Below are 115,343 nucleotides of genomic sequence, written 5' to 3' on the forward strand. Positions count from 1 at the left end.
GCGCACCTTCGATCGTCCGCTGCCGGTATTCTGGTTTGTGTACGTTTGACACCATAAAAAAGTGACACCTGGTGAGGGGCATGTCCCGTCACCACCGCCAGGGCTGATGCACCGTCCACCTGACCGGAGCACCGTCGGGCTGAAGTCCTCGGCGACGGGTCGCCAAGGCCGCCTGCGCGGCCTCATCCAGCCCGCGCAGGCGGGCTTTGTGCCGCACGCATTCGTTCATTCGTGGCCCCAATTCGTGGACGGCTGAGGACGCCAGGAAACTTCATTCCCAGACTAATGATTAGTCTGGGAATGAAGTTTCCTGGTATGCTGGAGTGCCGACTAAAGCCGACCCTCCCTTCGGCAGCAGAGCAGAAAATGTATGAGACTCAGTCCTCTATGCTCGCCTGTGTGCGGCGGCCTAGTGCCTTCTCCCATGCGTAGCGCACGGCTGTCTTGAACTCGTCCCAGGTGTTTGGATGGCTCTGATTCCAGATACGGCGCAAGTCTGGCTCAACCGCATCCCATGTGTGACCATCAATACCCGCGTCGGTGGCCATATCGGTACCAAAGATATAGGCCCGAGCATAGTCACTGTAGGGCCGTCCGCCCGCTGCCAACCTCGACTGATAGTGGGTTTGAAAGTCGCGATCATTGTTGTCGTTGGCGCTGTGCATACCGTGGGCTACGTCCGGGTGGTTTGTGCTGGATGGCGCAGTACGCTGACCCTGGGCAAAGTCCGGGTGGCTCGTGCTAGGTGGCATCGTACGCTGGCCCTGGGCAAAGTCCGGGTGGCTCGTGCTAGGTGGCATCGTACGCTGACCCTGGGCAAAGTCCGGGTGGCTCGTGCTAGGTGGCATCGTACGCTGACCCTGGGCAAAGTCTGGGTGATTCGTGTCCGTTGCCAGCGAGGGGTTCCAATCGGTTTTGTGCCATTCCTTGCTGCGCTGATCGATGTCTACCACCCCATAGTGGCGCATCACCGCATCGACATTGACCCGCTCGTCTGTGGCTGCATCGACGCTCACGGTCAACAGCACGCCGCCCCGTCGCACACCCTCGGCATAGATGTGGGCCGACTCTTCGGGCACTCCGGTGCTCATCAGGACGCCAGCCAGACCACCGATGCTCGCGCCGACCCCGGCCCCGAGGGCGGTAGAACCCACCGCAGCGCCGATGCTGCCGATAATTGTCGTACAGCATTGATGGAGATATGGAGAGGAGGAAGTGTCCCTTCAGTCTAGCACATGTGGGGCGAAGAGCGCTAGGCGATAAACTCCGACTCTCGTATCAATGGATAGAAGATGCAATCAGGGCTACGCTGAACATGGGGGAACGTGGTTCCCCCATGTTCAGCGTAGCCCTAAAGATGCAATTGCCCTCCTTGCGGCTCCCTCTAAGAACGTGTATACTTCAGAGACGGCAATCCTGCCGTCCGCATAACCTCGCAGAGTAACGGAATAGCCTGTGGAGTAGCCATGAAAGCCGTCGTCATGGCAGGTGGCGAAGGCACCCGCCTGCGACCTCTGACCATTAACCGCCCCAAGCCGATGGTCTCGCTTGTAGATCGTCCGGTGATTCAACATATTATCGAACTCCTCAAAATCCACGGCATTACTGATATTATTATTACCGTTCAATACCTTGCGAATGCGATTCAGGATTATTATGGTGATGGCAGCGCCTATGGCGTGAATATTACCTATTCACTCGAGGAGATGCCACTTGGTACCGCCGGGAGTGTCAAACATGCCGAGCATTTGCTTGATGAGCCATTTCTGGTTATTTCTGGCGATGCGTTGACCGATTTTAATTTGAGTAAAATCATCGATCATCATTTTACAACGAAATCACAAGCGACTATCACGCTCTATCACGTTGATAATCCGCTTGATTATGGTGTGGTGATTATTGATGAAGATGGCAATGTCCGTCAGTTTCTTGAAAAGCCGAGCTGGGGCGAGGTCTTTTCCGACACCGTCAATACTGGCGTCTATGTGCTTGATCCCTCGGTGCTGGCCTATATCGAACGAGGCAAATCATCAGACTGGTCAAAAGATATCTTCCCGCATATGATCGAGCGCGGTGACCGCATTCAGGGCTTTGTGACCCAGGGCTACTGGACGGATGTTGGCACGATCGAAGAGTATATGCGAGCGTGTGGCGATTACCTGGCGGGCAAAGTTAATCTGCCGCGCCTCGGGCATAACATTGGTGGTGATGTCTGGGTTGATGGTGACGCCGAAATTGCCCCTGATGCGCAACTTCACGGGCCGATCTATCTTGGACATGGGGCTAAGATCAAAAGCGGGGTCATTATTCATGGGCCTTCGGTGGTTCGTGATTATACCATTATTGACACACGGGCCAATATTGATCGTTCGATCATCTGGCGCAATTCGTATGTTGGGGAGCGTGCCGAGTTGCGGGGCGCGATTGTCTTGCGCCAGTCCAATATTCGTCAGCGGGCGATGCTCTTTGAAGGGGTTGTGATTGGCGATGGTGTGCAGATTGGGGCCGGGGCGGTGATCCAGCCCAATGTGAAGATCTGGCCCAGCAAAGAGGTTGATGAGGGTGCGACGGTTAGCAGTAGCATTATCTGGGGTAGCCAGGGGCGACGGGTGCTTTTTGGGCGCTATGGTGTGACTGGTCTGGTTAATATCGAAATCACTCCTGAATTATGCGCGAAACTTGGCGCTGCTTTTGGGGCTACTTTGACCCGTGGGTCAACGGTGACCATCAACCGTGATGCCCACTATACCCCCCGGATGCTCAAACGGGCGATTGTTGCCGGTCTGCCTTCGGCCGGTATCAATGTCTGTGACCTGCAAAATGTGCCCATCCCTGTGGCGCGCTATTACACCCGGGCAATCAATGCCTCTGGCGGCATCCATGTGCGGCTCTCTCCCTATGATAACCGGGTCGTTGAAGTCAAGTTCTTTGATGAGCATGGCCTCGATATTGTGTCAACCGTCGAGCGCAAAATTGAAAATACCTTCTTTCGTGAAGATTTTCGCCGGGCCTATCTTGATGAGATCGGACGGATTCGCTATGGCGATGCCATTGCCTCAACCTATACGTCCGCTTTTCTCAAGGCGCTGCGGCCTGATGCGCTCGAGATGATTGGGCGGAGTTTTCACCTGGTGATTGACTATGCCAATACCAGCGCCAGCATGATCCTGTCGCCGGTGCTACGCCGCTATCGGGTTGACTCGGTTGAGTTGAATGTCAATCCCGATGAACAGATGGTCTTTCAAACAACGGCGCAGTTTGAGGCCGCAGTCCAGCGTTTGACCCAGATTACGCCGGTTGTCGGGGCAAGCATGGGGGTGCGGCTCGATAGTGGTGGCGAGAAGATTTTCCTCGTTGATGATAAGGGTGTGCGGCTCCATCCCTTGCGCGCCTTGGCGGCCGTTACCGCGATGGCTATGCAGGCCCACGGCGGTGGCACTGTCGCCGTGCCAGTTACGGCACCACGCGCCTTCGAGAAGATTGCTGAACGGTATGGGGGGCGCATTCTGCGTACCCGCGCCACGATGGGCGCGTTGATGCAGACCGCCTCGCAGCAACCCAATCTGCTGATGCTTGGTGATGGAACCGGGGGCTATATCTTCCCCGCGTTTTATCCGATTACCGACGGGATGTTCGCGATTGTTAAACTTATGGAGTTGCTAACGCTCACCGAGGCTCGCCTTAGTGCGGTGATCGCCGAGTTGCCACCCTATTATATGGCGCAGAGTCGCGTCCCGTGTCGCTGGGAATCAAAGGGCAAGGTGATGCGCATCCTCAACGAGCAGTACGCCGAACGCCGCGCCGAGCAGGTTGATGGTATCAAAATCGATCTCGGCAACGAGTGGGTGCTGATCTTGCCTGACCCCGACGGGCCTTTTTTTCACGTCATCGCCGAAGGCTACAATGAAGAACAGGCCCGCGTTCTGGTCGAGAAGTATACGGGTCTGGTCACCAGTTTGCAATAATGATGCCTTGCTTCGCACAAAAAAAAGCCAGCCGAAGCTGGCTTTTTTTCGTGCGAAGCAAGCAAGGTTAATCAACCTCGCCAGGGAGCCGGGTGGTCTGGCCTTCGTACAAGGCCGGGCCTTCGCTGGCGATGGGCAACCGAATAATTTCGAGGTCGCCAAAGATGGTCGTGACATTGAGGTTGAGACGTATCGGGGCGGTGTCGTAATTTTCGCTGATGTAGTCGGCTCCGCCACTTGCGCGGTCGTTGCTGCTGATCTTTTCGACCTCGACATCGCCAAAGAGCGCAAAGCCGTCGATCTTCAGGCCGACATCCTCCGAGAGACGCAATTGGACATCGCCAAAGACGGTCAATACGCGCATCGTGTGTTCGCCATACTCAGCCGGTTTGCGCACGAGGTTTAAGCGCACATCTCCAAAGATCGTCGAGATATCTTCCTCTTCAAAACGCCCCGAGCGATGCGTCCGGTTGATATCGTGAAAAATGGTTAAACGAGCCATGGCTATTCCTCCCTTGTTCCATCACACCTGTATCATGCGACGTTAGCGTGGGGGGGTTTGTTGCACAAAAGTCTTTATATAGTCATAGATCCTGCGGGTTTAACCCCGTATGCCTGGCAATACGTGCCAACATACGGGGGCCAATTTCTTCGCCATCGTGAAAAGCAAAAACAAAATCAGGCCAGCCAGGGCGCTGTAACGTGCGATGTGAACCTGTCGTACGCTTAAGTGGCCTGTAACCTAAGTTTTCTGGTAGCGCCGCCGTCCACGAATATGGGCGTTGCGGTGCGGTATTCGTTTATTCGTGCCCCCATTCGTGATCGGCGGCGCTACCGGGAAATGTAGTTCCCAGACTATAGCGAAGCATCGCTGCCGTTGGAATGCCTGAGACCCTTCGCTGCGCTCCTGATAACATCCCCGGATGTTATCTCGGCATCACTGACCCGCCGGCCATTTGGTACTCAGCATGACACGTATGCGGAGACCTCAAAGGTAATTGCTACAACAGAGAAGAGCGCCCGGATCTGCTATAGTATAGGGGCTAGTAGCTAGCATTGAAACCGGTTGGTTAGGATTAGGATGGCAGTGCAACGGCAGAGACAACGACAACGCGTGCTTGATGGTTTGCTGGCACTTTACCCCATGGGGCTGATCGGGTTAACCCTGGTTGCGCTGGTTGCGCCGCAGCGCACCGGGCTCATGGCGCTGACCCAGGTCTTTGCGCATTTTCTGTTTCTCCCGTTGCTGCTGCTGCTGCCGCTGGCTCTGTTGATGCGCCTCTCGTTCCTCCGGCTGGCCCTGGGGGCGGCGCTCGCGGTCTTTCTGATCGTCTATCCGCCGGCCTTCGCTGTCGGGCCACCTGCACCTCCTGCGACGGGGGCGCAGGTCCGCATCATGACCTGGAATCTCTTTTATGGGCGGGTGTCGGCTGCGCAGTTGCAGGTACAGCTAGAAGCCTATCAACCCGATATTTTGTTGGTGCAGGAGATGCTTGGCGAAGGCTTTGTGGTGAGCGAGTGGTTGACGACGCAGTATCCCTACCACTTTATTGGTTCGTATACCACGGCGCCGGGGATGGCGATCTTTAGCCGTTATCCGATCTTGGAGGCGTCAGTGCCACAATTCGCCGAGGCTCACTGGGATATGCCGCGTATCATCTGGGCGCGTTTGGACATCGAGGGCCATAGGCTGAGCGTGATCAACGCCCATCCTATTCCTCCGCGTACCTTTGGTACCAACTGTGCGGTGTTGCGCTGTTATAATCAAGGGCCACGCGATGCCCAAATTGTCGATCTCCGGCGTTTTGTTGATGAGATCCGGGCGCAGTCTGACGATCCGCTGATCCTTGGTGGCGATATGAATGTGACCGAGCGCGAAGAAGCCTATTTTGATCTGGCGCATGGGTTGGTTGATGTGCATCGGGCGGTTGGCCGTGGCTTTGGGGCCTCGTGGCGGCCTGGGATGCTGCAGGTGCCGTTTGGCTTGCTGCGCATTGACTATTTCTTTACCGCACCAGGTGTGCGTCCACGTACGCTGATCACTGATTGTCAATGGTATGGCAGCGACCATTGTCTGCTGGTCGGGGATTTTGGTGTTGAAGAGCGAGGGGTGGTAGGGAAGCCGTGATGCAATTGCCCTTTTTTGTCTATGGGACGCTCAAGCCGGGTGAGTCGAATTATGCCCGCTATCTGGTGGGCCAAACGCTTGCGGAAGTGCCTGCATGGCTTGCTCAGGGGGCGCTCTTTACCGAAGGGCCGTACCCGTTTCTGGTGTGTGAACCCGATCTCGCCCGCCCTGAGGAACGGGTTTTTGGGACGTTGATCACCTTGCGCCCGTCGGTCTATGAACTCGTGCTCCAGGATCTTGATCGGCTCGAAGGGTATGTTGTGGATGGCCCACAGAATCTCTACGAGCGCATCATCATGGATATTCTGACCGAGCACGGCCCCTTTCGCGCCTGGGTCTATGTTGTCGGCACCCAGATGCTGGCTCAGATCCGGGCCGGGAAGCTGCGCAAAATCCCTGGCGGCAATTGGGCAGCATAAAATACTTCAGATATCAGATGCTAGCTTTGCTGGCATCTGATATCTGAAGCCTTTGCGCCTTTGCCTCTTTGCGTCAAATCATCAGCGCGCCATGTGACGGGCAGGCAGGGCTAGGTGCTCAAGGGCTGCTTCACGCAGGCCGAGTGGCTCGAGGCGAACGCTGCCGTCTTCGGCGGCGTAGGCGAAGATAGCCCGTTCAAAGTATTGGATCGTACGCGCTTGCCCATCGGCGGTGAGCGTGCGAAACTCTTCCGAGAGCGGTAGACCAAAGGCCATCAAGCCGCCTTCGCGTTGCCAGAAGGCTCGAAAGGCGTCACGGAGGCGGTGGCCTGTCTCGGGGAAGATCAGGGCGTCGCCTGGTTCGGTCAGGGGCACAAGGGCGGCGGAGCCGCCATAGGCCCGACTCGTGGCGGCACGGCTTCCAAGGGGTGCTGGTTGCACAAACCAGATGGTGTCGCGTTGCTCGTTGTCGATCACGAGTTCAACCGTGGCAAATCGCTGCCGTATCTGGTCGCCAGTCTGCTGCGCCGGACCCTGGGGCACGCCAAATTGAGCCTCGCCCCCGAGCGCACGCCAGTAGCGGTAGATGGGGGCGGGGATCGTCTCGCCAGCTACCTCGCCATCCTCGGGTAACGGCAACAGCTTGGCGGGATCTTCGAGCACTGCCAGCAGGCCTGCGAGATTCTGGGGGAATTCGCTGTCGGTACCCGTGATCAGTTCCGGGGTGATCGCGGCAAGGCCCATACTTCCTGCCCAGTCGTGCATGCCCCCGGTGATGGCGTAGAGCGGCCAGTAGCGGCTATAGAGATAGCCGGCGGCGCTGGCGTACCGTTCGGCCATGGCGATCGAAGGGGCGTGTTCGCACGTGGCGGGAAAGACCAGGCCGGCATTGGAGTGGAGAAAGATCGCCCCGGCAGCATCAAGGAGAAAGGCGCGCAAGAGGCGTACCTCGACCTGTGAGTCGGGATACGGACCGCCGGTCTCGGCGATCAGCCCATACGCCCCAAAGACCGTCTGGCTCCAGTCATTGTCAGGGCAAGCGTCGAGGTTGGTATTCATGTTGCGGTTGAGGTCAACCCCAGCCGCATCAAACCGCCAGCCGAGCGCAAGCCCATCGGGGTTGAGCGAGGGAATGAGAAAGAGCCGCACCGACGGTGGGACGAGCTCGGGATTGGCGGCAAGGTGGCCGATTAACTCATTCGTCAGGCGATAGGTATTCGCCTCGGGCCCGCCATGCGCATTGCCAACGACCACGAGCTTGCGCGGCCCGTTACCGAACTGCACGACCTCGATCGGGCGCCCCTGGGCTGACAGACCCAGGACAAAACGACGCTCTGACTGCTGTGGCGGTGCTGCCTGAGGCAGCGGCTGCCAGGCCAGCAGGGGACTGGTCAGCACCGTCAGCCAGAGCGTGGTAACAATAAGCACAAAGAACTGCAACGTCTACCCTTCACCAAGCGCTTTGCGCTTTGCTTCAACAAAATGGCGCTGTTCCAGACGGATACTGCTCGTAAGGCGGCTGATCGTCGCACTCTCTTCGCTGCTGATGCCGCCCTCGGCGGCAGCGACGGCAAAGAGCGCATCAAGAAAGCGGACACGCTCGGCAATCGTGGTACGCTGGGCAAATTCGTAGGTCATGACATAGGGGTCAAGTTGATCATCGGCGCTTTCAGCGAGGGCGACCTCGGCGACCAACTCGGCCCGTTCGTGGCTAATCTCCCAGCCATGCTTGAGTGCAGTCACGATCCGCGTGCGCTCGGCCTCGCTGACGGGGGTCTCGACGTGCGCAATGGTTGCGAGGATGCCCCCGGCAAGCGCCAGTTTGCGCGCCTCGTCGGGTGGAATGCCCAGGTCTTCTTCGGGGGCTTTGCCGAGGCGAACGCGCACCCCATAATAGACACGATTGTTAAGAAACTCGTCGAGGTACTGTTCACGGTTGGGGCCGCGGGCTTTGATGCCAAAGGTACGCCGTAGCAGCGCCCCCATCCCGGCGAGCGGGCCAGCATCGGCTCGCATGACCGCCTGACGAATCTCATTGCCGACCGTTCGCTCTTCTTCGGTGACGACTCGATCAGCGGCGAGCAGACGATCAAGCGCTTCGAGCGCGAGCGTACGATCAGTCGGGCCACGCAGGTTGGCTGCGAGTTCTTCCAGAAGGCGGGTGCGCTCCTCTGCTCCGACTGGCGAATAGAGGTAAATATCGAGTTGCGCCCAGTCCTGCATCGTCAGACTCATCTCGTCGGAACCGACGTTCTGGCCCATTTCGGCGAGGAGATTCTTGAGGCTGTTGACCTCATCAAGCGCGAGTTCACCGTCGGCCCATGCAGCGGCGATAATGACTTTGGCGAGCGCCATTGCCAGCGGAGACTTTGCCATACACCGTTCCTTATGCTGTTTTCATTGCGGCGTCGTCGAAAAGGCCGAGTTCCTCGATGCTTTGCCGTCGCATCAGGAATTTCTGGATCTTGCCGGTCACCGTCATCGGAAAGGCTTCCACAAATTTGACATAACGAGGGATTTTGAAGTGAGCAATCTGGCCCTGGCAGAAGGCACGGATCTCCTCTTCGTCAGCGGTCGTACCGGGCTTGAGTTTCACCCAGGCCATGATTTCTTCGCCGTAGCGGCGGTCGGGCACCCCGATCACCTGGACATCACTGATCTTGGGATGGGTATAGAGAAACTCCTCGATTTCGCGGGGATAGACATTCTCACCGCCGCGAATGATCATATCCTTGATGCGCCCGACAATATTAATATACCCCTCTTCGTCCATCACCGCCAGATCGCCAGTGTGCATCCAGCCAGCGCGGTCAATCGCCTTGTGCGTCGCCTCGTCGTTGTTCCAATACCCGAGCATCACACTATACCCGCGCGTACAGAGCTCACCCGTCTCCCCACGTGGCATGATCCGCCCGGTACCGGGATCGATGATCTTGACTTCGACGTGTGGATGCACCTGACCCACGGTACTGACCTGTTTTTCGAGCGGCGCACCAATGCGGGTCTGGGTGCTGACCGGACTGGTCTCGGTCATCCCGTAACAGATCTCGACATCGTGCATATGCATCACCGACTGCACCTGGCGCATCACTTCGACCGGGCAGGGCGACCCGGCCATCACCCCGGTGCGCAGGCTGGTAAGATCGAAGCGCTTGAAGTCGGGATGCTCAAGCTCGGCGATGAACATCGTCGGCACGCCATAGAGCGCCGTCGCACGCTCGGTCTCCACGGCCTGTAAAACGGCCAGCGGCTCGAAGCCTTCACTTGGATAGATCATCGTGGCCCCGTGGGTGAGGCAGCCGAGGTTACCCATCACCATGCCAAAACAGTGGTAAAGAGGCACCGGAATAACGAGGCGATCCTGCTCGGTGAGGTGCATCAACGCGGCGACAAAGTAGCCGTTGTTCAGAATATTGTGATGGCTCAGGGTCGCCCCTTTGGGGTAGCCAGTCGTGCCCGAGGTGTATTGGATATTGATCGGATCGTCAAACTGCTGTTCGGCCTGACGGATCGGCAAGGCTTCGGGGCTAACCTGTTCGGCAGCCGCGAGCAGGTCGGCCCACGTCAGCATCCCAGGCGAAGGTTGGTCACCGAGGCGCACGACCATCTCGAGTTCGGGGAGGCGGGCCGCTTGCACGTGTCCAGGGGACGCTTCATTCAATTCAGGTACGAGTTCATACATCATCGCGGTGTAGTCACTGGTGCGAAACTGGGGCGCAATGATGAGCATCCGACACCCGGCTTGACTCAGGGCATATTCGAGTTCGTGGAGACGATAGGATGGATTGATATTGACCAGAACTAGGCCGACTTTGGCCGTCGCAAACTGGGTAATCGCCCATTCGGCCCGATTCGGGGCCCAGATACCAACCCGCTCGCCTTTGACCAGACCGAGCGCCATCAAGCCACGGGCGCAGCGATCGACCTCGGTTTTAAGCTCAGCATAGGTATACCGTAACCCCTGCGCACAGCAGACCAGGGCTTCGTTCGCGGGAAAACGCGCCGCAATGCGCTCAAAACACGCCCCAATCGTCTCACCGAGTAGCGGCTGTGTGCTCGTCCCACTGACATAGCTCCCTTGCGTTGTCTCCATAAGCTCCTCTGCTTGGTTCTTCTGACGTACGTGTTCACATATAGGGTAACAGGCAAGCCTGGGAGCGAGCGCGTCCCGCCCTCGGGATGTCTTCGAGGGCATCCCGCTCTCGCTCCCAGGACACGTGTGTGGGCAACTCTGCCCCTCATCAGCGGTGGCTGGACGGCTTACCAACCACCACCAGAACGCCCGCCACCAAAGCTCCCACCGGAACGCCCGCCACCAAAACTGCCGCCCGAACGCCCGCCACTCCCCCAGCCGCTGCTGCCGCGACTCGAGCCACTGCTCCAACTGCCCGAGCCACCCCAGCCACCGCGGCGGCCTGTGCCCATGATGATCACAGGGCCAAGCCCGCCACCGCCACCCGAGGGGCGTGAGGTGTGTTTACGGATCTCATTGGCAGCTTCCCGGGCTTCTTGCGCAATCGCTTTGGCCTCCTCAATCGTTTGTTTCAGTTCTTGCTCACCGGTAATCGGCAAGCGGATTTTATCAAAGCGGGCGCGGGCCTCCGTGACTTGCTTTTTTGCCCCCGACGGCGTCCGCTTGCCGGCCTGCTGGTCCAGGCGTTCGGCCTCTTCGACGGCAGTCCGCGCATCAGTCATGGCGCTATTGAGATCGGTGCGCAACTGTTCAAGGCGTTGGGTATCGGCGAGTGCGGCCTGATAGACCACGCTGCTTTCGGTTTGGACATAACTATAGGCTTCAAGGGCCTCTTTGAAGGCCGTGCGGCGCCGCTCTTCTTCCCAGGTTCCGGCCTGCTTATGCGCCTGCTGGGCCTTTTCAAAGCGTTCCACCAGGACCTTGACCGACGCAGTTGTCGTGGCCTGGATATCGTTGCCGTGCAGATTGATAAAGCGGGCGATCTTATTGATCTCGCCGCTAACGAGTGGCCCGAGTTTCTCGACCTGCTGACGGAGTTTCTCCATCGACTCGGCTTCGCCGCGCGCGGCGGCGAGGGCTGCATCAGCCAGGCGATCGGCGGTGGTGGCGGCGGTCGCGAGGCGCAGCCAGTCTGGCTTGGCCTGAGCGGCCTCCTGCTGAGCTACGGCAAGCTGCTGCGCAGCCTCGTGCAACTGTTGCTCGGGGACTTTGCTGACATCGGGATCATTGGCTTTGACAAAAGCGAGACCAGCCTCGATGCTGCGTTCGGCCTCTTCCAGCAACTCACGCGCCGACGCACGGGCCGTTTCAAGGTCCTGCAGGCGGGTGATGATCGCCTCAATCAACTGATCAACATAGGTGAGTTCCTGCTCAGCGGCATCAAGTTGCTCGCTAGCGGCCACAAACGCCTGCACCTCCATCGCATTCTGCTCCTGGGCGCGTTCCCAGTGTTCGTGGGCGCGGTCGGCGGCAGCCTCGGCTTCGCTGCCATTGCCCCGAATATCGCTCCAGCTACTCTCGGCAAACTCGTCCACCTGATCAAAGACCTCGTGGCCCTCGGCAATCTTGCGGGCCGTAGCTTCACCACGGGCCTGGATCGCTGTGAGACGGGCAGCATTGGCGGCCCGCAGCGCGGGTGCGCCACTGCCCGAGGCCACAGCCTGGACGAGTTTCGCTTGCGCCATACCAAGCTGATCGCGGGCGGTATCATACTGCTGAGATTGCAGTGCATCGGCAGTTGAGCCGAGCGCCGTCTCGACCAACGCGAGCGCCTCGTGCATCAGATCGAGGCGATACCCCTCGGCGAGCACCGCCTCGGCAGCGGTACGTTCAGCGGCCGTATCGGCCAGAATACCGGCGAACTGGTTCGCCAGTGCAATCAAAATATCTGCTTGTTCCGACGCTACCTTAGCGGCTGCCGTCGCTTCTGGAGCCTGATACGACTTCATTGCGGCGGTCGCACGTGCAACCTCTGTACTAATCGGGGCGAGCGCGGCCGCGGGATCGGCAATCGCATCGCCCAGGATCGCAAGACGGTTGGTAGCGTCGGTCAGGCTTTTTTTGCGCGGTCGAGTTCCTCCTGCGCAATACGCGCCTGCTCATCGAGGTCACGGCGAAGTTGTTCGATGACGGCCAGTTCATCGCTGACCGTATCGCAGGCGACACTCACCTGATCGTATTGCACGGCAGCCTCTTCAAACTGCGCATTGCTTGGTTTTTCGTGACGCTCGAGTTGGTCACCGGTCTCCTTGAAGGTTTGCTGCGCCTTGACAAAATCGGCTAGCGCCGCTTTTTGGAGGGTCGCAAGGCGGTTGATATCCGCTTTGGCATACGAGACCGCATCAAACTTCGCCTTGTCGTCAGCGTTACGGAAGCGCTGGCCGAGATCGGTAATCTTGAGACTCGCCGCCTCGCGGGCGTCCTTAAGCCGTTGCTGAGCGGCAGCGCGGGCCTGCGCGGTACGGCGGCGGCGCGTAAACGCAAAGGCCCCGGCCCCGGCAGCGGCGAGACCACCAACACCGAGCACAACTGGCGTTGGATCAAAATTGACCGTTGTGCCGCCACCGGGTGTCGGCGGGTTCACGATCGCATTCTCGATGGCCCCGAGCGCGCTCACCACACCACCGGTAAAATCGCCAGACGAGAGACCAGGGTTTAGTTCGGTACGACGGATCGCCTCGGCATTCTCATTGACGCCAAGGGCGCGGGCCCAATCATCGCCATACGCGATCTCACTATACGGTGGATTCTCGGCCACATAGATCGCGATCAACGCATTGAGCATCGTGCCATCGGGACGCCCAACGCCATCATCGATCATGCGTTCCGTAAAATCATCGGCATCACCATTGGGCACAATATAGACCGCAACGGTAGCCCCGCGATTCAGCAATGGACGCGCTGCCTGCTCAACCTCGCCACGATCCAGGCGACCGTCTGGATCAGTAATGAGCACACGTCCTTGGGCAAACGCTGGAACAGCCAGAAGCAGGAGCAAGGCGATCGCTGCTACTAGTCGAAGAACATGACGCACAGCACTATTCCTCCCCACGAATTCTTTCTTGTACATGAGATTATAGCATGGGGGACTGGCCTCATCCGCATGATTGATGGGTCAACGAAGTTTTAGCCTTACCCCTCCTGCGCCTGGCGTTTCTGATCGAGGCGCTGCTCAGCGGTGAGCCGCTCTAGGCCATAGTCGTTCTGATCGACAAACTGCATGCCTTTGGCAAGCGTCGGGTGGACAGCGCTGATTTCACGGAACATCGCCTGGGCAATCTGGCGATAGGAGGGATGCCCCTGGCGTGTGCTGCGCAGTTCGATCAGGTGATACGCCTCGCGTAAATTCAATTTGATCCGCCAGCGCACGCGGAAACCGAAAGGAACTGCGTACTGGGCTTCGTTCGGGAAATCGGCTTGCATCGCGATGCAGACCTCGGCGGCCTGTTGCAAGGCGGCCCGATACGTATCGCCCACCCCAACCTCTTCAAGCTCGGGTGGCACAACGAACCCATGTGCTACCGTGAAGCGCTGGCGCTCCTGGGTCAGCACTCGGTGACGCTGAAGATCGCGGTATGCACCGATGTCCGCCAGGATATCAAAGCTGTAGTATGGCTCTTCAAACGCCCGCCCGGGGCGATGAAAGCGGCTCGCACGCTCGCCGATCGCGGCCTCAATCAGGGTGACCCGCTCGGCCTCGGGCATGGCCTCAACGCGTTCCTGTATGTCCATAAGCGGCAGATCCAGGTGAGGATAGAGAATCGCCGCCACGGTCTTCTCTTCCGCTTGAGGATCATAGTCAACCAAGCGAACTGTGACCTCGTCTTGGGATGGCTGAGATGCATCCATGTGCGCGGCGATAGCGGCGACGCGCTCGCGGAGCGTCGCGATGTAGGCTGCATAGGCGCGTCCACGGTCGCCTTTCGAGCGCTTCACAAAAGCCGGGATCACCAGATCCAGTTCGCCCTGCATCGCCTCGCCAAGCTGTTGCGTCTCGGCGAACGGGGTGGCGGCAAGCTTGGTGAGCAGATACTCGAAGGCCCGTCCATTGCCAAAGAGCCCCACGTTGGTGCGGGTCGCCATCGGGAGCAGGCCGCGCAGCAGGTCGAAAGCTTTCGCCTGGGTCGCGCTTGCGTAGGCTCGCTGCGACGTCACCGGGTCACGCGGAAACTGGGTCTGTACCCACGCCTGCACCGGGGCAAGCAGCGCACTGTAGGTACGAAACAGATGATCCATTGCGTCGGTGAAGCGTGCGGCATACGGCGATGCCATCAGGGCAGGCTCGCGCAGGTAAGCGTAGCCCTCAGGCCCCTGCTGATCGAAGCGGACATAACGGGTCGACTTTTCGAGCGGCGAGAGCCCGAGCCGACTATCTTCGAGCACCTTGGCCGCGATATTGCTCACGCCCTCGCAGGCAACATGGGCACCACCGAGTTCAGCGACCGAATCGTCACCGTAGCCGACCAGCACTCGCTCGTAGAAAGCCTCGGCCTGCTTGACGGCAACCAGTTGCGCAGCAGGATCATTGCCGGCCCCGGCCACGATCAAGTGGAAACCCGACTCGGGCGCGCTGATAAACTCATCAAGCAAGAGACGACGCAGACTTTTGGTACTCCGACTATAGCGTGAGAAGAGTGCGCCCTTCACCACCTCGGGAAGATTGCGCAAGCAAAAGATCGGACGCTCGGTATTGGTCACAAAGGGCTGGAGCAGCGCGATCTCCTCTGCGGTAAAGTGCTCGGCGTTCGGCTCAAACATCAAGGAGCTCCTGAATAGTCTGTCAACAAAAGTTCCCGCTATGCCTAGGAGCGCGGGCAGCTCGCCCGCTTCGGGCGCACCAGCGGGCGGGCCGCCCGCACTCCCGGGTCGCGCCTTATCAGAAAACTTCATTCCCAGACTACTAAAACAGATCGGTTGGGTATCCAGGGCCAATACGGTTCAAGGTATTGGATCGAGGGCATTGTACCGCAGACTGGGCAAAGCGAGAATTGCCTACGCGATCACGCAGACTGGACACCTTCAAGAAGTATGCTATAATCCACGCTATTGTCATCTGTACCTATTCAGCCCCGATAGTCTCGTGGTCACCCGCTGGCCCGGATGCCAGGGCGTACATGCATGCCCCTGAGCACCCGTAGCCTCTTGGGCTACAGGTTGTTGTCTAACCCCGGTTCTCGCAAGAAGCCGGTTTTTTCCGATCAATTTGCAATCTATCATTGAGGAACAGTGCATTATGCCTGAAGAGCCACTGATCGGCTCCCTGGTGCCTTGTTCTTCGCTGGGTACATACCTTAGATGGGTCGGATAGACACCGGCCCAGACTCCAAGAAATGGAGGGGTTCCGTGGGGTTTCTACGCTTCTGGTTCAAGACAATGCGCCTCTCGATCGCCCGTATTGGAGCAGGTTGGATGTTCGCCCTGCTGACGTTCAACTTCAACCGCGTTTCGATTGCCGATCTCGGTGCGCTTGCGGTTGTCGTTACGTCACTGATCGGCTTGCATCACTTCATCTCGTTCTTTCAGGTCTACTGGGGTCGTTTTGCTGATCGCTATGCACTTTTTGGCTATCGGCGCACGCCCTACATCTTCCTCAGCGGCATGGGCGCTTCGCTCATCTTTCTCTTGCTTCCCTCAATTGCGGTTGGTCTTGGCGAGCGCAGCCTGGCGGCGACCTTCGAGGCTTTCCTCTTGATCGGGTTTTTTGGGGTTGCGATGGCAATGAATGGCAGTGCCTCGAATGCCCTGATGGCCGAAGTTACTACAGAAAAAGAACGTGGCGGGGTTGTTGCCGTCGTCTGGGCTGCCATTATCCTGAGCGGGATCATCACGTCAGTGATAGCAGGACAGATGATGCCCAACTATGACCCTGAGGCGATGCAGCGCCTGTACAACCTCACGCCTGCGGTGGTCTTCATCACCACCTTTCTCGGCATCATTGGCATGGAGCGCCGCATTACGCCGGAGGAGCACGCCGCCTTGCTGGCTGCTGAACCTGACAAATCAGCCTCACCACTGAGCACGTTCCGGATCGCACGTAATCTGATGAGTTCGAATCCCCATGTGCGGGCCTTCTTCTTTTTTGTGCTGCTTGCGGTGATGGGCATCTTCCTTCAGGACGCTATTCTTGAACCCTTCGGTGCGGAAGTCTTTGGGATGAACCAGAAGGAAACAGCTGCCTTCCAGCAGTCCTGGGGCGGCGGAGCCTTGCTTGGCATCTTCCTTATGGGGATTATTTCGTCCTACACCTCGCTCAGCAAAAAGACGATTGCGACGCTTGGTGGCCTGATGGTTGCGATCGGCTTGCTGGCGATTGCTGGCGCTGGTCTGACGCACCAGGCTGCGCTGATCACCCCGGCGTTGCTGGTGATTGGTCTTGGCGTCGGCTTCTTTGATGTCGGTGCCCTCTCGATGATGATGGATATGACCATCGAAGGCCAGGTTGGGCTCTATATGGGCCTCTGGGGGATGGCGCAAGGCCTCGGAACCGGTTTTGCCAATGTCCTCAGTGGGGCTTTGCATACCGGACTCATCGAGACGGGCCTGCTTTCTGAGGCGATGGGCTATGGGGTCATCTTTGGCTTCGAAGCCGTTGCGATGCTCCTTGCCATTGGCCTCTTGCGCAGCATTAGTATTCAGGAGTTCAAAGGTCTGACGCGGGCCGATATTAGTACCGCGCTGGCGATGGATACGGCAGGGTAAGCCCACATGTTCGTGTTTGCGTATCACGCTTTGCTCTTGATCCATGTCGCATGCTTTGCCATCTGGATGGGCGCGATTGTGGCCTCCTCACTGGTCGTGCGAACCTTTGAGCCACGTCTGACCAAGCCAGATGGCCTTGCCTCGGATGGCGAACTCCTGCGCGCTTATATTCGCCACGAGGTGAAGCTTGTTGACGTCGTCTTTCTCGGCCTGATGATCTCTGGGATCGCCCTTGCCCATTTTTATCTTGGTTGGAACACCTGGGTTTTTCTGAAGATCGGTCTCTTCATTGCTCAATTCGCCGCAACGATGGGCTTCATCTTCCTAGGCATCCGCCCGATCACCTACCCTTGTACTCCGGCGACCTATCGCCGTTGGTACCAACTCTTCGGCGTCTCGTTCAGCTTTTTTGCTGTAACCCTGTTGGTCGTCTACTTTGGACGGTGAGCTTTGCCCTAAGTGCTGCTTCGCCCTATCCATGCGTCGCTTATTGCGCTCCGGTGATGTCGCGGCGGGCGATGGTACGCCAGGCCGTGTAACCAAAGAGGAGGCTGTAGAGGCTGACGACAATGGTGGCCTGGAGTGGCGAAGGGAGCACGGTTGGGTCAAGGGCATTCGTCAGTAGCGCTTGGTCGAGGCCAAAGAGACGCCCATTTTGCATGACGAGGCTGTTGATGTTGGGTTGCAAAAGCAGGTTGAGCACCTGGCGAATCAGTGGGTTGACGAGACCGAGTGACGTGAGCGAGCCGGCCCCGATGTCGAAGATGAGGAAGATGATGCCGCCCGCAATCCCGGCGAGCGTGGAGCGACCCAGGGCGGCACTGGCAAGGGTAAGCAGCAGGTAAGGCAGGATGATCAAGAGCGCACGTGCGATGCCAATCGGCAACACGAGCAGATCACGTGCGCCTAGTTCATGCGGGAGACCGAGCCAGGCGCTGGCAATGAGTGCGATCAGCACGCCAACGAGCAGACCGAGCACGACCCCGATGAGCAGACCGAGCAGCAGCGCCATCGTTTTGGCGAGCAGATAGACCCGACGATCCGGCGCGCGACTCAGCAAACTCCGCAGCGTTCCCCAGCTATAATCGCCGCCGAGCGACCCCGCCGCCAGCAGGATCGCCAGGATGCCGCCGGTGCTATTGACTTGCCCGAGCACCATGCCAAAGATGCCCGGCAGACTCAGTTGCCGCCGGATCTCGGCCACCTGTTCATCCCGCAGCACCGTGATACTCATGCCAAGTGCCCCCTCGTGCAGCGCCACCACCAACGTCCAAAGCACCAGCGAGAGCGCAAGCAGGCCAAGAAAAATCGCCAGCATGGCCCACGCCAGGGGCCGACGCCAGAGCTTGAGCCATTCAGCGGCAAAGAGACGAGTGAACATACTGTACCATCATGGTGCGCTAGTCACCTCAAGGAAAAAGTCTTCGAGTGAACTGAGCTCCGGGGCGAGTTCGGCGACCGGCACCCCGGCTGCGGCGAGATAGGCATTGAGTTCAGCGGCCCGACTGGTGGGCGTCACCACGATCAAATGGTCAGCAGCAGTTTCGACACCCGCCACCCAGGGTAATGCCTGAAGCAACGCGATCGCCTTGCTTGCATCGCCCTCGATGCGTACCCTGAGGCGCTGATCGCGCTGGAGCAACGCGGCCACCTGGCCCTCGGCGAGCAAGCGCCCGGCCTTGAGGATCGCCACGCGCTCGCAGACCTGTTCGACCTCGTGGAGTTGGTGGCTACAGAGGAAGATCGTCTGCCCGCGGGCGGCTAGGCTGCGGATCAACTGCCGAATCTCGGCCGTTCCCGCCGGATCAAGGCCATTGGTTGGCTCATCAAGCAGGATCAGTTCGGGATCGGGCAGCAGGGTTGCGGCAAGGGCCAGGCGCTGTTTCATCCCCTGTGAATAGACCCGCACCTTCTCACGGGCGCGGCCGGTCATTTCGACAACCTCAAGTACCTCGGCAATGCGCTGCTCAGCGATGCCACCGGCCCGACAGAGCACCCGCAAATTATCGTAGCCCGAAAGATAGGGATAAAACGCGGGGGCCTCGATCATCGCGCCGACGCGGGCCAGCGCTGTCACCGGGTTCGCAGCGACATCAACCCCAAGCACCACAGCCTGCCCCGCCGACGGCCTGACCAGACCAAGCAACATCGCCAGCGTCGTCGTCTTGCCGGCCCCATTCGGCCCCAGAAACCCAAACACCTCACCCCGCTGCACCGTGAGCGTCAACGCATCGACCGCAACGCGCTCACCATAGCGCTTGGTAAGGTTGCTGGTCGCAATCGCCGCATCGGAGGTTTGAGTTGACATAAGATCAGTTTATAAGACAACTGCAAGGGCAAGCAGCGCTGCACGGGGGAACAGAGCGCAGCCAAGGAACAGCCTGACTAAATTATAGCCGGGCGAGGAAGAGATTTCAAGTCTGCTACAATGCCGGCAGAATCTCAGGCTATGAGCCCTGAACCTGGTTCCCATCGCACGTAGCCCAGGCTTTGTTCGACCACATAGGCGGCGCGGAGCAGGGTTGCTTCACGCCAGGGGTGGGCAACAAGCTGGACACTAAGCGGCAAGTCGTCACTGCCGAACCCGGTTGGTTGGGTGAGGGCGGGCCATCCGAGGCAGTTGAAAGGGATTGCCAGGCCATTGGTTGCCGGTACGCCACGTTCTGGAACTGGCCCCGGATGGATCGGCCCAATCAACAGATCAAGGTCGGCGGTGCGCGCACTGATCGCACGGCGCAAGAAGGCCCGCGCCTGCTGCGCACGCACAAAAGAGTCTGCTTCATAGGCAAAGGCCGAGAGGATGCGCTGGCGCATAAATTCGCCATAGTCACCGAGTCGCGTCTGCAACCAGGGCATATGAAACGAGGCCGCTTCCATGGCGAGCAGCGCACTGCCAATTACCCGTAGCCCGTCGAGTTCAGGCATATCCATCGCGATGACGGTCGCGCCGGCGGCTTCAAGGGCCTCGGCGGCCTGGCGTACGGCATCGAACTGCTCGACTCCGGCCATCGGCAAGCCACTGCCATCACTGACCATCATGCCGATCCGCAGGCCACGTACCCCTGCCCCAAGCTCGCCTGTGACATAGGGTGGTGCCGCTCGCAACGTGCGCCCATCGCGTAGATCAGGCCCGGCCAGCACCTCTAACATTGCTGCGGCATCAGCGACGGTGCGCGCCAATGGCCCAAGATGATCAAGCGACCACGAGAGCGTCACGGCACCGGCCAGGCTGGCGCGTCCCCAGGTGGGTTTGAGTCCAACTAGGCCACAGAAAGCTGCCGGAATGCGGATCGAGCAACCCGTATCGGTTCCCAGGGCAGCATAGGTCATGCCGGTCGCCGTGGCCGCCGCCGAGCCACTACTCGATCCGCCGGTATCACGGGTCGGGTCAAACGGGTTGGCGGTTGATCCATAGTGGGCATTGTTCGAGCCAGGTGAATAGGCGAACTCGGACATACGGGTGCGCGCCACCAGAACCGCCCCGGCGTCACGCAGGCGTGCGACGGCCGTCGCATCCTCAGTTGCCACGTGCCCGGCGCAAATCAATGAACCAGCCGCCGTCGGCAAGCCGGCCATATCCAGGAGATCTTTGATCGCCAGGGGGATGCCGTGCAGCCAGCCACGATCATGACCTGCCGCGAGTTCCGTTTCAGCCCGTTGGGCCGCCTCATAGGCTTGTTCAGCCAGCACCATTTGTACCGCATTCAGCGCTGGATCATAGGCCGTAATGCGGGCCAGCGCCGCTTCGAGCAGCGCCGTTGGGGTCGTTGCCCCGGCGCGGAGCTGCGCGGCGACGCCAAGCAGGCTATCAACAGAACCATCCAGTGGCAACGGCGCTACCGCAACAACCTCAGATGGAACAGGCAAACTCTGGGCATCCAGGTAATCTGGAAGGGTCGCCGTAGGCACCGCGGCAACAATGCGCGCAAAATCGGCCAGCCGACTCAAGAAGCCCTTCGCCGCAATCCCCTCAAGATCCTCATCACTCGCCGCGATGCCCGCAGCGTGCAAACGATTGCGCAACCGATCATCAAGTGTGGTCATAGCTTTATCCTCGTCGTACGTTCGAAGCACTTGGCAGGCATCACCTGCTCTCCTTGGCAAGAGTATAGCGGTCAACGAACAAGATGCCAAGCGCAGGAAGATAGAGCCCCACAATGAGCCAGGCTAGCGGCGAACCGGGCCAGAAAAACCAGCCAAAATAGGTCAACCAGCTACAGAGCACCAGGACAAGCAGGCTCTGCATTGTCCGAGGCACCGCAAACACAAGGAGTTGATCATAAAAGGCGCGCTGTGGCACAAAACTCAACAGCAACAAAAAGCGCCCCTCACGGGTACGCCATTGCAGCCCCGCCAGCAACAACAAAAAACCAGGGAAGATCAAGAGAGGGGCCAGGTAGTCGTCCATCGCCCCGATCCGCCCTGCCAGCGCGAAGGGCCAGGTTGGCATCACCAGCAGACTCACGACGCCGATGACCACCCCCATTGCGACGGGCCAGGGTCGCCACGGGGTTGTCAGCGCGACCGCCGCACCGACATGCGGTTTCGCGAGGGTTAGGGCGAGCAGCGCAGGCCAGAACCAGACGGCCAGCAACAGCGGTGACCATTGCACCGTCACCATAGCCTGCCAGTAGGGCAGGGCGAGCAAGGTCAACAAGCGCCACCAGTCACCAGTTCGCGTCAAGGCCCAGGCGAGCAAGCCTGAACTGAGACCAAAAAAGACCCCGGCAGCAATGCTAGGCGGTAGCCAGAGCAGTGGCAAGGTAATGATTACCGTAGTGAGCGGATTCGCCGTATTTGGCGTAACGCCGTCACTCTGAAAGCCGCGACAGGCAGCATAAGGATCAGCGTCGGCAAGCAGAGCTTCACCCATACACAAGGGCATCCCAAGATCGCCGGCCCCCCGCGCAAAGGTCTCCTGATAGAGACTGCACATTACTCCGCTTACCAACCCGATCGCCAGGCACACGAGGATACGTACGCGCAGACTCATCGCCTGATCGCCTCGGCATAGATCGTTTCGATCCGATCGAGCATCGTGTTCAGGGCAAATTCGGCTTTGGCGCGCAGGCGTCCGGCGTTGCCATAGGCCTGGGCAAGGGCGGGATTCGCCAGCAAAATGCGTAAGGCACGTGCCAGGGCTTGCTCATCGCCGGGTGGCACAACAATGCCAGTCTGCCCGTGCCTGGTCACATAACTGGTTCCGGTACCAAGTTCCGTGCAGACAATCGGCAGCCCTGCGGCTTGCGCCTCGACCTGGACAAGGCCAAAAGACTCGCTTCGTTCAAGCGAGGGCAGGGCAAAAACCGTCGCGGCATGATAAAACGCACGCAGATGCTCGTCATCCTGGGTACCGACAAAATGCACGCGTTCGGCGACCCCGATCTGCCGCGCCAGTTCGATCAGATCGGCCTGGCGCACCGTTGCATCAGCACCGACAAAGACCGCCTGGCCTGACACTTCAGCCATAGCTCGGACGAGGATCTCAGCCCCTTTATAGTAGCGCAACCGACCAACAAAGAGCACGATTGGGCCTGGGTAGCGGGCCTGGATCGTGGCGACCAGGCGTTGATCAGCCTGACCAAATTGTTCGATAGGTAACCCATAAGGCACGACGCGGCAGTGTTCAGCGATTGGTGCTAACCATGGCGATGAGTGCAGATACGCCGGGCTACCAACTACAATGCGGGCAGCGGTGCGCAAGGTATGGCGCACCAGCGGGGCCACGACCAGTTTCAAGCGGCGCTGGCGGATGATATCGCTATGATAGGTCACGACAAAGGGGCAATGCCGACCAGCCAAGCGGATCGCCAGATCGCCAGGAGGATAGGGATGGTGCAGATGGATCAGATCGGGGCGCAGGCGGGCCAGTTGGCGTGGTAGGGCAGGACTCAGGGGGGTCGACGCGACCGTTGCCAGACGCCCAACGGCAATGATGCGCACTCCTCGCTCTTCATACGAGCGCGAGCGCAACCCCGGGGCGCTGACGAGTACCGTCACGTGATGACCACGCGCCACGAGGCCTTCGGCGAGCAGGGCCAGATGATGTTCGATCCCCCCGGTAACCGGAGGGTAATCTTTGTAGATCTGCACAACATGCATAGCCGAACTTTCCCCGCAGGGTTACGGCTGACGGGCAAAATAGGCTTTGACGCGCCGATCAAGATCCTCAAAATCAATTGGCTTGGTCATATACTCGTTGACCCCGCTTTGCAGCGCTTGCTTTTCGATATCGCGTGAGCCAAACGCGGTGACCATGATAATATAGGCCTCGGAACCCTGGTTGCGTAGCGTCCGGGTTAGCTCAATGCCACCCATGCGCGGCATATTCATATCGGTGATAATGACATCGCAGGGGTTGCTTGACAGTATCTCCAGCGCGGTGATACCATCTTCGGCCTCAAGCACTGTGAAGTTGCTATTCACGAGTAGAAAACGATAGAGCCGACGAGTTGCTGGCTCGTCTTCTACAACCATCACCGTATTCGTCACATCAGCCTCGCTCTTGTCCCAGTTGATCCTGTTGCAAACTATACCATATTCCTGCCAATCAGGATGCAGAAGTGTACTATTCTTTGTAGCAAAAACCCTATCTTTCACCCCGAGCGCGTGTCTGAGAGGAGCATGCCCGTTTTGTGCCGCATCACCGAGAGCGGCGTAATAGGTGACCCTTGCCCATGCATAAGGGCATCATACCGATGCAGATAGGCCTTCCCCAGGGAGGTGTTGCCAATCTGAAGATAACAAGCCCCCAGATAATAGAGTGCCTGGGCGTGACGCGGGTTGCGGCGCAAGACTTTTTCGAAAAAGGGAATCGCACGATTGGGTTCGGTCAGTTCCTTATGGCAGATCCCAAGGATAAAGTTCGTTTCAAGATCGTCGGGCCAGTGCGCCAGCACTTGCTGAAATTCGCGCACCGCCAGATCGTAATACCCACGTCGTACATACAGATAGCCCAGGTCATAACGCAGCGATTGGGCCTCGGGGGCCAGGTTGACAGCTTTCCGCCACGCCGCGAGCGCCCAGCTCTCACGACCAAGCAGGTTATACATAAAACCGAGCAGATAGTGGGCCTGAGGATCATTGGGCAACAACTGCACTGCCCGTTCAAAGGCCCGCACTGCTTGCAGAGGCAAATTCATATCGTAGAGGAGTTTGCCCATCTGCAGAAAGAGCTGTCCCTCGCTCGGATTGAGCCGGGCACATGCAAAGAGGAGCTCATACGCCTCGCGGGTCTTCTGTTGAAGGCGCAGGATCGCACTCATCCGTAGGCGTGCAGCCACAAAACGACTATCTTCGGCTGGCACGGTGCGATAGTGTTCCATGGCCTCTTGCCAGCGGTGCTGACGGGCCAGCAGATTGCCAAGATGATAGTGGGCCAGATACTCATCAGGCCGCCATTGCAGCAACGCCCCATAGATACGTTCGGCCTCTTCTTGATACCGCTGGTGTTTCAAGGCATCGCTGAGGCGATAGTACCATGCAATCACCTCTTCGTCACTGCGCACCACGGGCACTCTCGTTTCGGCTTCAGGATCAGGGGGGACAAACGTTGGTTCGACGCGCCGTGCTTCTTGAAAATAGCGCTGGGCAAGCTCGTATGCACCACGGCTCTGATGCATCCGGCCCATATGGTAGCGAGGTTCGGCGGCATTGGGGCGGAGCGCACAGGCACGGCTATAATGGATATAGGCGTGCCCCGCATCATCAGCTTGCTGATAGCAGCGCGCCAGGGCAAAATGGGCTTCGTAGAGCTGTGGATTAGCTTCAAGGGCAGCGCGAAATGCACCAATGGCTGCTTCAAGCTCTGTGAGAACGGTAAACGCCACCCCCAGGTTGTAGTGCCCTTCGGCGAGGTGCGGATCGCTCTCTGCCGCTTCGCGGTATCCGCGTAGTGCGGCGGCCCAGTCGTGTTGAAACGCAAGTGCATTGCCAATATACACATAGATAATGGCGCGTTCATGGGCAAAGGCCTGCGCTTGCTCTTCACCATCAACATACACCGCAATCAGGGCGGCTTTGAAATGCTCAATCGCATCATCGTACGCTGCTCGCAAATAGGCACGCAGGCCCTGGCTATACGCTGTCCCCAGCCGTGTCCCGGCCATTAAACGCTCACTCCCGCTGTACATCCCTGGATCGAGCGGCATCAATTGCAATTGTTCACTGGCCGACATAGTGCGCTCCATCAGTCCTGGCACATCACTGGTTACAGGTTGTATGTGCGCTCAGGACGTAATCCTTCCATCGAATGCTGACATGTCTCCCTGAGCCACCGTGCCGCCACGCCATCAAGCAATTTGTCGGGCGGATGGAGGGTTAGCTGGTGCATACAGTTGCGATATTCGCGGAGGGCATCATCGCGCCGGCCCAGTTGACGATAACACTCGGCAAGATGAAAGGCGAGCACGGGTGATTGATTATCAAGATACCGCGCTCGTTCGAACTGAACCAGGGCCGCACTGTGGCGATTCTGTCGCGCATAGATCAGCCCGATCAAGAGATAGGCTTCGGTCGTCAAGGGATTTAACGCAAGGGCGCGATGCGCCTCGGCCCCAGCCAGTTCAAAGTCGCCCCGGTTGGCATGCGCCCGGGCCATCAAGGCGAGGATCTGCGGCGCATCGATGCCGACTAGGGGCAAGCTCTGCAAGCGAGTTAGCGCTTCTTCCGTCTGGCCGGTATCAAGCAAACCCTCGATCTGCTCAATGATGGCGCTGGTCGCACGATGATCGATGTGCGGCTCGCCCGAGCGTGAATGGTGTCGCGCTGCGCGTGATAGGTCTGGCTGGCTTGCTGGCGCTGGAGCAGGTAACCCGCGTGACGTTGGGCCAGGATCGGTGGCAAAGGATACCGTACGGCGATACCGTTGCTCGCTTGTTCTTTCGGAGTCTTTGTAGTAGACAAAGGAGTCTCCCACTTCACGCCAGCGCAACTTGTTAAAAATATTCCAGAGAGTCTCGGAAAAACCAAGAAAGAGCACGCCTCCATCATTGAGCGCATCGTAAAAGCGTTCCATCAGGGAGCGACAGGTATTGATTTGAAAATAGATCGTGACATTTTGACAAAACAGGATATCGATGCCCTGCCCCTGGGCCGGAATAGGATCGAGTAGATTGAATTGCTCAAATTGAACGAGGCGGCGTACCCGCGAGGCAACCGTTAATTCAGCCCCGTGGGCTTCAAAATAGCGGACACGTTGTTGCGGGGTGAGGTGCGCCAGACTCCGCCCTTTATAGACCCCAGCTTTCGCCCGCGTGAGGGCTGCGCTACTCAGATCCGTTGCCCAGATACTGACGGGGCGGGGTAATGGTTCGCCAAACGCTTCAAGCACGGTAATTGCCAGTGAATAGGCCTCTTCGCCCGTCGCACAGCCAGCACTCCAGAGACGTAGCGGTTGACCGGGGGGCAGGCGTTGATGCAACTCGGGCAAGATGACGTCACGGAGCGCCTGCATATGCGGTCGGTTGCGAAAAAACTGCGTTTCGTGATTGAGCAATTCTTCCGTGAGGAGTTGGAACTCTTGCTCATCAGGTTGCTTGGTGAGTTGCTTCGCATAACGCTCAGCCGACATACCAAGCGTGCTACTCCGTTGTTGAATGGCTGCTTCCAGCGTTCTGGTGCATGTATCATCCAGATAGATACCATAGCAGGTTGCTATCATGTCCCGCAGGAGCACGGGATCAGGTTGCTTAAGTGGTTCGGTTCGCGCCAGCGCCGGGTTCATAGGTTCCACTCTCTTGGCCATGGTCATTGAGGCCCTGGGGCAAAGCGCTTGATCAACGTGGCTGCAATGCGTTCAGGGGGCAACACGAGATCGGCTGCCCCAAGTTCGATGGCCGCCCGTGGCATGCCAAAGATGGTCGATGTTGCTTGATCCTGGGCAATCGTAAGCCCGCCGGCACGCCGGATCGTGCGCATGCCGATGGCACCATCACGCCCCATCCCTGTTAACAATACGCCGGTGGTCGCTGCCCCAAAGACGGCAACAACCGACTGCATCGCGATATCAACGGCCGGACGTTGCATCAACAGAGGCAAGCCACTTAGATGAACGCTACAATTCGGCTGAATGAGCAGATCAAACTGATCAGGAACCAGAAAGACATGGCCTGCTTGCAGGCGTATCCCTTCGGTGGCAAGGTGAACCGGCAACGTAAGCTGATCGCTGAGCCATTCAGCCATGCCGGTACTGAACCCCTGCGCGATATGTTGCACCACAATCACGGTTGCTGCAAAGTCACCGGGCAGGCGCGCCAGGATCTGGCAGACCACCCGTGGGCCGCCAGTTGAGGCCCCGATCACCACGGCATCAAAACGACACGCCGCACTTCGCATGGGGATCATCGTGTGTAGTGGTGTTCCTGCGGCGAGCGGTGCCACGGGCTTGAATGGTGGCGATCCGCTCGCCCCTGGCTGTGGCAATAGTTTGGCAGGCACTGGCAGCGCGGGTTTCTCGGGTGCAGCTGCGGATGTTTCGGTTGGCACGACATAGGTGTCACTCTGCTTGCCGCGCCGCCCTCGCAGGTGGGTCACGACTTGGATCCGGGCGAGCATGCGCACCTTGCGTACGAGTGATCGCCGTGCCTCTTCGAGCGCCCCTGGTTGATCAAGCCGCGGTTTCTCCATCACATCAAGGGCCCCCGCACCGAGCATCTGGAAGGTAATGTCAATATCATAACTACTGAGTGAGGTTGTCAGGACAAGGATTGGGAGCGGATGGTAGGCCATGAGCTGGCGGGTGGTCTCGACCCCATCCATGATTGGCATCCGCACATCCATCGTGACGAGATCTGGATGCAACGCCACAACCTTCTCAATCGCTTCACGCCCATTGCACGCTTCACCCACGACCTCGACCAGCGGATCGCTTTCCAGGAGTTCGCGGAGCAGCCTGCGCGCCAGGGCTGAGTCATCAACGATCAGAATGCGCAAGGTTTTGTTCATAAAGAACCCGATTTCTGGGTTACATCTCAAGCACCAGCTTGATGCGATTGGGGAGATTGAAGAGCTCGACATCCTTGTTAAGATAATCGTCAACTCCTACCTCAAAGGCGGCATGTTTTTCATCACTAGAAGTTAACATAATGATGCGTAGTTCATCAAGCTCTGGTCTGCTGCGCACACGGCGGCAGACTTCAAAGCCGTCAATGCCCGGCATCTGAACATCAAGCACCATCAGATCAGGGACTTCTTCTTCGATCATGGTCAGGGCTTCTTCGCCGCTGCCAGCTAGGCAAACAGTGTACCCAAACATTTCCAGGCGCATCTTGACAATATCGGTAATGAGTTTGCTGTCATCAACGACAAGAATCTTGTGTGTCATGAATCCTCCTTATAGTGCTCTTCTGGTCGGCATGGATGGTCACTTTGTGGTGTCAAGCAGTTGCTGCACCACATCAAGCAGGCTCTCTTGATTGAACTGACTCTTCACAATATAGGCCTGTGCGCCTGCCTCCAGCCCGCGGCGGCGATGCTCTTCTGAGGCCAGGCTCGTAATCAGGATGACTGGGAGGCGACTCGTGGTTGGATTCGCCCGGATCTTGCTGGTCAGCCCAAAACCGTCCACGCGTGGCATTTCGATGTCACTCACAACGAGATCGTAGGGTTGCTGCTGCAAGCGTCCGAGGGCATCCGCGCCATCAACGGCTGGCGTTACCTCATACCCTGCCGATTGCAAAATGCTGCAGATCAATTCTCTAGTGGTAAACGAGTCATCCACCACGAGCAACCGTGAACGCTGGAGGACTGGGGCCTGGCTGACAACGATGTTGCTCCGTTTGCTCTGGATGACCTGGACGGGATTGAGCAACAGCACCAGGGTGCCGTCACCAAGCTGAATGGCCCCACCGAAGTGTTGGTGCTTCTCGAACAAGGGTCCAAGGGGTTTGACCACGGCTTCACGCTCGTCGACCAGTTCATCCACCAGCAGCGCAACGGGGCGCTGGCTGCTCCCCGTGATAATGGCTGGGACACGGCTGTGGCGGCTGAACGGCGACGGTTCTGACAGACCGAGCAGTTCAGCCAGGGCGATCAGGGCGAGCGTGCGCTCTTCAACCAGGATCGTTGGCTGGCCCTCAAGCGAGCGGATCTCGTTGTGATAAGCCCAGATGGTACCATAACAACTGGTGGCTGGCAGCGCAAAGATTGACTGCCCCGCGCGTACCAGCAAAATACGGGTCGTGACGAGGGTCAAGGGCAACGTAAGAATGATGCGACTCCCGTGGCCAAGTGTCGACTCGACTTCGACCTGTCCACCGAGATCGGTCAGATTGGCGCGCACGACATCCATCCCTACGCCCCGCCCCGAGATCTCGGTAATCTGCGCTGCCGTCGAAAACCCGGGTTGAAAAATCAGTTCGAAGGCTTCGTTATCGGGCATCAGTGCGGCTGCCTCAGCCGCGAGCATACCGAGCCGCACGGCGCGCTCACGCAGGCGTTGCGGATCCATGCCTCGCCCATCATCACTGATAACGATTCTTACTTTGCCGCCAAGCGTTTCGGCGCGCACTTCGATCAAGCCGTAGGGTGTTTTGCCTGCCGCCTCACGTTCGGCGGGAGGTTCGATGCCATGATCAACCGCGTTGCGCACGATATGCAGGAGTGGGTCGTTGATCAATTCCAGGACTTTGCGATCAAGCTCAACGGTCTCGCCGTACAATTCGATCCGAGCCTCGTGGCCGGTTGTCTGCGTGAGATCACGGACGGCGCGTGGCAACCCGGCATAGACCGTCGCGATGGGCAAGAGCCGGGCACGCATGACTTCTTGTTCGAGATCTTTGACTAGTTGGGCGTGCTGGTTGGTGTGGCGCATGACGCGATCACTCTCTTGATGGATCAGCCCACGGACTTCGTGGCTGATAGCATGCAAGTTCCCCAGGTGCTGATCGAGTTGTTTGCGTTGCCCTCCCGTCAGAGGCATGCTTTCCAGGGCTTCTTCAAGCGCAAGCATCGCAGCTTGTTGTTGCGCGCATTTGTTTTGCAGTCCTTGCCACTGCTCGCCATGATTTGCCAGGCTCTGCTGGCTGATAACCAGTTCGCCGGCAAGGTTGAGCATCCGATCCAGGCGGTCGACCCGTACCCGAATCGTCGGTTGGTTCTGATAACGCTGATTGACAACACGGCTTAAGGGCACGGTTGTTGATGGAGGGGGCGTGGCATTGGTCGGAAGTTCGCGTGGGGGAGGTGGCGGTGCGGCAGGTGCGGGTGGAGCGGCAGGCGCAGCCGTTGGCGGCATGGCGATTGGCGCTGCGTCGGGCGGTGCGCCGCCCAGACCACCAATGAGTTCATCCACATCCACGGGACATGGGCGAGCCTCGATCGTGGCATTGATCATCGCGAGGATGGCATCGCCGCTGCGCAGCAAGGCATTGGCGAGCGGGCGTTCCAGCGCACGTTTGCCCTGGCGCATCTCGCCCAGCACGGTCTCGAGCTCGTGGGCCAACCGGCCGACCTCATCAAACCCGAGCATGCGGGCCGAACCCTTAATCGTATGCATAGCGCGAAAGATCTGGGCAATCGTCGCCTGTTGCGCGCCCGGATCAGTGGCTTGCTCTAGGCTCAACAAGCCCTCACCGAGAACACGGACATTCTCGACGCTCTCTTCACGAAATTGATGATAGAAACTCGACAGATCCATAGCGGTTACTACTTTTCATTCGCCACAATGCCGTGAAGGCGATCGGCAATCGAGGTCAGCGTAACAGCCGCTTCCGCCATTTGCCGCGAGCCAAGGGCCGTCTGGCGGGCCACCTCAGCGATCTCGCGCATTGTTTCGACCACCTGCTCGCTGGCACTCTGCTGTTGCGCAGTCGCCAGGCCAATCTCGGCGGCACTCTGCACCGTTCGTTCGGCGACCATCACGATATTGTCCATCGTCTGGCCGGCGCGATGGGCGAGTTCGACCCCTCGTTCTACCTCTTTGCTCCCCTCTTCCGAGGCCAGCACCGAGGCCGAGGTAGCCTGGCGGATCTCGGCAATCACCCCTTTGACTTCGCGTGCTGCCGCCAGCGTTCGATTGGCCAGACTCTTGACTTCAGCGGCGACCACGGCAAAGCGTCGCCCGTGTTCACCGGCCCCTGCCGCCTCGATCGCCGCATTGAGGGCAAGCAGATGGGTCTCGTCAGAGATATCGTCAATCAGGTCAATAATCTCGCCGATCTGCTGCGAACGCTCGCCGAGGCTGAGCACGCGGTTCGAGACATCCGACACCCGGCCACGAATGCGTTCCATAGCTTGAATGCTCTCATCAACGGCATCCTGCCCACTGCTCAGATTTTCGAGCGTCTGTTGGGCGGCTTGCGAGACATGGTCGGCCAATTGGGCAATCTGACGGGCCGTGCTGCCGAGTTGCTCAATCGTCGTCGAAACCTCAGACACGGCGCTCGCCTGATCGGTCGCGCCGCTCGCCTGCGATTGCGAGGCAACTTGCAACTCGCCTGCGGCAGCAGCGAGTTCACTGCCCAGTTCGATTTGCTGGATATTCTTTTGCATCAATTGATCGGTCTTCTCGATCAACTGCTGCGCCCGCTGCTGTGACTGGGCGACGACCATCGCCAGATCGCGGCCACTCATGCCCGACATATAGGCGATGAAACAGCCCGTCAAACTGAAAATAACTGCATTGACCGCCGGTGAAAGATGGAGGGGCGTGTAGAGGTTCCTGGTCTGGGTAATGAACAGCACCATATAGATGACCAGCGTCGCTGCGGCGACAAAAAAACTATCGCGCCCGTTGCCCAGCAAGCCTGCGCTAATTACGGGCACCAGAAACATAAACGCGAGCGGGCCAAGTGGCCCACCGAACAGGATGACACCAATCGTTGAACAGATAATCATTGCATAGAAAAGGATGCGTCGTCCCAGGACGGTACTCCGGTTCCGGATAAGGAAAAAGGCCGCGACATACATTACCAGCGAAACAATGATCAGCACCGCCACAATCCAGACCGTCACCTGTCCAATGCTTGCCGAATTCCACAGAAAACCCAGCGAAAAGAGAAAGACGATCGAGAGCGAAAAGCCGCTCGCGTTTAACAGATGCATCATGCTCTGGTGATCAAGGAGCAGGACGATCTTCTCGTCTTCTTCCTGATGGTCAAACCTTCCCACAGTTGCTGTCGTTTGCATAGGTTTCATTCCCGATCAAGACACGATCTCACGCAACTCCGAGCGCGACATCGGTCGCAATGCGCTGCAGATCAAGCACAAGGAGCAGGCGCTGTTCAAGGATCACAGCCCCGGTAAACCACGGACGAGCGAGGTGTTTGCGCATCAGCGCGGGCAAGGGAAGCACCTCTTCTGGCTGCGTCAGGCGGTCAACCCGATCGACCAGCAAGAGCACGGTGCGGCGACGCAGGGTAATCGTCAAGGCATGGTATCGGTCGGGCTTTTCCTTCGCTTGATGACCAAGCAACGCCCCAAGTTCAGCATGCAGCATCGGACGACCACGAGCATCTTGCTCAGGGGCCATCGTTGGCAGCAACTGGCTCAGGTGATCGACGTGGGTTTGCGGGGCCAGGTAGCACTGGTCAGCAATATGGATCTCAAGCAGGAGCATGATAGCTTTCGCCTCACTCAACCAGGGTCGTGCGCGTACCCTCACTGTTACTCTCTATGATACTGAGCGAACGAACGAAACAGGCACCAGGGTGTGCTTCAGAGTGTGTCGTGGAGGGCCACGACCAGTGCGCCAAGGTTGAGCACCGCCAGGGTTGCTCCTTTAAGGGTGGTGACTCCGGCGAGCAGACGTACCCGTTGGGCCTCAAGGGCCGCCGGTGGCGGCGTGATGCTCTTGGCGGTCAGGGGCACAAGATCGACGACGGTATCGACGAGCAGGGCCATCCTCGTGGCGTCGTGCTCGACCAGCACCAGGCGGGTCGCACGGGTTGTGGGGGTCAGCGTCAGACCAAGCATCAGGCGCAGATCGATCACGGGAAAAATCACGCCGCGCTGACTAATCAGCCCAGGCATGAGCGCAGGCGCTCCGGGGACACTCGTTGGGGCTTGCCAGCGCATGACTTCGCGTACCGCAATCCCGGGGATGGCATAAAGCTCGTCGGCCAGATTGACCACCAGGTATTCCTGGATCTCGGCGAGTACGTCGGCTTCGTTCTGATTCATTATGAAGATCGCTTCCTTTGCAGACTTGCCAAGGCAGTTCAGGCGCTGTATCATGTTGCGTTACCATAAAAGATACCATAGCTGGTATGAGGTTTGATGAGAAAGGTATGCATTCTGTGAACAAGAAGATCCGGGTCGCGATTATTGGCGTTGGGAACTGTGCCTCGTCGCTTGTGCAAGGCATTCACTATTACCGTGAGGCCCGCGAGGGCGATGATATTCCAGGGCTGATGCATGTAACGATGGGCGGGTATCACATTAGCGATATCGAATTTTCGGCGGCCTTTGATATTGCTGATACCAAAGTTGACCAAGATCTCTCAGAAGCGATTTTTGCTGAGCCAAACAATACCTATGTTTTTAGCAAAGTACCGCACCTCGGGGTGCCCGTGTCGCGGGGCATGACCCACGATGGGATTGGCAAATATTTGAGTCAGGTCATTACCAAGTCACCACGTGATACCGATGATATTGTTGGCATTCTCAAGCAGACCAAAACGGATGTCGTCATCTCGTACCTGCCGGTGGGCAGCGAAATGGCCACAAAATGGTATGTCGAGCAGATCCTTGAGGCTGGCTGTGCCTTTATCAATTGCGTGCCCGTCTTTATTGCCAGCCAGGAGTACTGGCGGCGCCGTTTTGAAGAGAAGCGGTTGCCAATCATTGGCGATGATATCAAGAGCCAGGTGGGCGCAACGATTACCCACCGTGTCTTGACCACTCTTTTCAAAGAACGTGGGGTGCGGCTGGATCGCACCTATCAACTCAATTTTGGTGGCAATACCGACTTTTTGAATATGCTCGAACGTGAGCGGCTCGAGAGCAAGAAGATCAGCAAGACCAACGCCGTGACGAGCCAGTTGAACTATGAACTCCCGGAGGCCTCGGTGCATGTCGGCCCGAGCGATTATGTGCCGTGGCTGGGCGACCGCAAATGGGCCTATATTCGGATGGAGGGCACGACCTTTGGGGATGTGCCGCTCAACGTTGAGTTAAAGCTCGAAGTCTGGGATTCGCCCAATTCAGCCGGGGTCGTGATTGACGCGATCCGTTGTGCCAAATTGGCGCTTGATCGTGGCCTTGGTGGTGCCCTCTATGGCCCGAGCAGTTATTTTATGAAGACCCCGCCCAAGCAATACACCGATTATGAAGCGCGCGAGCTGACCGAGCAGTTTGCTCGTGGTGAGGGATAAGAAGACAAGCACCTGCGCCGGGCGAGCCCGGCGCAGGTGTTGGTGCGAAGAGGCCTCCTCAGGCGCTTTTCTTACGGGGCGGCTCTTTTTTTGTGCTCGTTGTCTTTTTGCTCGTGGCCGCCTTTTTGCTGGTCGTTGTCTTTTTGCTCGTGACCGCCTTTTTTGTCGCGGTTGTTTTCTTGGTGGCCTTCTCTTTGCCCGCGGCCTGCACTGGTGTCGCTTCGACCGGGGCCATCTCTTCGAGGCTGTTGGTCAGATAGTCGCACTTTGGATAGCGCGAGCAGCCAAAGAAGGGCCGCCCAAAGCGCCCCCGGCGCCGCAGCAGCTCGCCCTCGTGACACTTGGGGCAGGCCACACCGGTCGGCTCGGGCAGGGGCACAGGCTTGCCGTCTTTGCCGAGGCGCCGCGTATTGCTGCACTCGGGATAGCCAGAACAGCCGAGGAAGGGCCCAAAGCGACTCTTCTTGATGACCATTGGCCGCCCACAGAGATTGCACATCACATCGCTGGTTTCGGGGGCGCTGGCTTTATCAAGGACGATTTTGCCATCACTATCGCGATGAAAATCACTGGTGAAGTCACACGAATCTGGACCACCATCTTTGCTGTACCGGGTACAGGCCAGGAACTCACCATTGCGGCCGAACTTGATGGCGAGCAAACCCTGTTGACACTTGGGACACTGGAGATCGGTGACAATCTCTTCGCGCTTGAGATTGCGCATCTCAACCTTCGCATCAGCGAGGGTCTTTTGAAACGGCGCATAAAATTCGTGCAGGACAGGCACCCAAGCTTTTGATCCGTCGGCAATATCATCAAGTTGCTGTTCAAGGGCCGACGTAAAATCGTAGTCAACAATATTAGGAAAGTGGAGCACAAGGAGCTCGGTGACGACGCGCCCGAGGGTCGTTGGGATCAACTTTTTGTCGGCAGCCGTCACATAATCACGTTCCTGGATGGTTGAAATAATCGAAGCATAGGTGGAAGGCCGCCCAATGCCAAGGCGCTCAAGCTCTTTGACCAGGCTTGCCTCGGTAAAGCGGGGCAACGGCTCGGTGAAATGCTGGATGGGCAGAAGTTCGAGCAGATCGAGGGCGTCCTGTTCGACCAGGGCGGGCAAACGGCGCTCGCTATCTTCGTCCTCTTCGCCCTCATCAAGGCTAACATTGTAGACCGCGAGAAAACCGGGGAACTTGAGCACCGAGCCGGTTGCCCGGAAGAGATAGGGGGCATTGCCGGTTGGCGTTGTCGGTGTCCAGGCCCCAAGATCAACGGTCGTACTATCAAAGATCGCCGGAGCCATCTGCGAGGCGACAAAGCGCTTCCAGATCAACTCGTAGAGCCGGAAGAGATCGCGTTCGAGGATCGCGCTGACCTGCTCGGGAGCCCGCTCACTACTTGTCGGACGGATCGCCTCGTGCGCCTCTTGGGCTCCTTTCGCCTTGGTTTTGTAAACGGGGGGCTTGTCGGGCAGATAGTCGCGCCCAAAGCGGCTTTCGATCAAGCGCCGCGCCTCGGCTTGCGCTTCACCGGCCACATTGGTACTATCGGTACGCATATAGGTAATCAGGCCACTGACCCCCTCGTTGCCCCCGAGATCGATCCCCTCATAGAGACGCTGCGCGAGCATCATCGTCTTTTTGGCACTGAACCCGAGTTTGCGTCCGGCCTCTTGCTGGAGGGTCGAGGTTGTAAAGGGCGGGGCGGGGCTGCGGCGCTTATCTTTGCGGGTCACCTTGACCACGCGATAGGAGGCGCGGTCGAGGTCAGTCACAATCGCATCGGCCTGCGCCTTATCGGGCACCGCGAACTTATCGAGTTTCTTGCCGGCGCGCTCAATCAAGGTCGCACGGAACGCATCGCGCGGGGCCGTCCCCCCGGTCTTGAGCAGATCAGCCTCGATCGTCCAGTACTCAACGGGCACAAAGCTCTCGACCTCTTGCTCACGTTCAACAATCAGGCGCACCGCGACTGACTGCACCCGGCCAGCGGAAAGCCCGCGCTTGACCTTATCCCAGAGCAAGGGACTCAACTGATAGCCGACGAGCCGATCGAGCACCCGGCGCGCTTGCTGGGCATTGACCAGATTCTCATCAATCGCACGGGGATGATCGAGCGCCTGTTGCACCGCATTGCGCGTAATCTCTTGAAAGACAACGCGATGCACGGGCGTACGCCCGGGCTTGATCGCCTCGGTAATATGCCACGCAATCGCCTCACCCTCACGATCGGGGTCAGTCGCGAGATAGATCGCATCGGCGTTGCGCATCGCCTGGCGCAATTCGTTGACGACCTTCTCTTTGGTTACCTCATAGACGGGTTGAAAATTGTGCTCGACATCAATCGCCAGATCACTCTTGGGCAAATCGCGCACATGGCCCATACTCGAAGTGACCCGATACCCACGACCAAGATATTTCTGGATCGTCTTCGCCTTCGACGGCGACTCGACGATAACAAGTTTGTCTCCCATAGCGCCCCAGGCTAAGCCAAGAATAGTAACAAACTGCGGCACGCAATTCGCTATAGCACTATACGCGGGCTACCCATCCTTGTCAATAGCCGGTTGTGGGGACATCAGGGCGATGGCATCTTCCGTGTATGCACCCCGCCAGGGCACCCGCAAGGGGTGCCCGTCCACCGGATCCAGCCCCCGGCCGGTAGGGGCACCCCTTGCGGGTGCCCTGAGAGAGCGTCTTTTTGTCTCCGGTTTTGTATGATGCAATCGCCCTGTGTGGGAACATTACACCGTCAAACAACGCGGGCAGTGCCCAAAGAGTTCGAGCACATGATCGTTGATGTGGTACCCCGTTTGCTGCTCGAGCGTCGTGATGAGATCGCGTAACCCACAGTTATCGAAGCTCTTGAGCGCCCCACACGAGACGCAAATCAGATGATGCGCGTGGCCCCCGCTAATGCTGTAGCGGTGACAATCTTCGAGACCGTGGATCCGCTGAAAGAGTTCAAGATCACAAAGGAGCTTGACGGTACGAAAGATACTGGCGATGCCGGGCGACTCGTTGCGTTCCAACAACCACTGTTCAAGTTCATGCACCGTAAACGCTTTATCGAGCGCAACAGCCGCCCGCAAGACAGCGAGGCGTGGTTGAGTCACTTTGTACCCGGCCTCAGCCATCTGTTCAGCGAGCTCGTGGGCTGGGGCAGGGAGGAGCGCTTGTTGCTGTTTGAGCAGACGACTCATCATATGCCTCTTGAAAGAAGGAAATAGCAAATAGGAAATAGGAGCGAGGAAATGAGGAACTAGCTCCCAGGGCTGATTGTAACACAATTAAATGATACACCCTATCATTCTTGACAATTTACCCTGCAAATGATACTCTATGTCAGGTAGTGTTGATACAATATCTCAATATATGATGATGTTGCGGACGGATGAACCTTGTCACCCTGAAGATCTCACCGGTCTTGAAGACCTGTGAGGTCTGTGAGGATAGAAAAGATTGAGGGGTATGCAGATGCTTTTGTGGAGCAAACGACGAGCAGTGGTGAGTCTCTTGGTGGTATTGGCGTTCTTGCTCGCTGCGTGTGGCGCTTCGCCAGCCGCACAGTCACCAACGACTGCACCGACCGCAGTGACTGAGGCCGCACCAGGTACCGAGGCGACAACACCGCCGACCGATGCTTCCTCAAAGCTCAAGGTTGTGGCAACCTTTAGCATTCTTGGGGATCTAGTTACGAATGTGGCCGGTGATCTGATTGACTTGACGGTGCTGGTTGGACCGGATAGTGACCCGCATGTCTACCAGCCGGTGCCTCAAGATAGTGTGACCCTAGCTGGGGCGGATCTGATTATTGAGAATGGTCTGGAATTTGAAACCTGGTTTGATGCGCTCTATGAAGCATCAGGGTCGCAGGCACCACGGGTCGAGCTTGCCGAGCGGGTGACGCCGCTGCCTGCTGGCGAGGGGCATAGCGCGCACGATGAAGAGCACGCGCACGACGATGGCCTGGCCCATGCTTGCCAGCACTTTGGCGATGACCCGGTGGCGGTGACTGCGGCGACAACTGCCGCCGAGGCGACGGCGGTGATGCCGGATGATCATACGCGCTACGACCTTACGTTGAGCAATGGCGCGGGCTTTGTCGTGTTTGAGCAAGACCGTGACGGTGATGTGCTTTTCTTTTTGGGCAGCGATGCGAACCTGACGCTTTTGGCAGGCACCACACCGCTCGCTCCTGAGAACGTTGCGCCGATCACCGAAGGATGCGATGCGGTCAAGATTGTCTATACCTTTGATCTTGAGCCTGGAAGCTATTTTGTGCAGTTTGGCTCGCAGGCCCCAACACCACTCGCGCTTGTCTGGGAGCGGGGTGAAGAGCATAGCGACAGCGAGGCTGGACATGAAGATGATCATGGACACAGCCATGGTGAGTACGATCCGCATATCTGGCAAGATCCCAATAATGCGATGCTGATGGTTGAAGTGATCCGCGATGCCTTGAGCGAGGCTGATCCGACCAACGCGGATACCTATCAACTCAATACCGAACGTTATCTGGCGGAACTGACCGCGCTGGATGCGTTTGTCCAGGCCGAAGTGAGTCGGCTGCCGGTTGAAGCACGCAAACTGGTCACAACCCACGATACCTTTGCTTACTTTGCCGATCGCTACGAGTTCACGGTTGTCGGCACGGCGCTTGGCACCACGACCGAAAATGCCGATCCTTCAGCGGGTGATCTTGCTGCGCTGGTCAATGAAATTCGCGCTGTCGGCGTGCCGGCTATCTTTGCCGACAATGTGTCGAATCCGACGTTGATGGAGACAATCGCCCGCGAAGCCGGGGTGACACTGGTGACTGACCTGCATACCGATGCCCTTAGCCAGCCGGAGGGGCCTGCGGGCACATATGTGGCGATGATCCAGCACAATGTCACCACGATTGTCAATGCGTTGGCCGAGTAGGGGGGTGTGCCCGCTTGGGCGAAAAGAGACCTCACAGGTCTTGATGATGGCGTTCCAACGCCGACGAGCAGACCTGTGAGGTCTTCTACAAACAGCCGCCTTCTTTGCAAGGTATTGGGTTGAAGAGGACAACATATGGCTTTCACATATAGTGGGCGGCATCATGTCCATCCCATTGCGAATGCTCTGGCGCTCGAGCTCGAGCAACTGGTCGTAAACTACCCTGGCTCGCCTGAGCCAGCGCTCGATCATGTCTCACTCAAGCTTGCCAGCGGGTTGCGGGTGGCCCTGGTGGGGGCCAATGGCTCGGGCAAGAGCACCCTGCTCAAAACGGTGGCGGGCTTGTTGCACCCGCAGGCTGGCACGATCCGCATCTATGGGCATCCGGTGGGGGCGTGTCATCACCGGGTGACTTATCTGCCGCAGCGGGGCGATGTTGACTGGCGTTTTCCGGTGAGCGTCAAGCAGATGGTGCTCGCCGGGCGCTATGTGCATCTCGGCTGGCTGCGTCGTCCTGGGCCGAAGGATCAGGCGATGGTGATGGAGGTACTGGAACGGCTCGGGTTGAGCGAACTGGCCGAACGGCAGATTAGCCAACTTTCGGGCGGGCAGCAGCAGCGTGCGCTGCTGGCGCGGGCGCTCGTGCAAGAGGCGGATCTCTTGTTGCTCGATGAACCGCTGAGCGCCGTTGATGCGCCCAGTCGGGCGATTATCGCCGGGGTGCTTGCCGATCTGCGCAGCGAGAATCGGACAGCGCTGGTTGCCACGCATCATCTGGATCGGCTTGATGACGAATTTGACCGTGTCATCAGTCTTGAGAACGGATCTTTGCAGACTGATCGGGTGATTGAGGAGGCTGGTCGTCGCCTGGCCCCGGCCAGAGCACCGCGTTATGATCAACTGGTTACTCGAACCATTTAGTTTTACCTTTATGCGGATCGGCCTGGTAGCGGCTATTCTGGTGAGCATCACCTGTGCCGCGCTGGGCTCGTATGTTGTTTTGCGCCGGATGGCGTTCATTGGCGATGCGCTGGCGCATACTGTGCTGCCTGGACTCGTCGTTGCGTTTCTGAATGGCTGGAACCTCTTTGGCGGCGCGATTGCCGCCGGGCTTCTGACGGCCCTCGGCATTGGATGGGTCTCGCGGCGCGGGGTCGTCCGCGAAGACACGGCCATCGGCGTGCTCTTCACGGCCATGTTTGCCCTTGGCATTCTGATGATGAGCCGGATGAACAGCTTTCGTGACCTGAGCCATATTTTATTTGGCAATGTGCTCGGGGTGCGCCTGGGCGATCTGTACATCACCGCTGCAATTGCCGTGGGGGTACTGCTCACGCTGGCCTTGCTGCACAAAGAACTGGAACTAACGAGCTACGACCCGACCTATGCCGAGGGCATTGGCTTGCGAGCGGATCGCCTCCGCACCCTGCTCTTAATCTTGCTGGCCTTTACGGTCGTCAGTTGCATCCAGATTGTCGGCGTTGTCTTGACGAGTGCCCTGCTGGTCACACCGGCGGCGGCGGCGGCCATGCTCACCAACCGGCTCCCCCGGATGATGCTGCTTGCGGCTGCAATCGCGATCAGCTCATCGGTGATCGGGCTCTACGCTTCATACTATGCCAACGTCGCCTCGGGCGCAGCCATCGTACTGGCCTGCACGGGCAGCTTCTTCCTGGCCTGGGTTGCGCATATGCTTCGCACGCGCGTGGTGCGGGGGTAGCACGACAGCGAAACGTGTCATGTTGAGCGGAGCCTCGGGCGTCTAGACGCCTGAGGACCTGCGCTCCGCTTAGGGTGACAAAACCCGGAAAACGTCGTTTACACACTAAGACAAGGTTTCAGAAGAACCGGATCAGCTTTACACGTTCAAGAGTTCGCCGGTCCTCCTGCGGTGGTAGCGCTCCACTTTTTCATCTGCATCTGGTACGGAACCTTGACCGAGTGAGGGTCTAAATTAGAGGGGCTTCGCCCCCACAAGGCGGGGTAGGTGTCACTGATTCAGGTAGTGAGTGATGACCGCGAGAGCCTGCTCGGCGGCACCGGCACGTACGGGGGCCGGTGAGTGGCGGAGTTGGCTCAGTCCCTGGGGAGTGAGCCAGGTTGCGGCTCCGTCGATGATGGCCTGATAGGTGTTGCCGATCAAGACGGCTGCCCCAGCGTCGACCAGATAGCGCCATTCGGTCTCTTGGCGCACAATGAGGAGGGGCGTTCCCAGGACGCCGGCTTCTTCTTGCAACCCGCCCGAGTCGGTCAAGACGGCGCTCGCTGATCCGACGAGGCGTAGCATATCGAGATAGCCGAGCGGTTTGCTCTGGCGGATCCGGGGCGACAGGGTCAGACCCTGGCGTTGCAGGGCGACGATGGTGCGGGGATGCACGGGAAACGCGATGGTGTAGGCTTCGGCCAGTTCGTTGAGCGCCTGCACGATCCCCGGGAGCACGTCCGGTTCGGTGTTTTCGGCGCGGTGCAGGGTGAGGGCGAGGTAGTTGTGGGGTTCGAGTTCGAGCTGTTCAAGGATTTTTGCGTGCTCGGCGTGGCTGCGATTGCGCAACACGGCGTCAATCGCGGTAGAGCCAATGACGCTGATGCGCTCTTCGGGGAGACCTTCGTTGCGCAGGTTGGTCGCCGCGATTTCGTCGGCGGCGAGCAAGAGTTCGCTGATGTGATCAACGATGATGCGGTTTAGCTCTTCGGGCATCGCCCGGTTGAACGAACGCCCGCCTGCTTCAAGATGGGCGACGGGGATGCCCTGCTTGGACGCGCAGATGGCCCCGGCCAGGGTGGTATTGGTGTCGCCCTGCACCAGCACCAGGTCAGGCTGGCGCTCAAGGAGGATTGGCTCAAGGCGACTGAGCATGCGGGCGGTCTGCTCGCCATGACTGGCTGAACCGACGCCCAGGCTATAGGCCGGGGTTGGCAAGCCGAGTTCTTCAAAAAAGATGGTGTCGACTTCATAGGAGTAGTGCTGCCCCGAATGCACAAGAATGTGGTTGACGTGCTCGTCGAGCAGCGGAATGAGTGGTGACAGTTTGATAATCTCCGGGCGCGTTCCAAGGATGGTCAGAACCGTAGGCATACTTATTCCTCCTCGGCGTAGGCCAGTTGTACGCCGTAGTAGCGTTTGAGAAAGAGGGCCAGTTCAACGTAGATCGGGTCACGATCAGTCGTCATGAAGTTGTTGGTAAGATCAAGCCAGTGAGGTGAGTCAGCGGGTCGCCAGTGCGGGCGTGTGACGAGCCAGATGGTCGTGTTGCCATCAGCAGTGATGGTCGGAGTTGGGCCGACGCTCGTTGCGATGGCGAGGCGGTAGTTCTTTTTGCCGTGGCGAAAGCGGACGGCCCCAGTGCGTTCGGTCTCGACTGGCAAACTCATGATCCCGGTGAGCATTAGTTCGCTAAAGTGGCGCAGCATATGAGCGGCGGCGGCATCAAGGCGTCGCGGACTCATCGTGCGGCGCATGCGCTCCATCTCGCCAACGGGGCGGGCCGGATTGCCCTCGGCGATCGTGCCGGGCGGCAGGCTACCGCCCACGACCGAGCGCGAATTGACAAAGCTGTGGCTCCCGATCGCGCTGCCTGGTTGGAGAAAGACGCCCGCCGCGCACCAGACATAATCGCCGAGCGTTACCGCGCCAAAGCGCACCCAGTAGCCCTCGGTATAGGGCAAAAAAGAGCCGTGGGTATAGACCATACAGCGGGCACCGAGGGCGCTCCAGCGTCCGAGCCGCACATCTTCGTCGGTATTGATCAGGCATTGTGGCCCGATATAGCTATGCTCACCGACAAAGAAGCCTGCGGCCCCATAGACAAGGTTGAAACTGCTCACGATGGCATACGGGCCAAGCACAAGATCGCCGTCACACTTGATCAGCGTGAGGGCCCGCACCTCGCTATAGTCGCCCAGGGCGATATGGCGCCCCATCACGCTGGCGAACCAGCCGATCTTGACGTGCCGACCAAGCTGCGCGCCGCAAAAGACGCGCAGGATCCACGGTTTGATGACCGGCGGGCAGAAGAAGAGCATGGCAAAGATGAGGGTTTTGAAAGACATAGCGGCTTCCTCTTAGATCGTCACCACAGGCCATGACGCACTCAAGCCGCTGCTTGCCTGCTCAAGCGTTTTCGCCCGTGCCACCCAGTGTGCGGCCAGTTCGGCGGGTGTGGCAAACCAGACATCGCCACGACTAAAGAGCGTTTCCCAGAGCCTGGCATAGGTAGCGGCCCAGTCAGGAAAGAGTGCGTCGTCATAGACATACTCATGTACATCAACGAGCAAACAGCCCTGCTGGTCGGCCACGCGGTCAGCGAGCCCGCCGAGCAGCGCCTGGCGACCACCGGGATTATTGACGTGCTGCCCAAAGAGATGATCGTCCATCCAGCCCGTCGGCACCTGGAGCGTGCGCACGGGGCGACGGAGCCCGCTATGCCACGGATAGAAGGGCCAGGTCGTACCGCGCCGCCAGCCGAGGTAGCGGTCGTGGGTGAGTGAGGCATCGTAGGTCAAGCCGACCTGCTCGTGCATCAGCAGGGTTGCCTCGGGGTCTGCGGGATCGAGATGCCAGTAGTGGTGGCGATTGCCGACGACGGGTGTATTGCTGGCGACGGCAAGGGCGGCCCGTTCCGCGCCAAACTTCTCGGCACTGGTATAGGCAAGGTAGCTCGCGTGCAGCCCGATCTCCCATCCTTCGGCGGCGAGTTCGCGCAAGAGCAACCGAAAGCGCGGCGCATTCACGTCATAGAAGGTATCAGGGAGGCCACGGGCGTACTCGACCAGCGACCCCTGGCGGGCGACAAAATAGAAGGCCGAGCGGCTCTGGAAGCGTTGTTCGAGCGCCATCCACGACGCAAAATGCCAGTGGGTGCGTCGTCCGAGGGCCACGTCGAGGGCAGGCTTCAGGCCGCGACGGCCCTGGCGAGCCAGCACGCGGAGCGGCTCAAGCCAGCGCACGACCTCGGGGTAATCAACATCGTGGCCGCAGGCGGCGGCCATCGTCTTGCCCACAGGCCAGCGGCGCATCCCTGGGGCCAGCCCACATGTCACAAGCTCGCGTTCGAGACTCGTCCCGACGCCCGACGCAAGCGCCTTGCGCAAGAGACCCTGTTCAACGCCGGGCGACCCACTCAGATCGCTATAGCCATGCTTGCCACGGGGAAGCTGGCGTTCTTCTTGCCCCGTGAGCAACCAGAAGGCATCAAAGATGACATCGCGCTCGATCAGCGCGGTGCCATGGTGACGCGTCACCTGAAGCGCCTCGGCTAATTCACCCTGGAAACGCAGATGTTCCCAGGTTGGCGAACGGACAATCCCGGCGAGCAATTGCGCCGCCGGGGTTGTCCAGCGCTCGGGCCGGGCGACGATCACCAGGCGGGCTGTAGGGGCCTGAGCAGGATCGGTGGCATAGGCCAGATCGATATCACTACTCCCCCAGGGCACTTCGACCCAGGCATAGCCCATCCCGGTGAGCAGCGTCCGCCAGACCCAGGTTATCTCGGGGCGCCAGGGGGCGAGGGCAGGATCGAGGGCAATTCGTACGTGCGTTGGCATAGTTATCCCTTGCGCATCTTTTTGAAACGAGCGCTATGCTGTTCATCTTCGGTGAGCGTAATCTTGACTGGTACCTTGAAACTGGCGAGGCGATCCTTGCAGAAGGCCCGGACACGTCGCTTGAAAGCCCCGAGTTCTTCGGGTTCAAAGAGATTGAAGCGAGCCGTGACAATCTGGCCGGTGATCGGATTGGCCTCGCCGACCACGGCCACATCACGGACATTGGGCATCTGGAGCAGCACACTCTCGACCTCGGCGGGATAGACCTTTTGCCCACCGACATTAATGATCTCGGTATGGCGTCCAAGGATGCGCAGGTAGTCGCCATCAACCTCAACGACATCCTGCGTATTCATCCAACCCTCGGCATCAAAGGGGCTTGGCGCATTGAGATAGCCGAGCATCGCCGATTGCGCACGGATCCAGAGCACATTGTCAACAATTTTGGTCTCGAAACCCTCACCGCCGACCTTCACCCAGAGCGACCCTGAATCGCGGGACTTCGAACGCAAAATGCCAAGCTCCGACAGGCCATAGGTTTGCAGGAGTTGCACCTTGGGGAAGATCGCGTGGAGGCGTTCGAGCGTACTGGCCGGCATCACCTCGGTGCCATAGGTAATCAAGTCAAGCGAACTGAGATCGTGGCGCTCGTAGGCTTCCGAGATGAGCAACAGATTGAGAAACGTCGGCGACGTTGGCAGCGTCTGAACCTGATGAGCGGCAATCGTACGACAGACCACCTCGGGATCGCGTGATGGCACAGCGACCACCGTACCGCCATTGGCAAGGGTATAAAAGAGCGTATTGATGCCACCGATATGGTCGAGCAACAGAAAAGTCAGCGTCGTTCGGCTATGGCGGGGCAGTTGGAACTTCGCGAGCAGCGGCGTAAAATTATGGAGTGCGGCCTTGCTCTTGCCGGTCGAACCAGACGAGAAGAGCACAAGGCCGGGATGACCGCTATCGATCAAGTTGCGCGTGAGCGGATTGGACACCTGAAGCGCGCGGCGCTCGAGGTGCCACCCATCCTCATCGTCAAAACTGATCACCACCTGCACCTCGGCGATCGCGAGGAACTCATCACGATGGGCCTCGACCGAGCGAGTCAGCGGCACGACAATCGTATTGCGGGCAATCAACGCCAGCAACAGACTCACCGCATTCGGCGAATAATCGCCTTCGAGCGTCACCACGAGACCGGGGCCAACATCGTGGCGGTCGAGTTCATCAACCCAGGCTTGCACCCGTTCAACGAGCGTGCCATAGGTATAGGCCTGATCATGCCAGACAATCGCCTTGCGTTCAGGCCACTGCTGCATCCGCTCAAGGAGCCATGCAATGCTCATCAGCCACCTCCTCCCAGGTAGATGACCTGGCCGGTAATATAATCACTTGCGGGGTGTACAAAAAAATCAATCACATTCGTCACATCGGCAAACGTGCCCAGGCGACGGATCGCCAGATCATCAACAATCTGCTGGATCTTCTCGGCGGGCACCCCGCGGATCAGATCGGTCTCGATGGGCGTAGGGCCCAGGGCATTAACGGTAATGCCAAACGACCCGAGTTCTTTCGCCAGAATGCGCGTCAGCATCTCGACGGCACTCTTGGAAGCTGCATAGATCGCCTCGCCCTCGAGGCGGAGCGGCACGGCAATCGTGCTGAAATTGACGATCCGCCCATACTTGCGCCGCTGCATCAAGCGGGCCGCCTCACGGCAGACGAGGAAACTGCCGACCACATTCGTTGCCAGTACGCGGGTCAGGGTAGCGCTGGGTACCAGCAGCGCGTGGTTCATTGACGCAATGCCCGCATTATTGATCGCAATATCGAGGCGGCGATGGCGCTTCTGGATGGACGAGAGCATCGCACGCACCTGCATCTCATCAGTTACATCAACCTGATGATGGGTGTAATTTTCGAGGTGCCAATCAGGTGCCTCGCGGGAGCATCCTTCGACCAGCATCCCCTGACGCACAAAATGCTCGGCGAGACTGCGCCCGATACCCTTGCGTGTCCCGGTAATCAGCACCACCTGACGCTCAGTCACGGCCCATCTCCTCACTGATCAACTCGGCGATATAGTGCGTGAGGCTTGCGACGGTACGGAAGGGGCTATGTTTTTGGGACATGGCCCGATCATCGGCAAGGGTCAGCATCAGGTCATACTCATCCTCAAGACGTTGTTCAAGTTCAACAATCAGCGTAACCAGGGCCAGCGAATCGAGCACCGCCTGCTTGCCAACGAGACTGGTCGAACCCTCCACCGCGTCTGGCACAGGCTTATTGCTCTGCTCGACGACCTCAAAGAGCGTTGCGATCACCAGGGTTTGCAGCGTATCAAAATCAGGGCCAGATGACATAAGATGCTCCATATGAATTCAAACAACAACCACTCGTAGGGGCGAAGCACCCGCCCCTGCTGCCTCCCGACGCGGCACCGTTGTCGCGGGCGGGTACTTTGCCCCTGCAACCCCCGTTGCAGGGGGCGCGTTTTTGGCGGGCGATACCCCCCACCCCACGAGGGGGGAGGGGCGTTCGGTCGCATCAGCATCAGGCGTGGACGATCCCCCCCCTCGCCCCTTGTGGGAGAGGGGGGCCGGGGGGTGAGGGAAAAAGGCCACCAGGACGGGATCCGACAAAAACTCTCCACCTGCAAAATACTTCTGGTTTATGCATACGCTGGCTGGGAGCGCGGGCCGCTGGCCCGTATGCGGGCTAGCGGCCCGTGCTGGCGAGCCCCGCTTCATGTGAGGGCATGCCTCTTCAAGGTGCATCATAGACGATCACCGGTAAAAATAATTTATATGGCCTTGCCACGTCTGGGTGCGCTGTTGGGGTCAGTGTAACACACGGCTCAGAAGAAGCTACTGCTTGCGGTATTGGACAGGGTACAGGTGTACTGGTAACAGTTGGGGTGCCGGTGGGCAAGGCGGTGCTCGTCGTCGTTGGCAGGGCGGTGGTGGTGCTCGTTGGGGCGGTGGTGGTGGTGGTGCTCGTTGGGGTGGCGGTGCTCGTCGCCGTTGGCACGGCCGTGGTGGTGCCGGTGCTCGTCGCCGTCGGCAGGGCGGTGGGCGTGTTCGTCGGCAGGGCAGTGGTGGTGCTCGTCGCTGTAGCAGTGCCGGTGCTCGTTGGCAGGGCGGTATTCGTCGCTGTTGGGACGGCGGTGCTGGTGTTAGTCGGCAGGGCGGTATTCGTCGCTGTTGGGACAGCGGTGCTGGTGCTGGTTGGGACGGCCGTGGTGGTGCCGGTGCTGGTCGGGGCGGCGGTACTCGTCGCCGTTGGTACGGCGGTGCTGGTGCTGGTGGGCAGGGCCGTATTGGTGCCGGTGGGGAGCGCGGTGTTGGTGCTGGTGGGCAGGGCCGTATTGGTGCCGGTGGGGAGCGCGGTGTTGCTCGGCACGGCAGTGTTGGTATTGGTGGGGAGGGCGGTATTGGTGTTGGTCGGGAGCGCGGTATTCGTCGGTACGACGGTCTCAGTGGGGGTAGGTAGAGGTGTCTGGGATGGTTCAGGTATCATCACGAACGGCGTGTCGCTTGACCAATGCTGGGCTACGCCCCCACTCTGGGGGCGCAAGATGCCAGGGCTGGCATTACCTGTCGCGGTATCGTTGATCGTCGTGCCGTCGCCTTCATCGAAACGGTAGAGGGCAACAGTCTCGGCATCGGCTGGGTGTGGTTCCACTGGACGGACGAAGTCTGTGGCATAGCGCACGCTGTTCGAGATGCGTATGTCGTCCAGCAACCCGTTGTAATAGAGGCTTCCAGGGTAGTCGTGTTTTTCGGCCCCAAAGACGAGATAGGGATCACTGTTGGGCCAGTCTGTTGCACGGTTCAGTGGGTAGGCAAGCGATCCCGCCGGGCCTTGCAGCGTCGCATCAAGTTGCCCATCAACAAAGATCGCCATGCTCCCGCTGGCTGCGTTGCGCGTCACGGCGAGATGCCGCCATTCATTGTTGGTGACGATGGTGTTGCCTACCAGCAAGCGATCATTGTTGCCTGCATTCACGCCAAAAACAAGCCGCCCCGCACAGAGCGCAAGGCCGTAATCGGCTGCATCATTGCCAAAAACATCCCGGTCAATGATGATGTTGCCATAGTACCAGCCCCGACCAGTACAGTCTGCAGCGGTGTTATTGTTCGCCTCTGCTTTGATCCAAAACTCAATGGTGAAATCGTTGTCGATATTTACCGGATAGGAGGTTGTTATCCGTCCCTCGTTGTCGAGCAGACCAAGGGGAATCTTGACGCGATCAAGATCATTGGCACTGCTGCCGTAGAGGCGTAACGCATAGGTGCTTTGTGCATAGGTTGACGCCGAAGTGAGTCGCCAATAGCTCGTCATGGTCAGGCCTATCAAGAGCAAGGCACCAGTCACGATCAGTCGGTGCAGACGGGTTGCGCACCACATCGGAGTTGTCATGTACTCTCCTGCATAGTCTCGCTACCAGGTTTGCGCAGGAATAGTTGTAGGTTTGACCTTAGCAGACCTGTGTAACATCGGGCTAAATGCCCTAGCGGTCTGGATGTCATGTCGTTTAGGCTCACGCTGATGTGCGGCCAAACATGCTTATTGGTGCGTAACCTGCGTTTTCTGCTCTAGGGCTTGGCTTCGACAAGCTCAGCCAACGGCGGACGATGGGCGTTGCGCATGGACGGAGGCTGAGCCTGTCGAAGACCCCGTTGGTAGAAAAAAACTTCGTTCCCAGACTACTTACCGCACCGCAAAGGGAATCCATACGATGTTGCGTTGGCTGGTTGGGGTTGGCGTCACCGTGGGCTGCGTCGTTCGGGTTGCGGTGGGCGTTGGTGAACTGGTGCTGGTGGGCGTGATCGTGCCGGTACTGGTGGGGGCGCTGGTGTTGGTGGCGGTTGGTGTGGGTGGGACGCTGGTGTTGGTGGCGGTTGGCGGGACGCTGGTATTGCTAGCAGTCGGTGTGGGTGAGACAGTGCCGGTACTGGTGGGGGCGCTGGTATTGGTGGTCGTTGGGGTTGGCGAGTTGGTGCTGGTGGGCGTGGGTGGAGCAGTCGTGTTGGTGGGCGTGGGTGTGGGTGTGGGTGTGGGTGGCGCGCTGGTGTTGGTGGGCGTGGGTGAGCCGGTGGGGGTGGGTGTCACCGGCTCGGTTCCGACGGGTGCCAGCGCGATAATGGCACCGTCCACGCTCTTCCAATAGAGCACGCCGTTGTCAAAGGCGGGGCCTCGCGCCGAGGGGGTCCAATATTGGTCGTAGACGTTCTGGCTGCTGTAATAGAGGTAGAAGCCCCGGTCTAGTTGATACCCTTCGCCCCCACCGGGGGTGTGGCCCTCGGGGCAAAAGCGCCGCGCCGAGTCACGTGAGGCACATTGCCCCGCTCCGATCGTATTGCTCACCGAGAGATATTCGACGCTCGGGATGGGATCGCTGAAACTGCCGCCGCCTGTGGTGCGGTTGGTAATGCGGATCGCTCCCATCGACATCCAGTGCGAGTGAAAGAGCACATCGCCGACCATTGATAATGTCCCCTGCTCATCGGTCGGCATCCTGATCGTGCCCTGATTTTTGTGGTCATCCACAAAGCGAATGGCCCCGGTCGCAAGGTTCATCTCGCCAAGCGTGCTGTCTTCGCGTCCATCACATGAGCTAACGCGACACGCGCTGCGGTTGCGCCAGATCAGATACGCCACGTCGGTGCCGTCACCAAGGCGTTTCACGACGGCCTGTGGAGGCGATGAGTAGTAGTAGCTGCCGTTGCCAATGGCGCCCCCAAAGACTGGAGCCGGCAGATCAAAGCGATTGGTGCCATCACTTAGGTTGAGCACAAACAACGATTGATGGCTTGGGTTGTTCTGAAGGTACTGGCGCGTTTCGTTCTGATTGACTGGTGCGCCGGCACTCAAGGCCCAGGTGTTATCCCAGTTGTAGTACGAGCGGATGATGACCACGTTCGCTGCTTCGGCAACCACCGGGTAGGTGTCGGGGAAGTAGCGTGTGTCCCGTGGATGCGTTGAGGTCAGGTTGCGCGGCGGGCGGGCAAAGGCATTGACGGGTGTGCGCCACGCCCGTGCGCCGGTAGCGACGCGGACGGCATGGACGGCCTGGTCTTCGGCAGGCACAATGATTAGGCCATTGCTGTTGGCACTGTAGGCTGGTGAGGCGGCAATGCCCGCTCCCGCGTTGTAGACCCACGTCTGTTGCATTGTTGTCGTGTTGATCCGGTAGAGGTTGCCGCCCATCGTGCCAACATAGACGCTGTCGTTGACCAGCAATACCGCTCCTTCGATTGCGGCCCCGGTGTTAAATTCCCCCAGGATGACGCCATCAGAGGCGCGTAGTTTGTAGAGGTTGCCATTGGTTGAGCCAAAGAAGACCGCCCCGGTCAGCGCGTCATACGCCCCCGTGTTGAAGATGCTCCCTCCCAGGTTGCGTGTCCACGCGACACTGCCATTGGCCGTATTGATTGCCCGCACCGCCCCGTCGTTGTGCCCAATATAGAGCCGTCCGTCACCGAGGATGGGCGCGGCGCTATCAGGGAGGTGCAGATGCCCTGCGGCTGGGCCGCTATCCCCATTGGCCCCGTTCCAGACCCAGAGCACGCGCCAGGTTGTGTTAAGTTGGCTGCCGCTGGTATCGGTAGGCAGGGTGGCGTCAACATAGTGGGTGCGTTGCGCGTTGCCGCCGAGTTGATGCCACCCAGCGCTGTTGGCCAGAGATGCACCAGTGATGGATGCCTCCTGTGCGTCGGACTCAGCCGGAACGGATGCCTCCTGCTCACCGGGCTGAACCGCGATAGCCTGAGCAGGTGCCGATGCTTGATCGGTGGTGTGATTGGCCTGGGTGGTATTGCGGAAGAAGCCTGTGAGGATGAACGCGAGCAAGATCATGGACAGGATAATCAAGGGCCATGAGATCAGGTGTCCCTTACGACTCATCGGTGCTGCTCCTTTCCATGCCAGCTTGGCATGCTATAGCAGTCCTAGACGATTGGTGTCTGAGGAGTGCCGGCTTATGGTTTTACAGGAAATGATCCGCTATGAACCCGATGCCGTGGGGCTGAAGCCCTCGGCTAGGGAAGCAAAGCCCGCCTGCGCGGGCTAAACCGGATTCATTTCTGGAAGGCCATAAGCCCTCGGCTAGGGAAGCAAAGCCCGCCTGCGCGGGCTAAACCGGATTTCATTGTTAAAAACCATAAGTTGGCACGCCTGTTTACAACCCAGATAGGACTGCTCTATGGATGATGCGGTTACAGACTATGCTCGGAGGGGGACGCGTTGGTGATCAAGCCAATCGAGCAGGCTCGCCATGGCACCACGATGGTACCGCTCGGCCCATCCCGGATCTTGCCAATCAATTGGACCAGCCGTGAGGTCGAACAAGGTGTGTTCCGCACCTTCCGCAACATAGAGGCTGGCACCGTACGGCAAGGCGGCCTGGTGCGCGGCGACGGCTTCGGGGCCGATCCGGTTCAATTCGGGTTCGCTATCGGCAACGATAACGTGGATCGGGGCCTCGATGGCCACGATCATGGCTTGATCAAGGAGATTGGAGAGCAGAGCAACGCCACGCGGGGGGGCGATCGTCTGGTACGCGGCGAATTGCTCTGCTACATTGTACGTGCCAAGGCTCTGCGCGGCAATGAATAAATAGTCCCGGTTTATTTCGGCTTCACTGGTAACTGCTTGATACGCGGCCAGGGCATCGTCGCTCTCGCAACAGCCATAGGTTCCCGCACTTGCACCAGTGCCGCGTTTGTCAAAGCGGAAGACGGCATAGCCCCTGGCAAGCAGCAGGGGTTCCATATAGGCATAGGCCGTGCGGTCAACTGGCCCTGAGTGGTGAATAATCACCACCAGGGGGTAGGGCGGCGATCCCGCCGGCAGCGCAAGTTCGCCCGCCAGCAGGGTGCCGTCGGCAGCCGGAAAGCTGATCTCGCGTCGCGCTTGGGCATTCGCGGTCGGCAGAGGCGTGGGCTGAAGCGTTGGTACAGAGGCCTGCTCGCTTGGCGCCGGTGCTGTGCAGCCGACCAGCATAACAACCAGGAGAAGTAGGCCGAGCCATCTCCTCATGGTTGCCGTTCCAGCACCACACGGTAGACGCTCACCTCGTTCTCGGCAAAGACCAGTTCGAGTTCGGGGGCGGCGGCAAGCAACGCCTCACGAGGCACATCCTGCTCACGCGCAATGACGTAGCTCACCGTAAACTGGTTCAGGATCGCCTCGCGCTCGGCAGGTTGCGCCACAGGATCGAGCACGACCTCGGCCATGCGCAGTTTCTCAAAGTAGTCGAGCGTGCCAGCCCAATGCGCCAGAAACGCCCGCGCATCAGTCCACACCGGCACGTGCTGGTTGATCATCAAGGTGCCGAGCACGACATCATCCCGCGTGGTGGCGGCTTCGAGCCAACGCAAGCCGGCAACTTCGCTCTGCGAGAGATAATAAGGCTCGCTGTAGCGCGTCAGATCATAGAGCCGCCACGTCCAGAGATAGACATTGGTCGCCACACTCAGGCCCAGGATAAGCACAAGCAAGAAGGGAGCCAACCGCGGCGTGCGCTGTTGCAACCAGGGCCAGACATAGGCATAGATCGCGGTAGCCGCCAGGATCGCGATCGGCATCTGCCAGCCAAGTAACAGATGGATCTGAAATTTGAGCGGCAAATAGATCAAGACAAAATGAACGAGGAACCAGATCGCGACGAGAAGCTCGGTATCGTTGCGGCTCTGCAGCATCCGTGGGCGAAAGGCGATCAGCGCGAGCACCAGCGGCACGCCCATCAGAATCGGCAGATGCAACAGATTTGGTGTCCAGGCACCCGCGTTATCAAACTGGGCAAGTTTGCCGCCCCAGGTCGCATCATTGAGCACCAAGTAGGCGAGGTAGCCTGCCGGGGGAATGGTGAAGGCCGCAATGATCGCCGCACTCTTGCCGAGAAAGACCGGAAAACGGCGCTCACGCCACCAGATCAAGATCCCCCAGAGCCCGAGCACGCTATAGATAGTCAGTAGATCATAGGCATGTTGCAGCCCGATCAGTGCACCAACGAGCCCGGCGGCCACGGCATAGCGCAACTGTTGCCGCTGCTGCGCATAGAGCGTCAACCCGATCATACCGATGAGCAGGGCAAGCGCGATCGCAAAGTGGGGAAACGCCATAATCTGAAAGAAGCTATTTGCCTCTGACGTATAAATATCAAACGGAAACGGCGCATCAGGGAGGTCCCGGGCATACTTGACGATGATCCAGACAAACCCGACCCCACCGGAAAAACAGAAGAAGAGGAACGCGAGCCAGCGCTGCTTCACGTCAGGCACCGCAATGCGCAAGAAGGCATACGCAACGGTTATGAGCAAGACCGTCGCCACAACGCGCAAGAGGGTGAAGATAGTATAGTATTCAAACCCGAAAAAACCCCCGATCCGTCCTGCGCTCCACCAGAGCAGATGGAAGAGCGCGGGCTCGTTGGGCTCGGCAGTCAACCGATTCGGGGCGAGGTGCTCGTGGCGGAGATCACGCATCCAGGCGAAGTACTGATTATGATCGGGAATATTGAAGATAACCCCGGTGAAAAAGCGATCGTCTGGTGCCGTCACATTTGCATAGATGGTCGGGATCAGGCTGAGCACCACCATCACGAGGGTGATCAGCGCCACCAGTCGCCATTCTCCGCCATAACGACGGGTCTCTACCTTGGCCGAGTTGGTGCTTGATATCGTCAAAGGGCGCTCATTGATCGCCATCTGTGCCTCCGTTATCTTCTGCGCCGTAGCATCCACACCCGCAGCCCAATCACCGAGCCAAAGATCAGCACGACTGGTATCAGCGCCAGACCAATCGCCTCGTAGCCTGTGGTCTCCCAGTGTGGGCGTTCACCCAGGGGTGGTGTTTGCTGGATGCCTGCCGGCAATGGCGTCGGGGTTGGGGTTGCTTCGATCACGCTTACCTCGACGACAGGTGTCGCCGTTGGCACCGGGGTAAAAAAGGGCAGGGGCGTTGTTGCCGGTGCGCCCAGGGGCCGACTGCTATACCAGACCCGGTAGCGTGCCCGTTCACTGTCAAAGAGATCATCCCGACTGCGCGTAAACCAGACCGCGTGCAATTCGTTGCCATTGAGCACGGCCAGTTTGGGATATTCGGGATAGAGGTCGTTGCGTACGATTTCGGTTGGTTGCCCCCAGCGCCCGTTGCTATAGGTCAGATGCCAGAGGCCGGGTGGGGTAAAGACATCCGCGACATCATCAAAGGGGCGAAAGGCGACCATCAACAGATGGACATTGCCGGCCCCGTCGGTTGCCATATGGTAAATATCAAGATCGGAAGGCCGCGCACGCAAATTGGGCAGTTCGACCGCTTGCGTCCACGTCTTGCCGCCATCAGGCGAGGATTGGGTATAGATGCGGTTGACGGCGACGCCGCGAAAGACGATCACCGGATTGCCATTGCCATCGAGCCCGAGTGTGGTCTGTTGCACGGCATCAAGCGGTACTTCGGGGCCGGTCGCTGGTTCGGGCGTGAGCGAACGCTCGGCGGGTTGGCGGGCAGCCTGCTCATACGCAGCCAGGGCGACGCCACTCGCTGGTAAGCGGAAATAGGTCGGATCGCTCCAGTTGCTCCCACCATCATCCGACCGCCGATAGACCCCGGCACGTGGCTGGCCTGCACCCGCGTACCAGTCGATGCCTTCATCCCAGACCACGTGGATGCGATCAAACCGGTCAATTTGGACATGGGGCCGATTCTCACCGTCATTGGGGGTACCCGACAGATTGACCGGCGTGCTCCAGGAGACCCCGCCATCGTGCGAGTTGCGGTAGAAGAGGTCGGCACAATTAGGACAGACCAGATTGGGTGGTTGACCGGGTTCGTCGCTGATCGCTTCTGACCAGAAGGCGTGCAGCACACCACGGCTATCGCTGGCTATTTCAACATAATAGGCTGCGCCAAAACCACTGATGCGCACTGGCTCGCTCCAGGCTGTCGCATTGCGTGCCTCGGCCAGGGGGGCGCTGGCGTGCATAATATTCGTATTGCTGCGATAGATCACGTGCAGACGCCCATCACGCGCCACCGTCAGCCGGTTACGCACGGTCAAACCGCCGGTCGCCGGCGCAAGGATCTCGCTGATTGGCGACCAGACGCCATCGCGCCGTTCGCGGTACATCAGCAGATCGAGGCTTCCACCCTCACGTTCAGTCAGGCCAATGCCGCTGTACCAGGTGACATGCACGGTTCCCGGTGGGCTCACCGCGATATCAGGGAACCACGACGAACCATAGCGCCGTGCATTGGGCTCATCCTCAGCTGGACGTGGCGGCGACAGCTCCAACGGCGTTGACCAGGCACTGCGCTGGGCTGCGACAGGGCTCACCATCACTGCAAGCAGGATGAGGACATAAAGAGTCGAAAAAAGTGCTTTCATCGTCGTGCGAGGGGTTCAGGCTGTGGTGCAGCGACCGGCTTGGCTTCTTGAGTCACGCGATCAATGCTGATCAGCAAGCCGAGAAAGATCCAGTTATAGGCAACATAGCTAAAGCCGGTAATGCCCTGGTTATAGGCAAAGGGCAACATCCAATCACCAAACAGCATTGAGACATGAGCTCCGATCCACCCAGTTACTGCAGTAAGAGCAGTAAGGCGCAAGAAGCCTTCGGGAGCTTGCTTGAACACACGCCACCCGTAGCGCACACTTGTCACCGTAAACCAGAGCCAGACCCCCATCCCGACAAAACCAAACTGCGCCAGGATATCCATATGATTATTGTGGGTCGAGCGGGCATCCCACGGAAAGTAGGTCATATTGTAGGGGGCATACCCGGCCGGCCCAGTGCCGAGAAACCAGTGATCCATGATCACCCCAAAGTTGCGTCCCCAGATGTCGAGGCGTTCCATCCCCCCTTCGTGAACTTCATTGGTTACCACTTGATCGAGGTAAGCCTGGCCAGGCCCAAGAGCGGCAAAGGTAAGCGCAATGGCGAGGGCAATGGTGAACATAAGCCTTGAACGCTTAAAGAGCACGATAGCCATCGCTACCACGGTTGGCAACCATCCGGAAAGCCAACTGGTATTCAGCACAACCACCAGATAGAGGTGCCACCCGATCAGGCCAATGATCAACACACGCCAGCGCCAGCGCAAGGTTGGCGTGAAAAGCAGCAGGGTAAAGAGGGGCACCGTCAACCAGAGCCCCCAACTCCCCCGGTCATTGAGGATATTTTGACGGATATGCAAGAACTGGGTCGCTGTCATCAGCACGCCAACGACAATGAAACAGCCCACATAGAACTTGATCTTCCACACCTGATCGACAAAACGCCCCACCAGAAAGGGCACGCACATCAGGCTGAGCATCGTCACGAGCGCCCCGACCTGGGTCACGAGGAAGTTTCCCCCCATCACCCGCATATTGAGGATCGGATCACGCCAGAGCATGCCCCAGGGCAACGAGATGATGCAGATTAGCATAAAGATCAGCAAGGGCCAGGTAAAGGGCGACGCTGGCACTTGCCATTCATGCCGGACGAGCATCGTCAGCCCCCAGACGGCAACCATGCCGAGGGTAAGCACAAGGCTGGCCGGCAGGGTGCTCTGGGTTCCCGTTGGCAATTCAATGAAACGAAGCAGCAGTGCAGTCAGGGGTAAGACCAAGACCAGGGTGTCAAAGTAGCGCACCGAGGCACCAAAGCTTACGGCCATAAACGGCAGGGCCACCAGTGCCAGCATCGGGAGGATGCGTCCCGAGCCGCCAAGCAGCCCTATGAGCACGGTGAGGCCAAGCAACCCGAGCAGCACCACCCCGATCTTTACCGTTCGGGGAAGCTGATGCAGCCGGTAGCTCAGGTAGCCAATGGTATCGCCACGTACAATGTGCATGGTTTACGCGATCTCTTCGGCGACAGGCCGCCGCCAGGTGTGGCGCTGCACTGCCATTAAGAGGAGCGCGCCATCGCGGGCGAAGGCGTGCCCCGTCGGGTGTTTTGCGGCGGTCGCCAGGAGGATGATGCCCCCAAGCGTCGCTTTGCCCAGAAAAATGGTCTGCAAGCCAACCCCGAGCGTTGTGCGGGCCAGGTCGCCATAGTGCTTGCCAAAAAAACGTAGTTTGCTCAGGTAGAGTTCCGCTTTCATCCGGGTGGCTGAGCGCTTGCTGCTCTGCCCGCCAAAATGGATCACTTCAGACGCGGGAAGGTAGCAGACCTTCCAGCCAGCCTGACGGGTGCGATAACACCAGTCAACCTCTTCTGTATACATAAAGTAGCGCTCGTCCATCAACCCGACCTGGCCGAGGATGCCACGCCGGATCATCAAGACCGCCCCATCAATCCAATCAGTGCTATAAGCGATCGTACCATCAATCGTCGGGTAGCGCCAGCGCAACCGGATTTTCTTGCCGACCAGTTCGGTCAACAGGTTGGGAAAGAGCGCCCACGAGCGCTGCAATGATCCGTCGGCATTGAGCAGACGCGACCCAACGATGCCAACCTCCGGGTGGGTGTCGAGGAAGTGAACAAGGCGCGTGATCGAAGCGGGTTGCGCAATGGTGTCGCTGTTGAGCAACAAAACATGGCGCCCGTCACTCGCCCGGATCGCCTGGTTGTTGGCGGTGGCAAAGCCGCGATTGTCGCGGTTGGCGATGATCTGTACCTCGGGGAACGCCTCTCGCACAGCGGCGACACTGCTGTCAACCGAGCCATTGTCAACCACCCAGGTTTCGGCTGTGATGCCCTCGGTTGCTTCTGGCAGCGCCGCAAGACAGTCGAGTAGCAGTTGGCGGGTATTCCAGTTAACAATGACAATCGTGACATCAGCCTGTGGTGACGACATAGCGGTACCTCCCCCTGGTTGCAATTGTCTGTAACAGATCTTCGAGGCGTTGCGCAAGAACCGGCCAATCATAGTGTGCGGCAACAACCTGTTGCCCGGCCTGGCTGAGTTTGGCCCGCAAGGCGGCATCTTCGAGCAGGCGCACTGTCGCTCGCGCAAAAGCGTCTGGGCTATCCGCGATGAGTAGGTGCTCGTCATGAACCAGGGCCAGCCCTTCGCTGCCTTTGCTGGTGCTTACGACCGGCGTGCCTACGGCGAGCGCTTCAAGGATCTTGAGCCGTGTCCCGCCTCCTTCGCGTAACGGCACAACCTCGACACTGCTCTGGGCAATCAGGGCACGGATATCTTCGACATAGCCGTTCAGCACCACGCCGTCGAGGTTGGGCAGCGCCGCTCGCTGCTCGGGAGTCGTGCGCCCAGTGATGCGCAGGAGCGTCTGCGGGCGTTCCTGGCGGATGCGTGGCAAGATCGCCTCGAGAAAATAGCGCATCGCATCAAGGTTGGCACTGTACGAGAGCGCCCCCGGGTAGATGAGGGTATCGGGATCTGGGTGGTAGGCATAGTCACGGCAGCCTGCAACATCGGCCCCATTGGGAATAACTACAATGTCCAATGGATGTTTGCCGGCAAGATCGCGTACGGTCTTGGCTTCACCCTCTGAGACGACGGTGACTGCCGCAAGCCCGCGTAGCAAACCCGCCACATAGCGGCGGTGTTTCATCGCGGTTAGCAAATAGCGTAGCCGCCGCTGCACATCCTGATAGCTGCGAAACTGTTCCAGCATATAGCCGAGTTCGAGTTCTTCGAGCACCACCGGCACACCGGGCAATTGCAGGGCATAGGGTGCGACATCAATCTCGAAGGCGAGCACGACGTCAGGCCGTATGCGGGCTGCCGTGTTCTCTACCGCACTGGCAAATGCCTGACTCCACGTTGCGCGCACCGAGGCTGGCTCGGTGACGATCAGACTCTGCACGCGATCAACCAGGGTCAGCGGGCGTCCGGGCCGCGGCATCGCCTGCAACGACGCGCAGATCTGACCAAGCTCGTCGGCGCACACCTCGGTCGTATCACCCTGGGTAAAGGCGAGCAGATGCACTTCGTGCGTACGGGCAAGGTGGCGCAGCAGGTGCATAATGCGCATCCGCGAACCATTATCGGCAGGTTCGGGCCACCAGGTTGAGAGGGCCAGTATACGCATGATTCAGCCTGTTCGCTCTTCTTCAATAGTTGGTGAATGAAGTTGTCTGGTCGCGCCGCCGACCACGAATACTGACCACGAATAAACGAAGATGGGCGGTGCGGTATTCGTTTCTTCGTGGCCCCAATTCGTGGTCAGCTGACGACACCAGAATACTTCATTCCCAGAGCATTCAATCACGGTGTGGCACCGCAAGGTCTGTGGCCGTACCTGGACGGCGCTGGCTGCTTGCGGCAACAAAACGCTGATAACTCGCCAATGTCTGTTCGGCGGTCTTTGCCCACGAGAAGGCTTGCACCCGCTGGTAGCCACGCTCGCGCAGCCGCTTGGCTTCGGCTGGGTCAGTGAGCACGGCCTCGATATGGCGGGCAAAGGCATGCTCATCTTCGGCATCGGCGATCAAGGCGGCGTCACCGGCGACTTCGGGGATCGACCCGCGATCCGAGGCGATCACCGGGGCGCCGCAGGTCATTGCTTCGAGCAGTGGAATGCCGAAGCCTTCGATCCACGAGGGGAAGAGAAACGCTGAGGCCCCACTAAACAGAGCGATCAGATCTTCACGCGAAGGGCGCAGCAAGAGCCGCGCAAACCCGGCCTCAACCGCTTCCTGTACGACCGGTAGCGGTTGTTGGCGCGCAAAAAAGACGATCTCGTATTGCTCACGCAGCGCGGCAGGCAGTAAACGCCACGCCCGTACCAGCACCGCCGGGTTCTTCAGCCCATCGGCCAGCAGATAGGGTCGCGTAATGCCGTGACGTGCTTGCACCTCGGCGAGCACGGCTTGATCGCTGATGTGCTGAAGATCGGGCGTTGGGGCGTGGTGGATGGCAACGACCTGCGCTGGCGCAAGCCTGGTATAGTGCAGAATCGCACGCCGCGCATGCTCCGAGACGGTCAGGATGCCGTGCGCACCCCGTACCGCCTGGCTGCTCATCAGGTGCAGGTAGGTCATCATTGCGATTGTCCGTGGGTTTTTGGCGTGACCGGCGATGATCTCGCGCAGGGGCATCACATTGATCGCATCGTGCAGCGTGATGACGCTTGCTACCCCCGCTGGCCCAAAGCCATAGTTCGTCGGGAAATGCGCCACGTCCAGGGCATCCTGGGCCATCGCCCGCCGCAGCTTGACGAGATCGTTGACGAGACTCGAGTGCGGCCCGCGATACGGCAGATAGCGCACCGTCGCATGGTCGGGCAGATGCTGCAACTCAAACGGAGCCTTGGTATCCGCATAGAGCACAAAATGATGCGTACGCCCTGCTTCGATCAGCGCAGGAACTAGGTGTTTGAGATAGGTATGCACGCCGCCCACAAGCCCATGCGAGAGATAGCGTACATCAAGGCCAATCCGCATAGCTAGTCTCCTCACAGGGCCTGTTCAAGGCGCCCAAACCTTCCCCGCCAGAAGTCCATCCATGCCAGGCCCATCCCGATCCGTCCGCGCCGCGTACGCCACTTTGGGCGCAGCCAGAGGCTGGCGTAGGTGCGCAGATCCTGCAGCACCAGGGCATGCAGCCAGGTGCCCAGTCTGGCCCCAATTGCCTGGAGAAAGAGCAGCCGATTGCGCGTCATATAGTAGGCCAGGTACTCTTGGTCAAAGCGGGCATCGAGCGGGATTTTGTGCCAGACCTGCGCCGCCGGTACGTGCAGAATGCCGTAGCCCGCCCGGGCCACCCGCACCGACCATTCCGTCTCTTCGTAGTACATAAAGAAACGTTCGTCCAATAGCCCGGCCTGCTCAAGCACCCCGCGCTTGACCAGCAACGCACAGCCAGTGACGAAGTCCACCGGGCGCAATCCGGGATACTGGCCTCTGTCGCGCTCTCCGGTGCCGTCCATCAGGCCGACGCCCCGCTGCCAGTCGATCCATCCGCCCGCCGACCAGATCAGGTCTGGGTCGGCGTGATAATAGATAGTCGGCCCCACCACCCCGGCCCGCGGACTTGCCTCAGCCGCCGCAACCAGGATGCTCAAAAAGTCAGGGGCGACCTCGGTATCGTTGTTGAGCAGCAGCGCATAGTCATAGCCATGAGCCAGGGCATAGCGCAGACCGACATTATTGCCTGCCGCAAAGCCCAGATTCGCCCCATTCTCAATCACGGTGACATCAGGAAACGCCGCCCGCACACGCTCGGGCGTGCCATCCTGCGACGCATTGTCGAGCACCACGATGGCATAGCGCTCACGGGGATAGGTCAGGTGCTGCAACGACGCCAGACACGCCAGCGTATCTTCGATGCCGTTATAGCAGAGCACAAGAAGCGCAACCTTGGGTTTCATCATGCAGCCTCCGGGAGCAACGTTGGCTGGTGTTGAGCAATGATGCGCGTGTAGGTTGCCAGCAGACAATCCAGTTCTTCATCAATGCTTGTAGGGGGGCGCACCCCCGCCACGAGGCGGGCGAGCAACCCTGGCTCATCACGGAGCCGTTTGATCTGGCGGGCCAGATCTTTCGCCTCGCCGGGGTGGAAGTGCAGTCCGTCGACCTCATCCTGGACAAGTTCGGCCATGCCGCCAAAGGCCGAGGCGAGCACAGGCCGACCGGCGCTCTGGGCTTCCAGGATGGTCAGCGGGCTATTTTCGTACCAGATCGAGGGCACAATAATGGCATCAACCCCCGCCAGTACCTCGGCGATCCGTCCATTCGCAAAACGCCCGGCAAGCGTGATCCGAGCATCTTTGCCCATCAGATTGCGCAGGCGCTGCGTATACGTTGGATGCTGGTCAAGATCGCCATACACGTGCAACTGAACCGTGCGCTCGCCCCGCGGCAGCAGGCGCAATGCCTCGATGATCAGATGGACGCCCTTATGCTGCGCAATCTGGCCGATATAGGCGAGGTGCAAAGGATTGTCCTGCGGTGGTGGCGGTATCTGACGCAAAGGTTCAAGCTTGACGCCAAGGCGCACCACCTGAAGCCGCGCGGGTTCAACCAGGTCACGAAACATGTCGGCGAGAAATTGTGAAGGCGCGATTACCAGGTCAGCCAGACCGAGGGCCTTGCGTAGATAGGCGCGTCGTGCGGCCTGCTCGTGTCGGCCCGCCTCACCATTCAAGGCAATCCAGGTACGCCCGGCGGCCCCCCCACTCAGTTGTTCCGTCAGGCGATAGCGCCGCTGATCCTGCTGCAAGCACCAGGCACACTCTGCCGGGTCGGCTGGTGGCGTCGTGCAGACCTTGCCATCGCTGCGCAGCAGGGTAATGCGCGGGCAGAGGAACCAGTAGTCATGGAGCGTTACAATGCTCGGTACACCACATTGATGGGCGGCCTCGATCACCCCCGCGCCAATCAAATAACCGCTGTGCAGGTGCAGTAGATCAGGCCGTGCGGTGCGCATATAGTCTGCGATCCACGTTGCCACCATCGGGTTCGCGTAGCTCCAGTTGCTTGGTGCATTGCGCAGCCCCAGATGCAAACGCCAGACCGGAACCTCTTCATAGGTATCCTGAATGGCCTCAACCCCGGCTGGCCTTTGTTCATCAAGTGTCTCGATACAGACAACCTCGGCCTGGTGGCCGTGGGCAAGCAGCCAGCGTGCCAGTCGCAACGTGTACAACTCGGCCCCGGCATTGTAGTGCGGTGGAAAGTGGTGAACCGCAAGCAAGACCTTCATACTGCCCCCTGCTGTGGTTCAGCCGCCGCACGTCGTGTTGCCAACAAGCCACGCACAAAGATCGCCTCTTCTCGCCCTACGACCCGCAACGCAAGGAGCAGCCCAGCATAGACAAGCGCGCCCAACGCAATTGTCACGACCACCGGCCACTCACGTCCAACATAAACGAGCAAGCCCATCACGCCCACCGCGGCAACGGTTCGCACGAGTTCACGCCACTGCATCTGGCCGAGCATATCGCGCAACAGCCAGAGATACTGGCTCACCAGGACAACCTCGGTGACAACGGTAATGATCGCCGCAGCGGCGACACCATAGAACGGGATCAAGGCCAGGTTCGCGACGATATTGAGGCTACTACTGATCATAATCGCTCGCGCCACCTTGACCTCGCGCCCGGCAATCACGACCACATACCCAAGAAACTCGGACAAAAACATCAGCGGTACTGCCCAGATGAGCACCGCCAGTAACGGAGCCGCCGGTGCATAGGCTGGCCCAAAGAGCAGCGCCACAATGGGGCCTGCCAACATATAGCCACCAACCGCAATCGGCAAGGCCACCAGCATTAAATAGCGCAACATCCGCTCGTAGATCTGCGGCAACGTCTCGGGGGCCGTCGTCGCCTGCCGCGAGAGTGACGGGTAGAGCGCGGTATTGAGCACATTCGAGAGCGTAACGAGGGCAAAGATCAGATTGTAGGCCGCATTGTAATGGCCGGTAGGCGTATCGCCGCTAAAGATATTGAGCAGCACGGTATCAAAACGGTACGAAATGCCGAGTGTCAGCCCAATGACCCCAAAGGGAAACGCCGCCCGCAGCAACGAAAGCCAGCGCTCGCGACTGATCCGCCCGAGCCTGATCCCAAGCGGCTTCAAGGCCCGGATAACCAGCATCGTCATTACGAAGACCCCGGCCATCGTTGCGAAAATCAGGCCATAGTAGCCAAAACCAAGCCAGAGGGCAACGCCCCCAAGCGTCACAAAAATCAACTGATTGACCACCTGCACACCAGCGGTCAGATCAAGCCGCTCGTAGCCGGCAAGGATCGCGCTGCTACTGCCATGCACGGCATAGATCAGCACCGTAACCGAATTGAGCGCAATCGCGCCAATCATCAGCCCGGGTCGTCCGGTCAGTACCGCAGCGATTACCACACAGATCCCCGCCACAATCGCCAGCACCAGGCGCAGCACAAGCACATCGGCATAGAGATCTCTGATGCGCTCGGCGCCATCGGGGGTATCGCGCAGACGCGCCACCTCGCGCACCGTATACGGGGCTAGCCCGAGATCAGCGATGAAGAGAAAGACCGTGCCAAAACCGATCACCGCAGCATATTGACCAAAATCGGTCGCCCCCAAATTGCGGATGATCAGCACCGTGAAGGCAAACGACAAAAGCTTGATCGCAACTTGTGCGATCAAGCCCACGGCGGAATTACGCAAAATAGTTCGCGAAAGTTGCTGCATCAGAATGACACTTTCCTTGGCAAGGCCTTGCTCCTGTACCCTGGGGATGACTACAGCATACGTGAGTGACTTAACTTCCCGCTAAATTCAGGCGCAACAGAAGTGACAGTTTTGTATAGTTGCGCCTCACTCACCCTCTGCGCCTCTGCGCCTCTGCGCCTCTGCGCCTCCGCGTTAAAAAGGGGGGGGGGTTAACGCAGAGATGCAGAGACGCGGAGACGCAGAGGGTGAGCTACATCCAATTGTTTGTGGGTAAGTTGATGGTACAGCGCTTCGAGCCGATCCATCGCTGCCTGGTGCGAGAAGAACGGCATCGCGTTGGTGCGCAGGTGCGGCAGCAGATCTGGCTCATCCAGCAAGCGTTGCAGATTCTGTGCCAGTTCGTCAGCATCATCCACCGTAAAAAGAAGACCGTTGCGGTTGTGCTCAACGAGCTCGGCAATGCCGCCAAGCTTTGTGCCCACAATTGGCACACCGACAGCCTGGGCCTCGAGAATGCTGTTGGGGCTATTCTCCACCCAGCGCGACGGTACCACGACCACATCAAGCTGTGCCAGCACTTCCCACACCTCACTGCCCTGATAGGCACCGTGCCAGGCAGCATCGGGGAGTTGTGCGAGCTCCTGGCTCAGTTGGCGCTCGTAGTCTGGTTCACCTGCCGCTGAGCCGTAGATCTCAAGACGGCGCGGTTGCGTCCCGCGCAGCTTCTTCCAGGCCGCAATCAGCAGATCAACGCCTTTGTGGGGCTTGACCTGGCCGAGATAGCCAATGCGCAAGGTGGCTTCATTGGTACGCAGAGGGCACTGCGTCAACTCGACCCCCTGCCGCCAGACGTGCATGCGTTTCCCATTCGTGCCGTGGCGCTGATAGAAATCAGCTAGGAATTGCGACGGGGCCAGCAAGACATCGGCTTTGGCGAGGGCTGCTTGCAGCCGTGCTGAGCGTGACGCCTGGGCTGGCAAGCCGAGCATGGGGCCAAGCAGATTGTCGGGTTGCACAAGTGACCACGCCATATCAGCATTATTGGGTGATAGCTGCGCCGGCAAGCGAAAACGACGATGCTGTTCCGCATGGCAGCGTGCGCAGCCAGCCTGACTTGGCCCGTCACACCGTTTGCCCAATGGGGTCAGCAAATTGATCCGGTGACAATGCCACCAGTAGTCGGTGAGATCAATCACCACATGTACCTGGCGAGCAACTGCTGCATCAACGGTGGAAGCCCCAAGCAGATACCCGCTGAAGAGATGCATCAACTGGGGATGCCATGCGTCAATCACCCGACCAACGGTGGCTCCAAGCTCGGGATGATCGTAACTCCAGCGAAACGGATCGGGGTTCGCGCCACCATTGAACGCAATGCGCCACACCTCGATCCCATCCTGCAAGCTGTGGGTGATACGGAGATCCGTGTGTTCGGCGTTATCGGTGTGAATACAGACGACGGCCACCTCATGACCGCGTTCAGCCATCGCTCGGGCTGTGCGCTCGGCTCGTCGTTCGGCACCTCCATTATGTTCGGGTGGATACCCATGCACTGCAATAAGAATACGCATCCATATGTCTTTCTTGTTTCATCGTTGATTTTGCCACATATGCAATTCGCGTTTCACATCACGTTCCCAGTGAATGCCCCGGTCGGCCACCTGGCGCTCGATAATTTCATAGCTGCCAAAGTGTTGCTCAATAACTTCTTCAGCTAAGATTGGATCAAATGGCTTGCACGAAAACACATCTAAAAATGCTTGGCCGAGGTGTGGGTAGGTGTGGATCGCGGCGTGTGACTCATAGAGGATCACCACCCCTGAACAGCCTGCATGATCGGGTGGGCCATCTTCACGCCCGGCGAGCGGCCCCGCTAGGATGCGCATCTCGAGCCGCCTGACCAGATCAACAAGAAACCCATTCACCGACGCTTCATTATCCAAGGCTTCCTGGTTGGCAATCGACCCGAGCCGCATCGTAAGGTGTACCCCGTAGACATCACGTGACATAGTCTTCCTCCTTGGTTGCAATGAGCTCTCTTCCGTCTGGTGCTGCGTCCTCAAAGAGCCGCCGCATCACCATCTCCAGGGTCAGCAGTGGTGCAATTTTGCCAATCGTCCAGAGTTGGTCGCCGGCAAGATGCTGCTGCCACAGCGAACGCACCGTTGCTTCGTCAAACAGGCCGCGCTCGAGGGTGCGCTGATCAAAGAGAATGCTCTCGGCCCAGTTCCGAAGATCAGTGCGGAGATACGCTTCGTAATCAGCATAGAGACGCGGTCGTTGGGGAAAGAGCCCCCCAACACGTCGGTTGAGCCAGGCCTTGCCTCGGCGCAAGAACCCGTCACCGTTGCGGAACAACTGGTTGCTATGGGGCAACCGGTCGTCTTTTTCGTAGGGCACTAGGGCGAGTTCCGGTTTGCGTCTGGTGAGTATAGCGCGCCGGAATTCGGGTCGCGTGCGGATCGTGTCGGGCAAGCAATACATAAAGTCAACAAAGCTGTAGTCGAAATAGGGACAACGTACCTCAAGCATTGAGCGTTGCGTGACGATCTGATTTTGCAGGCTCCGCCGAATAAGATTCTGGATGATAAAATAGTCGGTGCGATGCGCGGGGCGATAGTGGCGTGTCCGGACGAGTTCTTGTCGCAGCGACTCAAACGCTCGATCCCGCAGATGGGTGCGGCCTGCGCCACTGAGCAGGCTCGCCGCTTCGCCTTCGCTCATGCCAGGCCAGGTGACATCCTGGCAGAAGGCGCGAAACATGCGTTCATGCAAGGCCATCTCGTCGGGTGGATACCGGTAATAGCGGTCAGCCTGATGCTCTTCGAGCACGGCAAACCCGCCCATCGTCGTGCCCCCATCCCAGCCGCTCAGGTTCACATCCATATGCTGGCGTGCTGTGGCGAGCATGCTAATTCCGTGGGCGTGCATCCAGCTATGCATCCCTTCGGTCAGAGCCAGATGCAGGTCGTGATAGGTCAGCACCCACCGTCCATCTTCCAGGGGTACCCAATGATGTTCGGCCCCGGCGCGGCGGGCGAGCCGTGCGGCATAGACGACATCACGACTACCCGGCGCACCAAAGGTGAAGGTCACCGGCGGTGTGGGCTGATCGGCAAAGGCAAGAATGATGCGCCCATCCAACCCGCCACTCAAGAAGATGCCCGGGCGTAACGGTGGCGCGGTCATCGCCTCAATTGCCCGTTGAAAGCGGCGACTCGCCTCCTCAACCGCTTCGTCAAAGGTCAGGCCGGTGATCTCGCCAATCTGATCCCAGTCCCAATACTGCTCAAGGCTCAGTTGATTATGCTCCAGGTCATAGCGCAGCAGCGAGGCGGGCGGCAAAAGCTGCACATCTTCAAACCAGGTTTTGTTGCCGAGCAGTTGCTGAAACCGCAGATACTCGGCCAGCGCTGTCTCGTTGAGCCGCCGGGGGATTTCGGGCGCACTGATCACCCCTTTGAGCTCGGGCGCAAAGGCGAAGGCACCCCGGGCATGGGCATAGTAGTGCGGGTAGAGTCCGTAGCGATCGTTGATCAGCCAGAGGGTCTGTGTCCGGCCATCCCAGATGCTGCAGGCGAAAGCCCCCTCAAGCTTGGTCAGCCCACTGGCCCCGTCGCGCAGAAAGAGCGCCAGGGCAAACTCGGCGGCACTCGCTTGGCGGTCTAGCAATCCTTCACGTTCAAGCTGGTGACGACGCGCCTCCTGGAAGTAAAACTCACCGGCCAGACAGAGCGCCACCTTGCCATCAGCGCTCTGCACCGGTTGAGGCTGTTGATTGAGCAAGCCAAGATGGCGTCGCCCCACGGCTACCTTTGGGCTGATCACTCTCTGCTCAAGTTGCTGGGTGAAGACATGGCGCATCCGTGCCCCCATCGTCGCGATCACCTGGGCAACTGGCTGTTGGGTTGCTCGACCAAGATAACCAAAAACGCCACTCATGGTGCTCCTCTTTCCTATTTTCTCTTTCCTATTTTCTCTTTCCTGTTTCCTGTTTCCTCTTTCCTCGCCTAAGGTGTCGTTGTCCGCAATCGTCGTAGCCGTTCGAGGCCCTGATTGATCAAGGCTTGATCAACGAGCCGCAACCCGAGGGCCATAGCTCCATAACTTGTTATGCCAATGATCACTGCCACAGGCAGGGGCAAATCTCGTGCTAGTGCGACGGCCAGGCCCATGACCACCGAGGCAAGCACAATGCGCAACATACGCGAACCGAGGGCCTCGAGCCGCATGCGTTTGCCGAGCAGGCCAAGAAAGAGGATGGCACAGAGGCCGTCGGTGATCACGGTGATCGCCGCCGCCGCGATGATGCCATAGGCGGGAATGAAGATGAGGTTCAACCCGATATTCAAGCTGGTGCCGAGCAAATAGATCCGTGCCGCCGGCCACTCCAGACCCATCGCGACCGCTGCGCTACCGCAAAAGGCGGTGAAGAGCAGCAAGGGAATGTCCCAGGCGAGGATGGCGAGGGCAGGCCCCCCGGGGGCAAAGGCTGTGCCAAAGAGCATGGTCGTGACCGGTGTGGCGAGCAGGCTCAGCCCGACTGCCGCCGGCAGACCAAAAAAGGCAAGCCAGCCTACGGTGGTGCTTGTCCAGGCCTGTACCTGCTCGGGGTCGTTGACGTGCTCGCGCGCCAGCGAGGGCGTCATCGTCAATAACAATCCGTCGGCAACGGCCACCAGCTTGAAGACGAGGCCGTAGACAGCGCTGTACCATCCCACTTCGCTATCGCTGCGCAGACTACTCAGGATAACGGCATCGGCATTGAAGTTGAAGGTGAGTGCAAGCGAGGTCAGGCCAAAGGGGATGCCTGCGACGAGCAGGGCCGGCCAGCGAGTAACATGAATGATCGGACGCAACGACCCGAGGCCGAGCCGTCGAATAATGTGCATTGCCATCAAAATCTGGATCGGCAAAATCAGGTAGCCGATACTCAGCAAGCCCAGCACCCCGCCACCGAGCCACAGGACAACCAGACTGACGACGATGCTTAGCAACTGCGTGCGCACCTGGATCGCCGCGACTGCATCGAAGCGCTCGGCTGCATTGAGCACCGAGAGCAACGGCATAAAGAGCGCTGCTAGCACAAAGGTGCCTGCATAGAGCACCACACCCATCACGAGATCCGGGTGGTAGCCAAAGCTCCAGGCTATGATCGGCAGCACCACAATCGCTGCAACCGCAAGCATGATGCGGAGGGCGATGAGATCGCCAAGCACCTCTTGAATCTTGCCGCCATCGCGGGCCAGATTGCGCTCGACATACTGGGTCATGCCGAGTTCAAAGAAGACCCCGAACATCCCGACGAAGGCGATGACCGCTGCGTACTGCCCATACCCGCTTGCGCCGAGCAAGCGTACAACTGCAATCAGATAGAAAAAGTTTGCAGCTTTAAGGCCCCAACTCGCCACTGTGATGACAAGCGTATTGCGCAAAATAATCTGAGCAAGATCGCGTCGTTCTGCAGGCTGATGGTTTTGTTGCTTCTGTGGCTCTGTCATTATCCATACATAGAACATTTCCAGGTTGTTTGACGCAATGGAGTTACCCTGGAAATGCCCGTAGAATGGGACACTACTCTGGTTTCGTGCTTAGATGATATTATCTACCATATCTTAGTCTGATAACACTGTCCTAAATCTTGTGCTAGATAAGGTGACAGTTTTGTTGAACTGACCTTTGTGTCTTTGCGCCTTTGCGTCAAAACAACCACCTTATGGGCAAGATTTTGCCCATTGCGGCGTTCTACAGATAGCTCAGCACCTTGGGATACCGCTTGCGCAGATCCCGATAGGCACCACTGAGCGGGACAAGGATCAGCAAGCCTGCGCTAAAGGCGAGGCAGCCCCAGATGACGGCTGGCCCCGGGGTAGGTAGCACCGCGAAGATCCGGGCAATGAAGTGATAGACCACAATGTGCGCGACGTAGAAGAAGAGGGCAACCTGGCCGATGGTGATCAGTGGCTGGAGGGGGCCGCGGGCAAGCAGGTTGGGTATGGTGAAAAGCCCCGCCAGCAGCAGCGCCGCCAGCCCTAGGTTGAAGGCAAAATAGGTGAGACTCGGCGGGGCTTTGCTCATGATCAAGAAGTGCGCCGGGGTTCCGCCAATCTGCCCGACTGACCCGAGATCGCCATAGCCGCCAAGCAGCCGTAACCCAAGCCACATCCCGAGCAGCGCGAGGCCCGCAAGCAGCCAGGTGCGCGGCTGACGCATTGCTTCACGCCCTTGCAATGCTCCAAGCGCATACCCTAGCCACATCAATGGCCCCCAGCCAAGGATTGGAAAGCCGACCGCCGGTACCGTATCGTAGCTATAGGTCAGCCAGAACGCCTGCCAGAAACTCTGGGGGGTGTCGGCCGCGAGCGCCGGGGCCATCGTCCCGATCACCCACTGATAGATCAGCAAGACCGCCCCGGCAACAAGGGCGAGCAGGTGCTTTGGCAAGAGACGCAGTACACTCAGGATGACCATAGCGACTGCAATCGCGGTGAGCACATGCACATAAGGTGCGTCGCCCATCCAGAAGAACCAGCAGATCGTCAGATCGAGCACCAGAATCACCCCCGCCCTGATCAGCATGTACCGACTCACCGCCAAGGTGCTCCACCCTTTGCGCAGCCGGCCTGCACTGAACAATGCCAGGCTATAGCCACTCAAAAGCCAAAAGATTGGTGAGGCAAGATTCGTGACCAGCCCTAACCCCCAGTACGCAATGCTCTGGAGGGTGACGAACTGGCCGCCGTAGGACTCGGCCTGCAACCCGGCCCCCACAAAGAAACTGGCGTGGTCGAGCGCCATAAAGAGCATCGCCAGCCCGCGCAAGGCATCGATGGCGAGAATGCGCGTGGTGCTGACCGCTTCTTCACGTGTCAGGACATCGGCTTTTTGAACTGTGCGTGCCTGTACCGCCATACACTACCCTTTTCTATGGCTGGCCGAAGCATTGCCTTGGCATAGCCAAGGCAATGCTTCGGCCTTCCTTACTCTGCCGCCAGCCCTGGTACAGTGCCAGACTTTGCTGGCACACGTCGTTCCATCGTCACGCGCCACAGGGCCGGGGCAACGACGGCGGCGGCACCATAGCAGATTGCCCCACAGATCATCGCGACGGTAAACGAGCTTGCCATGCTGATGATGATCACCATCACTGACCCGAGTACTGAGAAGACCCCGTTGACGCCCCATGCCCAGGGTGTCAACCCCGGGGCCTGGGCCCCCAGTTGGCGCAATCCTGCGGGAAAGGGCATACCCATGACTAATGAGAGAGGGGCTAGCATCACGACGCTGGCAATCTCTCGGCCCAGGTCGGGCAGGTAGAGCAGTGTGCTGATGATCGGAGGAAGGGCAACAATGTAGAGGCCAATCAGTCCTGCGATGAGCAGGAGTGCCATACGCAGTTGCTGCGCGGTATGCAAGATCTGCCGCCCGATCAGGCTGCCTAGTCCCGAAAAGACCAGCATGCTTGCAATGGTAATCGTGGTCGCATGAATCGGGTAGCCAATAAAGAGCGTAAAACGTTGGATTAGAATGATCTGGACAAAGATATAGCCCGCGCCCAACAGACTGAAGTAGGTCAGCACCGGCATCGCGCCGGGCGTCCGCAGTCCGTCACGCTTGTATCGGATCAAGGGCAGCACAATAAAGACCACCGCCGTGATCAGGGCCATGCTAAACATCGTCAGGAGGATGAGATTGCCGATGGGGAAGCGGTTCAACCGGCCTTCATACGCGCTATTGAAGTGCAGGTTGCTCCATTTGAAATAGTTGTAGAAGAATGGGTTGTCGTCGGTGACCGGGTAGATGTGGAACGTATAGGCCTCTTCGTAGGCGCGTGGATCGGGCGCGTACAGATAATCAGCAAAAGTGCTCGCCTGCCGCACAAACGGGTCGTGCAGCATGCCAAAGTTGTTGGCTTCGGCCCAGGTGCGCAGTTCGGCCATCGCCTCCTGGGTAAAGGGCGACGGCGAGACGAGCAGCGTAGCGTTGCCGCCTGCTTCGTTGGCGACAATGGCAATATGCGCGGCTGGCTCGGTCACGCCATTGCGTCGCAACGCTTCGGCGGCCAACCCCGTCAGCCGCAGCATCTCGCGGGGTGGGCTATTGACATCGCGGGTCCACGCAAAGACGCCGTTGGGCGTGAGATGACCCAAGGCTTGCTCGACGGCATCCACGGTGTAGAGGTATGACTCGGCTAGCACGTAGGCACCACCCGAAAGTGCCGCCAGATTATCGAGGCCAATGCCCTGAATAATGTCATACTTTTCGGTATTGCGCGTCAGGTAGCTCCGCCCTTCGGCAACAATCAATTCGGTACTCGGATGCTCGGCAATGCGCCCGGTGTAGTCGGCATACGGGCCTTTGAGCAACGATACGATCGTTGGATTCAGTTCGATCGCCGTGATCTTTCGGGCATCATAGAGCCGCGCAAGCAGAATATCGAGACCGCCACCGACCCCGATCAGCAAAGCGCTTGGCTCTTGCAGGCCGGTATAGTAGGGCGCACTGATGACCGCGTGATCGAGAAAGCGGAAGCGTTCGAGATCGGCATCGCTGCCGTCAAAGGCGTACATCCCTGTCATCGAGGTACCGTCAATCGTCAGCAACTTCAGCGGCAGATCCGGCTTGCGCTCGAGATCTTGCAGATAGACCGAGCCAACTGCGCCGACGATCATCGGCTCGCGAACGACAATTTCTGGCATGACATCAACGCGCCCTACAGGATCCCAGCGCGTGTATTCTGGCCCGGTCTCCTGCGCCTGCATTGCCCAGCCCAGTTCCTTTGATCCGGGTACCGGCAACCGCAAGGGCGCGATAGTCGCAATGAGGGTTGTGATCACCAGGGCTACCACCAGTGCCGCCGGTGCAAGCCGTCGCCAGCGCGGGGCCGTTTCACTTCCCAGGAATAACCCCGCCAGGGCGACAATGGCTGCCACCAGCGCAATCGCACCAGGCCCGCTGAAGGTCTGGATTAGCACCAAAACGCCGATGGTGCTGATTCCCGCGCCAACCATGTCGGCAAAGTAGAGCCGGTGCGCTTGCCCAACCCAGCGACTGAAGATCGCCGCAATCGTAAGACCACCACTGAAAAAAGTTGCAAAAAGACAACTAAAATAAATACCGAGACCGACGATTGTCCAGGGCAACTGCCTTGCCCGTAGCGGATCAATGCCAACCATGCTGATCGCAACAAGATTGACCAGGGTACACAGGCTAAAGATCACCGCGAGCAGACCAATGCGCCGTCCAATCGTGGCGTGATCCCACTGGCGTACTGCCAGAAAGGTTCCGGCTGCGCCACCGCCAAGCATGGCGACACCAATAACCAGATAGGTAAAGTGGTGCCAGATCATCAATGAGAAGATGCGCGTAAACGTGATTTGCAGGGCCAGAACCGCGCCTGAAATAAGGGCCAGTCCGACGTAACGCTGCCAGGCTGTAGATGAGCTACTCAACAGTGGTTCTCCCTCAGTATTTCACAGAGCTGATAGACTGTACCCTGCTTCGATGCTTGTGCGTCCATGGGGCACATAAAAACCGACATACTCGCGTCCGGCAAGGCGGCGACGATGCCACGGATGGGTCTCGCCATTGAGACGGAGGGTGGTCAACTCGGCCCCATTGTGTTGCTGGGGGAGCATCAGTTCAAGCGGTCCGGCTGGCTGGGGGGCAAGATCGAGGGTCGCCTGCCAGCGGCCTGTTGCGGCTTGCCATTGCACCTGTTCGACCCTGGCTGCCATGCGTGCTTCGACAAAAGCCAGCCAGCGTTCTGCCGAGAGCGTTGCGACGCCAAGATCGGCAGCAAAGTCAAGCGTCTCGTCAAACCATTGACCCACATTCGCCGCCTTCGCGCCACCGAGCAGGAAGGGGTCAATATGGCACTGGAGCCCCAGGGCCGACGGGTACCGCCCGACACTTTCGGCAAGCTGGTGCCGACTGAGACTTGCCGCCATTGACCCATCCAGGCCCTGGTCATAGCCCGTATCGAAGACATTCATCATATGCTCGTCAACCAAGTGGGTTGCCTGTTGAAAGACGTTGAGCAGGGTGCCATCTTGGTCAACAAAACGCATCGGGAGCCCGGTGCCGCCCAGGTACCCCGAACGCCATGCGCCATCGGCGGTGCGGACGGTACTGCCAATGTGGTAATGGTCAAGATTCATGCGCAGCCCATACTGGGCCTGTACACGGGCATTCTCGACCCACCCGTGCCAGAGGATGCGATGGGTGCGTACCGTCGGTGGTACTGGCCCATAGCCAAATTTCAGAAATTCATTCCAGTAGGCGTTGTAGCCGTAGGCAAGACCCTCTTCGACATACGGATGCATGCCAAATTCATGGCCGCGTTCGCGCCACGTCGCGAGGTGCCCTGGGGTGGGCAGGGGCTGATCGCGCTCGAGCAGCACCCCCATCACCGGCACATCGGCAGCCCACCAGCGGGCCTTGCGGGTCATCCGTCCGAGCGTACTCGCCGGCGGGGGGGTGTAATAGATCGACATCGTGCCGCCCCGTTGCTCAACGCGGGCGAGCACCTCTTCGACATAATTGGCCGTACTGCCGTGGGCGTCGCCTGTCGTCACCAGCACGCTCGGTGTTCCACCAGGAAAATACCAGAGGCGCGGCAGCGGCACGGTCGCACTGCTGAGTTCCAACAGCATATTCGCGAGCAATCGCTGTTGTTCGTCAGCCTGCGGCACATGGATGCGCTCAACATCAATCCAATCCACAAACATATCAACGGCACGCACCCCCGGAATGTTATCCCGGTCGGTATCGGCCTCTTCGGGATTGCCCTGCCGTTGCAAGGCAATGCTGTGCGCCAGATCAAAGGCCCAGAGAACCGCCTTGCCAGCCCCAACATGATGCAGTGTGATCAGGGGTGCGCCGGCCTGACTGCGGGCTAACTCTTGCGCCCCAGCCAGTTCGAGGCGAGCGCTCGGGCTATGGTACTGCAAGCGCCCGGTTTCAATCCCGGTGACGGCTGGTGCGCCGGGCACAACCTGAAGTGAGCCACGTTGCTCGACGGCGCCAAGGTGGCGCACGCCAAAGACCTCGTCAAGCTGTGGATCTGGGCGCAAAGCAAGCAACAGACCACCCTCAACGACATAGCGTCGCAGCAGCGTCGCTTCGTCAGCCGTGAGCGGCCCGGCGCTCAAGAGCACCAGCGGGTATTGTTGCAATGCTGTGCGCGTCAGCCTTGTCACCTCAGCCTCCTGAAATGCAAACAACCCCTCGGCCCGTAGGATCTCGGCCAGATACCCAGCAAACGACGGCACGGCACGTGCATTGTCAACCACCAGCAGCGGGGCCGTCGCAGGTACAGGCAGGGTTGTGGCCCCTGGAACCACGCCGTGTTCAGGCCCAAAGGGTGGCGGGGCCTGACGTGCCTCAAGCCCATAACCAATCCCGGCAGTACTCAACCCGATGGCCCCGGCAGCAACGGTGCCCAAAAATTGGCGTCGGGTGAGGAGGGTGCGTTGCTTCACCTTAGCGGGCCTCAACATCGCCTGGGGGAGGCGTAACAATGACCCGATCATCATTGGCACGGGGTGGCTCAGCTTGAGTCTGCTCAATCTGCGCGTCAACCTGCCCGTCTTCCAACATTGGCGCGTTCTTGACCAAGGGCAGCCAGGGATACTGGGTCTGCGCTGGATGCGCCAGGACTTCTTCGGTGAGCATCACTGCCCCCAGCAGCGTGGTCTTCCGCTTGCGCGTCAGGCGTGCTTTGCTCTCGGTAATGGCACCACGATTGTCATAAGCAGGATTGAGGGTGAGCACCACCCCATCCACCAGCGGGGCCAGCAGGGCGGCATCAACGCTTGGCAAGGTTGATGGTCCATCAAAGATGACAATATCAGCGACCCGCTTCAAATGCTCGACCAATTCGCTCCATGGCAGTGACGGCGTTAAGGCGACGCCATCTGGCCCCACATTGTGCGCCAGCAAGAGCACATTCTTGAGCATCGTCGGATACATCCGCGACCAGATTTCGGGTTTGCCGTTGGTGTAGAGTGTGCTATTCGCTTCGGGATTATCACCAACGAGCATCCGGGTCAGGATGGGCTGTTCCATATCGGCATCAACGAGCAGGACACTATAGCCCGAGCGGGTAAAGAGTTGGGCCAGATCGATACTGAAGGCACTCCGGGCCTCCGAAGGAGTGGGGCTGGTGATCATCAGGCTACCACTGCCCTGTTCCATCGCCGCCAGCACAATGTTGGTATGCGCTTCGCGCATCGCGAGCTCACGTTGCCAGCCAGTGCCAGGTTTGAGCGTAATCAGTGGTCGCCGCCCGGGCACCAGACCAAGCGACGGCACCCCAAAGCGTGAGCGCAGGTCACTCTTGCTGCGCCAGCGATCATCAAGCATATCGAGCAGCAAGGCGGCCAGGGCGGACAGGATGAAACCACCCATACCAGCCATCGCGACTGTAAGCATGCGTTTATCGGGCAGCGGCTGGGTCGGTACACGCGCTTCTTCAAGCACCCTAAGCGTATTGGCGACACTCCCATTGATAAGGCGTACCAGTTCATTGTAGGTGTTTTGGCTCGCCTCGCGGGTACGTCCGAGTTCTTCGAGACGATTGCTCATCTCGCGCATATCGGCAGCCCCCGATGCCCGTGCCTGCATCGCACGGGTCTCCTCGATCATCTGATCGATCTGCCCGAGATTAGTCTGCACCTGGGTCAGTTGTTCTTGGATCAAGAGGCGTTGTGACGCCACCTTTTCGGGTGAATTGGGACTGTATGCAATCAACTCATTCGCAATCGCCGTCGCCAGAGCGGCGGCACGTTCCGGGCTGGTGTCGGTAACGGTGATATTAAGCAAACTCGCCCGATTATTCACCGAGGTCGCGAGCATATAGTTCGCGATCACCTGCCATTCAAACGTGAGCCCCAGCTTTTCGGTGACCGGGCCGAGGATCGGTTCACGGCGGGCCATTTCGCTATAAAACATGGCCAGCGCGTTGCTCAACCCGATCAACTGCGCATCAGGCGTCGCCGAGGTCAGCGAGTCACCAATCATCAAGGTTGTCTGGGCGACATAATATTTCGGCTGGCGTGATGCCATGACAAAGGCTACGCTCGCGGCAAGGACGGTACCCAGCACGAGTACCCACCACCAGCGCAAAAGAACGCGTAGATATGTCCATAGATCATCAAACGTCAGCATGAAAAAATGCCTTTTCTTTTAAGGATAGCATGCCCCAAACCCCCAATGTGCTGCTCTGATGAGGTTGCGCTGCCCATCATTAGGGCAGCGCAACCTCATCACCTTCACGCAAGCCATCGCGTATTTCGATACGTTCGTCGCTCACCGCACCGACCACAACATCAATGCGTTCTTCTGTCCCAGCCCCGACGCGTAGCACATAATCAGTTGTATCGCGGCGCAGCGCCTCGGGGGGCAACCAGAGCACATCCTGCTGCTCGCCAAAATCAAAGGTCACACTGGCAAGATCGTCATTGCCAAGGTTGAGCTCGGGCGCGTTGTAGCTCACCGCTACCATTGAACCACCGCCAGCCATCGTCCCGGCTGAGGTCATCCGTACGGTGCCAGCAACCTGGCGTTCAGGATAGCGGGTAAAGCTGATTTGCACGGGCATCCCCGAGGTGATCCGGTTCAGCGTGGCTTGATCAAGACTGCTGAGCGTCACTTCAAAGCCCGAGTTATCCATCAGCCGGATGACTGGAATTTCAGCTTGGACCGGGAAACTTGCCATCGCTTCAACGGCCGTAATCGTGCCATCGAAGGGTGCATAGATGCGGCGGGTCTCAATGGCATTCTCAATCTCTTTGACCGCGAGTTGCGACGACGATAACGCGACCACCAGGCGCGGGTCGGGGCGGGCATTCTGACGGGCGGCATCAAGTTGCACGCCTGCCAGACGCACCGCACGCTCGGCCTCAGCTACTTGAAAGGCATCTGGCCCGGCAATGAGTTGATCCAGGTTGACACGAGCAAGATCAACATCGGCTTGGGCTGACTGAAGGGCCGCGATTTCGTTGCCAAAGGCCGTGTCATAGTTGATTTGGGCCACGGCGACTGCACTCTCGGCGGCTCGCACGCTTGCTTCAAGCTCACGCAAATCGGCCCCTGAAACGGTCGCGGGATTTTGTTCACTCTGGGCTACCAGTTCGGCATAGCGAACCTGCAAGCGCTCAAGCTCGGCCTTGGCATCGCTGAGTTCCCGCTCGGCCCGCGTCTTCTCGGCTGAGGCATCGTTGCGCGTGCGGGCAAGCGCCGCTTCGGCGCGTTCGAGGCGCGCCCGGGCCTCACTTACCGCCTGGGCAGTGGGTGGGGTTTGCAGTTCGCTCAGCGCAGCGCGGGCTTCTTCAAGCGCAAGTTCGGCCCGACGCACCTCAATGCCGCCCCCTTCATTGGCCCGGCTAATCGCCACGGCATCCTGCTCGGCCACGATCTGTGCCTGCCGCAGTTGCTCTTGCAACGTGCCAAGGTCAAGCTCGGCGAGCAAGGTTCCGACCGTCACGCTCATCCCAGGATCAACATAGAGCCGACGAATCACCCCGCTTTGCCGAAACGCCAGCTCACGTTCCAGCACAGGGGCCACTTGCCCATTTAGCACGCGGATATCGCGAACATTGCCGCGTTGCACGGCAACGGTACGCCCTTCGTCAGTTGTCGTGACTACCGCTGTTGGTACAGGCGTGGCTGCCGTGATGTCAGTTGGCACAACGGTTGGTATGGTAAAAGGTTCTGGGGTAGGTGAACCTACGATCTGGCCAATGCTACAGCCAGCCAGCGTTAGCCCCAGCAGGGGGATGCTCAACCCGCGGATCAGTTTCTGGCAAAACTCGTTCATCGCTCCACTCCGTCGAAGGCGTCAGGCCCTCGTTCTCAGGCACTTGGCTCTGTTCAGCGGCTTGGTTCGGTCTGGTTCCGCCCAACCAGTGTCGGTACGTGCGTATCGGCAGGACTCTCGAGGTGCGCCTGCTCGGCAATGATCCACCGGGCGGCAGCGAGGAGGTCGTCAACAACAAGATCCGGGAGGCAAAGAGTATCCGGCTTCTCTGTAAGATCGACGGCCCCTCGTCCCGTCCGTACCATGATCGTCCGACATCCACAGGCACGTGCCGCCGCGATATCTGTTAGCGCATCACCAATCATGATCGCCGTCTGCGGATCGATCTGATGGGCCTGGATCAGGCTTGTGAGCATGCCAGGTGCCGGTTTGCGACAGGCGCACCCTTCGTCGGGACGGTGGGGACAATAACGGAGATCTTCTACTATGATGCCACATTTTCTCATGATTTGCAGCATGCGTTGGTGAATCATCTCGACGGTTGCTGCGGTCACAATGCCACGATTGATAATGGCCTGGTTGGTCACGATAAAGAGCGGATACCCTGCCTCACTGAGCAGGTGCATTGCTTCAAGTGAACCTGGGAGAAACTGAAATTCGTCCCATGTCTTCACATGATCCGAACGGTTTTCGTTGATTACTCCATCCCGATCAAGGAAAATGGCACGCATCGCACTCCTCGTGAGACTTATCGGCCTACGTAGGATAGTCGCCGCCTATAAAACGTGGCTAAATATCGTCTAAACAGGGCTGACAATCTTGTCACAAGCGTGGGCAGAAGCTGTGCGCCCGCGTTTATCTTGGTACAGTAGACTTGTAGCGCGACGTTCGTTGTGGCCGGTGGCGTAAGCATGACAAAAGGAGCCGAATGATTATCTCGCGAACACCCTTGCGGATCAGTTTTGCCGGTGGTGGCAGTGACCTGGCGGCTTTTTATCGCCACGAGCCCGGGGCGGTGGTGAGCGTCAGTATCGACAAGTATATCTATATCAATGCGAATGCGAAGTTTGATCACCAGATCCGCGCTAGTTATTCCGTCACCGAAATTGTCAATTCGGTCGAAGAACTCCAACACGAGTTGATCCGTGAGGCCCTCAAGTTGACCGGTCGCGATCAGAGCATCGAGATTACCTCCATTTCCGATATTCCCTCGCAGGGCACGGGGCTTGGCTCTTCGAGCACCTACACCGTTGGCCTGTTGAATGCCTTGCACGCCTTCTGCGGTCGTTTTGCGAGCGCCGAGCGGCTGGCGCGCGAAGCGTGTTATATTGAGATCGAACGCTGCGGTGCGCCTATCGGCAAGCAAGATCAGTATATTGCGGCCTACGGCGGTTTGCAATTTATTCAGTTCAATCCCGACGAGAGTGTCTTTGTTGACCCCGTTATTTGTTCCGCCACCACCCGGGTGACGTTGCAAAACCGTCTGCTCATGCTCTATACTGGTCAGACCCGCCAGACGGCGACGGTCTTGACCGAGCAGCGCTCGAAGACGGAACAGGATGCTCGCCAGCGCGCAAACCTTCGTCGCCTCGTCCAATTGGCCCACGACCTGCGGGCGGTACTAGTGGCCAATGATGTTGATGCCTTCGGTGAAATTCTGCACGAGGGCTGGATGCTGAAACGTCAACTCGCTTCGGGTATCTCGAATGACCGCATTGATGCCTGGTATGAACGTGGACGCGCTGCCGGGGCAATGGGAGGCAAGATCCTTGGCGCTGGCGGCGGTGGCTTTTTGCTCCTCTATGCCCCCGTTGAACGCCACGCGGCGATCCTTGCCGCCTTGCCCGAGTTACGGCGCGTGCCCATTCGTTTTGAGCCACAGGGAAGCAAGATTATTTATGTGGAGGAGGAGTTGTAGCCGCAATGCATGCTGCTTGTGACGAAGCATGCCAGTTACGCTGGCATGCTTCGTCACAAGCAGCATGTGGAGGAGGGAGCTTATGTTTCGTTCCCGGATCAGGGTGCTGTTGCTCATAGGATGTTGTCTGAGTTTTAGTACTGTGCTGCTCTTTGCGCAAGTCATTCCTTCCCACTTCCTCTTTTTACCCATTGTTGCTCAACCCGGCCCTTCGCCCTCAACCGTTGTCCCATCGGTAACCGCAACTTCAACGCCCTTGCCTACTTCGACACCGACTCTTACCCCTACCCGTGATCCGACGATCACGGTCACGTCGACCAGTACGGCAACGCCCACTGGTACGGCTACGTCTACGGCGACCGCAACGCCGACCGTCGCGACAACGAGTACCGCGACGCCGACCGTCGCGACAAGCAGCGCAACACCGACAAGTAGCGCAACACCCACCCCAACGAGCACGACGGGGCCAACACCTCAACCTCGCTCGGCCTTTCGTGTCCACGCGCCCTACCACGCCGTCCAGGATCTCAGCACAAAGTTTGGCGAAATGGCGCTCTTCTGGTTTGGGCAGGTGACGCCGACGCAGAACTATACCGATGTGCGTATTGGCTCGAACGACCAGGAACTCTATGTCTATCTGGCGATCTTTGACCGCCGCCTCTGGTATAATTCTACGCCTTCGGTGGCTACCCTGACTGATTGGGACGCGGCGACGCTCTATCTCGATCCTGGCACCGGCACTGGCTTGACTGCCAATAGCTATCGGTTTACCGCGCAACTAAGCAATGGTGGCGGGGCTGCCTTTCAAGCCTCGGCCCGTGGCACCACAGGCACCTGGGTTGCCGCGCCGGTTGCCTTCACGACCACCCCTGGCTGGCGTGGTCAGGCCCTCAATGACAATAGCGATGATCGCGGTTGGGCGATGACCTTCCGCATTCCCTTTAGCAGCCTTGGTCTTGCTGGGCCACCTTCGCCTGGTACGGCCTGGCGGATGGCCGTTGAAGTGCATGATCGTGATGATCAAGCCGGCACGCCCATCCCTGTGCAAGTGTGGCCTCCGGCGGGCGTGACGACCAACCCGACCAGCTGGGGCGACCTTGTTTTTGGCGCACCAGGCTACACGTCCCCACCGACAACGAACCAGACGACCTATACCCTTCGTCAGGGGCCGGGCCTGGTGGTGCAGGATGCCGGTGTTGGTGGCGGCACGACCTGTGGCGACGGCCTTGATTTTTGGACCGAGTGGGGCCAGGCGACTGATCCGCCCGACAGCAGCCAGTTCAATGTTCAGAACCAGTCCGATATTGCCGACTGGCCCTGTTTTGCGAAATATTATGCCATCTTCCCGCTTGCCTCGTTGCCGCCAGGCCAGGTTGTTGTTTCAGCCCAGCTGATCCTGCATCAATTTGGTAATTCGCAGCCCGAGGATGCCGAACGCTCGTTGCTTCAGGCCTTTGTTGTCGGCGAAAATTGGCAAGCAGGGGCGTTGACCTGGAACAATGCGCCCCTAGCGCGCGAAAACATCGGCTCTGGCTGGGTTGATCCATTGCCCGCTTTCCCCGGGTGGCCTGGCGTACCGCGCACGCTCGATGTCAGTGCCGGGGTGGCGCGGGCCTATGCGGAAGGTAGCCCCCTGCGCCTGGCGCTCTATTCGGCTGACAGCGCCTATCACAGTGGCAAATATTTTGTCTCAAGCAAAACCGGCGATTGGAATGCCGTGGCTCGTCCGACGCTCATCATTACCCTTGGCACGCCAGTTGCTCCGTGAGCAACGTAGGGCAATGGCATCTTTTTCCGTCGCCGTGAACGGCTCGGCTTCTGGAGAGCGAAGGCCACCTGCGTGGCCTGATCCAGCCGGCGCAGGCCGGCTTTGCCCTGCGTAGCCGAGGCGTTGACGCTGACGGTCGGGGCGCATGGCGGCGATCCGCGAACATGGTGGCACGCACCAACGGAAGATGCAATCGCCCTGGCCGCTCAAGCGGGTGAAGCCCTTCTCTCCCAGGGCGAAAGCTCCTGGGAGAGAAGGGCTATTTCCGTAATTGCGTGGTAATACAGGCGATTTATACTGGGGAGGAGTTAAGGTCGAAACATTTGTACGTACAATAGTAGTATTATCTACCATCAATTATGCGCTCGCTACTGACTAGATACAACCCATACCTCTTCCTGGCGCTGGCGATTGCCCTGGCCTATCATGGTGCGCTGCTGCTCAGCGGCACCTACACCCATACGTACGACGCGTTTGTGCATATCTTCTTTGCTGATCACTACGCTCGTGCCTGGTTCGACCATTGGGAACCGCGCTGGTATACGGGTTTTCCGATGACCAGCTACCCGCCCGGTTCGCAACAGTCGATCGCCCTGCTCTCGTCCTTTGTGGGTCTCAAGACCGGCTTTGTGATCGTGGCCCTCTTCGCAGTGCTGAATGTCACGCTTGGCATCTACCGCTTCTCGAAGATCTGGGTGAGCGAGGAAGCCGCCGGCTATGCCGCGCTGATCCTGGTCTTCGCCTCGTGCATTGCCGAGACGGTTCACGTCTTCGGCCAATTGCCAACGATGTTCTCGCTCGGCTTTCTGTTGAACGCCCTGCCGTTTGTGCAACGCTGGCTTGATGAGGGCAAGATCCGCTGGCTGCTCACCGCCTGGCTGCTCAACGCAGCTACGACGGCGGGGCACCATGTGACCACGCTCTTTGGGGCCGTCTTTTTTGTGGCCCCGGTGATCGGGCTCTCGCTCGTGACGGCCTTTCGGACGCCACTGCCCGATGAGCCCCTGGCGCACCCAGGGCGGGTTACCTGGGCCAACCTGCGCCCCCTGATCATGCGCCGCGTACGCCGCGTGCTGCCCGCCACCATGCGCGCTGCGGTCTATGGCCCAGGCCTGATCGCCGCGCTGGTGCTGGTGGTGCTGCCCTACTGGCTCTGGAGCAAGGCCGACCCGATCACCCAGGTCTCGATCCCGCATGCCTCGCGTGACTCGTTCATCGTCAATACCAGCGCAGGCCTGGTCTTCTGGCTTATCCCATATGGCCTTTCGCTCATCGCCTTGCCCTACGTCTTCTATAAAGGCATGACCACCCGCGCCTGGCCGATGACGCTCTCGCTTGCCGCTCTGGTCTTCCTTGGCACCGGCGGCACGACGCCCTTCCCCCGGATGCTGCTGGGCGGCGCGTTTGATGTGCTCACCCTCGACCGCTTCACCTTCTGGGCGACGATTACGATGATGCCCTTGCTCGGCGAGTTCGTCGTTAGCCTGCGCCACCGGGGGTTGGCAACGTACCTGCGCGAGCAGTTCGGCACGATCACATGGCGCTTGCTCCAGGTGAGCCTGATCATCACCTATCTCAGCCTTTCGGCCTTTGTGGCCAACCTGACCCAGTTCCGTCGCTTCCAGCCCGATCCGATCGATTTTCAGCCTATTGTGACTTTCCTGGAAAAAGATGAGCACTGGCGCTGGCGCTATCTGACGCTGGGCTTCGGCGACCAGATGGCGTGGCTTTCGGCTCAAACGACAGCCAGTACGGTTGACGGGAACTATCACTCGGCCCGTCGCCTCCCCGAGTTGACCACCACGCCCGTCGAACGACTAGAGGGCTCTAAGTACAGTGGGGTTCCCGGGATTGGCTCGCTCCAGCAGTTCCTGGCTGTGCCCGACAAGTACAACCTGAAGTTTGTCTTCTCGAATGACCAGTTTTACGACCCGCTGCTCTTTTTCTCAGGCTGGCATCGGCTCCAGCGGCTCGAGAATGGGATCATGGTCTGGGAGCGTGAGGATATCCCGCCGTTGCCCGAGGTGTTGCCCCGCAAAGAGATTCCGCTCTACCAGCGGGCAATGTGGGGGATCATCCCGCTAACAGCGATTGTTGCGGCGCTCATCGCTTTCTCCTCGCCAATCTGGCTCCCTTATTTGCGCTGGCTGCTCAACCTGAACGAGGAAGCGGGCCTGCACACGCCCCTCCACCTACGCAGCAGGCTCTGGGGCACCATCAGTTGGCCGCTCCGCCGTCTTCTGATGCCTCTGCTGGGTGCGGTCTGGGCGAGGGTGGATCTCGTCGGGCGAGCGCAGCGCATCTGGGCGTGGCTCGACGGGTACCTGCGCAGATGGTCGGCGCTCCCCGCCGTCGATGACTCACCGGTGGTGCCGTGGCAGGTGTGGCTTGATTGGGGCCAGCGCTTGCCCCACTTGCGCCCGGCCACGCCAACCGCGCATCATGTGCGCCTTGCTCTGCTGATGCTCATCGCCGTCACGAGTGTCGCCACCGCTGGAACGATCTATGTGCGCCAGGCCCGTACCCCCGTCGCCGTTGTTGAGCGCTACTACGACGACCTGGACTTTCGCCGCTTTAGCAGCGCCTACGCACGCCTCGACCCGCTGACGCGGCCACCCTACGATCAGTATCTGCTCGACCTCTCGGTTACAGGCGGCATGGTCGCCTCGTACGGCAAACTCAACAGCGTCTATGTGCAGGTCGTCGCGGCTGAGCCCGAGCGGGTGAGCGTGATCGCCGAGACCGACTGGGTCACCTCGCTCACAACCTACCCGACTCGTCAGCACCTCACCCTGGTTCTCCGCGACGGTCGCTGGCATATTCTGCTGGATCCTGTGGATACGACGGTGCCGCCAGAGCCCTTCTTCCGGCGCGGCGAGATAGGCTGGGTTGCCACCAGTCGCCGCCGGATTGTGGATAAGCCGACGGCCTTCGCCGACATCCTCGACCGCCCCGAGATCCAGATCCTCTCGGCCCGCCTGGTTCGCTACGAGGGGCGTTATATGGTTGTCGGTGAGTTGATCAACAGCGACTCGGATCCTGCCGACGTGACGGTGACCGCGCTGCTGCGTGACCCCGATGGTGTTGAGTTGACGCGCTACAACGCCCAGCAAGTGATGATGCACAAGCTTTTCCCCAAGGAGATAACGCCCTTTCGCGTTGACTTCGAGGGCGTCGCCGGAGCCGTGCTGACCGATACCGTGGATTTGCAAACGTTCAAGCCTGAGGCCTTCACCCCTCCCTTGCTCACCAGACCGCTCGGGTCGTTCGACGTCTTTGCCAAGGCCGTTGTCACTCGCCACGACCTGAGCCGCAACGTGAGCCTGCAGAACCTGGCGATCGTGCAGGTGGACGATGGGAGCTATCACCTTCGCGGGCATCTCTTTAACACCGGGACGATCGAGGCAACGATCCCCCATGTGCTGCTGACCTACTACGACGACCAGAACCAGGTCGCCTGGGTTGATCACGTCTACATCCGTGACACGGTGCGTCCGCAGCGCTCCCTGCCCATCGATCTTGCCCTGGCGGGTTACGGTGACGTCGAGCTCGTAAGCGAGCAGAGCGGTCTTTTTGGAACCAACCTCGTGCCCGAGGTCAGCCCTGACGCGCCCTGGCGCGAACGCCTCCCGCTGCCCGGGGCGACCGGCTTTGCCTCGTTGCGGGTGAGCGTCCATGCCTTTGAAGGGGGCGGCCTATGAGCAGGCAAAAGGCAAAAGAGACAAGGCAAACCAGGGTGCCTACGATGGTGCGCGGCCTTGTGAGGACGCTCCTCCTCCTCGTCATGCTGGTATTGCTAACAGGGTGCGCCGGGCGTGCGTCCGACGCAGAGCCACAACTGGCAGGTGCCCTGACGGTTCGCACCCCCGCTAGCTTGCCGGCTGGCGAGCCTCTGATCATTGTGGCCGAGCGGTTCGACGCGCCTGACGGTCTGGAGGCACTGTTGCTGGCGCAGGGCAGCTATGGCCCACTGGTCTACCGCGCCCGCTTTCAGGGCGGGCGGGCCGAGTTCCGCCTGCCTGGTGAAGACACGCGGGTGGCTGGTCTGGTCGCACTCACGGCGCGTGCTGGTGCCGCCGAGGGGCACGCCGATCTGACGATCACCCCGGGTGAGGCCGTCGATCCCCTGACCGCCCTGGTAGGCCCACGCACGATCATCGCCGACAGGGTTCACTGGGGCACCGCCGCCGTCATCCCCTTTGATGCTCACGGCAACCCTGTGGCCGCAGGCACGCCGGTCGAGTTTCACCTCGTGCGGCCCAACGCTCGTACCGAGACCATCAGCACAACCGTCCAGCACCTCGTGGGATGGGAACGCATCGCGAGCGCCACCGTCGCAGGGCGCACCACCGTGATCGCACGCGTCGGCCAGGCGCACGGCCATGAGGCAAGCCTGACTGAGACGCCTGGGTGGCCGGTGCGGTTCACGCTGAGCGCCCCCCCCAGGGGCCTGCCCGCCGACGGACGTCAACTCGTGCCGCTGCGCACCGCACCCATCGTCGATCGCTATGGCAATCAGATGCTTGATGGAACCCTGGTGACCTTTGTTGTCGAGGCACCCGATAGCACACTCCGGCTCATTCCGGCCTACACGATCAACGGGGTAGCCGAGGCCTACTTCCAGTCGCCAGCCACGCCCGGAAGACTCACGGTCTACGCGACCCTCTACGGAGTCAAGAGCCTGCCGTTGCGGCTTGACTTCAAACCGGGCCTTGCCGTCGGCACCATCGCTGTGCAAGCCCGCGTTGACCAGAAGACTGGCCTCGTTACGCTGGAAACCGGGCCACTCCTGGGTGATCTCGGCCAACTAGTTCCCGAGGGAACGGAGGTACGTTTCACCCTGGCGGGACCTGAGGGATGGACACAGACGTTCACCGCAGCGACTGAGGACGGATGGGCTCGCCTCGAGCTGTGGCTGGCCGACCTTGTGCCCGGTTCATATCAGGTTGAGGTGACGGTCGGCGCGGGCGTGGGGGCAACGCAGTTTAGAGCACCGTAGGTAGGCTATGCGCAAGACTCATCTCAAGTTGATCATCTGGGCGCTGCTCGCGATCCTGGCGACGGCAGGTTTCTGGGCGTCGGTGAGCGGCATCGCTAACCTGCTGGCCTACTTCCAGCGTGGGGCCGAGCCGGCCAGCGCACTGAACATTGTGCCCAATGTGCCGCCTGACCTCCACGTTGCGCTGAGTTGGGACGCCGACGATACCGACATTGGCCGCCCTATCGAGGCTTTCACGCGCAGCCAAGTCGAGGCGACCTACCTCCGTGCCTGGCTTCAGTGGAACCTCTCGTATATGAAAGGTGAGCCCCACGGACTCACGACCTACTTCACGGGTCCCGCTCGAAACGAGATCAGCGCTGCAGTGCGTCGCGCCACCGCCGATGGGCTACGTATCGCGCAGACCAACACGGCCCACCGCCTCCAGTTGCACTTCTACAGCGCCGACGGCACGGTGGTCGCCTTTACTGACCACGACGTCCCGATTGCCCAGGTGATCCGCGCGCAATCCGGCACCATCCTGAGTGCTGACGCGACGCGGGCCGACTACGACGTTGTCATGTTGCTCGAAGATGGCGAGTGGCGTATTCGCCATCTGGTGCGCAAAGCCGCCACCCCGTCGCCGGCGCTTCAGGTGCCGCCGTGCCCCACCTGTGTCACCGCCAGCGGCACGGGCCTGGAGCTCGAGGGCGTGCCGTTCTATGTCAAGGGGATCAACTACTATGCTCAGGCCACACCCTGGGATACGTTCTGGCCGCAATACAACCCCGCCGTGATCGACCGCGACCTGAGCCGGATCAAGGGGTTAGGCCTGAACACGATCCGCATCTTCGTGCCGTACGAGCAGTTCGGCGGCCCACGGGTGGATCCCGTGATGCTCGACCGGCTCGGCGATCTGCTCGACCGGGCGCAGGCTCAGGATGTGAAGGTGATTGTCACCCTCTTCGACTTTCGCGCCGACTATGGCTTGCTCGAATGGGCCGCCGCCGACCGACACCTTGAGGCGATCCTGCCTCGTTTTGCCACCCACCCTGCCATCTTGATGTGGGATCTCAAGAACGAGCCAGACCTCGACGACAAGGTTTCGGGGGCCCCCATCGTGGATGCGTGGCTGGCCCACACCGTCACGCTCGCACGGCGTCTGGCCCCGCATCACCTCGTGACGATTGGCTGGTCGAACCCGACGGCAGCGCGTCGCCTGGCCGACCAGGTTGACATCGTGCAATTCCACTACTATGCACCGGTCGTAGAATTTGCCCCCGCCTATGCCGCGTTGCGCACAGAAGTCCCTGACCGACCCGTGCTCCTGGGCGAGTTCGGCTTGCCGACATGGAACAGCATTTTCCCGCACGGCCACACCGAGGCCGAGCAGGCCGTCTACTACGCCGACCTCCTCACGGCAATGCGTGGGATTGATGCGGTCGGCACCCTGGCCTGGACGCTGTACGATTTCACCCACATACCCGCCACTGTCGCCGGGAATTGGCCCTGGCAGACTGGCCCGCAGGCCCATATGGGTGTCATCAAGGCCGATGGGCGCGAGAAGCCTGCCGCAGCCCTGCTCGCACCGGGGGCCGTGCTTGATGTGCCGCCTGTGCCGGGTTGGGCCCGCTGGCTGAAGCCCTTCTGGTTGCTAGTGGCAGGCGGGATCATCGCCGTCACAGCGGGGGGAGTGTGGTGGCTTCGGCGGAGGCGAGGCGCAGCCTAGAGCCACTAGGCTGCCCTTCGTCTACTCTGCCCAGTAGGCTGTCAACGAAGGTTCTTGAGATGCTACGCCCCTGGGTACGCGGGCGGCCCGCCCGCTGGTGCTCCCGAAGCGGGCGGGCCGCCCGCGCACCCAGGGGTGTCAGAAAACTTAAGTTACAGACTAATTTAGTAGGCTGTGAAATAAGTTTTCTGGCGTCGTCAGCCGTCCACGAATGGGGGCCACGAAGAAACGAAGAGCGCATGGAGCAGCCCATATTCGTTTATTCGTAATCAGTATTCGTGGTCGGCGGTGCTACCGGGAAACTTAATTCCCAGACCATGAGCCGGCACTCCAGAAGACCAGGAAACCTTGTTTACAGACTGGTCAGGGCTGTCTGATCAATGGCAGGTAGAGCGCCTCGTAGCCGCCCCACAAGCGTAGCACCCCACCCATATCAGCACCCACGACCTCCAAGGCAGGATCGGCATCAACGTTTGCCAGCGCCGGCGCTCCCTTTACCGCAAGCGTCATCGCTCGCGGCCAACCCGCCACAGTCTGACCATCACGATGCCAGGCGTAGACGTGAGCGTCGTCACTCCCGACGAGTACCTCGGCAATGCCATCGCCGTCAATGTCGCCAACCGCAGGCGTACCGAAAATGTCAGCGCCGGTCGCTTGCGGCCAGCCCGCCAGACGCGACCCATCGTGATGCCAGATCCAGAGCTTATCATCATCACTGCCAACCACAAGTTCGCGATCACCATCGCCATCCACATCGGCGGCAACCACCGAAGAGCGTACCGTCCAGCCGGTCGAGCGCCGCCAGAGCCGGGTGCCATCGGCAGCGAGCAGATAGACGTAGCCGTCGCCCGAGCCGATTGCTACCTCGTACCCTGGCCTTGCCGAATTGAAATCGGCAACCATCGGCGTCGCCAGGATCATATCATCGGTGGCAAACGTCCAACTGAGACTCCCATCAGCGTGAAAGACGTACACCATCCCATTGGTTGAACCAACCACGATTTCGGGGCTGTTGTCGCCATCAAGATCGTGGATGCGCGGCGAGCTATTGAGGATCTGGCTTGCGTAGGCGTCGCGGATTTCGCCAATGCTGACGGGCCAGCCGGGTCGCGGGCTACCGTCGGCATTGAAGGCATAGAGCCGCCCATCCGAGAGTGGAACCACAACCTCGGGTTGTCCATCGCCGTCGAGGTCGCCCACCGCTGGGGTTGCCAGAATACGATACGTTGTATCAAGCTCGACCCCGACGCTGATGGGCCAGCCCGCCAGGGCTGTGCCGTCATGATGCCAGGCATAGAGACGGCCATCCTCGGCCCCAACCAGGACCTCAAGCTGTTGATCGCCGTCCAGATCGGCCACCGCAGCTGCCGCACGGACACCGCCGCCGAGCGTCTGGGGCCAACCGGTGAGTGGTCGTAGCCTCTCGTCGTACACTTCAAGCTGGTTTGCCAGCAGGTTCCCAATGATCACCTCTGGCCTGCCATCACCAGTCAGGTCGGCGGTAACGGGCGAGGCAAAGTAACGCGAGTCAGGCTCAAGCTCTGCCGCGTTGATTGCCGCCAGATTTGGGCGAGGGATCGCGCCGGGCCAGAGCCAGGCCATATCGGCGCGGGCCAGTGAGAACCAGTCTAATGCCGTTGTGCCGCCGCTCGTGATGTGTGGCACGAAGCTAGGATAGCCACGCCAGATGCCGGCAAACTCTTGCGGCCAGCGCCATTCTTCGGGGAAGCTACGTGCCAGCGGCAGATCGTAGCCGATCAACGGTGCCGTGCGATCAAAGCGATTACTCACCGTCTGCGTATTGTCGAGGCGCCCCGGTTGCACCAGGTGAACCTCCTGGGAGGTCTCGATGACGTGCAGGTAGGGATCCCATGGCAACGGTCGCAGGCCATCGAGGGGGTTCGCTGTAGGATCGCTCAACACGACCGTCAGGGTTGCCGCGTGCCCAGCAACCACACCTTGCTGCTCGATCCGGGTATTGGTCTGTTCCATTGTCGGTGCTGGCTGCGGCAGCGCCACTCGCGTGTTCGCAAAGATCACAAGCGTCGGATCATCACGGTTGAAGCCCGCATGCTCGGCGCACACCTCGGCACCTTCCGGGTTGTTCACGCGCAGGCTATACCAACCGCCGCCGGTCAGCGGCAACTGGTGGTGGAAGGCATGGTTGAGGAAGCCGGCCCCGCGTGCTAAGGCCTCGTAGTGCAATTCCACCGCTGCTAGGTCGTTCGAGGGAAGCGCCCCGCGCCGAATCGTGATGCGCACCAGGAAGTCATTGTAGTCCCAATCAGACCAATCAAACTTCTTGAGGTCCTCAAACGCGACGATGCTGCGCTCGGTCGTCCAGACTAGCGGCCCATAGACGGCTGCCGTGGCCCGATCGTCATCATCGTCGTCGGCGGCGACGCGGGCGCTGTTATCGGCCGGGATGGCCTGCCCGCGCAGATCGCGCCCTGTGGCCTGAAAACTGGCAGGGTAGCCCACGCCCGCTTCAGCGCTCTCGATAGCGGCGTCAAACGTGAGCGTAAGAACCGTGCCACCCTGAAGATCAGGCAGACTCCAGGCCAAGGGCGTACCCGAGGGATCGGCTAGCGGTGCGCCGTTGAGCCGTGCCGAGCCGTTCACAAAGCGTATGCTTGGCGGTAGACTTGGGGCGAGTGTCAACGCTTCGGCCCGCCCGCTGCCGACATTGGCGACGGTGACCAGATAACTAAGCTGATCGTCGGCCTGGACTTCGGCGCGGTCTGCGGCTGCCGACACAACCAGGGCTGGCACCCGCACGGTGCTCGCCACCGGGTTGCTCGTCCGTAGCGCACTGTTCGCAGTGGTGTAGCTCGCCTGGTTTGGTACGGCGGTGCCGTCACGGGCCAGGCTGCCCTCGGGCAAGCGCGCATTGATCGTCACTGTTCGCTGTTCGCCCGGTGGGATTGTGCCGAGGGCGCTCCTCACCACCGTACCGCTGATGGTGCCGGCACTGACGCCAGTGATCGCCAGGCCCAGATTGACCGGGTCGGTCACGACGGCGGTGTAGAGCGTCGCGTTGAGCGGGGTGGCGGGAAGGGTGAGGGTATAAACCAGCGTGCCACCGTAGGTCAATTCGCCGTCGTCGAGCGCGACGGTTTTGCCGAGCGTCGAGCCTGGCGTTCCGAGCATCACGGTCGCTACGTTGCCTCGATAGACCCGTTCGTCGGCAATCGTATCATTGTCAATGTCGCCGGGTACACCGGGTTGCGAGCTGTAGGTCGGCAAGTTTGCCTGCGCAGTCAGCGTCAGATCGGCAGCGATGCCTGCATCAGCCTGCGCCACAAGCAGGGTCGTCCAGGTGGCACCGTTGGGCAGCAGATCGAGCTCGTAGCTCAGCGCTGTTGCCCCAAGGGTGTTGCGATCCGTGATCACAGGCGTCGCCCCGCTCCAATTGGCCGGCAGGCTCACGACGCTTGATTGGGTGCTGACAAAGGTCAGGCCGACAGGGAGAAGTTGTTCGAGGCTGAGATCGTAGCCGGGGCTGAAGCCCTGATTGCGTACCTGAAGCCGCAACGTGACGTTCTCGTTGGCCCCGATGACCGTTCGATCCGTTCCTGCACTCAGCACCAGCGCGGGCTGCACCAGGGTTGCCGTGGCCTGGGCCCGCGGGCTCCGGCGGGTCGTCTTCGTCGTATCGAACCCGTCGTAGCCGCCACCTGTGCCCTGATAGCCAGCCGCAGTGTCGTACCATCCGACGTAGGCGCTGGTCGTGCCATTGCTGCGAATGGCGTTGTTGGTGTAGTACTGCGTGGTGGGGCTGCCAGGTTTATAGCCGTTGAACAGCGTCTCAAAGCTGATCGTGAAGATCGCCGCACTGCTCCCCATCGTATTGTCGATCGTATTCAAGAACCAGCGTACCTCGCGCTGACCATCGGCGAGCGGATTTTGCGGGTGGCGGCTCGGTTCATTGTCGAGGGTCGCGCCCTGGATCGCGGTGGTGCGCAAATAGGTGAACCCCTGGGGCAGGCTATTGGCTTGGATGCTCGGCCAGTAGGCCACGACGCCCGCCGGTACGTTGCCCGTGATCGTCCAGGTTGCTGTATCGCCCGGACGCAGCGGGTTGGGCGTGACCCCCATGCTCAGCGTAACGCCGCGCAGGTACACCGTCTCATCGTCGGTATTCAGATCATCGGGACTCGCCGTTGCCGCCCATTGGTGTCCAGCGCCATCGGCGCGACTGTTATAGCTCACACTGGCCTGGTTCGTCATTTGGGCACCGGCAGCCAGGCCGCCGGGAACCGTCGCAGCATAGCGGAACGTCTGCGTCGCGCCGGGTGCTAGACTCGCCACCGTCGCCCAGGTGAGCACGCCGCCCTGCCCGGCAGCGGGGTTGCCGCTCGTCGTGACATAACTGCTTGAGCTCGGGCTGGCGCTTCCGCCACTGGCGGCCACCAGCAGATCCGCCGGCACCTGGTCGGTAACAACAAGGTTGTACGCGCTGACCGGGCCGTTGTTGATGACCGTAATCGTATAGTTCACCTCGCTGCCGCCGCTAAGACCGGTGGATGGGCTGGCGCTCTTGGTGAGCAATAGTTCGGGTGCGAGGTACGCGATACCGGTGCTGTCACGCAAGCTGTAGGCCGGGGTGCGCGTGCCCTGGCCGGTGAGTTTGCCAAAGTTGGCAACCAACCAGCCTGGCTGAAGATCGGGCATCGCCCCGAGGCGCGCCTCGATGGTTGCCTCCCAGGTGGCCCCGCGCGCTGCATTGCAGAGCCGCCACTCTAGATAGTCCAAGCCACCGAGGGTGCCGAGCGTTGGTGTCGTTGGGGCGCTTGCACAATCTGGGCTACTGCTGAAACTTCCCGCGACAGTGTGACTGGCACTCCCTGGCACATAGCGCATCCCTCGCGGCAAGAAATCACGGATGATGATCGCACGTGCATCAACATTGGACGCACTTGCGTAGCGCAAGCGGAAGCGCAGCGTATCACCGGTAAAGCCGCTTGCCTCGCTGCTCCACGCCTCCAGATCTGCACGCCAGACGCGCTTGTCAAGCGAGGGCATTTGGGTCGCCACGCTTGCCCTGGCCTCGTCGGGCGAGGCGGCCCCCACCCGCGTTTGCGCACTCACGTCGATCCAACTCCCGGTGAGTATGACCGCGTTGGTCAGCCGATCAGCCGAGACCACGGGTTGCCCGGTGTAGGGTGCTGCCTCGTAGATGGGATCGACCTCGGCTACAAAGCTGAGCACAATCGTGGCCCCAGGACTCGTCAAGGCCGGATCGATCGCCCAGATCAGGGTTGTCTGGCCGGGGCCAGGTCGGTTTGGTTGCACGGCAAACGGCGCTTGCGAGGCACTGCCTTCCACGTAGCTCATGCCATCGGGCAGCACATCGGTGAGCAGCACATCGGTGGCCTGGTAATACTCGGCGATATAGATGCTCAGATCAAAGCTGACCTTGGTGCCGATGCCGACCGTTTTGGGTGCCACCGTTTTGTTGACGGTCAGATAGTCGGCGGTGATCGTTGCGGGCGCATCATCGTCTGGGGTCGTCTGGGTTCCGTCAGCATTGGCGAGGTCGCCGTACACGCCCTGGGCCTCGTAGGTGAGGGCGAGCACCGTATCTTCGGGGATCGGTGCGCCCTGCATTGGGCCAGCGAAGGGGCCAGTTGCGGCTGCGTCGTCGGCACCCGTTCGGTAGGCGTATGGCACCGCTGCGTCAAAACTGATGCTGATCGGTGCCGCATACTGAGCCGTGGTCAGTGTGCCAATCGCCCAGCGCAAGATGAGCGAACCATCCTCCTGCAGCGTGAGCATGGGAGTGACTGTCGCACCAGTTGGGTTTGGGCTGATGGTGGGGTTGCCAAGGTACGCCACTCCCGGTGGCAAGATCGCGGTGACACTCACCGCTGTCGTAGCGCCGACCTGATTGTTGCGCAAGGTCAGGTCGTAGCGATAGGGCCAGTCGGCCCCGGCGCGCGCCCCCGGTGCCGCAACGAGTTCACCGGCCCCGCTCACCTGGTGCCCGCTGCTCGACTGAGCAACGCTTGCTTCGAGATCAAGCGCCTGAGGTTGCGCCGTGAGGGTGGAGCTCGCGTTGATCCAGACCCCACTGTTATCGGGCATGCTATTGAGCCTGGCGGTAACCGTATTCGTAAACGCCATGCCAATGGTCAGGCTCGCATCGAGCCTGGCGCTCACGCTCAACGCGAGCGCCTCGCCCGCCTCGAGGTCGGCCAGGTTCTCCCAGATCAGCAAGGTCGTGCCGTCAGGCTGAGCAGCCACCTGCGAAGGGGCCGGGTCGGCGGCGCTAAAGCTGAGGCCAAGCGGGAGCGTATCGGTGATCGTGAGGTTATAACCACGGTCAGCCACGGGCGTTGGCGCAGGGTTGCGCAGCGTAATGGAGTAGCTCACCTGACCGCCCAGCAGCGGCTCGTCACTGATCGTCTGGGTGATCGTCAACTCTGGGGCGGAACCAATGGCCTCGAGCGTGGCGGCACGAATGGGATTGGACGGTAGCAACGCCAGCAGTGCCAGCGCCACCAGGGCAAGACGAAAGATGCGAGTGGGAGACATTGCCTTGCTCCATTTCATCAACCCTCACCTACGGCAGGTTCGGGACGGGGCAGCGCCAACAACGGGTGTTTCCGCCGCAGCCAGGCGAGCCGGGGCACTTCAGCTACGGCCATTGCCAGGAGGATGCCGCTGGCGAGGGATAGCCCGACGAGCGAGATCGCTCCACCGAGACGCGCACTCATCGGCTGGTAGACAAACGTGACTTCGTGAGGCCTTCCATCTAGGGCAGGAGCCAGGATGACCGCACGTAGCAAGCCTTCGGCGCGCAAGGTGGGCGTCGGTAGGCCGTCTACATAGGCTTGCCAGCCGGGGAAGACGGTCTCGTTGATCATCAGCAGCCCCCGCGTATCGTTCTGCACGAGCAGGCTGATACGGTCGGGTTGGTAGGTCAGCATTTGCGTTGTCACGTTGGCCTCGGGCTGGGGTTTGAGCGCCCCTACGCCCACATCGAGGGTGAGCGGCTCCTGTCCAAGCTGCTCAAGCGCCGTGCCGACCATGCTGCCCTTGACACCGACCATCCCATACGCTGCACCGATCTGGCCCTCAAGGTTCACCTGTGCGCCGAAATCGGCAAGCGCCGCTCGCCCTGCTGCATTCAGGCTAGTGATGCCCTCGTCGTAGGTGGTGAGGGCGACGATAGTGCCGACGGGTGCTGTGTTCAGGATGGCGGCCAGCAGGTCGCTCTCTTCACTTGATTGATACGTATCGAAACCGCCCGCGTCCAGTACCTCGCCGCTCACAGGGTCGATCAGGGCATAGACAATGCCCCGTTGTTCCGGCGTGACCGTCACACCGCCCACGATGACCGCGCTGTACTTGATCGGCCCGCCCGCCAAGACGCTAATATCTATCGGGCTGCGTGTGCCTGTTGTCCCGATCACGTAGAGTTGCTCGTCGAGTGCCTCGGGCCAGAGTTGGCGTAGGGTCGCGTGGAGTGCTCCACCATCAATTGTTACGGCGGGTTCTTGGCCCACACCTATCCCGGGCCGGTTGAGCAGACCGTTCAGTGTGATCAGCGTTTCAGCAGGGCGCAGACTGGTGCTGAAACGGGCGTAGCTCGGCTGAGTGGCGCGTTGCCACAGCTTGCCCTGGCTATTTTCCAGTACGACTGTTGCTCCCTCCTCGGGCGGCTCTGTGGTGTCGGGCAAGGTGAGGATGTAGCCCACGTTGAGCAAATCGCGACGCACGGCGTTGCTCAGATTTGGCCACTGGGTCTGCAATACGAACCGCTCCTGCATATCCAGCACGTTGTAGCCGGTGGCGAACGTAGTGCGGTAGACCTGGCTGTAGTTGTCAGGGAGCACTTCGGCAGTGTTGTCGATGCGCACTCCATCCGGGACGCCTGCCGTCGCTGCGATCAACTCGTCCTGGTCGGTGATCTTCCAGGGTTCATCGAGCATCGTCGTGGCATATTCACGCACGGTAAAGCGAGCTGTGTCAGGGTCGGCCTTGATTGTGTCGTGATACGGCGCGAAGGTCGCCACGTCGAGAAACATCACCGTGGCAAGGGCGACCGCCAGGCTTCGTCCGCCGAGGCGTCCGGCGCTGTGTGCCCACAGCAAGCCTATGGTGAGTGCCAGCAGCACCAGGAAGAGCACGTAGGCATTGGCGGTCTGCGTCAGCAGGGTGTAGGTGTCTGCCGAAGGCTCGCGGTTGAAGAGACTCTCGGCAAAATAAAACTCCTCGCCGACCGGGCGATAGCTCCCGACCAGAAGGGCGTAGCCGATCGCCGCGAGGATCAGCGCCCCTGCCAGGATGAAACCCATACCGCGCACAAGGCCTCGGAGCCGCCGTTGTTCTCCTTCGCCCAGCCCATGAAGCAAGTTCTCGGCCCCAAAAGCGGCCAGTACGGAGAGACTCAGGTTGGCGATGTAGAAAGCGCGGGCGCTGACCCGCACCGAAGAGAGCCCAGGTATAAAGCGGTAGGCCAGCCCTTCTATGGTCGTGAAGCCTCCTAGGGCCACGACGAGGGCCGCCACGGTCGCCACGGTGAAGAAGCGTCGCTCAGGGCGACCATGATCCGGAACAAGCCAAGCCGTCGCTGCCAGGGCCAGGGTGAGGATGCCGGCGTAGATCCGGTACTCGGTGCCGCTCCAATTCAGGAATTCGGGGATGAACAGAGTGACCAGGTTGCGCGGCATCAGCGAGTGCTGGGACGCAAAGGTAAAGGACGGCTCGCCGCGTCGCGAGCGACTCAGTACTTCGGCAGCAGGCAGCAGGGTGATGCCGGCAATAGCTGCGGCCAAGACGCCGGTGAGGATAAAGAGCGCAGGCACCCGCATCCGCTGCCAGTTCCCGGTTGCTGGCCGTCGCAGATCGCCCACCCAGCGGAAGCCAGCGTACGCCACGATGGTGATGGCGCAGTAGAGCGTCGCCTGCGGGTGACCAGCCATCACCATCTGGCTCAGCGCTAGGCCCGCCAGAACCGCCCAGGCGATCGCCCTGGTGGGGCGCAATGCATGCCAACTGCGGTCAAGCAAGAAGATCACGGCAGGCAGCCAGACCACGACCGCCAGCATACTGTAGTGCCCGCGGTGCCCGACGAAGAAGCCGTTAAACGCGAAGCCGATTGCGCCAACCAGGGCTGCCGCCGGGATCACCCCGAGGCCACGCAGGTAGGCGTAGAGGAACAACCCGCCCATGGCGTAGTGCGCGACCACCAACAACTCGAAGCCGAGAAAGCTTATCTCTCTCCCGCGAAAGGCCCAGTCGAGCACCATGTTTGGTAGATAGTAGGCTGCTACCTGCACATCGCCGAGCAGCGGCATACCACCGAGTTGGTACGGGTTCCAGAGCGGTACCATGCCCGCTTCGAATAAGCGGTGGACGAAGACCCGCGTCGGGTAGGCCCCCATCAGAATGTCGCCGCCGAAAAGCACGCGGTCGGCAGGGTTGGGTGCCCAGACCTGCCAGAAGACCAGCAGGGGCAGGACGATGAGCAGGAGTGTCGCCAGCAGGTCGGGCAACAGCCGTCGGAGACGCTTGATCTTCATGCCGTTACTCCTGCTGTGCCACAAACGCGACATCGTCAAAGGCGACACTGCTATTGCTTGCCACCAAGCCCACGTACCCGCCCGTGTAAGCGAGTTCGACGTCGGTCGCCACAATTTCATCGTCGAGCATGATGGTTAGTTTGCCCTCGGCAACGCTGAGCGCGAGGGTGTGCCACGCCTCATCGCTCCCGTCAGGCACCTCGGCGCTGCCCTCAAAGACGAAGTTACCGCCCTCGTCAAAGTGCCCCCACTGCAGAACCGTGCCATCCTGGGTGTAGTTGACGATCTGGCTGCGCGATTTGTTGTCGCGCCGTGCCATGTTAAAGAGCAACCCTCCACCCATCGTCCCGTCGAGGCGCTGCAGCCGAACCGTGGCGGTATAGTTGTCACCCTGGAACAGCGAGACACTGCTCAAATCTGCGCCACTTGTGCTCGTCTGCCGGTAGGTGCCCTCAAGATTCTGCCAGGTTCCATTCAGTACCTGCCAACCCTTGGCGTCGCCGTCGGCGAAGTCGTCGCTCAGGCTGGTCACGGATGCATCGGCCTGGGTACTCGCTGCGGGCGTGGGCGGGTTGACCCCTTCGGGCAGCGCAAGCACTGCGACGTCATCGAACGAGACTTGCGCCTGCGAGGTCGAGAGCCCAACATGCCCCGCCACGCTGAGGTTCCGTACCTGGGCCACTTCACGTTCATCAACCCAGATCGTGCTTGTTGCACCATGGGTGACGACGCGCAGCGTATGCCATTGCCCATCGCCGATGCCTGGGTCAAGCGCCGCACCGCCGTCGTAGCGGTAGGTGCCATCAGCGTCGTAGTGACCCCAGCGCACGAAAGCCCCGCTCTCGTCAAAATCAACGAGTTGCGCCCCATTGCGTCTGGTTGGCTCAGGGACGTTGTAGATAATTCCGCCCCCCATCGTGCCACTATCCAGCCGTAATTGCGTCTCGATGCTGTAGTGAGCCTGCGGCGGCAGGTCGAGCAGGCTGAGAAAGTCGTATCCGTCAGTGTTACGTTGGGTGTACACCCCGTTGTCCATAACCCAATCACCAGCCAGTGACCGCCACAGCGGATCAGTCTGGCCTTCGCCCTCGAAGGCACTTGTGACGAGGGGCGTGACGACCCCAGGGGCGAGCTCCGTCGCGATAGCTGGGGTTGCTGCCGGAATGACCGGTGCTACCGCTGGTGCCGTGGCGACGGGGGCCGCCGTTGGCACCGGCGCGGGTGGGTTGATCGGCGCGGCTGCGGCTGCCGTCGCCACCGCCGTCGGCGCAGTCAGTAGCGCGGGTGCCGCACTGATGTACGTGTACGCGGCGGGGCTGTCGGCACGGCGCAGGGGTGCGATCAGTACCTCCTGCTGGGCCGGGGGTGGCCCATACTCGATCACCCAGGTAAGCGTCTCGTCCGACGGCATGGTGGCCAACCGCTCGGTGAAAGGGTCCAGTTGGACGATCGCCCAGGTGCGAACCCGGGCTACCTCGGTCTCGTCGAGGCGCGTAAAAAGGATGAGCCGATCACCGGGCACATAGGCACCCGTTGATGTCTGTACACCAGTACCGCGGGCAACCGCCGCCGCAATGTCGTTGGCAAGGGTTTGCCCGGGGAGGATTTCGGCCGGCGCTGGCGAGCGTAGCACACGTAGCGCGAGCACCCCGCCGATCCCAAGCACCCCGCAAAAAACTACTGCCATGATCAGCCAGGATAGACGGATCTTTTGCCACGAACGAAATGTGCGCAGGGTCGTAAGCAGATGAGCCATCACGTACCTTCAATCTGCGGTTGGGCCGCTGGCGAGGGTCGGGCGTACACCGCGTTGTCGCAGCAGCCAGATGTCCCAGGCGACAAGGGCGAAGAACAGGCCACTCTTGACATAGATCTGTACCAGCACGACCTCGTTCAGATCCCGGTGGAAGAGCAAGAGCGCCAGCACCTGGGCTATGCCACCGGCCAGGCCGAGCATGCTGCCTCCTCCGTTGTCGAGCGAGAGCCGATAGCTGATCACGACATTGGACAGGGCATAGAAGGTTGTTCCCAGCGCGTAGCCGCCGAGCAACGGCGCCACGCTTAGATACTCTGCACCAAAGAGCAAGCCCACGATCAGTTCGGGCCAGAAGATCGTTGCCGCCACGATCGGGGCCGAGATCACCAGTACCATCCCCAACCCAGCGTAGAGCAGGTAGCGGTGGGCCTCGCCGCGGTGGTGGCGCTGCGCCACGATCGGGAAGAGCACCGTGACGATCGACCATGTCGCGAAAAAGACGATCCGTCCGATCAAGGCCACCGCTGCATACAGCCCCGCCTCGTTGGCTTCAAAGAACCGCTTGACGATCAACACATCGCCGTTGTTGATCAGAATCTGCCCGATCAGTGCCGCAACGACCGGTACCGCAAAGCGGATAATCGTTGACCGCTCGTTGACCGTCAGTGGCTGACCGCCCGGCGTTGACGGCACGCTCTTGCGTGCGATCAGCCAGGCAACGACCAGCGACAGCGTCAGGCCACCAGTCGCCCCCAGCACCGACCAGCCGAGCGCCACCAGCGCGATGCCGATCACCAGGCGCGACCACATCTCGGCCTGGTAGCTCAGCGACAGCACGCCAAAGCGCGTCTCGCCTTGCAGCATGCCCCGCTCGACCCCGAGCATAAAATAGAAGGGCACGCCCAGGGCGAACATGACGAACGGCCAGGCCGATTCCGTGTGGAAGAAGGCTTGCCAGAAGGGTGCGCCGATGGCGAAGATCAACAAACCCACCATCCCACTCAGCCACGCACCACGCTCGAGCCAGCGCCGTAGCTCGGCACTCGCTGCTGGTCGCGCGGATGCGCTGTACATCGCCGCAAACTTTGCCGTCGTTGTCTGCAGCGCCACCGTCACGAAGGTGATCACCAGGAACAGCGTCACGATCAGATTGGCGTCGGCAAACGCCGCCGGTCCCAGCCATCGCCCCAGGATCAGGTTGTAGATGTAGTTGCCGAGATTGACGACGGTGGCGCTTACCAAGAGCATCGCACCCCCAGTTAGACTCTGGGGCAAGCGCTCGCGGAGACGTGAGATAAGCGATGGGAGCGGCATAAGACCTCCAGTGTGTAGATAGGGTGTCCAGCCCATGAGCATGCGTAGTCTGTGAAATAAGTTTTCTGCTCTGCTGCCGAAGGGAGTGCCGGCTTCAGCCGGCTAAAGTCGGCACTCCCTTCGGCAGCAAATGGCGCTCGGCCTATTTCCTTCTCTAAAGCGCACTCTGGTTGGCGTGGAGCAAACGCTCGACTGCCGTGACCAGATCCCGTGAACTGGCGGGTTTGGTAAGGAATCCGTTCGCCCCGGCAGCCTGGGCGTCCTCGCGATCCTGCTCATTGCCGCTTGCGGTGAGCATAAGCAACGGAATCTCGCACGTACGCTCGCCGCTCCGGATGTGTTTGAGCAAGGTGATGCCGTCCATGCTGGGCATCTCCAGATCCGCGATGACCACATCGACAGTCTCGGTCTCGAGCAAGCCCAGGGCCTCGTCTCCACAGGCGAGGGTGATCACATGGTGGCCGTTGTGCTTGAGCGTGTGGCTGAGCAGATGGCGGATGACGGACGAGTCGTCGATGACAAGAATTGTTGCCATGGCTTCCTGGATCCCCTTCGTATGTTAGAAGTCGGCCAGCGCCGCCTCGGCGGTGTTCGCCATCGAGAAGACACGATCGAACTTGGTGAGCTTGATGATGCGCCGGGCCGCCTCCTCGGTCGGCCAGACTAGGCGTACGTCGCCGCCGAGTTCGCGTGCCCGCTTTAGCAGGCTCACGAGCACCGCCATGCCCGCGCTGTCGAGGAATGGAACGCTCGAGAGGTCGAGCACGAAGCGCCTGACGCCGCTGGCGAACTGCTGGTCGAGCGCGGCGCGCAGCTGAGGGGCGCTAAAGGCGTCGATGCGCTCGGTGGGGGCCACGACGACGGTTCGGACGATGTGCTCGCTAAGGTTGAGGTTCATACCCATACGCTCCTAGAGATACTTGATGAGGCACCACTCGTTGCTGTTCTGCCGTCGCGTGTAGGAGACGTCGTCCATCAGGCTGCGGGCCAGGAAGAGGCCGTAGCCATGAATTTGGACATCATCGAGATCCGGCTCGACCGCGGTCGTGGGGTCAAAGGCAAGGCCGGTATCGGCTAGTTCGATCAAGAGTTGGCGCGGTTCCTGGATAAGGCGGACAACCATCGTGACGCGACCGTCAGTCGTGTTGGCGTAGGCGTGTCTGACGATGTTGGCGACAATCTCGTTGACCGCAAGCTCGATGTTGTACGCAGCAATGCGGGCGTCGTCAACTCCCTCGATCCGCGCGATGAAGGCGTCAAGGCATGCCCCCAGCACGTTGAGGTATTTGTTCGTCGCCGGCAGATCGAGTCTGAGGTCGTCAGCTTGCAGGTTCACGATGCTCCATCCTTCCCAAGCCCTTTAATAATGATCAGTGTCTGGTCGTCTTCCTGAATTTGTCCGCCCGTGAATCCATCGATCGTGTTGTATAGGCCATAGGCGATCACCTGGGCTGGCTGGTCGGCGAACTCATCCACGAGCTCGAGCAGTCGTTCGTAGCCGAACATGACCCCGTTCGGGTCACGCGCCTCGTTGAAGCCGTCAGTTGTGACGATGAGCAGCGTCCCTGCAGTAAAATCTAGCGTGTAGTCTTCGCTCAATGTCATCGGCAGGACGCCAAGTGGGATGCCGTCGCCTTCCAACAACTGTGCTCGCCCGTTCGGGGGCCGGTAGATCACTGGTGCGTGCCCGGCGTTGGCGTAGCGCATCAGTTCCTGCTCGGGTACGTACTGAGCGATGAAGGCGGTGATGAAGGAGTCGAGCAGGGTCAGGTCGTCGTACAGGTCGTTGTTGGTGCGGCTCAGTACCTTGGCTGGGGTCGGGTCTGGCATAAAGCGCGCTGCGCTGCGTGTTGCGGTGTGGACAAGGCCCATGATCATCGCCGCCGAGATCCCCTTACCGGCTACGTCGCCCAGCAGCAGCAAGAGTGGCCGATCTGGCTCGCTCACGAAGTCGTAGAAGTCGCCGCCTACCTGTAGCGCCGGACGTGAATCAGCGTAGATATCGAGCGTTGGCACGTTCGGCCGAGCCTGGGGCAACAGATGGAGCTGCACCCGCCGTGCGACGTCCATCTCGGCCTGGAGTCTTGTCTGCGCCAGGGTCTCTTGGTAGAGCAAGGCGTGCTCGATGTGGGCGCCCGCCTGCTCGGCAATGGCCCGGCCGAGCTTGAGATCCGGCGCAGTGAAGTTTCCTTCACGATTGATCAGCACAAGCGTTGCTTTCAGGCTCCCTTGAAGGTTGATTGGCAGAAAGCAAAGATTCGTGATGCCAGTGGGTAGCGTCGCCTGGGGAGTGTTGAGGATCAGGTCGGTGCCACGCTCTTCCATGATCTCCAGGTGGTTGAGTAGGCTGAGGTCGTCAATGAGCGCCGTAGGGTGATGCACAATCGTCGGTCCTACACACAGGATCGCACCCTTGACACACACCAACCGTGTCGCCTCGTTGGCCAGGTGGCGCAATGTTTCGCCGAGGCCCAGGTGACTGCGCGTCGCCTGTGAAAGGTCGTACATTGCCAGCAGAAGATCCTGGGTTTCAACCAGTTGCCCCGCCAGTTCCTCAATCTCATACTTTTGTCGGCACAGTTGGTCACGCAAGCTCGCCTCTCGGTTGGCCTGAGCATGGGGGGTTGCTATTGCTTTGTCGCGAGCTTGCTCTGTGTCCATATGTATGTATGACCTGAATGTTTCCAAGAAGAAGTTGCCGTCGGGACAGTCTCAGGGAGGGCTTGCCCTCCCTGAAAAACCACTCTGTACCCACTCAACAGTGTGCAATGTAAGTTTTCCGGCCTGCTGCCACAGGGAGTGCCGGCTTCAGCCGGCTTCCGGCCTACTGCCACAGGGAGTGCCGGCTTCAGCCGGCTTCCGCCTCAGCCGACTGAAGTCGGCACTACCGCTGTCATGCTCACGAGCTCTTTCTGAAACATGCCTTAGCGTCGAAAAGATGCGATCGCCTCGGCCTCGGTCGGAAAGATTTCGAACGCCCGGTTCATGCGCGTCAGTTCAAAGATGACCTGGACGGGTTGCTGGAGTGCGCAAAGCTTCAGGTCACCGTTCTGCTGGCGGCAGCGTTTCATCCCGCCAGTGAGGGCCGCGAGCGCACTCGAGTCGATGAAATTCACTCCCGCAAGATTGACTACAACTTGAGATGTGCGTAGCTTCCCATACCATTCCAGAATGGCAGGCGCCATGTGTGCGTCGAAGCGTCCGCTAAGCTCCAGGATAGTTACATTGCCGACGGTGCGCGTGGTGAGAGCCATAACGTATCTCTTTCTTCCGGATTAGCGGTGCCCAAGCTTAGGGAGCCTACCAGCGGTTTGACCACGTGCGGCGCGGATCGCAAGAATGTTGGCGGCGTGGATGAGGTACCACTCGACTACTTCGGTCATCGGCAGGCCGCATGCGGCCAGATAGTTCTGGGTCCCCATGGCACGCCGACGCTCTGGATCGTCGAGCAAACGGGTCAGCGCACCGGCCAGGCTCTGCGGGTCGTCTGGTGTAAAGAACTCGCCGGTGTAGCCCTCTTCAGCGATCAGTTCGGCCAGGTCTCCTAGCTGTGGTAGGACAACCGCCCGCCCGTAATTGCCGGCCTGGTGCAGCACCCCCGAACTCCCTGTGGTGCTGGTGTACGGGAAGACCACCACGCTTGCGTCTTGGAAGATCCGCGGCACGTCTTCCTCGGCGACATAACCGGTAAAGCGTAGCCCTTGCAGGTCGGCATTCGCCTGACGCACACCCTCGAGATAGCCGGGGGCGTTTGGGCTGTCGGTGCCGGCGATAACTAGTTCCAGGTCGTACCCAACATCTTGCAGCAGGCGGAAGGCCGCCACCAAGGGCTCGACCTTTTTGTAGGTGCCGAATTTGCCAAAGGTCATAATTTGCAGCGGACCCGGTGGTGCGTCGAACGTCGGTGGTGGTGCTTCGTCAAACGCACCATGGGGCGCAAGCAGCACATTGCTCACCCCATATTTCTTTTCGAGGATTTCGACATAACGCGGGATCGTCACGGCGAGCAGGTCGGCACGCAGCAAGATGCGCGTGCTCAACGTGCCGAAGGCCCTGATTACACCCTCGACCAGAGGATTGCTCCCGAAGCCGGCGCTCTTTAGATCCACCGTCTCCATAATATTGTGCAACAGCACGATCGTGGCAAGGCCAGCGGCGCGCACCATCACCGGCGCGAGCAGGCCCAGGGCGGCGGATGGCTTGGAGCTGCCGAACGAGGCAAACTGGATGTTGAATAGGACAATATCCGGAGCAAGCGAGCGGGCCGTGCGTGCGATCCTCAGGGCGTTATCAAGCGCCCCAAACCGCCAACAGGGCACGATGTGTAGCGTGGCTGCGCCGGGCTGCCAGTCGGCACCAACAGTGTATTCCTGGCCGTCGGGCAGTTCGTCGGTCAGAACGAAGATCTCTTTGACCTCGGGCTTCTGGCGCAAGAAGCGGATGAAGTGGAAGGCATACTCGTTGAGCGAGCCGGCACTGGGCGGGTAGGGTGTGACGATGGCGATACGCATGGCGTTCCTGTGTTGCTACGGCTGACACGGTGAGCACCCGTCGTGTGGCTTAGGCGTGCGCGTAGATGCCGCGCAGATCGTTCCACTTGATGCGCACAAGGTCGCGCAGGAAGCGCTGAACCTCGCGGGAGGTATCCACCTTCGAGCCGGGGGCGTCGATCCATGTGACTGGCACCTCGGCAATCTTATAGCCGATGCGATCAGCCAGGTAGAGAATTTCTAGGTCGAATGAGAAGCCGTCGATCGTCTGCGCTGCGTAGAGTCGATGCGCGGCCTCACGTGTGAAGAGCTTGAAGCCACACTGGGTGTCGCGCACCCCGATGCGGAAGAAGTGACGAACGATCCAGCGCAGCCCTCCGCTCAACGTACGCCGCAGCAGATTCTTGTGGGCCTCTTCGGTACCGCCGGCCGCACGCGAGCCAACCGCGACGTCGTAGCCATCCTGGTCGAGTTTCCGCAATAACTTGGGGAGTTCCTCGATTGGCGTTGAGTTATCGGCGTCGTCAAAGAGGATGTACCTTCCCCGTGCCTCCAGAACCCCCCGGCGCACTGCGCTGCCTTTGCCTCCATTACGCTCGGCGCGGAGCAGGCGCAGGTTGACCATCTCCAGGCTCTCGACCAGGGCAGCGGTCTGATCCCGTGAGCCGTCATCGGCGATGATCAACTCCCAGGGCAACCCCAGGCCGGTCACGTACGAAGCGACTGCCCCAATCGTCGGAATGATCCGCTCCTCTTCGTTGTAGGCCGGGATCACGATAGAGAGGTAGGGTTCATCGCTGATTGGCGTGGTTTTCCAGGTGGCATAGTCAGCATAGGTCATAGTGTCGTGCTCCAGTGCTTCCAGGTAACAAAGATCACACTGCGTCAATGACTTCTTCTGACGTAGTATAGCAAAACCCCGTGTTTTGTATAGAAGCCATAGGGTATATTGTTAGATGTTTCTAGGTACTATGTGTATCTGAGAATGATAGTACTATGGAAAACCATATGCTGTTAGCTCGTACTTCTCTTTATCTTACAAAGATCGTGTGATAGTTAGTGGAATATAGTAGTTCTAAATCACAACTGAAGGCATTGCCTCATTGTTCGCGGCTACGCCGCGAACAATGAGGCAATGCCTTCAGTTGTGATCATCAACGGACTTCGAGGAATTGCCCGGCGCACCAACCTTCGTTGCCCGCTACGCGCACTTGCCACCAGGTGTAGCCATCAAGCTCGACCGGGCCAGCAATAATCTCGGCCGCTGTCCCTGGCATAAGGATCGTCTGAACTTCATTATCGCCACTGGTGCCAGGCCGCAAGCGTAGGTTGAGTGCTCCGGCATCAGCACGCACATAGACGGTGCGCCCAAGTGCCAGTCCATCAACCGAGGTTGAGGGTGGTTCCGCAGGCGGGTCACCGGCTGGCTCTGCCTCGGTTGCATTGGTTGTCGTAGACTCAAGGGTGGCAGTTGCGACCAGGACATTCGCTGCCGTCGGTACCACAGGCTGGCTGGTGCGAATTTGCTGGAGACTGATCGAGATCACAAAACCAACCAGAAAAATACTGAGAATAATGATGATTGGCAACATCCAACCCTGCCAGCGCGCCCAGAAATCGGCCAACTGTTCGGCCCGTTCAAGGTTCGCATAGCTCGGCCCACGCTGCGCACGCAGCTCACGGGCGATGGGCAGTTCGCTTGTCGCACTACTCGGTTGGCCGGGGCGAAGCGGGCGCCGTGGTGGCTCGCCAGCAGTTTGTTGGGGCGAACGTCCGGATGCGTCTGAGGAAGAAGGCCTCGGTTGGGGCGAGCGTGCCTCTTTTGCCCCCGGCGCGGCGTGCAGCGGGATCGTTGCGCGCGGCTCTTCGGCTGCGAGCGCTTCAAGCGCGAGCGCTTGCGTGGTGCTCACCTCATCACCAGGAGCCACAACGACAATGCCATAGCGTTGCAACAACCGGGCCACCAGGCGATGATACGTCGCAATCGTTTCCGCAGTCAGCGCAAGTGACTCACCCTGCGCAACGCGGGCACGCAGGCGGTGCATGCGCCTGATACCTTCGGCTTCAGCCGGACTCAACGCGGCCTGAGGCAGCGCCTTCATCGCCTCAAGCAATTGCCCAAAGGGGGCACGCGCCTCGGGTAACGGCAACCGTAGTGCATATGATCGCAGGGCGTCTTCAAGGCTGCCATGCAAACTGAGCAAGGCCAACTCGGGTGGGCTGTGGCGTACCCGCGCCATCGCCAGGGTGTATTTATCACGGGCCGACGCCAGCAATTCCAACGGCCCGGAAGGATTCTCGTCTACAGACATATTCATGCTTGCCTTTAGGTGCGGAAACCCGCACCTTTACACGCAAAGCCTCGCAACATTGTTGTTAAACCACCAGTCTTGGCCCTGAACCTCTGTACATATAAGTACAGCCGCGTTATAATGGCGCAAGATTGTGTCAAGTCATTGTGAGGAGGCCCCTGTGAGCCAAGGAGCTAATCAGGGCGCAATTGCCCTTGTTCCGTCTGACCGTCCAATACTACGCCCGTCCGAAGATCTGCGTCCACTGCGGATTTTGCTCATCACCCCCAAAGGCCATAAAGAAGAAGCAAGCAGCCAGAAGGCGCTCTTTTCAATGGCGATCGGGGTGCTGGTAAGCATCACGCCGCCTCAGCATACGCTCGAACTGGTTGATGAGTTATTTGGCGATCCCATTGATTTCAACCAACCGTACGATCTGGTTGGCATTACCACCCGTACGATGAATGTTAATCGTGCCTATGCCATCGCGGATCAGTTCCGTCAGCGTGGCATTCCCGTCGTGCTCGGTGGGGTGCATGTCTCGTTCAATTATGCCGAGGCCAAGCCCCATGCCGATGCCATTGTCTGCGGTGAAGCCGAGCACCTGTGGTCTCACGTCTTGCAGGATGTCGCCGACGGTTGTTTGCGGCCCCGGTATGATGCGAGCGACTTTCCTCCGGTGAATGAAGTTCCGCCCCTTCATTATGCACGAATTTTTGCTGCAAGCAAACGCGAACAGGTTGACGCCCGCAAATCAATCCCGATTTATATGACCCGCGGTTGCCCCTACACCTGTGCGTTCTGTGTGACGCCCAATTTTACCGGGCGCCTCTACCGGATCCAATCGCCCGAGACAATCCGGGCCCAGATCGAAGAGGCCAAACGGGTCTTCTTCAAGCCAAGCCGGTATGGCAAGACGCCCTGGTTTATGTTTACCGACGAAAACCTGGGGGTCAATAAACAGCGCACCTGGGAGATCCTCGAGATCCTGGCTGAGTGCGATATCAAGTTTAGCAGTTTTATCAGCATTAACTTCCTCGAAGATCCCAAAACCGTCGATTTGCTCGTGCGGGCCGGCTGTCTGATGGCCCTGGTGGGTTTCGAGTCGGTGAATCAGGCGACGCTCAAGGCCTACAACAAAGGCCGCACCAATTCGGCCCAACGGTATGCCGAGATTATCACCACGTGTCGCAAAGCTGGCCTGAATATTCAGGGCAACTTTATGACCAATCCGGCCATTGATACCTACGAAGATATGCAGGCGACCGAGGATTTTGTGCGGGCCAATCGGCTCATGATGCCGATCTACTCGATTATCACGCCGTATCCTGGCACCCAACTCTACCGTGAGTATAAAGAGAAGGGGCTGATTGTTGATGAGGATTGGGACAAGTATACGGCGCACAATCTGGTGGTGCGGTGTGATACCTATGATCCGCTGGAATACCAGTTGCGTTATCTCAATCACTTCCTCGGCATGTATGCCTGGCCTGCTATTGCTACGCGGGTGGCCTTCAACCGCAACAAACTCGTCAACCTCGTCACTAGCATCCTCTTTCGGCGTAACCTGCAAGACCAGATTGTCAGCGTCAAGAGCGGCCTGCGTCGCCCGCTGCAACAAACACGCTATATCGCCGAGCCAGTCGCGAGCGAGCGTGAAGTGACCGCCGATTGAGGTGAGCTGTAACGTATGTTTGCCGCGCTGCGCATAGCCTGGTCATGGTGAGTGCAGCGCGGCATCGCCGTGCGCGATTTTGTCATGCTGGGCGCAGGATATCGAAGAAGCCATTGCCCTAACACAAGCAGTCAGGGCTCTATCTTTGTGGAACTCGTACTGGTATAATGTCAATGGAGGGTAGATTGATCTTCCGGAATTATTCCTGGCAAGGGAGCCTGGATGGAGCCTTCGCTGCATGCGTTGTTGCGGTAGCGAGTACCGGTTTATCAGAGAGGCCTTATGTACAATCACATTCTTGTTCCCCTGGATGGATCGCCGCTTGCCGAGCAGGTTCTGCCTCACGTGCGAGCACTGGCTGGTGCTGGACTGGCGTCGAAGGTGACGTTGATGCGCGCCGTTCCCCGCGAATACCCCGATGTCATTGAAGGTGCTACGAAAACCACCGAGTTCGTTGATCCGATGAAAAAGCTGCTCAACGATGCGCATTCTTATCTGTCTGACCTGATCGGTCCGCTACGTGATGAGGGTTTGCAGGTCGCGACCGAGGTCTTGATCCGTTATCCTGCCGATGCGATTCTTGAGTTTGCCGAGAGTGAAGGGGTTGATCTGATCGCTCTGGCTACGCATGGTCGCGGTGGCCTTGGCCGCTGGATCTATGGGAGTGTCACCCAGAAGATTATGCAGACGACGCCCGTTCCGATGCTGGTTGTTCGTCCCCAGGCCTGAGCATTTCGAAGCGGACGCAACCGTTGATGTCCCGATCACGATCTTTGCCGCCGATGGAACTGTCGTCGTGCAGGGCTAGGGCGATGATATCTTCTGCCGTCGCCCTAATGATTTGTAAGCATTACCTCGCCGATGATCATCCTGGATGCCCTTGAGCGTCGCCTTGAGTTAGCCGATCCACCACAGCGGATTGTCTCGTTGGTGCCAAGTCTCACCGAGTGGTTGTTCACCGTTGGAGCCGGGGCACACGTCGTCGGCGTGACTGACTACTGCAGCGAGCCAGCGGCGGCCCTGATCGGGCTGCCGCGGCTCTGCGGCACCAAGAACCCCGACCGTACCGCGATCGTGGCCCTGCGGCCCGACTTGGTGCTCGCCGACCAGGAGGAGAACCGTGAGCGCGATGTGCTGGCGCTCGCCGCCGCCGGGATCAACGTCTACGTGACCGCGATGCGCAGCGTGGCCGATGTTCCAGCGCAACTCGCCGCCCTGGCAACGGTGCTGGGGGTTAGCGCCCAGGCCGCATCGGGGCTGGAGGCGCTGTGCACCGCGATCCAAGCCGCCGCGCACCGCACCAGTCAACGCCCGCGCAAAATGCTCGCCTTTATCTGGCGCGACCCCTGGATGGCCGTAGGTGCGCAAACCTACGCAGGCGACCTGCTCCGGCTCTGCGGTGCCGAAAACCTGGCGCTTCAGTTGCCCGGGCGCTACCCGCGTGCCACACTCGAGGCTTTTCTGGCCCTTCGGCCCGAGCTGATCCTGCTGCCGAGCGAGCCCTACCCCTTTACCGAGCGTGATCGCGAGGCGTTTGCGCCCTTTGGCGAGGTACCCGCCGTACGCGACGGGCGGATCATCCTCTGTGATGGCATGGCTTTGACCTGGCCAGGGGGCCGCACAGTTGAGGCGCTGCGCGACTTCGCCGCGTTGGTGGATCAGCCCGCGACAAGCTCAACCTCGACATCTTCTGGCTCAAGGACGACAGCCTCGAAGACATTGACGCCCTGCCCGCCCCCGACCTTATCGCCGCCGAAATCGTCGAGAACCTCGAAGCGGCGCTAGAACAGTTCCGCAGCGTCGCGGCAGAACTGCAGAAGGGGTAAGGCTATGGTCATCTGCTCGCCGTGCAGGAGGGCACAAAACGCGACGACCTGGCTCAATCCACCAAGACGACCTCGGCCCGGTCGGTAATGACCCCAACGTGGCAGGCCTCGGGTACCGCCGCAAGGGCTGCGGCGACCTCTTCGGGGGCAAGCACGACGAGCATGCCAAGGCCCATGTTGAGGGCGTGATAGGCTTCGTGCTCGGCTAGGCGGCCCTGTTCGACCAGATAGGTGAAGATCGGCGGGATGGGCCACGTGCCACGCGTGATGGTCGCGCCCATGCCTTTGGGGAGGATGCGCGGCAGGTTGTCGAAGAGGCCGCCCCCGGTGATGTGGGCCAAGCCTTTCACCGTCACGGCGTTGCGTAGCGCCTCAACTTCGCGTAGATAACAACGATGCACCGCTAGCAGCGCCTCGCCGATGCTGGCGCCGCCGAGCACGGCAGGGCGGGCGGCGTAGCCATCGCGGGCAGCGATGCGCCGCGCCAGTGAGTAGCCGTTGGTGTGCAGGCCCGTTGAAGGCAACGCCAGCACCGCATCGCCCGGCGCAAGGTCGGCGCGGGGCAATAATTGGGCTCGCTCCACGACACCGACAATCGTCCCGGCCAGGTCAAAGGCCCCTTCAACATAGACATCCGGCATCTCGGCGGTCTCGCCGCCAAGCAACGCGCACCCCGTGGCGCGACACGCCGTGGCGACGCCCTCGACGATCGTGGCGATCTGGACGGGATCGAGCCGTGCCGACGCGACATAATCGAGAAAAAAGAGCGGTCGTGCGCCTTGTACAAGAATATCGTTGATACAGTGATTGACCAGATCCTGCCCGACCGTCTCGTACCGCCGAAGGGCCGTTGCGACGAGAGTCTTGGTTCCTACGCCGTCGGTACTGCTGACCAGCACGGGCTCGCGCAGGCCTTGCAGAGCGACCCCGGCATCAAAACAACCGCCAAATGCTCCCATCCCGGCCAGCACAGCCGGGCTATGGGTCGAACGTACGGCTGCGCCCATCAACGCTTTCGCCATGGTTGCAGCCGCAAGATCCACTCCCGCGTCACGATAGGTCTCAGACATCCTGGCGCTCCTCGCTGAGAGCCGTGCGCAGACGGGCAAACGCCTCGCTTTCGGCTTTGAAGACGTGTTGCACCTGGACGGTACTGATGCTCACGGCACCAATGTTGCGCAGGTGTTGGACTGCGGGCAACAACTCATCCTGGGGCACCACAACATTGACGGCATACCAGCGTGGTGCCGCCTGTTCGTCATCGAATTTGCTCCAGACCGGGGCAATCGTCGGGCCTTGCAAGCCGGCAAGTTCCATGCGGGCAGTCACTTGGCGCCCAACGCTCTCGATCGAAGCACCGGGCAGGTTGGCGGTCAACGAATAGAAAAGGCGTCCTTGCCGTCGGCCTTCGATCAATTCGAGCAACTGGCGCACCAGGGCGAGTTTGCCTTGGTCGTTGCGCAGCGTGCGCCGACTGCCCACGAGCACCGCCTGTGAGCGCAAGATCGTACCGCCGACGATCTTGAGCCGGTTATCGCGAATCGCCGTTCCTGTTTCCGTAATATCGGCAATAATATCGGCGTAGCCCAAGCCAGGGGCCGCCTCGGTAGACCCTTGCGAGTCGATCAGGTCAAAATAGTTGATGCCCTGTTGATGACAGAAACGCCGGATAATCTCGGGGTACTTGGTGGCGATGCGCAAACGCCGACCCCGCCCGCGCAACTCCATCGCCAGATCGGCAAGATCTTGCCACGAACTGACATCAACCCAGCCTTGCGGCACCGCAAAGACCAGTTCGGCTCGCCAGAAGCCAAGATCATCGTAGATCGTCAGCAAAGCGGGATCATCACCGCGCTGTTCCACCACCAGATCGTACCCTGTAATGCCGAGATCAATGCTGCCTTCGGCAACCTTTTCGACAATATCGGCAGGACGGTGGAGCAAGACTTCGGTATCAGGGAGGCCGCGGAGCGTCGCGGTATACTGGCGCGGATTCGCCCGTACGACCCGCAGGCCACAACTCTCAAGCAGGCTCAACGTCGCATCGTAGCCACGGCCCTTGGAAGGAATCGCAAATCGCAGCATGGAATCATTCACCTTGCGTCAATGCAGCCCACCAGCGTGCAGTTACCTCTGCAGGATCACTACCATAGCGGGCAAGCAAAGCTTGATAACGCTCGTGGCGTTGTTCGTAGAGGGCGATCAACTGGGCGGGATCATTGCGTTTCACGAGATCTTGCACGGCAACAACGATCCGTTCGACCGCAAGGTTCAACGCACTG

General features: G+C 59.7%; 83 protein-coding genes and 3 pseudogenes (1 of these 86 running past the window's edge). 18 read left to right on the forward strand and 68 right to left on the reverse strand.

The window, feature by feature from the left end; translation table 11 throughout:
* Positions 1 to 377 precede the first annotated feature (377 nt).
* Positions 378 to 1,154 carry a hypothetical protein gene (locus EKD05_RS09860; protein WP_129672271.1) on the reverse strand — a complete coding sequence of 259 codons (777 nt, stop codon included), beginning with the start codon at positions 1,152 to 1,154 and terminating at the stop codon, positions 378 to 380.
* Between the two features lie 312 nt (positions 1,155 to 1,466).
* Between EKD05_RS09860 and EKD05_RS09865 the strand changes: the two genes are divergently transcribed.
* Positions 1,467 to 3,965: a mannose-1-phosphate guanyltransferase gene (locus tag EKD05_RS09865; protein WP_129672272.1), complete on the forward strand. Its 2,499-nt coding sequence runs from the start codon at positions 1,467 to 1,469 to the stop codon at positions 3,963 to 3,965.
* Positions 3,966 to 4,032: 67 nt separating this feature from the next.
* On the opposite strand, the gene EKD05_RS09870 is transcribed toward EKD05_RS09865, so the two are convergent.
* Positions 4,033 to 4,467 carry a LiaF domain-containing protein gene (locus EKD05_RS09870; RefSeq protein ID WP_129672273.1) on the reverse strand — a complete coding sequence of 145 codons (435 nt, stop codon included), beginning with the start codon at positions 4,465 to 4,467 and terminating at the stop codon, positions 4,033 to 4,035.
* A gap of 82 nt (positions 4,468 to 4,549) precedes the next feature.
* Positions 4,550 to 4,711, reverse strand: a pseudogene (locus tag EKD05_RS09875) (type II toxin-antitoxin system HicA family toxin); the annotation flags it as partial.
* Between the two features lie 341 nt (positions 4,712 to 5,052).
* Here EKD05_RS09875 and EKD05_RS09880 point away from each other — a divergent pair.
* On the forward strand, positions 5,053 to 6,093 hold the full coding sequence (locus EKD05_RS09880; RefSeq protein ID WP_165360669.1) for an endonuclease/exonuclease/phosphatase family protein: 1,041 nt from the start codon (positions 5,053 to 5,055) through the stop codon (positions 6,091 to 6,093).
* Positions 6,093 to 6,512, forward strand: coding sequence for a gamma-glutamylcyclotransferase (locus EKD05_RS09885; protein ID WP_129672275.1), 420 nt, complete (start codon positions 6,093 to 6,095; stop codon positions 6,510 to 6,512). Before EKD05_RS09880 ends, EKD05_RS09885 begins: the two co-directional genes overlap by 1 nt.
* A gap of 81 nt (positions 6,513 to 6,593) precedes the next feature.
* Here the strand turns inward: EKD05_RS09885 and EKD05_RS09890 are convergent, their stop codons facing one another.
* The 6 genes from EKD05_RS09890 to EKD05_RS09915 all read right to left on the reverse strand — a co-directional run bounded on the left by EKD05_RS09890 (position 6,594) and on the right by EKD05_RS09915 (position 15,243).
* The gene (locus EKD05_RS09890) at positions 6,594 to 7,940 is read right to left on the reverse strand and encodes a M14 family metallopeptidase (protein ID WP_240695714.1); all 1,347 of its coding nucleotides are present in this window, start codon (positions 7,938 to 7,940) and stop codon (positions 6,594 to 6,596) included.
* Between the two features lie 15 nt (positions 7,941 to 7,955).
* Positions 7,956 to 8,888 (reverse strand): TerB family tellurite resistance protein, encoded by a 933-nt coding sequence (locus EKD05_RS09895; protein ID WP_240695715.1) that lies wholly within the window; start codon positions 8,886 to 8,888, stop codon positions 7,956 to 7,958.
* 10 nt (positions 8,889 to 8,898) lie between these two features.
* A complete protein-coding gene (locus EKD05_RS09900; protein WP_129672277.1) occupies positions 8,899 to 10,605 on the reverse strand; it encodes an AMP-binding protein in 1,707 nt (568 codons plus the stop codon).
* Positions 10,606 to 10,772: 167 nt separating this feature from the next.
* Positions 10,773 to 12,368: a hypothetical protein gene (locus EKD05_RS09905; protein ID WP_129672278.1), complete on the reverse strand. Its 1,596-nt coding sequence runs from the start codon at positions 12,366 to 12,368 to the stop codon at positions 10,773 to 10,775.
* Positions 12,369 to 12,535: 167 nt separating this feature from the next.
* The gene (locus tag EKD05_RS09910) at positions 12,536 to 13,519 is read right to left on the reverse strand and encodes a TPM domain-containing protein (RefSeq protein WP_129672279.1); all 984 of its coding nucleotides are present in this window, start codon (positions 13,517 to 13,519) and stop codon (positions 12,536 to 12,538) included.
* A 98-nt stretch (positions 13,520 to 13,617) separates the two neighbouring features.
* Positions 13,618 to 15,243 (reverse strand): FAD-dependent thymidylate synthase, encoded by a 1,626-nt coding sequence (locus tag EKD05_RS09915; protein ID WP_129672280.1) that lies wholly within the window; start codon positions 15,241 to 15,243, stop codon positions 13,618 to 13,620.
* A 585-nt stretch (positions 15,244 to 15,828) separates the two neighbouring features.
* Between EKD05_RS09915 and EKD05_RS09920 the strand changes: the two genes are divergently transcribed.
* Positions 15,829 to 17,184: a BCD family MFS transporter gene (locus tag EKD05_RS09920; RefSeq protein WP_129672281.1), complete on the forward strand. Its 1,356-nt coding sequence runs from the start codon at positions 15,829 to 15,831 to the stop codon at positions 17,182 to 17,184.
* 6 nt (positions 17,185 to 17,190) lie between these two features.
* Complete coding sequence (locus tag EKD05_RS09925; RefSeq protein ID WP_129672282.1) at positions 17,191 to 17,631, forward strand: hypothetical protein; 441 nt, start codon at positions 17,191 to 17,193, stop codon at positions 17,629 to 17,631.
* Between the two features lie 40 nt (positions 17,632 to 17,671).
* Here the strand turns inward: EKD05_RS09925 and EKD05_RS09930 are convergent, their stop codons facing one another.
* The 14 genes from EKD05_RS09930 to EKD05_RS10000 form a co-directional block, all read right to left on the reverse strand.
* Positions 17,672 to 18,565 (reverse strand): hypothetical protein, encoded by an 894-nt coding sequence (locus EKD05_RS09930; protein ID WP_129672283.1) that lies wholly within the window; start codon positions 18,563 to 18,565, stop codon positions 17,672 to 17,674.
* Positions 18,566 to 18,574: 9 nt separating this feature from the next.
* On the reverse strand, positions 18,575 to 19,492 hold the full coding sequence (locus EKD05_RS09935; protein ID WP_129672284.1) for an ABC transporter ATP-binding protein: 918 nt from the start codon (positions 19,490 to 19,492) through the stop codon (positions 18,575 to 18,577).
* Between the two features lie 134 nt (positions 19,493 to 19,626).
* On the reverse strand, positions 19,627 to 21,228 hold the full coding sequence (locus EKD05_RS09940; RefSeq protein ID WP_129672285.1) for an amidase: 1,602 nt from the start codon (positions 21,226 to 21,228) through the stop codon (positions 19,627 to 19,629).
* Positions 21,229 to 21,268: 40 nt separating this feature from the next.
* Positions 21,269 to 22,177 carry a hypothetical protein gene (locus tag EKD05_RS09945; protein ID WP_129672286.1) on the reverse strand — a complete coding sequence of 303 codons (909 nt, stop codon included), beginning with the start codon at positions 22,175 to 22,177 and terminating at the stop codon, positions 21,269 to 21,271.
* Positions 22,174 to 23,286: a glycosyltransferase gene (locus tag EKD05_RS09950; protein ID WP_129672287.1), complete on the reverse strand. Its 1,113-nt coding sequence runs from the start codon at positions 23,284 to 23,286 to the stop codon at positions 22,174 to 22,176. The genes EKD05_RS09945 and EKD05_RS09950 overlap by 4 nt, the downstream gene beginning before the upstream one ends.
* Positions 23,287 to 23,307: 21 nt before the next feature.
* Complete coding sequence (locus EKD05_RS09955; RefSeq protein ID WP_240695716.1) at positions 23,308 to 23,661, reverse strand: response regulator; 354 nt, start codon at positions 23,659 to 23,661, stop codon at positions 23,308 to 23,310.
* A gap of 119 nt (positions 23,662 to 23,780) precedes the next feature.
* Positions 23,781 to 25,361, reverse strand: coding sequence for a lipopolysaccharide assembly protein LapB (locus EKD05_RS09960; protein WP_129672289.1), 1,581 nt, complete (start codon positions 25,359 to 25,361; stop codon positions 23,781 to 23,783).
* Between the two features lie 32 nt (positions 25,362 to 25,393).
* Positions 25,394 to 26,908, reverse strand: a complete 1,515-nt coding sequence (locus EKD05_RS09965) for a CheR family methyltransferase (protein WP_129672290.1) — start codon at positions 26,906 to 26,908, stop codon at positions 25,394 to 25,396.
* A 23-nt stretch (positions 26,909 to 26,931) separates the two neighbouring features.
* On the reverse strand, positions 26,932 to 28,128 hold the full coding sequence (gene cheB / locus EKD05_RS26685) for a chemotaxis-specific protein-glutamate methyltransferase CheB (protein WP_165360670.1): 1,197 nt from the start codon (positions 28,126 to 28,128) through the stop codon (positions 26,932 to 26,934).
* Between the two features lie 19 nt (positions 28,129 to 28,147).
* Positions 28,148 to 28,507 carry a PleD family two-component system response regulator gene (locus EKD05_RS09980; protein WP_129672291.1) on the reverse strand — a complete coding sequence of 120 codons (360 nt, stop codon included), beginning with the start codon at positions 28,505 to 28,507 and terminating at the stop codon, positions 28,148 to 28,150.
* Positions 28,508 to 28,546: 39 nt separating this feature from the next.
* On the reverse strand, positions 28,547 to 30,820 hold the full coding sequence (locus EKD05_RS09985) for a hybrid sensor histidine kinase/response regulator (RefSeq protein ID WP_129672292.1): 2,274 nt from the start codon (positions 30,818 to 30,820) through the stop codon (positions 28,547 to 28,549).
* A gap of 8 nt (positions 30,821 to 30,828) precedes the next feature.
* Positions 30,829 to 32,310 carry a methyl-accepting chemotaxis protein gene (locus EKD05_RS09990; protein WP_129672293.1) on the reverse strand — a complete coding sequence of 494 codons (1,482 nt, stop codon included), beginning with the start codon at positions 32,308 to 32,310 and terminating at the stop codon, positions 30,829 to 30,831.
* Between the two features lie 28 nt (positions 32,311 to 32,338).
* On the reverse strand, positions 32,339 to 32,740 hold the full coding sequence (locus EKD05_RS09995; RefSeq protein WP_129672294.1) for a chemotaxis protein CheW: 402 nt from the start codon (positions 32,738 to 32,740) through the stop codon (positions 32,339 to 32,341).
* Positions 32,741 to 32,838: 98 nt separating this feature from the next.
* Positions 32,839 to 33,303, reverse strand: a complete 465-nt coding sequence (locus EKD05_RS10000; RefSeq protein ID WP_165360671.1) for a chemotaxis protein CheW — start codon at positions 33,301 to 33,303, stop codon at positions 32,839 to 32,841.
* 116 nt (positions 33,304 to 33,419) lie between these two features.
* On the opposite strand from EKD05_RS10000, the gene EKD05_RS10005 reads away from it, so the two are divergent.
* The gene (locus EKD05_RS10005) at positions 33,420 to 34,496 is read left to right on the forward strand and encodes an inositol-3-phosphate synthase (RefSeq protein ID WP_129672351.1); all 1,077 of its coding nucleotides are present in this window, start codon (positions 33,420 to 33,422) and stop codon (positions 34,494 to 34,496) included.
* A 58-nt stretch (positions 34,497 to 34,554) separates the two neighbouring features.
* On the opposite strand, the gene topA is transcribed toward EKD05_RS10005, so the two are convergent.
* Both topA and EKD05_RS10015 read right to left on the reverse strand, forming a co-directional pair.
* The gene (topA, locus tag EKD05_RS10010; protein ID WP_129672296.1) at positions 34,555 to 36,969 is read right to left on the reverse strand and encodes a type I DNA topoisomerase; all 2,415 of its coding nucleotides are present in this window, start codon (positions 36,967 to 36,969) and stop codon (positions 34,555 to 34,557) included.
* A 270-nt stretch (positions 36,970 to 37,239) separates the two neighbouring features.
* Positions 37,240 to 37,701 carry a Fur family transcriptional regulator gene (locus EKD05_RS10015; RefSeq protein WP_240695718.1) on the reverse strand — a complete coding sequence of 154 codons (462 nt, stop codon included), beginning with the start codon at positions 37,699 to 37,701 and terminating at the stop codon, positions 37,240 to 37,242.
* A gap of 265 nt (positions 37,702 to 37,966) precedes the next feature.
* Between EKD05_RS10015 and EKD05_RS10020 the strand changes: the two genes are divergently transcribed.
* The 3 genes from EKD05_RS10020 (at position 37,967) to EKD05_RS10030 (ending at position 41,141) form a co-directional block, all read left to right on the forward strand.
* Positions 37,967 to 39,421 carry a metal ABC transporter solute-binding protein, Zn/Mn family gene (locus EKD05_RS10020; RefSeq protein WP_129672297.1) on the forward strand — a complete coding sequence of 485 codons (1,455 nt, stop codon included), beginning with the start codon at positions 37,967 to 37,969 and terminating at the stop codon, positions 39,419 to 39,421.
* Positions 39,422 to 39,556: 135 nt separating this feature from the next.
* The gene (locus tag EKD05_RS10025) at positions 39,557 to 40,342 is read left to right on the forward strand and encodes a metal ABC transporter ATP-binding protein (RefSeq protein WP_129672298.1); all 786 of its coding nucleotides are present in this window, start codon (positions 39,557 to 39,559) and stop codon (positions 40,340 to 40,342) included.
* The gene (locus EKD05_RS10030) at positions 40,314 to 41,141 is read left to right on the forward strand and encodes a metal ABC transporter permease (protein WP_129672299.1); all 828 of its coding nucleotides are present in this window, start codon (positions 40,314 to 40,316) and stop codon (positions 41,139 to 41,141) included. Before EKD05_RS10025 ends, EKD05_RS10030 begins: the two co-directional genes overlap by 29 nt.
* A gap of 270 nt (positions 41,142 to 41,411) precedes the next feature.
* Here EKD05_RS10030 and wecB read toward each other — a convergent pair whose 3' ends face one another.
* The 28 genes from wecB to gmhB all read right to left on the reverse strand — a co-directional run bounded on the left by wecB (position 41,412) and on the right by gmhB (position 80,517).
* Positions 41,412 to 42,497, reverse strand: a complete 1,086-nt coding sequence (wecB, locus tag EKD05_RS10035) for a non-hydrolyzing UDP-N-acetylglucosamine 2-epimerase (RefSeq protein WP_129672300.1) — start codon at positions 42,495 to 42,497, stop codon at positions 41,412 to 41,414.
* A 2-nt stretch (positions 42,498 to 42,499) separates the two neighbouring features.
* Complete coding sequence (locus EKD05_RS10040; protein WP_129672301.1) at positions 42,500 to 43,471, reverse strand: transferase; 972 nt, start codon at positions 43,469 to 43,471, stop codon at positions 42,500 to 42,502.
* A 12-nt stretch (positions 43,472 to 43,483) separates the two neighbouring features.
* Positions 43,484 to 44,965: a polysaccharide deacetylase family protein gene (locus EKD05_RS10045; protein ID WP_129672302.1), complete on the reverse strand. Its 1,482-nt coding sequence runs from the start codon at positions 44,963 to 44,965 to the stop codon at positions 43,484 to 43,486.
* A 2-nt stretch (positions 44,966 to 44,967) separates the two neighbouring features.
* Positions 44,968 to 46,311 (reverse strand): fatty acid--CoA ligase family protein, encoded by a 1,344-nt coding sequence (locus EKD05_RS10050; RefSeq protein ID WP_129672303.1) that lies wholly within the window; start codon positions 46,309 to 46,311, stop codon positions 44,968 to 44,970.
* Positions 46,311 to 47,015, reverse strand: coding sequence for an SDR family NAD(P)-dependent oxidoreductase (locus tag EKD05_RS10055; RefSeq protein WP_165360672.1), 705 nt, complete (start codon positions 47,013 to 47,015; stop codon positions 46,311 to 46,313). Before EKD05_RS10055 ends, EKD05_RS10050 begins: the two co-directional genes overlap by 1 nt.
* Complete coding sequence (locus tag EKD05_RS10060; RefSeq protein WP_129672305.1) at positions 47,008 to 47,328, reverse strand: hypothetical protein; 321 nt, start codon at positions 47,326 to 47,328, stop codon at positions 47,008 to 47,010. The genes EKD05_RS10055 and EKD05_RS10060 overlap by 8 nt, the downstream gene beginning before the upstream one ends.
* A 403-nt stretch (positions 47,329 to 47,731) precedes the next feature.
* Positions 47,732 to 49,387 (reverse strand): LamG-like jellyroll fold domain-containing protein, encoded by a 1,656-nt coding sequence (locus tag EKD05_RS26320; RefSeq protein ID WP_205703911.1) that lies wholly within the window; start codon positions 49,385 to 49,387, stop codon positions 47,732 to 47,734.
* A gap of 291 nt (positions 49,388 to 49,678) precedes the next feature.
* Positions 49,679 to 51,874 (reverse strand): PQQ-binding-like beta-propeller repeat protein, encoded by a 2,196-nt coding sequence (locus EKD05_RS10070; protein ID WP_129672306.1) that lies wholly within the window; start codon positions 51,872 to 51,874, stop codon positions 49,679 to 49,681.
* Between the two features lie 318 nt (positions 51,875 to 52,192).
* Positions 52,193 to 53,008 (reverse strand): S9 family peptidase, encoded by an 816-nt coding sequence (locus tag EKD05_RS10075; RefSeq protein ID WP_129672307.1) that lies wholly within the window; start codon positions 53,006 to 53,008, stop codon positions 52,193 to 52,195.
* Positions 53,005 to 54,657, reverse strand: coding sequence for a hypothetical protein (locus tag EKD05_RS10080; protein WP_240695719.1), 1,653 nt, complete (start codon positions 54,655 to 54,657; stop codon positions 53,005 to 53,007). The genes EKD05_RS10075 and EKD05_RS10080 overlap by 4 nt, the downstream gene beginning before the upstream one ends.
* A gap of 32 nt (positions 54,658 to 54,689) precedes the next feature.
* Positions 54,690 to 56,357 (reverse strand): sialidase family protein, encoded by a 1,668-nt coding sequence (locus EKD05_RS10085; protein ID WP_129672309.1) that lies wholly within the window; start codon positions 56,355 to 56,357, stop codon positions 54,690 to 54,692.
* The gene (locus EKD05_RS10090; RefSeq protein WP_129672310.1) at positions 56,354 to 57,808 is read right to left on the reverse strand and encodes an O-antigen ligase; all 1,455 of its coding nucleotides are present in this window, start codon (positions 57,806 to 57,808) and stop codon (positions 56,354 to 56,356) included. Before EKD05_RS10090 ends, EKD05_RS10085 begins: the two co-directional genes overlap by 4 nt.
* Before the next feature lie 3 nt (positions 57,809 to 57,811).
* Positions 57,812 to 58,756, reverse strand: coding sequence for a glycosyltransferase family 2 protein (locus tag EKD05_RS10095; protein WP_129672311.1), 945 nt, complete (start codon positions 58,754 to 58,756; stop codon positions 57,812 to 57,814).
* Positions 58,737 to 59,957, reverse strand: coding sequence for a glycosyltransferase family 4 protein (locus EKD05_RS10100; RefSeq protein WP_129672312.1), 1,221 nt, complete (start codon positions 59,955 to 59,957; stop codon positions 58,737 to 58,739). The genes EKD05_RS10095 and EKD05_RS10100 overlap by 20 nt, the downstream gene beginning before the upstream one ends.
* 172 nt (positions 59,958 to 60,129) lie before the next feature.
* Positions 60,130 to 61,311, reverse strand: a complete 1,182-nt coding sequence (locus tag EKD05_RS10105; RefSeq protein ID WP_129672313.1) for a glycosyltransferase family 1 protein — start codon at positions 61,309 to 61,311, stop codon at positions 60,130 to 60,132.
* Positions 61,312 to 61,322: 11 nt separating this feature from the next.
* On the reverse strand, positions 61,323 to 62,240 hold the full coding sequence (locus tag EKD05_RS10110; protein WP_240695720.1) for a glycosyltransferase family 2 protein: 918 nt from the start codon (positions 62,238 to 62,240) through the stop codon (positions 61,323 to 61,325).
* Complete coding sequence (locus EKD05_RS10115) at positions 62,237 to 63,571, reverse strand: glycosyltransferase family 4 protein (RefSeq protein ID WP_129672314.1); 1,335 nt, start codon at positions 63,569 to 63,571, stop codon at positions 62,237 to 62,239. Before EKD05_RS10115 ends, EKD05_RS10110 begins: the two co-directional genes overlap by 4 nt.
* Complete coding sequence (locus EKD05_RS10120) at positions 63,568 to 65,043, reverse strand: flippase (protein ID WP_129672315.1); 1,476 nt, start codon at positions 65,041 to 65,043, stop codon at positions 63,568 to 63,570. Before EKD05_RS10120 ends, EKD05_RS10115 begins: the two co-directional genes overlap by 4 nt.
* A 191-nt stretch (positions 65,044 to 65,234) precedes the next feature.
* A complete protein-coding gene (locus EKD05_RS10125; protein WP_129672316.1) occupies positions 65,235 to 66,596 on the reverse strand; it encodes a glycosyltransferase in 1,362 nt (453 codons plus the stop codon).
* An 18-nt stretch (positions 66,597 to 66,614) separates the two neighbouring features.
* Positions 66,615 to 67,034 carry an S-adenosylmethionine decarboxylase family protein gene (locus EKD05_RS10130; protein WP_205703912.1) on the reverse strand — a complete coding sequence of 140 codons (420 nt, stop codon included), beginning with the start codon at positions 67,032 to 67,034 and terminating at the stop codon, positions 66,615 to 66,617.
* Positions 67,024 to 68,967: an asparagine synthetase B gene (locus EKD05_RS10135; RefSeq protein WP_129672317.1), complete on the reverse strand. Its 1,944-nt coding sequence runs from the start codon at positions 68,965 to 68,967 to the stop codon at positions 67,024 to 67,026. Before EKD05_RS10135 ends, EKD05_RS10130 begins: the two co-directional genes overlap by 11 nt.
* 68 nt (positions 68,968 to 69,035) lie before the next feature.
* Positions 69,036 to 70,526, reverse strand: a complete 1,491-nt coding sequence (locus EKD05_RS10140; RefSeq protein WP_165360673.1) for an oligosaccharide flippase family protein — start codon at positions 70,524 to 70,526, stop codon at positions 69,036 to 69,038.
* Between the two features lie 244 nt (positions 70,527 to 70,770).
* Positions 70,771 to 71,937 (reverse strand): DUF1624 domain-containing protein, encoded by a 1,167-nt coding sequence (locus EKD05_RS10145; protein ID WP_129672319.1) that lies wholly within the window; start codon positions 71,935 to 71,937, stop codon positions 70,771 to 70,773.
* Between the two features lie 68 nt (positions 71,938 to 72,005).
* Entirely contained in the window at positions 72,006 to 74,477 is a 2,472-nt protein-coding gene (locus EKD05_RS10150) for a hypothetical protein (RefSeq protein WP_240695721.1), read from the reverse strand.
* A 21-nt stretch (positions 74,478 to 74,498) separates the two neighbouring features.
* Entirely contained in the window at positions 74,499 to 76,508 is a 2,010-nt protein-coding gene (locus EKD05_RS10155) for a hypothetical protein (protein WP_129672321.1), read from the reverse strand.
* Position 76,509: 1 nt separating this feature from the next.
* Positions 76,510 to 78,195, reverse strand: a complete 1,686-nt coding sequence (locus EKD05_RS10160) for a lipopolysaccharide biosynthesis protein (RefSeq protein ID WP_129672322.1) — start codon at positions 78,193 to 78,195, stop codon at positions 76,510 to 76,512.
* A 79-nt stretch (positions 78,196 to 78,274) separates the two neighbouring features.
* A complete protein-coding gene (locus tag EKD05_RS10165) occupies positions 78,275 to 79,846 on the reverse strand; it encodes an HlyD family efflux transporter periplasmic adaptor subunit (RefSeq protein ID WP_129672323.1) in 1,572 nt (523 codons plus the stop codon).
* Between the two features lie 53 nt (positions 79,847 to 79,899).
* Complete coding sequence (gene gmhB, locus EKD05_RS10170) at positions 79,900 to 80,517, reverse strand: D-glycero-beta-D-manno-heptose 1,7-bisphosphate 7-phosphatase (RefSeq protein WP_129672324.1); 618 nt, start codon at positions 80,515 to 80,517, stop codon at positions 79,900 to 79,902.
* Between the two features lie 197 nt (positions 80,518 to 80,714).
* Between gmhB and EKD05_RS10175 the strand changes: the two genes are divergently transcribed.
* From EKD05_RS10175 to EKD05_RS10195, 5 genes are all read left to right on the forward strand, one after another.
* Positions 80,715 to 81,704 carry a GHMP kinase gene (locus EKD05_RS10175; RefSeq protein ID WP_129672325.1) on the forward strand — a complete coding sequence of 330 codons (990 nt, stop codon included), beginning with the start codon at positions 80,715 to 80,717 and terminating at the stop codon, positions 81,702 to 81,704.
* Positions 81,705 to 81,786: 82 nt separating this feature from the next.
* Entirely contained in the window at positions 81,787 to 83,472 is a 1,686-nt protein-coding gene (locus tag EKD05_RS10180) for a DNRLRE domain-containing protein (RefSeq protein ID WP_129672326.1), read from the forward strand.
* A 359-nt stretch (positions 83,473 to 83,831) separates the two neighbouring features.
* A complete protein-coding gene (locus EKD05_RS10185; protein ID WP_129672327.1) occupies positions 83,832 to 87,173 on the forward strand; it encodes a hypothetical protein in 3,342 nt (1,113 codons plus the stop codon).
* A complete protein-coding gene (locus tag EKD05_RS10190; RefSeq protein WP_129672328.1) occupies positions 87,170 to 88,471 on the forward strand; it encodes a hypothetical protein in 1,302 nt (433 codons plus the stop codon). Before EKD05_RS10185 ends, EKD05_RS10190 begins: the two co-directional genes overlap by 4 nt.
* 7 nt (positions 88,472 to 88,478) lie before the next feature.
* Entirely contained in the window at positions 88,479 to 90,179 is a 1,701-nt protein-coding gene (locus EKD05_RS10195; protein ID WP_129672329.1) for a cellulase family glycosylhydrolase, read from the forward strand.
* A gap of 363 nt (positions 90,180 to 90,542) precedes the next feature.
* On the opposite strand, the gene EKD05_RS10200 is transcribed toward EKD05_RS10195, so the two are convergent.
* The 12 genes from EKD05_RS10200 to EKD05_RS10260 form a co-directional block, all read right to left on the reverse strand.
* Entirely contained in the window at positions 90,543 to 96,716 is a 6,174-nt protein-coding gene (locus EKD05_RS10200) for an FG-GAP-like repeat-containing protein (RefSeq protein WP_165360674.1), read from the reverse strand.
* Positions 96,717 to 96,733: 17 nt separating this feature from the next.
* Entirely contained in the window at positions 96,734 to 99,709 is a 2,976-nt protein-coding gene (locus tag EKD05_RS10205) for an interleukin-like EMT inducer domain-containing protein (RefSeq protein ID WP_165360675.1), read from the reverse strand.
* Positions 99,710 to 99,713: 4 nt separating this feature from the next.
* Positions 99,714 to 101,465: a family 16 glycoside hydrolase gene (locus tag EKD05_RS10210; protein ID WP_165360676.1), complete on the reverse strand. Its 1,752-nt coding sequence runs from the start codon at positions 101,463 to 101,465 to the stop codon at positions 99,714 to 99,716.
* 9 nt (positions 101,466 to 101,474) lie between these two features.
* A complete protein-coding gene (locus EKD05_RS10220) occupies positions 101,475 to 102,779 on the reverse strand; it encodes an oligosaccharide flippase family protein (RefSeq protein ID WP_165360677.1) in 1,305 nt (434 codons plus the stop codon).
* A 154-nt stretch (positions 102,780 to 102,933) separates the two neighbouring features.
* Positions 102,934 to 103,314 (reverse strand): response regulator, encoded by a 381-nt coding sequence (locus EKD05_RS10225; RefSeq protein WP_129672335.1) that lies wholly within the window; start codon positions 103,312 to 103,314, stop codon positions 102,934 to 102,936.
* Between the two features lie 24 nt (positions 103,315 to 103,338).
* Complete coding sequence (locus tag EKD05_RS10230) at positions 103,339 to 103,677, reverse strand: STAS domain-containing protein (protein ID WP_165360678.1); 339 nt, start codon at positions 103,675 to 103,677, stop codon at positions 103,339 to 103,341.
* A 12-nt stretch (positions 103,678 to 103,689) separates the two neighbouring features.
* Positions 103,690 to 104,115, reverse strand: a complete 426-nt coding sequence (locus EKD05_RS10235; RefSeq protein ID WP_165360679.1) for an ATP-binding protein — start codon at positions 104,113 to 104,115, stop codon at positions 103,690 to 103,692.
* The gene (locus EKD05_RS10240) at positions 104,112 to 105,440 is read right to left on the reverse strand and encodes a PP2C family protein-serine/threonine phosphatase (protein ID WP_129672338.1); all 1,329 of its coding nucleotides are present in this window, start codon (positions 105,438 to 105,440) and stop codon (positions 104,112 to 104,114) included. Before EKD05_RS10240 ends, EKD05_RS10235 begins: the two co-directional genes overlap by 4 nt.
* A gap of 263 nt (positions 105,441 to 105,703) precedes the next feature.
* On the reverse strand, positions 105,704 to 106,033 hold the full coding sequence (locus EKD05_RS10245; RefSeq protein ID WP_129672339.1) for an STAS domain-containing protein: 330 nt from the start codon (positions 106,031 to 106,033) through the stop codon (positions 105,704 to 105,706).
* 21 nt (positions 106,034 to 106,054) lie between these two features.
* Positions 106,055 to 107,290, reverse strand: coding sequence for a glycosyltransferase (locus tag EKD05_RS10250; RefSeq protein ID WP_129672340.1), 1,236 nt, complete (start codon positions 107,288 to 107,290; stop codon positions 106,055 to 106,057).
* Positions 107,291 to 107,339: 49 nt separating this feature from the next.
* Entirely contained in the window at positions 107,340 to 108,110 is a 771-nt protein-coding gene (locus EKD05_RS10255) for a dolichyl-phosphate beta-glucosyltransferase (RefSeq protein ID WP_129672341.1), read from the reverse strand.
* A gap of 313 nt (positions 108,111 to 108,423) precedes the next feature.
* The gene (locus EKD05_RS10260) at positions 108,424 to 109,587 is read right to left on the reverse strand and encodes an SH3 domain-containing protein (protein WP_129672342.1); all 1,164 of its coding nucleotides are present in this window, start codon (positions 109,585 to 109,587) and stop codon (positions 108,424 to 108,426) included.
* Positions 109,588 to 109,741: 154 nt separating this feature from the next.
* Here EKD05_RS10260 and EKD05_RS10265 point away from each other — a divergent pair, with 154 nt between their 5' ends.
* The 4 genes and pseudogenes from EKD05_RS10265 to EKD05_RS27170 all read left to right on the forward strand — a co-directional run.
* Positions 109,742 to 111,235 carry a B12-binding domain-containing radical SAM protein gene (locus EKD05_RS10265; RefSeq protein ID WP_240695722.1) on the forward strand — a complete coding sequence of 498 codons (1,494 nt, stop codon included), beginning with the start codon at positions 109,742 to 109,744 and terminating at the stop codon, positions 111,233 to 111,235.
* A 282-nt stretch (positions 111,236 to 111,517) separates the two neighbouring features.
* Positions 111,518 to 111,964, forward strand: coding sequence for a universal stress protein (locus EKD05_RS10270; protein WP_129672344.1), 447 nt, complete (start codon positions 111,518 to 111,520; stop codon positions 111,962 to 111,964).
* A 132-nt stretch (positions 111,965 to 112,096) separates the two neighbouring features.
* Positions 112,097 to 112,783 (forward strand): annotated as a pseudogene (locus tag EKD05_RS10275) (helical backbone metal receptor); the annotation flags it as partial.
* A gap of 113 nt (positions 112,784 to 112,896) precedes the next feature.
* Positions 112,897 to 113,061 (forward strand): annotated as a pseudogene (locus EKD05_RS27170) (SAM-dependent DNA methyltransferase); the annotation flags it as partial.
* Positions 113,062 to 113,114: 53 nt separating this feature from the next.
* Here EKD05_RS27170 and purM read toward each other — a convergent pair.
* The 3 genes in view from purM to EKD05_RS10295 are tightly spaced (at most 4 nt apart) and all read right to left on the reverse strand, a layout consistent with a single transcriptional unit that may run on beyond the window.
* The gene (gene purM / locus EKD05_RS10285; protein WP_129672345.1) at positions 113,115 to 114,131 is read right to left on the reverse strand and encodes a phosphoribosylformylglycinamidine cyclo-ligase; all 1,017 of its coding nucleotides are present in this window, start codon (positions 114,129 to 114,131) and stop codon (positions 113,115 to 113,117) included.
* Positions 114,124 to 115,146, reverse strand: a complete 1,023-nt coding sequence (gene hisG / locus EKD05_RS10290; RefSeq protein ID WP_129672346.1) for an ATP phosphoribosyltransferase — start codon at positions 115,144 to 115,146, stop codon at positions 114,124 to 114,126. Before hisG ends, purM begins: the two co-directional genes overlap by 8 nt.
* A gap of 4 nt (positions 115,147 to 115,150) precedes the next feature.
* Positions 115,151 to 115,343 carry the end of a creatininase family protein gene (locus EKD05_RS10295; protein WP_129672347.1) on the reverse strand. The gene runs 611 nt beyond the window's last position, so 193 of the gene's 804 nt are visible here — the last part of the coding sequence; the start codon falls outside the window, past its right edge; its stop codon occupies positions 115,151 to 115,153.

This window comes from Candidatus Chloroploca sp. Khr17 (assembly GCF_004138165.1).
Taxonomy (GTDB): domain Bacteria; phylum Chloroflexota; class Chloroflexia; order Chloroflexales; family Chloroflexaceae; genus Chloroploca.

What these genes read in the sequence shown, in the direction of transcription:
- EKD05_RS09865 (WP_129672272.1), top strand. Translation starts at nt 1,467, where the DNA reads ATGAAAGCCGTCGTCATGGCAGGTGGCGAAGGCACCCGCCTGCGACCT.
- EKD05_RS09870 (WP_129672273.1), bottom strand. Translation starts at nt 4,467, where the DNA reads ATGGCTCGTTTAACCATTTTTCACGATATCAACCGGACGCATCGCTCG.
- EKD05_RS09885 (WP_129672275.1), top strand. Translation starts at nt 6,093, where the DNA reads ATGCAATTGCCCTTTTTTGTCTATGGGACGCTCAAGCCGGGTGAGTCG.
- EKD05_RS09895 (WP_240695715.1), bottom strand. Translation starts at nt 8,888, where the DNA reads ATGGCAAAGTCTCCGCTGGCAATGGCGCTCGCCAAAGTCATTATCGCC.
- EKD05_RS09900 (WP_129672277.1), bottom strand. Translation starts at nt 10,605, where the DNA reads ATGGAGACAACGCAAGGGAGCTATGTCAGTGGGACGAGCACACAGCCG.
- EKD05_RS09915 (WP_129672280.1), bottom strand. Translation starts at nt 15,243, where the DNA reads ATGTTTGAGCCGAACGCCGAGCACTTTACCGCAGAGGAGATCGCGCTG.
- EKD05_RS09925 (WP_129672282.1), top strand. Translation starts at nt 17,191, where the DNA reads ATGTTCGTGTTTGCGTATCACGCTTTGCTCTTGATCCATGTCGCATGC.
- EKD05_RS09930 (WP_129672283.1), bottom strand. Translation starts at nt 18,565, where the DNA reads ATGTTCACTCGTCTCTTTGCCGCTGAATGGCTCAAGCTCTGGCGTCGG.
- EKD05_RS09935 (WP_129672284.1), bottom strand. Translation starts at nt 19,492, where the DNA reads ATGTCAACTCAAACCTCCGATGCGGCGATTGCGACCAGCAACCTTACC.
- EKD05_RS09940 (WP_129672285.1), bottom strand. Translation starts at nt 21,228, where the DNA reads ATGACCACACTTGATGATCGGTTGCGCAATCGTTTGCACGCTGCGGGC.
- EKD05_RS09945 (WP_129672286.1), bottom strand. Translation starts at nt 22,177, where the DNA reads ATGAGTCTGCGCGTACGTATCCTCGTGTGCCTGGCGATCGGGTTGGTA.
- EKD05_RS09950 (WP_129672287.1), bottom strand. Translation starts at nt 23,286, where the DNA reads ATGCATGTTGTGCAGATCTACAAAGATTACCCTCCGGTTACCGGGGGG.
- EKD05_RS09955 (WP_240695716.1), bottom strand. Translation starts at nt 23,661, where the DNA reads ATGGTTGTAGAAGACGAGCCAGCAACTCGTCGGCTCTATCGTTTTCTA.
- EKD05_RS09960 (WP_129672289.1), bottom strand. Translation starts at nt 25,361, where the DNA reads ATGTCGGCCAGTGAACAATTGCAATTGATGCCGCTCGATCCAGGGATG.
- EKD05_RS09965 (WP_129672290.1), bottom strand. Translation starts at nt 26,908, where the DNA reads ATGAACCCGGCGCTGGCGCGAACCGAACCACTTAAGCAACCTGATCCC.
- cheB (WP_165360670.1), bottom strand. Translation starts at nt 28,128, where the DNA reads ATGAACAAAACCTTGCGCATTCTGATCGTTGATGACTCAGCCCTGGCG.
- EKD05_RS09980 (WP_129672291.1), bottom strand. Translation starts at nt 28,507, where the DNA reads ATGACACACAAGATTCTTGTCGTTGATGACAGCAAACTCATTACCGAT.
- EKD05_RS09985 (WP_129672292.1), bottom strand. Translation starts at nt 30,820, where the DNA reads ATGGATCTGTCGAGTTTCTATCATCAATTTCGTGAAGAGAGCGTCGAG.
- EKD05_RS09990 (WP_129672293.1), bottom strand. Translation starts at nt 32,310, where the DNA reads ATGCAAACGACAGCAACTGTGGGAAGGTTTGACCATCAGGAAGAAGAC.
- EKD05_RS09995 (WP_129672294.1), bottom strand. Translation starts at nt 32,740, where the DNA reads ATGCTCCTGCTTGAGATCCATATTGCTGACCAGTGCTACCTGGCCCCG.
- EKD05_RS10000 (WP_165360671.1), bottom strand. Translation starts at nt 33,303, where the DNA reads ATGAATCAGAACGAAGCCGACGTACTCGCCGAGATCCAGGAATACCTG.
- topA (WP_129672296.1), bottom strand. Translation starts at nt 36,969, where the DNA reads ATGGGAGACAAACTTGTTATCGTCGAGTCGCCGTCGAAGGCGAAGACG.
- EKD05_RS10015 (WP_240695718.1), bottom strand. Translation starts at nt 37,701, where the DNA reads ATGATGAGTCGTCTGCTCAAACAGCAACAAGCGCTCCTCCCTGCCCCA.
- EKD05_RS10020 (WP_129672297.1), top strand. Translation starts at nt 37,967, where the DNA reads ATGCAGATGCTTTTGTGGAGCAAACGACGAGCAGTGGTGAGTCTCTTG.
- EKD05_RS10025 (WP_129672298.1), top strand. Translation starts at nt 39,557, where the DNA reads ATGGCTTTCACATATAGTGGGCGGCATCATGTCCATCCCATTGCGAAT.
- EKD05_RS10030 (WP_129672299.1), top strand. Translation starts at nt 40,314, where the DNA reads ATGATCAACTGGTTACTCGAACCATTTAGTTTTACCTTTATGCGGATC.
- wecB (WP_129672300.1), bottom strand. Translation starts at nt 42,497, where the DNA reads ATGCCTACGGTTCTGACCATCCTTGGAACGCGCCCGGAGATTATCAAA.
- EKD05_RS10040 (WP_129672301.1), bottom strand. Translation starts at nt 43,471, where the DNA reads ATGTCTTTCAAAACCCTCATCTTTGCCATGCTCTTCTTCTGCCCGCCG.
- EKD05_RS10045 (WP_129672302.1), bottom strand. Translation starts at nt 44,965, where the DNA reads ATGCCAACGCACGTACGAATTGCCCTCGATCCTGCCCTCGCCCCCTGG.
- EKD05_RS10050 (WP_129672303.1), bottom strand. Translation starts at nt 46,311, where the DNA reads ATGAGCATTGCATGGCTCCTTGAGCGGATGCAGCAGTGGCCTGAACGC.
- EKD05_RS10060 (WP_129672305.1), bottom strand. Translation starts at nt 47,328, where the DNA reads ATGTCATCTGGCCCTGATTTTGATACGCTGCAAACCCTGGTGATCGCA.
- EKD05_RS26320 (WP_205703911.1), bottom strand. Translation starts at nt 49,387, where the DNA reads ATGACAACTCCGATGTGGTGCGCAACCCGTCTGCACCGACTGATCGTG.
- EKD05_RS10070 (WP_129672306.1), bottom strand. Translation starts at nt 51,874, where the DNA reads ATGAGTCGTAAGGGACACCTGATCTCATGGCCCTTGATTATCCTGTCC.
- EKD05_RS10075 (WP_129672307.1), bottom strand. Translation starts at nt 53,008, where the DNA reads ATGAGGAGATGGCTCGGCCTACTTCTCCTGGTTGTTATGCTGGTCGGC.
- EKD05_RS10085 (WP_129672309.1), bottom strand. Translation starts at nt 56,357, where the DNA reads ATGAAAGCACTTTTTTCGACTCTTTATGTCCTCATCCTGCTTGCAGTG.
- EKD05_RS10090 (WP_129672310.1), bottom strand. Translation starts at nt 57,808, where the DNA reads ATGCACATTGTACGTGGCGATACCATTGGCTACCTGAGCTACCGGCTG.
- EKD05_RS10095 (WP_129672311.1), bottom strand. Translation starts at nt 58,756, where the DNA reads ATGTCGTCACCACAGGCTGATGTCACGATTGTCATTGTTAACTGGAAT.
- EKD05_RS10100 (WP_129672312.1), bottom strand. Translation starts at nt 59,957, where the DNA reads ATGCGTATACTGGCCCTCTCAACCTGGTGGCCCGAACCTGCCGATAAT.
- EKD05_RS10105 (WP_129672313.1), bottom strand. Translation starts at nt 61,311, where the DNA reads ATGCGGATTGGCCTTGATGTACGCTATCTCTCGCATGGGCTTGTGGGC.
- EKD05_RS10110 (WP_240695720.1), bottom strand. Translation starts at nt 62,240, where the DNA reads ATGATGAAACCCAAGGTTGCGCTTCTTGTGCTCTGCTATAACGGCATC.
- EKD05_RS10115 (WP_129672314.1), bottom strand. Translation starts at nt 63,571, where the DNA reads ATGAAGGTCTTGCTTGCGGTTCACCACTTTCCACCGCACTACAATGCC.
- EKD05_RS10120 (WP_129672315.1), bottom strand. Translation starts at nt 65,043, where the DNA reads ATGCAGCAACTTTCGCGAACTATTTTGCGTAATTCCGCCGTGGGCTTG.
- EKD05_RS10125 (WP_129672316.1), bottom strand. Translation starts at nt 66,596, where the DNA reads ATGCGTATTCTTATTGCAGTGCATGGGTATCCACCCGAACATAATGGA.
- EKD05_RS10130 (WP_205703912.1), bottom strand. Translation starts at nt 67,034, where the DNA reads ATGTCACGTGATGTCTACGGGGTACACCTTACGATGCGGCTCGGGTCG.
- EKD05_RS10135 (WP_129672317.1), bottom strand. Translation starts at nt 68,967, where the DNA reads ATGAGTGGCGTTTTTGGTTATCTTGGTCGAGCAACCCAACAGCCAGTT.
- EKD05_RS10140 (WP_165360673.1), bottom strand. Translation starts at nt 70,526, where the DNA reads ATGACAGAGCCACAGAAGCAACAAAACCATCAGCCTGCAGAACGACGC.
- EKD05_RS10145 (WP_129672319.1), bottom strand. Translation starts at nt 71,937, where the DNA reads ATGGCGGTACAGGCACGCACAGTTCAAAAAGCCGATGTCCTGACACGT.
- EKD05_RS10160 (WP_129672322.1), bottom strand. Translation starts at nt 78,195, where the DNA reads ATGCTGACGTTTGATGATCTATGGACATATCTACGCGTTCTTTTGCGC.
- EKD05_RS10165 (WP_129672323.1), bottom strand. Translation starts at nt 79,846, where the DNA reads ATGAACGAGTTTTGCCAGAAACTGATCCGCGGGTTGAGCATCCCCCTG.
- gmhB (WP_129672324.1), bottom strand. Translation starts at nt 80,517, where the DNA reads ATGCGTGCCATTTTCCTTGATCGGGATGGAGTAATCAACGAAAACCGT.
- EKD05_RS10175 (WP_129672325.1), top strand. Translation starts at nt 80,715, where the DNA reads ATGATTATCTCGCGAACACCCTTGCGGATCAGTTTTGCCGGTGGTGGC.
- EKD05_RS10180 (WP_129672326.1), top strand. Translation starts at nt 81,787, where the DNA reads ATGTTTCGTTCCCGGATCAGGGTGCTGTTGCTCATAGGATGTTGTCTG.
- EKD05_RS10185 (WP_129672327.1), top strand. Translation starts at nt 83,832, where the DNA reads ATGCGCTCGCTACTGACTAGATACAACCCATACCTCTTCCTGGCGCTG.
- EKD05_RS10190 (WP_129672328.1), top strand. Translation starts at nt 87,170, where the DNA reads ATGAGCAGGCAAAAGGCAAAAGAGACAAGGCAAACCAGGGTGCCTACG.
- EKD05_RS10195 (WP_129672329.1), top strand. Translation starts at nt 88,479, where the DNA reads ATGCGCAAGACTCATCTCAAGTTGATCATCTGGGCGCTGCTCGCGATC.
- EKD05_RS10200 (WP_165360674.1), bottom strand. Translation starts at nt 96,716, where the DNA reads ATGTCTCCCACTCGCATCTTTCGTCTTGCCCTGGTGGCGCTGGCACTG.
- EKD05_RS10205 (WP_165360675.1), bottom strand. Translation starts at nt 99,709, where the DNA reads ATGAAGATCAAGCGTCTCCGACGGCTGTTGCCCGACCTGCTGGCGACA.
- EKD05_RS10210 (WP_165360676.1), bottom strand. Translation starts at nt 101,465, where the DNA reads ATGGCTCATCTGCTTACGACCCTGCGCACATTTCGTTCGTGGCAAAAG.
- EKD05_RS10220 (WP_165360677.1), bottom strand. Translation starts at nt 102,779, where the DNA reads ATGCCGCTCCCATCGCTTATCTCACGTCTCCGCGAGCGCTTGCCCCAG.
- EKD05_RS10225 (WP_129672335.1), bottom strand. Translation starts at nt 103,314, where the DNA reads ATGGCAACAATTCTTGTCATCGACGACTCGTCCGTCATCCGCCATCTG.
- EKD05_RS10230 (WP_165360678.1), bottom strand. Translation starts at nt 103,677, where the DNA reads ATGAACCTCAACCTTAGCGAGCACATCGTCCGAACCGTCGTCGTGGCC.
- EKD05_RS10240 (WP_129672338.1), bottom strand. Translation starts at nt 105,440, where the DNA reads ATGGACACAGAGCAAGCTCGCGACAAAGCAATAGCAACCCCCCATGCT.
- EKD05_RS10245 (WP_129672339.1), bottom strand. Translation starts at nt 106,033, where the DNA reads ATGGCTCTCACCACGCGCACCGTCGGCAATGTAACTATCCTGGAGCTT.
- EKD05_RS10250 (WP_129672340.1), bottom strand. Translation starts at nt 107,290, where the DNA reads ATGCGTATCGCCATCGTCACACCCTACCCGCCCAGTGCCGGCTCGCTC.
- EKD05_RS10255 (WP_129672341.1), bottom strand. Translation starts at nt 108,110, where the DNA reads ATGACCTATGCTGACTATGCCACCTGGAAAACCACGCCAATCAGCGAT.
- EKD05_RS10260 (WP_129672342.1), bottom strand. Translation starts at nt 109,587, where the DNA reads ATGAATATGTCTGTAGACGAGAATCCTTCCGGGCCGTTGGAATTGCTG.
- EKD05_RS10270 (WP_129672344.1), top strand. Translation starts at nt 111,518, where the DNA reads ATGTACAATCACATTCTTGTTCCCCTGGATGGATCGCCGCTTGCCGAG.
- purM (WP_129672345.1), bottom strand. Translation starts at nt 114,131, where the DNA reads ATGTCTGAGACCTATCGTGACGCGGGAGTGGATCTTGCGGCTGCAACC.
- hisG (WP_129672346.1), bottom strand. Translation starts at nt 115,146, where the DNA reads ATGCTGCGATTTGCGATTCCTTCCAAGGGCCGTGGCTACGATGCGACG.